General features: G+C 42.6%; 90 protein-coding genes and 1 tRNA gene (2 of these 91 running past the window's edge). 38 read left to right on the forward strand and 53 right to left on the reverse strand.

All coding sequences use genetic code 11. The features are described from left to right. Together GKO22_RS07025 and GKO22_RS07030 are read left to right on the forward strand one after the other, a co-directional pair. Positions 1-326: the 3' portion of a C40 family peptidase gene (locus GKO22_RS07025; RefSeq protein WP_166333566.1), read on the forward strand. The gene continues 85 nt to the left of window position 1, outside the view; only the last 326 of its 411 coding nucleotides appear in the window; its start codon lies off the left edge, out of view; the stop codon is at positions 324-326. Between the two features lie 81 nt (positions 327-407). Next, complete coding sequence (locus tag GKO22_RS07030; RefSeq protein WP_166333568.1) at positions 408-1,010, forward strand: HD domain-containing protein; 603 nt, start codon at positions 408-410, stop codon at positions 1,008-1,010. A 3-nt stretch (positions 1,011-1,013) separates the two neighbouring features. On the opposite strand, the gene GKO22_RS07035 is transcribed toward GKO22_RS07030, so the two are convergent. The 9 genes from GKO22_RS07035 to GKO22_RS07075 form a co-directional block, all read right to left on the reverse strand. After that, entirely contained in the window at positions 1,014-2,240 is a 1,227-nt protein-coding gene (locus tag GKO22_RS07035; RefSeq protein ID WP_166333570.1) for an MFS transporter, read from the reverse strand. Positions 2,241-2,308: 68 nt separating this feature from the next. Continuing rightward, the gene (locus GKO22_RS07040; RefSeq protein ID WP_166333572.1) at positions 2,309-3,733 is read right to left on the reverse strand and encodes a phytoene desaturase family protein; all 1,425 of its coding nucleotides are present in this window, start codon (positions 3,731-3,733) and stop codon (positions 2,309-2,311) included. Between the two features lie 52 nt (positions 3,734-3,785). Next, positions 3,786-3,944 (reverse strand): hypothetical protein, encoded by a 159-nt coding sequence (locus GKO22_RS07045; protein WP_166333574.1) that lies wholly within the window; start codon positions 3,942-3,944, stop codon positions 3,786-3,788. 13 nt (positions 3,945-3,957) lie between these two features. Continuing rightward, entirely contained in the window at positions 3,958-4,605 is a 648-nt protein-coding gene (locus tag GKO22_RS07050) for a hypothetical protein (RefSeq protein WP_166333575.1), read from the reverse strand. A gap of 27 nt (positions 4,606-4,632) precedes the next feature. Beyond that, the gene (locus tag GKO22_RS07055) at positions 4,633-6,069 is read right to left on the reverse strand and encodes a rhodanese-like domain-containing protein (RefSeq protein WP_166333577.1); all 1,437 of its coding nucleotides are present in this window, start codon (positions 6,067-6,069) and stop codon (positions 4,633-4,635) included. A gap of 20 nt (positions 6,070-6,089) precedes the next feature. After that, a complete protein-coding gene (locus GKO22_RS07060) occupies positions 6,090-7,559 on the reverse strand; it encodes a hypothetical protein (RefSeq protein WP_166333579.1) in 1,470 nt (489 codons plus the stop codon). A gap of 20 nt (positions 7,560-7,579) precedes the next feature. After that, positions 7,580-8,914: a beta-carotene 15,15'-monooxygenase gene (locus GKO22_RS07065; protein WP_166333582.1), complete on the reverse strand. Its 1,335-nt coding sequence runs from the start codon at positions 8,912-8,914 to the stop codon at positions 7,580-7,582. 23 nt (positions 8,915-8,937) lie between these two features. Continuing rightward, positions 8,938-10,308: a RagB/SusD family nutrient uptake outer membrane protein gene (locus GKO22_RS07070; RefSeq protein ID WP_166333583.1), complete on the reverse strand. Its 1,371-nt coding sequence runs from the start codon at positions 10,306-10,308 to the stop codon at positions 8,938-8,940. A 31-nt stretch (positions 10,309-10,339) separates the two neighbouring features. Next, positions 10,340-13,393 (reverse strand): SusC/RagA family TonB-linked outer membrane protein, encoded by a 3,054-nt coding sequence (locus tag GKO22_RS07075; protein ID WP_166333585.1) that lies wholly within the window; start codon positions 13,391-13,393, stop codon positions 10,340-10,342. 871 nt (positions 13,394-14,264) lie between these two features. Between GKO22_RS07075 and GKO22_RS07080 the strand changes: the two genes are divergently transcribed. Both GKO22_RS07080 and GKO22_RS07085 read left to right on the forward strand, forming a co-directional pair. Continuing rightward, positions 14,265-15,125 (forward strand): sigma-70 family RNA polymerase sigma factor, encoded by an 861-nt coding sequence (locus tag GKO22_RS07080; protein WP_066753499.1) that lies wholly within the window; start codon positions 14,265-14,267, stop codon positions 15,123-15,125. 172 nt (positions 15,126-15,297) lie between these two features. Beyond that, positions 15,298-15,795, forward strand: a complete 498-nt coding sequence (locus tag GKO22_RS07085) for a ribonuclease H family protein (RefSeq protein ID WP_166333587.1) — start codon at positions 15,298-15,300, stop codon at positions 15,793-15,795. 221 nt (positions 15,796-16,016) lie between these two features. On the opposite strand, the gene GKO22_RS07090 is transcribed toward GKO22_RS07085, so the two are convergent. From GKO22_RS07090 to fucP, 8 genes are all read right to left on the reverse strand, one after another. Further along, positions 16,017-16,098 (reverse strand) — tRNA-Leu (locus GKO22_RS07090). A gap of 190 nt (positions 16,099-16,288) precedes the next feature. Then, on the reverse strand, positions 16,289-17,077 hold the full coding sequence (locus tag GKO22_RS07095; RefSeq protein WP_166333589.1) for an L-fucose dehydrogenase: 789 nt from the start codon (positions 17,075-17,077) through the stop codon (positions 16,289-16,291). Between the two features lie 8 nt (positions 17,078-17,085). Beyond that, complete coding sequence (locus tag GKO22_RS07100; protein WP_166333591.1) at positions 17,086-17,913, reverse strand: amidohydrolase family protein; 828 nt, start codon at positions 17,911-17,913, stop codon at positions 17,086-17,088. Between the two features lie 42 nt (positions 17,914-17,955). Beyond that, the gene (locus tag GKO22_RS07105; protein ID WP_166333593.1) at positions 17,956-18,807 is read right to left on the reverse strand and encodes a fumarylacetoacetate hydrolase family protein; all 852 of its coding nucleotides are present in this window, start codon (positions 18,805-18,807) and stop codon (positions 17,956-17,958) included. A gap of 13 nt (positions 18,808-18,820) precedes the next feature. Continuing rightward, entirely contained in the window at positions 18,821-19,585 is a 765-nt protein-coding gene (locus GKO22_RS07110; protein ID WP_166333868.1) for an SDR family NAD(P)-dependent oxidoreductase, read from the reverse strand. Positions 19,586-19,597: 12 nt separating this feature from the next. Beyond that, on the reverse strand, positions 19,598-21,268 hold the full coding sequence (locus GKO22_RS07115) for a UxaA family hydrolase (RefSeq protein ID WP_166333595.1): 1,671 nt from the start codon (positions 21,266-21,268) through the stop codon (positions 19,598-19,600). 24 nt (positions 21,269-21,292) lie between these two features. Next, entirely contained in the window at positions 21,293-21,628 is a 336-nt protein-coding gene (locus GKO22_RS07120; RefSeq protein ID WP_166333597.1) for an L-rhamnose mutarotase, read from the reverse strand. A gap of 15 nt (positions 21,629-21,643) precedes the next feature. Further along, on the reverse strand, positions 21,644-22,906 hold the full coding sequence (gene fucP / locus GKO22_RS07125; protein WP_166333599.1) for an L-fucose:H+ symporter permease: 1,263 nt from the start codon (positions 22,904-22,906) through the stop codon (positions 21,644-21,646). A gap of 142 nt (positions 22,907-23,048) precedes the next feature. Here fucP and GKO22_RS07130 point away from each other — a divergent pair, with 142 nt between their 5' ends. Then, a complete protein-coding gene (locus GKO22_RS07130; protein ID WP_166333601.1) occupies positions 23,049-23,897 on the forward strand; it encodes an AraC family transcriptional regulator in 849 nt (282 codons plus the stop codon). Here GKO22_RS07130 and GKO22_RS07135 read toward each other — a convergent pair. The 4 genes from GKO22_RS07135 to GKO22_RS07150 all read right to left on the reverse strand — a co-directional run bounded on the left by GKO22_RS07135 (position 23,894) and on the right by GKO22_RS07150 (position 27,088). Further along, the gene (locus tag GKO22_RS07135) at positions 23,894-25,102 is read right to left on the reverse strand and encodes a MalY/PatB family protein (RefSeq protein WP_166333603.1); all 1,209 of its coding nucleotides are present in this window, start codon (positions 25,100-25,102) and stop codon (positions 23,894-23,896) included. The genes GKO22_RS07130 and GKO22_RS07135 overlap by 4 nt on opposite strands. 78 nt (positions 25,103-25,180) lie before the next feature. Next, the gene (locus GKO22_RS07140; protein WP_166333605.1) at positions 25,181-26,020 is read right to left on the reverse strand and encodes an SDR family oxidoreductase; all 840 of its coding nucleotides are present in this window, start codon (positions 26,018-26,020) and stop codon (positions 25,181-25,183) included. A gap of 56 nt (positions 26,021-26,076) precedes the next feature. Next, positions 26,077-26,484, reverse strand: a complete 408-nt coding sequence (locus tag GKO22_RS07145) for an Rrf2 family transcriptional regulator (RefSeq protein WP_116774434.1) — start codon at positions 26,482-26,484, stop codon at positions 26,077-26,079. 94 nt (positions 26,485-26,578) lie between these two features. After that, positions 26,579-27,088, reverse strand: coding sequence for a GNAT family N-acetyltransferase (locus GKO22_RS07150; protein ID WP_166333607.1), 510 nt, complete (start codon positions 27,086-27,088; stop codon positions 26,579-26,581). Positions 27,089-27,187: 99 nt separating this feature from the next. Here GKO22_RS07150 and GKO22_RS07155 point away from each other — a divergent pair, with 99 nt between their 5' ends. The 3 genes from GKO22_RS07155 (at position 27,188) to odhB (ending at position 31,886) form a co-directional block, all read left to right on the forward strand. Next, the gene (locus tag GKO22_RS07155; RefSeq protein WP_166333608.1) at positions 27,188-27,670 is read left to right on the forward strand and encodes a GNAT family N-acetyltransferase; all 483 of its coding nucleotides are present in this window, start codon (positions 27,188-27,190) and stop codon (positions 27,668-27,670) included. Positions 27,671-27,826: 156 nt separating this feature from the next. After that, positions 27,827-30,568 (forward strand): 2-oxoglutarate dehydrogenase E1 component, encoded by a 2,742-nt coding sequence (locus tag GKO22_RS07160; RefSeq protein WP_166333610.1) that lies wholly within the window; start codon positions 27,827-27,829, stop codon positions 30,566-30,568. 58 nt (positions 30,569-30,626) lie between these two features. Further along, positions 30,627-31,886 (forward strand): 2-oxoglutarate dehydrogenase complex dihydrolipoyllysine-residue succinyltransferase, encoded by a 1,260-nt coding sequence (odhB, locus tag GKO22_RS07165; protein ID WP_166333612.1) that lies wholly within the window; start codon positions 30,627-30,629, stop codon positions 31,884-31,886. Between the two features lie 91 nt (positions 31,887-31,977). Here odhB and rocD read toward each other — a convergent pair whose 3' ends face one another. From rocD to GKO22_RS07215, 10 genes are all read right to left on the reverse strand, one after another. After that, positions 31,978-33,216 (reverse strand): ornithine--oxo-acid transaminase, encoded by a 1,239-nt coding sequence (gene rocD, locus GKO22_RS07170; RefSeq protein WP_166333614.1) that lies wholly within the window; start codon positions 33,214-33,216, stop codon positions 31,978-31,980. A gap of 135 nt (positions 33,217-33,351) precedes the next feature. After that, positions 33,352-34,251, reverse strand: a complete 900-nt coding sequence (locus tag GKO22_RS07175; protein ID WP_240920177.1) for a sugar phosphate isomerase/epimerase family protein — start codon at positions 34,249-34,251, stop codon at positions 33,352-33,354. 30 nt (positions 34,252-34,281) lie between these two features. Continuing rightward, complete coding sequence (locus GKO22_RS07180) at positions 34,282-36,000, reverse strand: GMC oxidoreductase (protein WP_166333616.1); 1,719 nt, start codon at positions 35,998-36,000, stop codon at positions 34,282-34,284. Positions 36,001-36,034: 34 nt separating this feature from the next. Next, the gene (locus tag GKO22_RS07185; RefSeq protein ID WP_166333618.1) at positions 36,035-36,571 is read right to left on the reverse strand and encodes a gluconate 2-dehydrogenase subunit 3 family protein; all 537 of its coding nucleotides are present in this window, start codon (positions 36,569-36,571) and stop codon (positions 36,035-36,037) included. Between the two features lie 110 nt (positions 36,572-36,681). Next, the gene (locus tag GKO22_RS07190; RefSeq protein ID WP_166333620.1) at positions 36,682-38,331 is read right to left on the reverse strand and encodes an FAD-dependent oxidoreductase; all 1,650 of its coding nucleotides are present in this window, start codon (positions 38,329-38,331) and stop codon (positions 36,682-36,684) included. A gap of 110 nt (positions 38,332-38,441) precedes the next feature. After that, positions 38,442-39,125 (reverse strand): SGNH/GDSL hydrolase family protein, encoded by a 684-nt coding sequence (locus tag GKO22_RS07195; RefSeq protein ID WP_166333622.1) that lies wholly within the window; start codon positions 39,123-39,125, stop codon positions 38,442-38,444. A gap of 21 nt (positions 39,126-39,146) precedes the next feature. Then, positions 39,147-40,607, reverse strand: coding sequence for a RagB/SusD family nutrient uptake outer membrane protein (locus GKO22_RS07200; RefSeq protein ID WP_166333624.1), 1,461 nt, complete (start codon positions 40,605-40,607; stop codon positions 39,147-39,149). Positions 40,608-40,619: 12 nt separating this feature from the next. Continuing rightward, positions 40,620-43,880 (reverse strand): TonB-dependent receptor, encoded by a 3,261-nt coding sequence (locus GKO22_RS07205; RefSeq protein ID WP_166333626.1) that lies wholly within the window; start codon positions 43,878-43,880, stop codon positions 40,620-40,622. A gap of 310 nt (positions 43,881-44,190) precedes the next feature. Then, positions 44,191-45,360, reverse strand: coding sequence for a FecR family protein (locus tag GKO22_RS07210; RefSeq protein WP_166333628.1), 1,170 nt, complete (start codon positions 45,358-45,360; stop codon positions 44,191-44,193). Between the two features lie 85 nt (positions 45,361-45,445). Continuing rightward, the gene (locus GKO22_RS07215) at positions 45,446-46,027 is read right to left on the reverse strand and encodes an RNA polymerase sigma factor (RefSeq protein WP_166333629.1); all 582 of its coding nucleotides are present in this window, start codon (positions 46,025-46,027) and stop codon (positions 45,446-45,448) included. Between the two features lie 196 nt (positions 46,028-46,223). Here GKO22_RS07215 and GKO22_RS07220 point away from each other — a divergent pair, with 196 nt between their 5' ends. Then, on the forward strand, positions 46,224-48,161 hold the full coding sequence (locus tag GKO22_RS07220) for a KUP/HAK/KT family potassium transporter (RefSeq protein WP_166333631.1): 1,938 nt from the start codon (positions 46,224-46,226) through the stop codon (positions 48,159-48,161). Between the two features lie 15 nt (positions 48,162-48,176). Here GKO22_RS07220 and GKO22_RS07225 read toward each other — a convergent pair whose 3' ends face one another. Beyond that, positions 48,177-49,142, reverse strand: coding sequence for a GNAT family N-acetyltransferase (locus GKO22_RS07225; protein WP_166333633.1), 966 nt, complete (start codon positions 49,140-49,142; stop codon positions 48,177-48,179). A 20-nt stretch (positions 49,143-49,162) separates the two neighbouring features. Then, entirely contained in the window at positions 49,163-49,993 is an 831-nt protein-coding gene (locus GKO22_RS07230) for a 1-acyl-sn-glycerol-3-phosphate acyltransferase (RefSeq protein ID WP_166333635.1), read from the reverse strand. A gap of 221 nt (positions 49,994-50,214) precedes the next feature. Between GKO22_RS07230 and GKO22_RS07235 the strand changes: the two genes are divergently transcribed. The 9 genes from GKO22_RS07235 to GKO22_RS07275 all read left to right on the forward strand — a co-directional run bounded on the left by GKO22_RS07235 (position 50,215) and on the right by GKO22_RS07275 (position 60,565). After that, entirely contained in the window at positions 50,215-50,877 is a 663-nt protein-coding gene (locus GKO22_RS07235; protein WP_166333637.1) for a CBS domain-containing protein, read from the forward strand. Between the two features lie 44 nt (positions 50,878-50,921). Continuing rightward, positions 50,922-51,812, forward strand: a complete 891-nt coding sequence (locus GKO22_RS07240) for an NAD kinase (protein ID WP_166333639.1) — start codon at positions 50,922-50,924, stop codon at positions 51,810-51,812. Between the two features lie 148 nt (positions 51,813-51,960). Then, positions 51,961-52,698: an isoprenyl transferase gene (locus GKO22_RS07245; RefSeq protein ID WP_166333641.1), complete on the forward strand. Its 738-nt coding sequence runs from the start codon at positions 51,961-51,963 to the stop codon at positions 52,696-52,698. Between the two features lie 116 nt (positions 52,699-52,814). Next, positions 52,815-55,394, forward strand: coding sequence for a BamA/OMP85 family outer membrane protein (locus tag GKO22_RS07250; protein ID WP_166333643.1), 2,580 nt, complete (start codon positions 52,815-52,817; stop codon positions 55,392-55,394). 309 nt (positions 55,395-55,703) lie between these two features. After that, on the forward strand, positions 55,704-56,240 hold the full coding sequence (locus GKO22_RS07255; protein WP_166333645.1) for an OmpH family outer membrane protein: 537 nt from the start codon (positions 55,704-55,706) through the stop codon (positions 56,238-56,240). Positions 56,241-56,334: 94 nt separating this feature from the next. Continuing rightward, positions 56,335-56,868 carry an OmpH family outer membrane protein gene (locus GKO22_RS07260; RefSeq protein ID WP_240920180.1) on the forward strand — a complete coding sequence of 178 codons (534 nt, stop codon included), beginning with the start codon at positions 56,335-56,337 and terminating at the stop codon, positions 56,866-56,868. 154 nt (positions 56,869-57,022) lie between these two features. Beyond that, positions 57,023-58,318 (forward strand): (Fe-S)-binding protein, encoded by a 1,296-nt coding sequence (locus tag GKO22_RS07265; protein WP_166333647.1) that lies wholly within the window; start codon positions 57,023-57,025, stop codon positions 58,316-58,318. 73 nt (positions 58,319-58,391) lie between these two features. After that, the gene (locus GKO22_RS07270; protein WP_166333874.1) at positions 58,392-59,186 is read left to right on the forward strand and encodes a (Fe-S)-binding protein; all 795 of its coding nucleotides are present in this window, start codon (positions 58,392-58,394) and stop codon (positions 59,184-59,186) included. 143 nt (positions 59,187-59,329) lie between these two features. Continuing rightward, positions 59,330-60,565, forward strand: a complete 1,236-nt coding sequence (locus GKO22_RS07275) for a porin (RefSeq protein WP_166333649.1) — start codon at positions 59,330-59,332, stop codon at positions 60,563-60,565. 32 nt (positions 60,566-60,597) lie between these two features. Here the strand turns inward: GKO22_RS07275 and GKO22_RS07280 are convergent, their stop codons facing one another. Both GKO22_RS07280 and GKO22_RS07285 read right to left on the reverse strand, forming a co-directional pair. Further along, positions 60,598-61,920 (reverse strand): mechanosensitive ion channel family protein, encoded by a 1,323-nt coding sequence (locus GKO22_RS07280; RefSeq protein ID WP_206367837.1) that lies wholly within the window; start codon positions 61,918-61,920, stop codon positions 60,598-60,600. Positions 61,921-62,020: 100 nt separating this feature from the next. Then, positions 62,021-62,902: an OmpA family protein gene (locus tag GKO22_RS07285; protein ID WP_166333651.1), complete on the reverse strand. Its 882-nt coding sequence runs from the start codon at positions 62,900-62,902 to the stop codon at positions 62,021-62,023. A gap of 223 nt (positions 62,903-63,125) precedes the next feature. Here GKO22_RS07285 and GKO22_RS07290 point away from each other — a divergent pair, with 223 nt between their 5' ends. The 4 genes from GKO22_RS07290 to GKO22_RS07305 all read left to right on the forward strand — a co-directional run bounded on the left by GKO22_RS07290 (position 63,126) and on the right by GKO22_RS07305 (position 66,877). After that, on the forward strand, positions 63,126-63,458 hold the full coding sequence (locus GKO22_RS07290) for a DUF4342 domain-containing protein (RefSeq protein ID WP_166333653.1): 333 nt from the start codon (positions 63,126-63,128) through the stop codon (positions 63,456-63,458). Positions 63,459-63,540: 82 nt separating this feature from the next. Continuing rightward, positions 63,541-64,119: a helix-turn-helix domain-containing protein gene (locus GKO22_RS07295; protein ID WP_166333655.1), complete on the forward strand. Its 579-nt coding sequence runs from the start codon at positions 63,541-63,543 to the stop codon at positions 64,117-64,119. Positions 64,120-64,190: 71 nt separating this feature from the next. Next, complete coding sequence (locus GKO22_RS07300) at positions 64,191-66,620, forward strand: heavy metal translocating P-type ATPase (protein WP_166333657.1); 2,430 nt, start codon at positions 64,191-64,193, stop codon at positions 66,618-66,620. 41 nt (positions 66,621-66,661) lie between these two features. Continuing rightward, the gene (locus GKO22_RS07305; protein ID WP_166333659.1) at positions 66,662-66,877 is read left to right on the forward strand and encodes a heavy-metal-associated domain-containing protein; all 216 of its coding nucleotides are present in this window, start codon (positions 66,662-66,664) and stop codon (positions 66,875-66,877) included. 111 nt (positions 66,878-66,988) lie between these two features. On the opposite strand, the gene GKO22_RS07310 is transcribed toward GKO22_RS07305, so the two are convergent. The 5 genes from GKO22_RS07310 to alaS form a co-directional block, all read right to left on the reverse strand. Further along, a complete protein-coding gene (locus GKO22_RS07310; RefSeq protein WP_166333661.1) occupies positions 66,989-69,157 on the reverse strand; it encodes a DUF4954 family protein in 2,169 nt (722 codons plus the stop codon). 6 nt (positions 69,158-69,163) lie between these two features. Continuing rightward, complete coding sequence (gene glmS / locus GKO22_RS07315) at positions 69,164-71,005, reverse strand: glutamine--fructose-6-phosphate transaminase (isomerizing) (RefSeq protein ID WP_166333663.1); 1,842 nt, start codon at positions 71,003-71,005, stop codon at positions 69,164-69,166. 180 nt (positions 71,006-71,185) lie between these two features. Beyond that, positions 71,186-71,878 (reverse strand): response regulator transcription factor, encoded by a 693-nt coding sequence (locus GKO22_RS07320; RefSeq protein WP_166333664.1) that lies wholly within the window; start codon positions 71,876-71,878, stop codon positions 71,186-71,188. Between the two features lie 102 nt (positions 71,879-71,980). Beyond that, positions 71,981-73,090, reverse strand: coding sequence for a TlpA family protein disulfide reductase (locus GKO22_RS07325; protein ID WP_166333666.1), 1,110 nt, complete (start codon positions 73,088-73,090; stop codon positions 71,981-71,983). A gap of 1 nt (position 73,091) precedes the next feature. Continuing rightward, positions 73,092-75,707 carry an alanine--tRNA ligase gene (gene alaS, locus GKO22_RS07330; RefSeq protein ID WP_166333668.1) on the reverse strand — a complete coding sequence of 872 codons (2,616 nt, stop codon included), beginning with the start codon at positions 75,705-75,707 and terminating at the stop codon, positions 73,092-73,094. A 138-nt stretch (positions 75,708-75,845) separates the two neighbouring features. On the opposite strand from alaS, the gene GKO22_RS07335 reads away from it, so the two are divergent. Beyond that, positions 75,846-76,709, forward strand: a complete 864-nt coding sequence (locus GKO22_RS07335; RefSeq protein ID WP_166333669.1) for a universal stress protein — start codon at positions 75,846-75,848, stop codon at positions 76,707-76,709. A gap of 36 nt (positions 76,710-76,745) precedes the next feature. On the opposite strand, the gene GKO22_RS07340 is transcribed toward GKO22_RS07335, so the two are convergent. Continuing rightward, positions 76,746-77,600, reverse strand: a complete 855-nt coding sequence (locus GKO22_RS07340; protein ID WP_166333671.1) for a nucleoside phosphorylase — start codon at positions 77,598-77,600, stop codon at positions 76,746-76,748. After that, a complete protein-coding gene (locus GKO22_RS07345) occupies positions 77,597-78,214 on the reverse strand; it encodes an IMPACT family protein (protein ID WP_166333672.1) in 618 nt (205 codons plus the stop codon). The genes GKO22_RS07340 and GKO22_RS07345 overlap by 4 nt, the downstream gene beginning before the upstream one ends. 417 nt (positions 78,215-78,631) lie before the next feature. On the opposite strand from GKO22_RS07345, the gene GKO22_RS07350 reads away from it, so the two are divergent. The 4 genes from GKO22_RS07350 (at position 78,632) to GKO22_RS07365 (ending at position 83,823) form a co-directional block, all read left to right on the forward strand. Next, positions 78,632-79,765 (forward strand): poly(ethylene terephthalate) hydrolase family protein, encoded by a 1,134-nt coding sequence (locus GKO22_RS07350; RefSeq protein ID WP_166333674.1) that lies wholly within the window; start codon positions 78,632-78,634, stop codon positions 79,763-79,765. 451 nt (positions 79,766-80,216) lie between these two features. After that, on the forward strand, positions 80,217-81,299 hold the full coding sequence (locus tag GKO22_RS07355; RefSeq protein ID WP_166333676.1) for a poly(ethylene terephthalate) hydrolase family protein: 1,083 nt from the start codon (positions 80,217-80,219) through the stop codon (positions 81,297-81,299). An 81-nt stretch (positions 81,300-81,380) separates the two neighbouring features. Beyond that, entirely contained in the window at positions 81,381-82,535 is a 1,155-nt protein-coding gene (locus GKO22_RS07360; protein ID WP_166333677.1) for a poly(ethylene terephthalate) hydrolase family protein, read from the forward strand. 244 nt (positions 82,536-82,779) lie between these two features. After that, positions 82,780-83,823 carry a poly(ethylene terephthalate) hydrolase family protein gene (locus GKO22_RS07365; protein WP_166333679.1) on the forward strand — a complete coding sequence of 348 codons (1,044 nt, stop codon included), beginning with the start codon at positions 82,780-82,782 and terminating at the stop codon, positions 83,821-83,823. Positions 83,824-84,006: 183 nt separating this feature from the next. Here GKO22_RS07365 and GKO22_RS07370 read toward each other — a convergent pair whose 3' ends face one another. Next, positions 84,007-84,858: an EamA family transporter gene (locus GKO22_RS07370; protein ID WP_166333681.1), complete on the reverse strand. Its 852-nt coding sequence runs from the start codon at positions 84,856-84,858 to the stop codon at positions 84,007-84,009. A gap of 550 nt (positions 84,859-85,408) precedes the next feature. Here GKO22_RS07370 and GKO22_RS07375 point away from each other — a divergent pair. From GKO22_RS07375 to GKO22_RS07395, 5 genes are all read left to right on the forward strand, one after another. After that, positions 85,409-86,242, forward strand: a complete 834-nt coding sequence (locus GKO22_RS07375) for a prephenate dehydratase (RefSeq protein ID WP_166333683.1) — start codon at positions 85,409-85,411, stop codon at positions 86,240-86,242. 36 nt (positions 86,243-86,278) lie between these two features. Continuing rightward, entirely contained in the window at positions 86,279-87,385 is a 1,107-nt protein-coding gene (locus tag GKO22_RS07380) for a chorismate mutase (RefSeq protein ID WP_166333685.1), read from the forward strand. After that, positions 87,385-88,644 carry a 3-phosphoshikimate 1-carboxyvinyltransferase gene (aroA, locus tag GKO22_RS07385; protein ID WP_166333687.1) on the forward strand — a complete coding sequence of 420 codons (1,260 nt, stop codon included), beginning with the start codon at positions 87,385-87,387 and terminating at the stop codon, positions 88,642-88,644. Before GKO22_RS07380 ends, aroA begins: the two co-directional genes overlap by 1 nt. Before the next feature lie 97 nt (positions 88,645-88,741). Then, a complete protein-coding gene (gene aroC, locus GKO22_RS07390; RefSeq protein ID WP_166333689.1) occupies positions 88,742-89,833 on the forward strand; it encodes a chorismate synthase in 1,092 nt (363 codons plus the stop codon). Beyond that, complete coding sequence (locus GKO22_RS07395; RefSeq protein ID WP_166333691.1) at positions 89,823-90,719, forward strand: ROK family protein; 897 nt, start codon at positions 89,823-89,825, stop codon at positions 90,717-90,719. The genes aroC and GKO22_RS07395 overlap by 11 nt, the downstream gene beginning before the upstream one ends. A gap of 72 nt (positions 90,720-90,791) precedes the next feature. On the opposite strand, the gene GKO22_RS07400 is transcribed toward GKO22_RS07395, so the two are convergent. Beyond that, the gene (locus GKO22_RS07400) at positions 90,792-93,209 is read right to left on the reverse strand and encodes an alpha-ketoacid dehydrogenase subunit alpha/beta (RefSeq protein ID WP_166333693.1); all 2,418 of its coding nucleotides are present in this window, start codon (positions 93,207-93,209) and stop codon (positions 90,792-90,794) included. A gap of 137 nt (positions 93,210-93,346) precedes the next feature. Between GKO22_RS07400 and GKO22_RS07405 the strand changes: the two genes are divergently transcribed. Together GKO22_RS07405 and GKO22_RS07410 are read left to right on the forward strand one after the other, a co-directional pair. Continuing rightward, positions 93,347-94,087, forward strand: a complete 741-nt coding sequence (locus GKO22_RS07405; protein WP_166333695.1) for a hypothetical protein — start codon at positions 93,347-93,349, stop codon at positions 94,085-94,087. A 26-nt stretch (positions 94,088-94,113) separates the two neighbouring features. Further along, positions 94,114-94,587, forward strand: coding sequence for an NUDIX domain-containing protein (locus GKO22_RS07410; RefSeq protein WP_166333697.1), 474 nt, complete (start codon positions 94,114-94,116; stop codon positions 94,585-94,587). A gap of 567 nt (positions 94,588-95,154) precedes the next feature. Here GKO22_RS07410 and GKO22_RS07415 read toward each other — a convergent pair. The 4 genes from GKO22_RS07415 to GKO22_RS07430 form a co-directional block, all read right to left on the reverse strand. Beyond that, positions 95,155-96,606 carry a RagB/SusD family nutrient uptake outer membrane protein gene (locus GKO22_RS07415; protein WP_166333699.1) on the reverse strand — a complete coding sequence of 484 codons (1,452 nt, stop codon included), beginning with the start codon at positions 96,604-96,606 and terminating at the stop codon, positions 95,155-95,157. Between the two features lie 12 nt (positions 96,607-96,618). After that, positions 96,619-99,774, reverse strand: coding sequence for a SusC/RagA family TonB-linked outer membrane protein (locus GKO22_RS07420; protein WP_166333701.1), 3,156 nt, complete (start codon positions 99,772-99,774; stop codon positions 96,619-96,621). A gap of 40 nt (positions 99,775-99,814) precedes the next feature. Next, positions 99,815-102,313, reverse strand: coding sequence for a glycoside hydrolase family 95 protein (locus tag GKO22_RS07425; RefSeq protein WP_166333703.1), 2,499 nt, complete (start codon positions 102,311-102,313; stop codon positions 99,815-99,817). A gap of 88 nt (positions 102,314-102,401) precedes the next feature. After that, entirely contained in the window at positions 102,402-103,265 is an 864-nt protein-coding gene (locus GKO22_RS07430) for an AraC family transcriptional regulator (RefSeq protein ID WP_166333704.1), read from the reverse strand. A 190-nt stretch (positions 103,266-103,455) separates the two neighbouring features. Between GKO22_RS07430 and GKO22_RS07435 the strand changes: the two genes are divergently transcribed. Next, positions 103,456-104,475, forward strand: a complete 1,020-nt coding sequence (locus tag GKO22_RS07435) for a zinc-binding alcohol dehydrogenase family protein (protein ID WP_166333706.1) — start codon at positions 103,456-103,458, stop codon at positions 104,473-104,475. Positions 104,476-104,536: 61 nt separating this feature from the next. Further along, complete coding sequence (locus GKO22_RS07440; protein ID WP_166333708.1) at positions 104,537-105,964, forward strand: tagaturonate reductase; 1,428 nt, start codon at positions 104,537-104,539, stop codon at positions 105,962-105,964. A gap of 96 nt (positions 105,965-106,060) precedes the next feature. On the opposite strand, the gene GKO22_RS07445 is transcribed toward GKO22_RS07440, so the two are convergent. From GKO22_RS07445 to GKO22_RS07460, 4 genes are all read right to left on the reverse strand, one after another. Next, complete coding sequence (locus GKO22_RS07445) at positions 106,061-106,330, reverse strand: hypothetical protein (protein WP_166333710.1); 270 nt, start codon at positions 106,328-106,330, stop codon at positions 106,061-106,063. A 140-nt stretch (positions 106,331-106,470) separates the two neighbouring features. Then, entirely contained in the window at positions 106,471-108,159 is a 1,689-nt protein-coding gene (gene asnB / locus GKO22_RS07450; RefSeq protein ID WP_166333712.1) for an asparagine synthase B, read from the reverse strand. Positions 108,160-108,329: 170 nt separating this feature from the next. After that, positions 108,330-110,168 carry a UbiD family decarboxylase gene (locus tag GKO22_RS07455; protein WP_166333714.1) on the reverse strand — a complete coding sequence of 613 codons (1,839 nt, stop codon included), beginning with the start codon at positions 110,166-110,168 and terminating at the stop codon, positions 108,330-108,332. A 101-nt stretch (positions 110,169-110,269) separates the two neighbouring features. Further along, positions 110,270-111,133, reverse strand: a complete 864-nt coding sequence (locus GKO22_RS07460) for a hypothetical protein (protein ID WP_166333716.1) — start codon at positions 111,131-111,133, stop codon at positions 110,270-110,272. A gap of 209 nt (positions 111,134-111,342) precedes the next feature. Between GKO22_RS07460 and GKO22_RS07465 the strand changes: the two genes are divergently transcribed. After that, positions 111,343-112,617, forward strand: coding sequence for a deoxyribodipyrimidine photo-lyase (locus GKO22_RS07465; protein WP_166333718.1), 1,275 nt, complete (start codon positions 111,343-111,345; stop codon positions 112,615-112,617). Positions 112,618-112,680: 63 nt separating this feature from the next. Here GKO22_RS07465 and GKO22_RS07470 read toward each other — a convergent pair whose 3' ends face one another. Continuing rightward, on the reverse strand, positions 112,681-114,429 hold the full coding sequence (locus GKO22_RS07470; RefSeq protein ID WP_240920183.1) for a chloride channel protein: 1,749 nt from the start codon (positions 114,427-114,429) through the stop codon (positions 112,681-112,683). A 189-nt stretch (positions 114,430-114,618) separates the two neighbouring features. On the opposite strand from GKO22_RS07470, the gene GKO22_RS07475 reads away from it, so the two are divergent. Beyond that, a protein-coding gene (locus tag GKO22_RS07475) for a methylated-DNA--[protein]-cysteine S-methyltransferase (protein ID WP_166333722.1) crosses the window boundary here: on the forward strand, positions 114,619-115,343 show its 5' portion. It continues 118 nt past the right edge of the window; 725 of the gene's 843 nt are visible here — the first part of the coding sequence; it begins with the start codon at positions 114,619-114,621; its stop codon lies beyond the right edge, outside the window.

A 115,343-nucleotide genomic window follows, 5' to 3' on the forward strand; every position in this document is an offset into this window, starting at 1 on the left:
GTCCGAGCAATGGCTTTGATTGCTCCGGTTTTGTGTATTATGTATTCAAGGAATTTGGGATCAGCTTACCGAGAAGTTCTTCTGGTATGGGACAGGCTGGACAAGATGTTACATTAGAAGAAGCTAAAACAGGCGATATTATCTTGTTTACTGGAACCAATCCCGCCAACCGCAGCATTGGACATGTGGGTATTATCATGTCCAACGATGATAAAGAAGGTATAGCGTTTATACATGCCAGCTCTGGTAAAGCACAAGCCGTGACTGAAACGAAGCTTGAAGGTAGCTACCAACGTAGGTTTATGAAAATAGTCCGCGTGCTCTAATCAAAATCTGCGATTTCTTCCCGACTTTTAGAATTGTATCTTTACCTTTCAAAAGTGCATCCGTGTATATACTAAGAAGACATGACGACTGAGAATCTGAAAAAACAACTTGCCTTCATCAAAGAGATCGATAAGCTAAAATATATTCAGCGTAGAACGAAGCTCTTTCACAGCGATCGCTGTGAGAATAGTGCAGAGCACAGCTGGCACTTGGCACTGATGGCCATCGTACTAACCGAGCATGCTAACGAGAAGGTGGATGTACTGAAAGTGCTTAAAATGGTATTGATTCATGATGTGGTGGAGATTGATGCAGGTGACACCTTTATCTACGACACACAAAAGAGCCACGACAATACCGATGAAGAGCGGCTGGCAGCACAGCGCATTTTCGGGCTATTGCCCGAAGAAACCGCAATAGAATTAATTGCAATTTGGGAGGAGTTTGAGGCTGGAAAAACTGCAGAAGCCAAGTTTGCCCGAGCAATGGATCGCTTAGAACCTTTGTTACAAAATAGCTCCAACAATGGTGGCACCTGGCATGAGCCTGGAGTAAACTATGAGAAAGTATATGCCAAGAAAAGCGTGATCAAAGAAGGTGCTGCAGATCTATGGACGTATGGAGAAACCCTTATTAACGAAGGCGTAAAAAAAGGATTCTTGAAAAAGAATACGACTGATTAGTAGTTACTCTTCTACGTAATCTAAATCTTTACCAAAGCTCTCTTTTAATTGGCTCAAGGCCAATAGTGCAATCACAACTGTAATCGCCCCAATTACCATAGCCCCTTCCAGAATACCGATCTGATCCTTGAAAAATTGAAAACCTAAGGTAATAGCTACTAAGGATCCGCGCACAAAATTCGGAACGGTGGTGGTCACCGTGGCTCTTAGATTGGTGCCAAATTGCTCTGCGGCAATGGTAACAAACGTAGCCCAATAGCCAGATGCAAAACCCAACAGTAAACTTAACAGAATGAAACCTTCTGGCGTAAGACCAAAAGAATTGAGGTAGATCGCTACGACGACGGTGGTAAGTAAGATAAAAATCAGCATCACCTTTTTTCTAGATTTCAGTACTTGAGCCAATAAACCAGCAACCACATCACCGATCGAAATACCGATATAGCAATACATAATCCCTTTACCCGCATCTATAATGCCGGTAGCATTCAAGGCTCTACCAAATTCTGGCGAGAAGGTAATCAATACACCCACTACATACCAAAGCGGTAAACCAATTAAAATACAGCACAAGTACTTTTTGAGTCGAGACCAATTGTTGAATAGCATCCAGAGATTACCTCGTTGCACCTGTTTATTGTCGGTCGTTTCTTTAAACATGCCCGACTCGACCAAGCCAATCCGTAAGGTGAGTAATAGCAAACCCATTCCACCACCAATAAAATAACTTACTTGCCAAGTATATCGAGCGCTAATTAAGGCAGCCATCACCGCACCTAACAAACCAACTGCAGCCACGATCATCGTTCCGTAACCTCGATTCTTTTTACTCATAGTTTCTGTCACCAGCGTGATTCCAGCGCCAAGCTCGCCTGCTAAACCGACGCCACCAATAAAACGAACGATGGCGTACTGATCTACACTTGTGACAAATCCATTGGCAATATTGGCTAGCGAATACGTGATAATAGAACCAAATAAGACACTCAATCGCCCTTTTTTGTCGCCCAGCACACCCCACAAAATCCCGCCTACCAACATGCCAAACATTTGGCTATTGATGATCGTAGCACCAACGCGTAGCATATCATCTTCCGATACACCCAGATCTGTCAAGCTTTTGACTCGTACTACAGAAAATAAAATTAGATCGTAGATATCTACAAAGTAACCGAGCGAGGCCACCAGAACTATCAGAATAGTGTTCTTCTTATTGATTTGTCCGTTCATTTACAATTGGTTTGCGCAATGAAACTACAAAAAAATATTTTCAAAAAAAGCATAAATATTTATTGGAGTTATCTCTTGTCAAAGTGATCTTTCCATGCGGTCTGCGCGGCATGATAACCCGACATACCATGTACTCCACCGCCTGGAGGCGTAGACGACGAGCAGATATATACATTTTTAAGCGATGTACGATATGGTGTTAGCGATCTCGTTGGTCGTGTATACAATTGGAAGATATCCATAATTCCTCCATTGATGTCGCCGCCCACATAATTGGGATTGTACGCTTCTAGCTGCGCCGGACTGTAAGTATGTCTTGCTAAGATCGTATCTCGGAAACCCGGTGCAAACCGCTCCACTTGTGCTTCGATTTCTTTGGTGTAATCTTCCGGCGAACCATTCGGCACATGACAATATGCCCAACCCGTATGTTTGCCCTCGGGAGCCCGTTGGCTATCAAATGCACTTTGCTGTGTAAACAACACAAACGGCTTCTCTACTTTCTTACCGAGATGACTGGCCTGCTCGTTGGCAGCGATTTCGGCATAGGTGTTACCTAGGTGTACGGTGGCCGCCTCTTGACAGCGCAAATCTAGAAAAGGCGTTTTCTCCGACAGTGCCCAATCGATCTTGAATACGCCCATACCCTGCCGAAATTGTTCTAATTGTCGGGTATATCCTAGTGAAAACTTCAAACCTTTCAGCCCTAATAATTGCTTTGGTGTCAAGTCAAGGATCAAAGTCGTATGCGAAGGCAATGCTGCGATATCTTCTACCCAAGTCCCCGTTTGCAATTCCCCGCCCAATGATGTGTAATAGCTCAGCAAAGCATTGGCAATGGCTTGCGAACCTCCAATTGGTATGGGCCAGCCATATTTATTACCCACAGCCGAAAGTACTAAAGCAATAGCCGATGTGGTCCAATTGCTCAACGGCTGGATGCCGTGTGCCGCCATGCCTGCCCACAATGCCGCCGCTTGATCCGTTTTAAATCGATTTGCGATCCAACTGGCAGGTTGCAAAGCGTGCAAACCAAATGCAGCCAAATTCAGCGGTTTTTCAGGAAACCGTAAGGGACCCATGATGGCTTTGGCCAATGATTCCCAATGTGCTAACACCGGTTCGATCAAGCTTTGATAACGCTTGCCATCCTTACCGAGTCCGGCAACCGTATCACACAAGCTATTGTGCAGAAAAGCAGTATCGCCATTATCCAAGGGATGAGCAGCCGCGTACTTTGGCGTCACAAATTCCAACCCATGCGCTGCCAACGGCAGCGAACTAAAGAAAGGAGAAGCCATCGCCATAGGATGTATGGCCGAACAGACATCGTGCTTGAATCCTGGCAGCGTGAGTTCCTTCGTTCGCATGCCACCACCAATTTGCTCATCGCCCTCGATCAAAAGCGTAGCAAGACCTTGCTGTCGCAAAGTAATAGCAGCGGCAAGCCCATTCGGGCCAGATCCTACAATAATGGTGTCATATCTGCTCATGCATACATCGGGCTATGGATTTAATATACAAAGAAAGTAAAGCTATTACAAATTAATCGCATCCTGTATTTGGTTGTTCATCCTCGGCGACTGCTGTAGAATCTGTCGCGTCAACTACAGCATCGTTTTTCTTATCGCTCGCCGATCCACAAGCAGATGACATTAAGATTAGTGCGGATAAAAACAAGGTTGCTTTAAAGATTTTTTTCATGATAATGATGTATTTAAAGGGTAAAATATTTACGATAACGTGTTTTGAGTTCTTCTCTCTGGGCGGCTGTCAGCTTAACCGCAGGCTCGGTCTGTGACACCACAGTGGATACTACCTTGTGTACGCCTTCGCCTTTTTCTATAAACAGCACCGTAGGCGATGAAATACGTTTTATAGAATCGACACCCAGCACAGTATATGGATTCCAGATCGCATCAAACTTTTTCAATATAGCTTGATAGCCTGCACTACCTTCTTTGGTGGTCGAGACCTGACCGTCAACCAACTCTTTGGTATCTCGGATATCATAAATATCCAAGTAATAGATCGTTGCATGCTCTTCCCTAGCAAATTCAAACAAGGGTTCTACCGCATTGCGAAACCACGGACAACGAGGCCAGCCAAACAGCACAATACCATTTTCTAAATGGAGCACTTCATCCTCTGTAGCGTATACCACAGGTAGGCTATCGGGCAATGTAACGTGCACCCGACTGCTATCATTGAGGCTTTCTAGTTGTTGCTTGAATTTGGCAGCATCGCCATAGTTGATCGCGGCATCTGCATTCTTTACCGCATTTTTAACAGCTTGCGGATCATGACAACTGGCAAAACAAATCGCCAATCCTGCACATACCGCCCATAGCATATTCCTTTTCATATATTTTCGTTTTTTAGCGTGATCTATCTAATAATTTTTAATTTTTTCACCGATGTCTATCACCTGCGCTTCGGGTTTATATTTTTTAATTAAGCTACTTGCTACTGCCGAGCGATAGCCTGTAGCACAATGCACCACTATAGGTTTGTCAGTCGTGATACGAGCAAGCTGATCTTTGAGCCGCGTGAGCGGAATGACTTGTGCATCGGCAAATACAGGCTTTGCTTTGGCTTCGTCTTCAGACCGCACATCCAAAATCAAATATTGCCCCGACTGTGTTTCAAAGGCCGTCGTGTCGAAAGACGCCGATTGCTGACCTTTTTGTTGCTCCTCATACACCAACACGCCCTTTACTAAAGCTTCGTACCCGATCTTAGCTATTTTTTCTAGTCGCGGCTGGATGCTCGCCTGATCTTCTACAACCAAATAGAATGGTTCATTGGGTTCTACCAAAGTGCCGATCCAAGTTTCTGATTTGAGTCGATCGGGGATATTTATTGATCCGATAAAATGCCCTGTGCGAAACTGTTCGACTGGGCGCGTATCTACTATAAAAGTTGGCAACTCATTGAGCGATATCGCAGCCAACCGAGCCACAGCGCTTAATGCTGGCAACAGTGATTGCGCACCATTTTTATTGACTTCGATAGCGAAAGGAAAGTAGGCTGGTATATCAGGTTGATCGCGCAGCAAATGTGCGACAAAAGCCTCTTGCGTCGTCGGTTGGAAAGCGAAATTCGTTTTCTTTTCCTGCCCGATGGTGCTTACCTTTTCTTTACTCAGTGCTTGTCCACATAAAGACCCTGCTCCATGCGCTGGATACACCAATACATCGTCGGCCAATGGACTGTATTTATGCTGTATGGTTTCATACATTTGTTTGGCCAAATATTCCCGTTGTGAGGCAGCTTCACCAGAGTATTCCCTTAAATCTGGCCGACCGACACCGCCCAGCAAAAGTGCATCGCCTGTAAATACGGCCACCTCCTTGCCGTCGACCAACAAAAGCACAGAAATACTATCAGCAGAATGCCCGGGTGTGTTAATGGCGCGTAGCGAAACTTGGTCGCTTATTGGGAATACATCTGGCTCATCAAAGTCTTGATGTGGAAATGTTGCTTTGGCCAACTTGCTCACCAAAACAGGCACATTAAGCTCTTGATGTACTTGCAAATGAGCGCTCACAAAGTCGGCGTGGCTATGCGTTTCTATGACCGCAACAATCTCCGCTCCGCGTGCTGCCGCATAGTCGTAATAAGGACGCGGATCTCTCGACGGATCGATGATGACTAGTTTCTTATTCGCTTCTATCGCATAAGAAAACTGGGCTAAACCCTCATCCTCAAATTGTTTAATCTCATAATTTACTGCTTTTCGGCCCGAACCGGTACAGGCCAGCATCTTGCTGCTTCCAGCAATAGCGATCGCCAATAGAGATTGATGTATAAATAATCGTCTTTTCATATCATGAACTAATAAGTTGATTAATAGGTAAATAGATGATTCTCCATATACCATTCCTTGCCTGTAAGGTATTGCTCATCTAATCTATCTAGCGTTATATGGATGGAATCTTGCTCGGCATCCAGCCCTTTCAGCACGATGCGTCCGGTGCTTGGTCTTTCATAGTGCCAACGCAATATCCCGAGTCCATCACCGACAGCGGTTCCATACAAAGCCTTGAGGCCTACATCCAACTTTTTGTCCAACAGTTTGCGTTCATCAGCGCTAAACTTCCTGTTCTTATCAATTAGATATAGGCTATTCTCTAGCGAATCAATCTCATAATACAAATAGGTCTTTCCGCCTGCTCTACCCGTAAATTCATACGTTTTCAGCACATCATTTAAGGCGGGTGTACCATTTCCTAGATCGATATCTGCTGGCTTGTTTACTTTGTACACCAAGGTGGAATAGCGTTCAAAGAAAGCTTCGTGCCAGCGCACCGAATCATTCGGATTATAAGGTAACACCTTGCCATTATGTTCAAATGTGCTCACCTGATAATGCCCTGCTGCTTGCGACAAACCTGGCAACACGGGTTCTTTCAAACGACCTTCATTGTAAAATCGATCGTACCTGAAGTAACCATATACAAATAAGAAAAGTACAATAATGACTGACTTGATCACCACATGGCCAATGCGTAGCCATTTCTTTTGAAAAACAGGTGTGTAGTAATGCGGAATTACCGCTTCTCTTTTGATGAATAATCGCCAGATATCAGGCATATATTGTAATAACAGAAAGATAGACAACAACACAAAGTAAGAGCTATATACATGCACAGCGCCATCGTATGCAATATTGGCGTGCCCAATATTAAATAGCACACCAGCATTGATAATCGCGCCAATCGCTGTCGTACCGCGAAAGAAAAGCAGCGCTCCTGCGGCTATTTCTAAAAACCCGAGAAAGATCTCGTATTTGTATGATATCCCAACAATCTGCCAATACAGTTTAAACGGCGCATACGCTCCGAAATCTGTATTCAGATTGGCCAATGATGGGAATGGCATCTGCATCGGAAAGAATTTGATGAAGCCAAAGGCAATCAAACCAAATGCGATGCGGTAGCGCACAATCACGCGAAGCCAATAATAAAGCACCGTGTAGTTGTCTCGTTGACTATTGCGAGCCAATATCGTCCACACCGCACTTCCTAGAGCGGCGACTAGCGCCGTGAACCACCAAGACACATAAGATGCAAATCCCCAAGTGCCGCTTTCGGATTCGATACTGATCCAACCGGATCGAGAGCCACCTGCTATGCTGGCTAGAAAATCATAGAGAGAATCTGGTGCAATCACTTTGTCATACCATTTCCCATCCAATGGGATCACCATCAGAATAAAGAAGATAAAAGCGAATCGAAATCCTACTTTTTCCCAATATCTCCAGACAGTGCGCTGGCTCAACTCGTCATTAGGTGCTATTGTATATACAGATGCCATTTTGTCTAAGAATTAATAGATTAATAAATGCGGATAGGTTTTCGTCTCCCCTCTTGCAGCAAGTATTTCTTCGCTTGCTTTTCGAGCCGTACTTGTAAGGCATTGCCCGCCTGATCTCTCCCCCTGAGAATAAGCGTGGCATCATCTACCTCATCCACTAGAAAATCAAACTTTCGCTGCGGATCATTCTGTCCGTCCAACACTAAGCTTGCGGGCTCGTTTTCTTTTATTTTACGGTAAGCATATCGATAAAAACGACGACCACCATTACCTATGTACTCAAAGTTTCGGGCATTTTGAGCAGATATTCGTGGCTTCAAGCTGTCTGGCTTTACCGTAAAATTTTCGCGTATACTTACGGTATTCCATTCCTCAAAAACAACATCCTTCCAACGATTTTTATCCGTTAGAGAATAAGCCAACGTATCCCCGTTCCACACAAAATCTTTCACATCGTACACGCCCTTCCATTTGCTGACGCCTTGCTGCTCGGGAAAAGGATATCGGCTATCTTTCCAAACCACATACGATTGCACGCTAAAGCCCGCAATGAGCAACAGAAAGACCACTTGTAGATAGGGACGCGAACGAGATACAAGATGATGATATTTTGGTACGAAAAGATCTGGCGAAGCGCCAGTGTGACTTACCAGCAAACCATAAAACCGGGGTAGATCGTATAGAAAAATAACGCTCGCGACAAGCAGTAGAAAAGAACTGTAGACCTGTTCTCCAATGTCATACACATAATTGACGATCACGACATTGAGCAATACCGCGATTAATAAACCAGCGCCGATGACGGCTGTACGACGATGCAACAATAGCAAACCAGCTATCACTTCCAGTGCCCCAATCAGTGGGAGATACCCAGCCGTGGCGATACCATTCGTGAGATAATAGAGCTTCCAGCGCAAAAAATCGCCGTACTCTGTATGCAAGTCACTGAGCGTCGGTTCAGGAATTTGGATCGGTAAAACTTTGACTATTCCTAAAAAAGTGATAGCCAGCGCTAAGCGATAGCGCAGCAAAACGCGCAACCAATAATAGAGTGTCTCGTCATCCCATTGGCATCGTTTGCGAAAATAGTTCCCAAAAACAAAAACGAGTACAAAAGCAGTGACGAGCGCGATTAACCAATTATAATAGCCCGGAACATCTGAACCAACATACGCGCCTTCGCTAACAAAAGACGTACGATAAGTGGCCAACTGAAAGGCATTTTCAAATGAAAACAACGACCCGTTGGACAAAGATTCGTAGAGATACGGATCATATGGGATAGATAAAATCAGGAAGAACAGGAAGCTGACTTCCAACAGCAAGCGGTAATTTGATTTTGATATAGTACTCACAGCGGTCATGTTAAGTGAAAGATTTAATCCAATCCGGGATTTTGCGTTAGATTCGGATCGATAGCAACTTGTGAAAAAGGAATAGGAAGCAGCAACCTATTTACGTCGGATATATTCAGCACTTCTTGCGCTCGACCTGTACGAATGAGGTCGTACCAACGATGATTTTCTAAGGCAAACTCTACCCTATTTTCTTGCTCAATGGCTAGAATCAAAGCAGCACGATTGGATGGTTCCGTAAATAGCGGCACATTTGCGCGGTCGCGTATAGCATTCAGGTCTGTCGTTGCTGCGAGTAGATCGCCAGCACCATTTCTTTCTGCCAACGCTTCGGCTCTGATGAGATACAGCTCGGCCGTACGTATGAGGAAAGCTGGATCAGTACGATTCACCCGATAATATAGATTGCCGATCAGTACATTGGGTTCGGTAGCGGTCGCTGTGCGATACACCAAGGAAGAACGATCGCCACCGATTTCCGGATTGGTCAACAAATTAAAAATTGTCCCAGAAGGACGAATCCACGCTGTTCCGCCATTGGCACTGGCTAACCACTGTCCTGCCTGATTATTGGTATTATTCACGTCGTAAAAAAGCTCGAACACCGACTCGCGTGTATTCGACGCATTATTAGAATAAAAGGAATGATACGGAGTTACTAAGCCATAATTTGTCTGATCTTCGATCAGGTATGAAGCGTAGCGAATTGCTTGATCCCAGTTTTTTTGATACAAATAATACCTAGCCAATAATGCGCGCGCGCTCTGTCTGGTGGCGCGAATACGATTTGTGGTGGCTGGCAGCAGCTCTTCCGCACGTTGCAAATCTAGATGTACTTGTTCATAGGTTTGCTGCAAAGTACTTCTTGGTAGATCTGGCAAAGAACTTGCTGAACTCGTCGGCTCCAGAATAAGCTGTACACCACCCCATGTACGTGCCAGATCAAAATAAGCCAATGCGCGAACGAAGTATGCTTCGCCTACGAGTTGATTTTTATTCTCCTCCGTAAATCCTGTAGTCACAGGCAAAGTCGGCACTTTGGCAATGACGTGATTCGCGCGGTTAATGGTATGGTATATCTGATTCCACACCGTGGCCAGCACCGCGAGATCAGACCGCACGGAATGATTGGTCAATGTTTGGTGCACGGTCTGGCTACCACTGTAAACAATATTATCTCCCGAGAAAAAGCCTAAAATCTGAAAGCTATAGCCGTAGTAGCCATCAGCACGGAGTGCGCTGTAGATACCGCGCACTGCCGTCTCTGCCGAAGTCCGATCTACGATCGTGACCTCATCCGAAACGGCATCTTTGGGTTGTACATCCAGAAAGGATTCACAGCTGGTAAAGGTTAGTGATGACAAAAAAAGTATAAAATATGTCGTGATTTTCATGTTGATTTCGATTAGATGGATTCAAAAAATGCTACAAGGTGACATTCAGACCAAGTTGAAAAGTCCGAGGTTGCGGTGGTGTACCAAATGAACCAATACCCTGCGAATTCGGATTGCTCGTGACGTTAGATTCTGGATCCCCCGTGTATTTGCTCCAGAGAAAAAGATTGGAACCCAAGAAGTAAATTCTCGCATTAGAAAAACCCACTTTTTGCGCAAGTTCCCGGGGCAGCTTGTACCCAAAGGTGAGCTGTCGCAATTTTAAGAAAGAGGCATCTTCCAGATAGCGACTATTCGCATCAATGGTATAGTTGAGCCCCACAGATGTTAAACGCGGAACATCGGTTTGATCTCCGGGCTCTTGCCACCTGTTCAAGACATTTTCAAACACACCGCCGCTGCTGGGGTTGCGTTCTCGAAAATAACGGTATAGATTAAGCGAGTAATTGCCATATTGGAAGCTAAAGTCTACACCCAAATCAAATTGTTTGTAGGTGAAAGTATTCCCAATACCACCATAAAATTTTGGATAAGCATTTCTAAAAACCTTACGGGCAGAAGTAGGCAATGAGCCGTCTGCAAGTTGTCCGTCGAACACCGCATCTCCGGTTTGCGGATCTACATAAAGCTGCTCATACAACCAGAAAGAGTTGAGCGAATGTCCTTCCTTCAGAATCACCCAATCACGCGTATACTGCGTAATCTGCGATGGCAGGTACTCGATGTTATTTCTATTTCCCGAAATATTAATGCTGGTATTCCAAGTGAAGTTTTGATTTCTGATGTTGACAGCGTTTAACAAAAACTCATATCCTTTGTTGCTGATCTCCCCCACATTGGCCCAGTAATCCGAAAAACCAGATGTACCTTGAATTGGTTGTTCTAGCAACAAATCGGAGGTATATTTGTGATACAGATCGACGGTAATACCTAGGCGATGATCGAATAAGGCAATATCGACACCCAAATCTGTTTGTGCGGTGCGTTCCCAACGAAGATTGTCATTACCTAACTGAAACGGACCAACACCAGGAAGCGGTGTACCATGAATATTGGCGTAGCTCGCATCGCCCGACCACAGTCCGCGTGCTGCGAAATTGCTGATGCCGGCTTGATTACCCGTGATACCATACGAACCACGGATCTTGAATTCATTCAACCAATCTGCACTGGATAAAAACTGTTCTTCGCTCAAGCGCCATCCGAGTGAGAATGCAGGGAAATATCCCCAACGGTTGTTGGCACCAAACTTCGAAGAACCATCCGTACGTAAGGTTGCTTCCGCAAAATACCGATCCGCATAATTGTAACCCACCCTTCCGAAAAAGGAGGAAATGGTATATTTCGACCAGCTCTCCGATCCGCGCACAGTAGCTGCTGATGATATCAGCTTGTACGAATCATTGGCAAATCCATTCCCTTCTAGATACGCATAATCAAACGTGTTGCTTTGCAAAGTGTTACCAATCAAAGCAGAAAGCTGATGCTGTCCAATATTGGTTTGATAAGACAATATTTGTTCATTGATCCACGTACTATTGCGGCTGATGCCTGAAGTAGCTTGGTTGGCATTGGCAATTCCGATACTTGTTTTGCTATTCCAGTACTGCGATTCATCGTACAAATTATAATCTGCACTGAAAGTAGAGCGGAGCTTCAAACCTTTCCAAAGGTCAATCTCTGCAAAGGCACTACCGATGTATCGCAAACTGGTCGTATTCACATCATAGTTATCGACCAAAGTGTAGGTGTTATCTACCCCATTGACAGCGCCATCTTCGGTGAAAATCGGAATATTTGTAGCCGAGGAAATGGCCGAATTAAATAGACTGACCTGCGGCCCGTCTCCCGTACGCGCCTGATTGCGATATGTTCTCGAAAAATTATTCGTTAGGCCAATCTTTACGCGATCGGAAAGTTGATGATCAAAATTAAATTTGAGGTTGGCGCGCGAGAAATCAATGACCTTAATAAAGGCTTCTTGACCAGTATAACCTGCACCGATGTAAAAGCGAGATCGGTCTCCACCCCCTTGGACACCTACGCTATAATCTTGTAGCTTGCCATTTCGAAGCAGAAAACCCAAACGATCAAAGGTTTCCTGATCTTCTGGATTTCCGCGACCGCCTTCCGAAATTGGTCGGAATGGTCTGTTGGCAAATGTTTGGTTCAATGCCGGATTATCCAGACCAGAATTAATCCACCACTCATTTGCCAAGGTCGCCGTTTCTGGGCCTGAGGCCAATTTCGGCAACAATGCTTTATTAGCCTCTGCCCAGCCGCCCAAAACATTGACATCGATTTTTGTTTTAGTGCCGTAACTTCCTTTTTTTGTCGTGATGATAATCACGCCATTAGCACCTCGCGACCCGTAAATAGCAGTTGCCGAAGCATCTTTGAGCACCTCAATGGATTCGATATCGGCAGGATTGATATCGGTGAGCGGCGAACTAGTTCGGCCGCCCAAGCCGATCGTTTGTAGCGAAGTGTTGTTCAGGAAAACGCCATCAACAATGTATAAAGGATCGCTGCTGGAGTTGATCGATGTGGTACCACGCACACGCAAAAAGATACTCTCTCCTGGCACACCCGAATTGGTAACTACTTGCACACCGGGCAATTTGCCTTGCAACTGCGCATCGAAGCTCGCTACAGGAATCTTATTGACTTCGGCAGCGTCTAATCTGGCAACTGATCCGGTCAGATCGCGACGGCGCTGCGTGCCATAACCGACAACCACCATTTCTTCCAGTCGATCCGAACTTGGTTGCAAAACGATGCTGATTTCTGGTTGATTGGCTACAATGGTTTTGGAGCTGTAACCGAGTGATGAAAGCAAAATGGTGAGCGGCAATTTCTGGCCAGTGACAATCTGAAAGTTCCCGTGAACATCTGATTTTAAGCTGTGCGTAACGCCCTGTAGCTGTATGGTAACGCCTTCAATGGGTTCTTTAGTCAGAGAATCAATGACTGTGCCTTTCAATGTGGCATTGACCAAAGGTTTGGATTCTTGAGAAAATAAGGGATATACCAAAAAGTGTGACAATAGAATTGTCAAGGAGTACCTAAATACTCTATTTTTCATAGGGGTAAGTTTAAAAGTGAAATACTACAAGTGCCAACGCCAATTAATACTTGTTATACTGTACGGGGAAATGAGGTTACGACCTCAAGATATTGCACTAGCTACACATTCGTGCAGGGCAAAAATGATTGTTCATAGGGAAAATTGTACTGAACGGCAGAGAATTGTAGAGGTCAGAAGGGTTAATTTGGTACTGCATGTTATTCATTTATTAAATGGTTGATATAACTATTTATCTAAGATGTTTTCAAAGATAATCAATATTATTCATAATGTCTATCATTTTAGTAGTATTTATTTATTGAAGTATATTGTCCCGTTTTTAATTGGTTTGACAAGCCCATCTCCATAGTATTTAAAAGATTTCGTACCTTTAAAAGGTTTGAGAGATAAATCTACAAGTGCCAACGCCAATTGACAGTTAGGTAAGTCTACAAACTTTGAGGGCTTCGGCCCTCTTACTTTTGTTCCACACTCACCAGCTGGCAAACTTATTTCAAGACATTGTTTTGCAATCTGGGTGGATATTGCCGACGCCGTGCCATTGTAATCTTACCATAATAATGTCATAATATCGACATAACGATGAGCCACCTAATAGTTCCTCTATTCCTAACATGTATAAATTCATTCCGATCAGGAGCAATTGCTAAAACTCTCTAACTATTGTAAACAGACTTTGCCATGAAAATAAATGTGCAAACATTGTATTCTCTAAGTTTTGGAACAATTTTTGACGATGTATTAGTTCATTAAACCTTTTCTAATTACCTCATTCTGAACAAGTATAATATGGACATGTTAGCAAGTTTTACGGTTATTTTTCGTATTTTTGCAAACATTTCATTAAGGAAGGCATTTAATATAGTAGATGAGACAGCTTAAAATTACACAATCCATTACCAACCGTGAATCTCAATCGTTAGATAAGTATCTTCACGAAATTGGTAAAGTAGACTTAATTACTGCGGAAGAAGAAGTAATCCTAGCGCAACGCATCCGAGAGGGTGATCAAGTAGCGTTAGAAAAACTTACCAAAACGAATCTACGGTTTGTCGTCTCTGTCGCCAAGCAATATCAGAATCAAGGTCTAACGTTAGGTGACTTGATCAATGAAGGTAATTTAGGCCTAATTAAAGCGGCAAAGCGGTTCGACGAAACCAAAGGATTTAAGTTTATTTCTTACGCAGTATGGTGGATTCGCCAATCTATATTACAAGCCATCGCTGAGCAGTCAAGAATTGTTCGTTTACCTTTGAACCAAGTGGGTTCATTGAGTAAAATTAGTAAAGCTTTTTCTAAGCTTGAACAAGAATACGAACGCGAACCTTCTCCTGAAGAATTGGCAGACATCCTAGAAACCACCGTAGATAAGGTATCTGATACACTGAGTAATTCAGGTAGACATGTTTCGATGGATGCACCTTTCGTACAGGGTGAAGAAAACACATTGTTGGACGTATTAGAGAACAAAGATCCGGATACAGATAGCTCTCTAATCGACGAATCGTTATCTGAAGAAATCAAACGTTCTTTAGCAACGTTAACGGAGCGTGAGCGCGAAATTATCGTGTTGTTTTTCGGATTGGGATCCAACCACCAATTATCTCTGGAAGAGATTGGTGAAAAATTCAGCTTGACACGCGAGCGTGTAAGACAGATTAAGGACAAAGCATTGCAACGTTTGCGCCACACTTCCAGAAGTAGAATTCTGAAATCGTACTTAGGCTAAAAACATCCTGCAACATATTGGACATGAAAACGTAGATGCGTAGCCAAAAGCTACGCATTTTTTTGTGTTTAATACTCCTTGATAATTCCTTGCCCAAAAGGAATCAATCTGTTCAACAGAATCTGCTCACTACCAATAGGCACAGCCCGACAAAACCCGTATATTTGAAGAAATGATTGAATTATACACAGACGGTGCTTCTAGCGGAAATCCTGGTCCGGGTGGATACGGCACCATTTTAAGAACGATTTACAAAGGAGATAATGCAGCATTGCACGGAAAGTTAATTGAAAAAGAGTACTCTGGAGGTTTCCGTAAAACCACCAACAACCGTATGGAGTTACTCGCTGTAATCATCGGCTTAGAAGCCCTCAAATCCATCAATCAACAAGTTACCGTCTATTCAGATTCTAAATATGTCATTGATGCTATTGACAAAAAATGGGTGTATGGCTGGATACAGAAAGGATTTGCCGGAAAGAAGAATAAAGATCTTTGGTTAAGATTGATGCAACTGTACAAGCTCCACCAAGTAAGATTGGTTTGGGTAAAAGGACATGCAGGACATCCATTAAATGAGCGATGTGATCGCTTGGCAGTAGCTGCTTCCAAAAACAAACCCGAATGGAAGATAGACCATATCTTCGAAGCGGAAGCAAAGAAAGCATAGAAACAAAAAAAGTCTTGTCCTCTCGGACAAGACTTTCCACATTTAAAACATATAATCAATCACTATCCTACTACTCACCTACTGCCTACACAATGTGATTCGCTTTGTATAAGATAGAGTGGAAAAAGAGCAAAATGTTTAATCGAACTTGTGTTAAAAGATGTTAAGCATTTCGCCAGAAAAAGGAAAAGCCTGATAGTCGTGAAAACTATCAGGCCTTGTACCCAGAGCCGGGATCGAACCGGCATGGATTGCTCCACTGGTGTTTGAGACCAGCGCGTCTACCAATTCCGCCATCTGGGCATCTCTGGTTACTTCCGTTGTTTGAAGTGATGCAAATATAGGCACTCCAAATTGATTTGCAAAGAGAAATCACCATCTGTAACCAAAGCGACTGATTTATAGCGTATTTATTTTTCACACTACCATCTAAACACCTTTACCTATCGCGATTAGCTCCGAATAATGCACTAATTTGATAGTTCAGCAGCGATTATTCTCTCACCAAAGAGCGATCTAAGTGCACATAACCACCATCTACGTGGATTAATTGTCCTGTGGTATGGCTTGATTTGTCTGACAGCAAAAACACACAGGTATCTGCAATTTCTTCTGCTGTTGTCATGCGATTTCCTAACGGAATACGATCAGTAATCTTCTTCAAGGTTTCTTCCGGATTATCCAATGTTTGGATCCAACGATCGTACTGTGGTGTCGCTGCTTCGGCCACCACAATGGCATTTACCCTAATTTGATGAGGCAGTAATTCTACTGCCCATTCGCGCGTTAGCGCGTTGCGACCGCCATTGGATGCGGCATAAGCAGAAGTATTCCCCTGCCCTGTCTCTGCCGTTTTGGAGCTGATATTCACAATCGCACCTCTGCTCGCTTTAAGCGCATCTAATGCGTGATGTGCCATCAGGTAATAATGCACTAAGTTCTTATGCAAGGAAGCTACAAAAGCTTCATAATTGCCCGAAGCTAAACCCACACCGTCGTTGACGCCAGCATTATTTACCAAGCCATCAACACTGCCATACTTTGCAAGCGTTCCATTGACAGCATGTTCGCAAGCCGCTGGATCCGACAATTCTGCTTCGATGGAAAATGCTTCCCCTCCAAGCGCATTCACTTCTGCGACCACGAGCTGATTATCGTCTTCACTTCTACCTACTATGACCGGTATAGCACCTTCTTTTGCTAAAGAGAGCACAATGCCTTTACCAATACCCTTCGCGCCACCAGTAACAATGACGACTTTATTTTTCAAATGTAAATCCATGTTGAATTTTAAAATTTATAGATTCTCCGCGCGGTTTCTCCCCAAAAAGCAGCTTGCTCTTCCAACGAAAATCCATCTAATCTGCTTCCTGCAATCTCCTTAGTTTGCTTGTACGTACTAGCCACCAGACAAACTGGCCAATCTGATCCAAACATCAAACGATCTTTACCAAAGTGAAGAATCACATGATCTATATAAGCAGCGAAGTCAGACACAGTCCAATTGGACCAATCCGCCTCGGTGACCAAACCAGAAACCTTACACACCACATTCGGATAAGTAGCTAGATCAGCAATAAAGCTCGCCCATTGCTCCACTTCTCCGGCTTTGATATCTGGCTTAGCCATATGATCCAATATAAACTGCTGATCGGGATTCTCTTTGACGCAAAGTAAGGTGGAAGCAAAATGTCTTGGACGAATTAGCAAATCATAGGTAAACCCATACTTTGTCAACGCACGAATAGATCGTTGTACTGAATCGCGCATCAAGAATTCTGGATCATCTTCCCCTTGTACCACATGTCGGAAACCTTTAATAATCGGAATCTTGCTGAAACGCTCCAGATGGTCTTCCACATCATCAGCAGTCAGATCCACCCAACCAACCACACCTTTGATCATGCCATACATGGTCGATAAGTCGACTAGAAACTGTGTTTCTTGTAGCGTACAGGACGCTTGTACAGCAATGACACCATCCATGCGATTGCTGTGTAATTCTGCGCGTAAATCGGTCGGCAAAAAATCGCGTCGGATTACACTCATATCTTCCGTTATCCAACTATCGCGCTCCGCGTCGTAGATCCAGAAATGTTGGTGTGCATCTATATTCATGTGTCCCTTCTTTTTTCAGACGGATAAAAACCAATCGATGTGTTAACGATAAGCGATCACTTCTTGACGTGATTCACCCAAATAATCAGCTCCTAACTCAATCACGTCGCCCGCTTTCAAATAGATCGGCGGATTGAATCCTAAACCGACGCCTGCTGGTGTACCCGTAGAGATCACATCACCCGGCAACAAAGTCATAAACTGAGAAACATAGGACACGATAAATGGCACATTGAAAATCAAGTTTTTGGTATTACCATCTTGATACGTTTTGCCATTCACTTTTAACCACAGGCGTACGTTGTTGATATCTGGAATTTCTTCTTTCGTCGTCAATACGGGGCCAATTGGCGCGAAGGTATCACAGCCTTTTCCTTTGTCCCAAGTACCGCCACGCTCCAATTGATATTCGCGCTCGGATACATCATTGTGCAACACATAACCTGCCACATAATCCAAGGCATCTGCTTCAGACACGTATGATGCTTTTTTCTCGACCACGATACCAAACTCTACTTCCCAATCCGTTTTTTCAGAATTTTTAGGAATCATCACTTGATCGAAAGGACCCACTAAAGAAGTAGTCGATTTCATAAAGATAATCGGCTCCGCCGGAATCGCTGCGCCAGTCTCCTCAGCGTGATCTTTATAATTCAGGCCGATACACACTATTTTAGATGGGCGCGCTATCGGCGCACCAATGCGCGCATCAGCAGGCACTTCGGCCAATTTCCCTTCGTTATCTTGTACAAACTGGGCTAATTTTGAAAGCCCATTCTCTGCAAAAAACTGCTCATTATAATCGCCACCAAAGGCCGAAACATCGTAATTTTTCTCTCCAACTTTAACACCGATTTTTTCGTTACCGGCTTCTCCAAAACGTATTAACTGCATGTATATGTTTTTTTTAATTGTTCAATTTAATAAATCCGCCATCAATCGGATAATCATTTCCGGTGATAAATGCCGCGTCGTCGCTACATAGGAATAAAGCCAATTTGGCAATCTCATCTGGCGAAGCCATTCGACCGATGGGTTGCGACTTCGACAATTTGTCGAACATCTCCGCTTCCTGCCCAGGGTAATTAGCCTGAATAAAACCATCTACAAATGGCGTGTGCACGCGTGCTGGCGAGATGCTATTACAACGAATCTTATCCGCCAAGTAATCCCGAGCCACCGACATAGTCATGGCATGAATCGCGCCCTTGCTCATCGAATAAGCAAAGCGATCGCTAATACCCACTAGAGCCGCAATCGAAGCCAAATTCAAGATCACACCGCCGCCCTGTGCTTTCATAACAGGAACTACCGCATGTAATAGATTATAAGCTCCTTTTACATTCACCTGAAAGACGCGCTCAAAATCTTCTTCCGCACATTTCTCGACATTACCTACGTGTGCAATGCCGGCATTATTCACCAAAACGTCCACCTTACCCAATTGCTGCACTAGATCGAGCACTTCTTTTTGATCGGTTACATTGCAGGTATGATGCACCGCACGACTACCTAGATCAGCAATCTCCTGTACTACCGCATTCGATCCTGCTGCATTCAGATCAAAAATATGTACTTCCGCGCCTGCGGCTGCAAAGCTCATACTGATGGCTTTTCCAATTCCGCTACCGCCTCCGGTAACTACAGCTATCTTATCTTTTAGCTTATTCATCATTATTATATTTTATAGAGAAACACCTCTTCTCCAAGGAATAAAATCATCCTGTCCTAATTTCACTGCTTTACAGATTTCGCGTCCGCTCGCCACCTCAATCACATAATCCAAAATGCGATGCGCCGATTCGGCAATACTTTCCTCACCATCGATGATCGTTCCGCAGTTGAGGTCAATAATATCTGGCATCCGTTCGTAGGTCTTTGTGTTAGTCGCAATTTTAATGACTGGCGCGATCGGATTGCCCGTTGGCGTTCCTAATCCAGTAGTAAACAACACTAAATTGGCACCCGCTCCGACTTCTGCTGTCGTACTTTCTACATCATTTCCGGGAGTACATAGCAGATTCAATCCTGGCTTATTGGCCAATTCTGGATAATCCACTACGGCCTGCACGGGAGATGAACCGCCTTTCTTGGCTGCTCCAGCGGATTTGATCGCATCGGTAATCAATCCGTCGCGAATATTACCCGGAGAAGGATTCATGTAAAAACCAGATCCATCCGCTTCGGCTTTGGCATTGTAGGTACGCATCAGGTGAATAAATTTCTCAGCCATTGGCTCATCGATACAACGATCGCTCATCTCCTGCTCTACGCCGCACAATTCTGGAAATTCTGCTAGAATCACGGAGCCACCTACCGACACCAACATATCAGAAAGATATCCTAAAGCTGGATTGGCAGATATACCGGAGAACCCATCAGAGCCACCACATTCTAAACCAATACATAATTTCGACAGTGTAGCTGGCGCACGTTTCATTTGATTCGCGATCGTCAGTCCGGCAAAAGTAGATTTAATCGCATTCTGCATCAAACGCTGTTCTGTACCTTCAAACTGTTGCTCAAAGACATAAAGAGGTTTGTCGAAAGCCGGATCACGCTTGGTAATTTCGTCGCGCAAGATAGAAGCTTGCGCGTGCTGACAACCTAAGCTCAACACGGTTGCACCAGCTACGTTCGGGTGTGTAATATATCCAGCCAATAAACCACAAAGCGCATCGGAATCCATCCGCGTACCACCGCAACCCATGTCATGATTCAAGAACTTAACGCCATCGACATTCGGAAATAAGCGATTGGCCGTGCGATCGATCGCCGTAGGCGAAAGGTCCGCTTTCAATAATTGTGTGGCATCTGCTCCGGATTGATATTGACGAATCAATTCATCCACTTCATTCGAATAATCGGCAGATTGTACGCGGTAACCCAACTTATCTTCCAAAGCAGATTTGAGCGTTAGCACATTGCGATTCTCGCAAAAAACGAGCGGAATAACTAGCCAATAATTTGCCGTACCAACTGTACCGTTACTGCGGTGAAAGCCTTCAAAAGTACGATCTGCGATAGCCGATACATCTGGCTTTTGCCATTCTATTTTTCGCTCACCCAACTTAAAATCCTCCGCCGCATGGCGCAAATTCTCCGTACTAATCAGTTCACCTATCGACAAGGCCACATTGACCTTCCCTACTAGGACACCGTACATAAATACATCGCCATCTTGAGCGATTTCCTCAATCGTAAACTTGTGCTTCGCTTTTATGGGCTGGCGCAAAGTAATTTTTTGTCCTCCAAAATCCACCGTAAATCCTTCCGGAAGGTCGTTTAGCGCTACCAGCACATTATCCTTCGGATGGATTTGTAGAAATTGACGGCGTTCATTATCTCTTATCATGATCTATATTTTCTCTGGGAATGATTACCCGCGTAATTCAAAAATTTTATCCATCAACACCCATTTTTCACCAGCTTTTGCACCCGGTAAAGCTTGTTGATATTTCCACATCAGCTTTTCCCATTCCTGCACACGCTCGTTCTTAGCGTCCGCGTCTGCTTTACGCTCGAAGCTGAAATCATCCCCAACATCCATCAGCATCATCAACCGATTCCCAAAACGATAGATGGCCATCTGATGTACGCCTGCACTCAAAATAGACTCTTCTATCTCGGGCCATATCGCACGGTGGTAAGATTCATATTCTTCGATTAGATCTGCTTGATCTACCAGATCCAAGGCTAACACATGTCTTGTCATTTTTACTCTATTATTTTAAACTATATTCGCTCTTGAAGTCTTTACCACCGGCCTATTATACAACGCAAATAACACCACGATAATAAAGCACAGCAACACAAAGAAGTACGAGTAGGGCATATGACCGGTAATATCCGTAATATAGGCTGCGCCTAATGGAATAATCGCGCCGCCTACGATTGACATTACAATGAGACTGGATGCAGGTTTAGTATCGTGTCCCACACCTTGAATACCCATCGCAAAAATCGTTGGAAACATGATCGACATAAAAAAGGTGATTCCCAATAACGCGTACAAAGTAATCATCCCGCTTCCAAAGATTACCACTAAAGTCAGGATACAGGCGATCATACCATAAGCGGCTAATAGCTTAGCTGGCTGGATAAATTTCATAAAGAAAGAGCCGATAAAACGACCGATCATAAATAAAAAGCCAGCCACACCTGCATAATACTTACTTTCTAATCCACTCATACCCAATGTCTCTTTGGCAAATACCAGCAAGAAACTAAACACATAAACTTGAGCACCGATATAGAAGAATTGTGCAACCACACCCCATCTCACTTGTGTATGCTTCAATACACCGATAAAACCCGAAGCCTTCTCCGACGTTTCTTCTTCTTTGATGTCAGGCAATTTCGTAAAGAAAAATAAAACAGCAACCGCTAAAATTATTCCCCCCAATACCAAATAAGGCCCTTTCACCAACGATGTTTCGGCTTGTATATAGGCCAATCGTGCCGCTTCGCTTAATTGTGCTAATTCTTCTTGGTTTAAGGGCTCTTCGGCCAATATAAAGTAACCGCCAACTAGCGGCGCTAGCGAAGCTGCCAAACCATTGAAAGATTGAGCAAAGTTTAACCTTTCCGTCGCACGCGCTGGATCGCCCAACACCGTGATATAAGGATTGGCCGCGGTCTCTAAAATCGTAAGCCCGCAAGACACGACAAATAAAGCGGTCAGGAAAAATGGATAACTTACGGCATTGGCCGCAGGCACAAACAGAAAACATCCTAAAGAAAAAAGACATAGTCCGACCAAAATCCCAGCCTTATAGCCGTAGCGTTGCATGATCAGTCCTGCCGGAATGGCCAACAAGAAGTACGCAGCGAAAACAGAGGAATCGATCAACGAGGCCTGAAAGTGTGAGAGACTGAAGGCACTTTGCAAATGCTTAATCAGAATTGGATCGAGATTATGAATAAAACCCCAAAAAAAGAAAAGCGAGGTGATCAACACCAACGCAAAGGTATAGCGATTTTTGTTTGTCATCACAGATGATGTATAATTGATTACACGAATTAACGGACATAGATACGCAATTCATTGAATTTTATTACCTAAATAATAAGCGATATTACCTCATTACAAAATATGTTATCTATTTTTGGGAATATATTTAACAGATTGCAGGATGCAGAAGTTGCACCGTTATGAGTCGGAAACACAAAGTTTCCAGATCCGAAAAGATCATATTCCGCAATATCACCAGATTTGGCACTATCATGAAGAGCTTGAATTGATCTACATCAATCGCGGCTTGGGCACCTTTTTTATCGGAGATTGTATTCAGCGCTTCGAACATGGTGCATGCGTGTTGATTGGCAAAAATGTACCGCACTATTGGCATTTCGATGAGGAATATAGTCGGGATGCACAAGCGGAAATATATGTAATTCATTTTCGCGAAGATTTTGCTGGAAAGGATTTTTTGGCCTTGCCCGAATTAGCAGAAGTCCGACGAACGCTGCAACAAGCTCAGAAAGGCTTGTGGATCGAAGCGTTGCCCACAGCAATAGCGTTATCGTTTCAAGATCTAACGAGCGAAACCGGAGGTTTTCAGCAGCTTCATAGGCTATTGCACGTTTTGCATCAGTTTACGCAGTTTGCCCCGAGGGTGAGTCTGATTAGTTCGGAGTATGACATACAACTGCAGCATGAAGAAGTTAACCGAATGAATACCATCATCGGCTATATCAACACCCACTATCGAACGGAGCTAGAATTGACAACCTTAGCGAATTTGTCGGGTATGACGCGCAATTCCTTCTGTCGTTACTTCAAACAACGCACCGGCAAAACATTGACGGCATTTATTACCGCACTGCGTGTGGCACATGCTTGCAAGCTGCTCCGAGATTCGCGTGTATCTATCAAAGAAAGCTGTTTTGATGCCGGTTTCAATAATTTTGTGAGCTTCCATAAAGCATTCAAAAAAATCACCGGCACGACTCCCCTCGCCTATCGCGGCACATTTAGCTAATTATTTAAGGCTGCCGCCATGCGGATCAACGCGGTGTGTAATATCGCTTTCGGACAAGCGACATTAATACGAATATGCCCTTCTGCATTGGCCACGAAATCTTCTTGGCCTTCGATGAGCACGCCGGCTTTTTGCGCGAAGAAAACCGCCCAACGATCGGTGTCTTTGCGTTTTGCCAAGTAGGCGGACAAATCCACCCAAGCCAAGTAAGTCGCTTCGGGTATCTGATAGCGTGCCTCTGGCAAATGTTCCGTCAGAAAATCTTTCAAAAACTGTAAGTTGCCATCAAGATAGCGATTAAGCTGTCGCAACCATTCGGCGCCGTGTTCGTAAGCCGCCTCGGTTGCTGTAATGCTCAATGGAGAATGATAGTCGCTAAATAATCGTTTCCACTCCGTACGCTTGGCTGTATTTTTTATAAAAATATGCGACAACATATTACCCGCCAAATTGAAACTCTTGCTAGGAGCCGAACAAGTGATAATGCGATCGGAATCGGGAAATAATGCAGCCATTGGCGTATGCGATTTACCTTCGCGCAACAAATCACTATGCACTTCGTCGGATATAATCCATACATCATTGTCCAAACAAAGCTGGCCGAGTTCTTTCAATTCTTGTATTGTCCAAACTCTGCCGGTCGGATTGTGCGGATGGCACAGTATAAATACACGAATGCGATTGCTTGGATCTTCTATTTTCTGGCGAAGATCAGCAAAATTCATTTCGTATTTCCCTTCGCTTACTTGCAATGGACTAAATACGACGCCGCGACCACATTGATCGCCAGCTCTTTTAAATGGCGCATAGGAAGGCGTCGTAATCAATATTTGTTCCTCTAGATCAGTCAACAAGGGTACTAATCGATTGAGTGCTGTGACGATTCCAGGTGCTGAAACCAATTCATCGGTATCGATATCCCAGCTATAGTGTTTTAAAAACCAATCTTTCAGCACTTTGCCATAATGCGGATCGAAAATCTTAGAATAACCCAAAATCTTTCGGTCCAAGCGCGCGCGAACGGCATCCAATACGGGTGGCGGACTTGAAAAAGCCATATCGGCTACCCACAAAGAGATCAATTCATGATTAGCATAAGAAATTTGCAGATCGTGATCATTTGGAAACAAGAACGACCGCCAGCCTTCGTAGGTTACACTATTCGTATCAGCTCTATCAATTATTTCGTCAAAGTCATATGTCATAAACAAGTGTAGCACCAAGATATGACTTGGTGCTACACAAAGATGTTTAAAACATCACATACATCCTAGTGCTTTTGCTTAGGACAATGCGGCTTTTACACTGTCTACCAAAGGCGTTGTGGGTCTGCCAATTAGTTGTGATAAGGTCTTATCTTCGCTATACAAATCTCCTTTCGAAGCAGATACATCCCAACTAGCGATCATCGCTGCAAATCCTTCTGGCACGTTATGAGAAACCAAGGCATCTTTATATTCTCCTTCGCTTAAATTGCGATAAGGTATATCTTTGCCCGTTACCTCAGAAATAGCTGCCGCAAGGTCTTTTAAAGTAAATGCTTGATCACCTGCCAGCTCGTACACTTTGCCTTCATGATCTGAGCCTAGCAATACAGCTACCGCAGCTTCTGCCAAGTCTTCACGCGAAGCCGCAGAAATCTTGCCATCACCAGCACTACCGATAAACGCACCACCGGCTACTGCATTCGCTGCAGATGAAGTATAATTTTCAGTATACCAAGCATTACGCAAAATCGTAAAAGGGACACCTGAAGCTTGCAACGATTTTTCACTATCGATGTACTCACCAGCTAGATTCAATGTAGAATGATCCACATTCACCAAACTAGTAAAAACAAGTTGCGAAACACCAGCTTTCTTCGCTGCATGGATTACAGACTCATGATGTTGTAAGCGCTTGCCAATGTCGTTGCTTGATACGAGTAACAAGCGATCAACTCCTGCTAAGGCATCTTCCATATGCTCAGGTTGGTCGTAGTCGAATGCACGCACCTCAACGCCAAGATCTTGCGCTTTTTCGGTATTTCGTGCCAAAGCTACTACGTCAACATTTTCATTTTTCAATTTTTCTAGCACCAAACGACCTAGTTGTCCAGTAGCTCCTGTTACTGCTATTTTCATATGTTTTATAATTATATTGTAATATATTTTGTTACATTAATAAAGAAAAAAAGCGATCAAAACTGATCCACAAAATTTTCCAAAGTTTGCTCGTTCAATGAGGCCAACACAATACGGTCTGTCTCTGAGTACAAACTATCCAAGCGATTATTGATTTCTTTACCTACGGGACACTTTGGATTAGTATTCATATTCTTTTTACCTAAAATATCCGAATTTCGAATCGCCTGATAAAGATCGCCCAATCGAATTTCGCTGCCTTTTACTTGTAAGCGCGAACCACCTTCTTTGCCTTTGCGACTTACCACCCAGCCATTTTCCTGCAATACGCCTAATTCTTTACGAACGATTACCGGATTGACATTTATGCTGCTTGCCATCCAATCAGAGCTTAGCCATTCCGTACTGTATTTCGACAGCAGAGACAAGATGTGTAAGGCCGTAGCAAATCGTGTATTGTTCATTTCAAAACAAAGATAATGCAGAACCTTTAATGTAATAACTTTTATTACATTAAAATTCAAGATTATGACATTACCAATACATAATGTCTGTTGATTAGCTCAGGATCTTTTCAAATGCTTTGCGAGAACCACCACGAAAAACGACTTCGCCGCAGTATTGGTAATTCAATTTTTCGAAAATGCGCAGCATGGCTGCATTGTCAAAGTTTGTATCCGCTCGCAAGCTCGGGATTTCTCGATCTCGGGCAAATGACTCAATATGCAACAGCAGTTGCTGCGCAATTCCCTTACCCACATAATCTTTAGACACCGCTACACGGTGGAAAACCACAAAAGAACCGTCCGTAAGCCAATTCCCTTGAATGTCATCATAGGCTGGCTCATCATCAATGAATAGCGCACAATATCCAACCAATCGATCTTCCTCCACCAAAACATAGCCTGCATCGCGCTCAATATCCTTGGCGACTACCTGCAAATTTGGATAGCCATCCTGCCATTGCGCACTTCCGTCTGCTTTACGGCGGTCAATTGCTTCTTGCAAGATATCCCAAATAGCATTTAATTCCTCTGCTTTCGCTAATCTAAAGCTATATTCACTCATGGTATACGATCAATATTTATTGGAACTATGTTTGCCAAGTTAGGATAAAATCCTTAAAATCGAACCGCAATTAGCACACAACATCTAAACATTAAGCATATGACACCTCAAAAAGAACTTCTCTGGACTCTTGTACCTTTTCACGAGCTATCGGCCTTGGAGCTTTATGAAATTCTTCAGTGTCGTTCGGAGGTCTTTGTGGTGGAACAAAACTGTGTTTATCAGGATCTAGACAACAAAGATCCACATTGCCTGCATCTGATTGGCAGAGAAAAAGCGGATAGTCCAATCGCGGCATATACACGCATTGTTCCGCCAGGAATTTCATTTACGGAACCGTCCATCGGACGCGTGCTCACTTCCATTAGCGCTCGAGGAAATTCTTACGGAAAACAACTGATGATCAAAAGTATCGACGTGGTACAACAGCATTATCCTAATTTAGGAATTCGAATTGGCGCGCAAACTTACTTAGACAAATTTTATCAATCTTTAGGTTTTATGCCAGATGGTGAAAAGTATGACGAAGACGGCATCGAACATGTCGAAATGTACTACGCCCAAATGAACAAAAACAGCTAGATATTACCCAATATTGCCCGTGTTTAAACACGTAAATACCGGTATAAGTTGCTCCTAAAAAACTTTCGGAATTATCCTATTTATTATGCCGATAAATTGCCTTTAATCTTTTATTATTACTAAATTTGCGTAATTATAAAGATGATTTATATTTAAATGGATAAGTTAACTTATTTGAGTAACGCAGACACCAGCTACATTGAAGGACTCTACCAATCTTACAAGGAGGATCCTAGCTCGGTTGATTTTGGATGGCAGAAATTTTTTGAAGGCTTCGAATTCGGACAAACAGCCGAAGGATCTGAAGGCGAAAACTTTGATCAAGTATCTGATCATGCCATCAAGGAGATCAACGTATTGAACATGATTCACGGTTACCGGGATCGTGGGCACCTATTTACAGATACCAATCCTGTGCGCGAACGCCGCAAGTACTACCCAGGCAAAGAACTGGAAACTTTCGGTCTTTCTGATGCCGATATGGATACGGTATTCAATGCGGGTGTCGAGATTGGCTTAGGGCCAGTCAAGTTACGCGAAATTCGTCAGCTTATCGAAGATACGTATTGCCGCTCTATCGGTGTAGAATTTAGATATATCCGTAATCCGGAAAAAATCAAATGGTTGCAGGACAAGATGGAAGCAGAGCGCAACACGCCAAACTATTCCAGTGACCAAAAGAAAAGAATTCTTCAGAAAATCAATAAAGCCGTTGTTTTCGAAAGCTTCTTAGGCACCAAGTTCCTTGGACAAAAGCGCTTTTCTTTGGAAGGTGCAGAAAGCTTGATCCCAGCATTGGACTCGGTGATCGAAAAAGGTGCTGACCTCGGTATTCAGGAATTTATGATTGGTATGGCGCACCGCGGTCGTTTGAACGTGTTGGCCAATATCATGGGTAAATCCTACAAATCCATCTTCTCCGAGTTTGAAGGCAAGATGTACAAAGAAGAAGATCCAGAGATGGCATTTGGCGGTGACGTAAAATATCATTTGGGCTTCTCTTCCGACATCAAAACGGATAGTGGCAAAGATGTACATTTGAGTTTAGCGCCTAACCCTTCGCATTTAGAGACGGTAGATCCAATTGTTGAAGGTATCGTTCGCTCTAAAATCGACATGAAATACGACGGCGACTCTTCGAAGATCGCTCCGATCCTGATTCATGGTGATGCGGCCATTGCCGGACAAGGCGTAGTCTACGAAGTAACGCAAATGTCCAAATTAGATGGATACAAAACTGGCGGTACTATCCACATTGTGATTAACAACCAAGTTGGTTTTACGACCAATTATAAAGATGCCCGTTCGGGAACATATTGTACGGACGTCGCAAAAATCTCTTCTTCGCCCGTATTCCATGTAAATGGAGACAATGCCGAAGCGGTGGTTTATGCGATCAACCTAGCAGTAGAATATCGTCAGAAATACAAAACCGATGTTTACATCGATTTATTATGTTACCGTCGATATGGACATAATGAAGCGGATGAACCTAAGTTCACCCAACCATTATTGTACAAAGCGATCGAGCAACACGCGAACCCGAAAGAGATCTATGCGAAGAAATTGGTAGATGAAGGTAGCATCGATGATAACTATGCCAAAGAGGTAGAGAAAGAATTCAAAACCTATCTACAATCTCAGCTCAACGATTCTAAAAAAATCGAAAACATCGAAGATGAAGCGCCTATGTTTGGTGGTGCGTGGAAAGGCCTTCGCCCAGCGCGCAAAGTAGATTTGGACGAAGCCGTAGAGACACGCATTTCTGCGGATGCTTTCAAAGCATTGGCTAAGCAAATCACCGAATTACCGAAAGAGAAAAAATTCTTTCGTAAGATCTCGAAGCTTTTCGAAGATCGCAGCAAGATGATCGAAAAAGATTCGTACGATTGGGCAATGGGTGAGCTCATGGCATATGCCAGCTTATTGGCAGATGGTAAACGCGTGCGTATCTCCGGTCAGGATGTACAACGTGGTACTTTTTCGCATCGTCACGCGGTACTGACATTAGAAGATTCAGAAGAAAAATATGTACCATTAGCGCAGGTAGATGGCGGAGATCGCTTCAACATCTACAACTCCTTATTATCGGAGTATGCTGTTCTTGGTTTTGAATATGGCTATGCATTGGCTAATCCAAATGCACTAACCGTATGGGAAGCACAGTTCGGTGACTTTTACAATGGTGCTCAAATCATTATCGACCAATACTTGGCGAGTGCAGAAAGCAAATGGAGACGTTCGAATGGCATGGTATTGATGCTTCCACATGGTATGGAAGGTCAAGGTCCGGAGCACTCTTCGGCTCGTATCGAGCGATTCTTAGAGTTATGTGCTCACGGCAACATGATTTTAGCAAATTGTACATCACCAGCCAACTACTTCCACTTGTTACGCCGCCAGTTGGTACGCGATTTCCGTAAACCATTGGTTGTATTTACGCCAAAAAGTTTACTACGCCATCCAAAAGTAACTTCACCTTTGGCAGACTTTACTGATAAGGATTTCCAACCGGTATTGGATGATAATTACGCAAAGGCTACATCAGTTAAACGTGTGTTGTTTTGTTCAGGTAAGGTCTATTTCGATCTTTTGGAGAAACAACAAGCGGACAAACGTACCGACGTAGCTATTGTTCGCATCGAGCAATTGTATCCTGCGCCAGTAGCGCAACTAGAAGAGATTCGCGCTCGTTATAAAAAAGCGACAGAATTTATCTGGGTACAAGAGGAGAATGAAAACATGGGTGCTTGGCCTTATTATTGCCGCAAGTTGCGCAAATCCGACATTGAATTTACAGATGTTATTTCAAGAACAGAAAACGCGAGTCCGGCAACTGGCTACATGAAAAAGCACACGGTGCAACAAGAAGAAATCGTTAATAAATCATTTGCATAAACAACAAACGTAAATCGGCAGTGCTTATTTGCACTTCACCGGTTAAAAAAACAACATTATGAGCTTAGAGATAAAAGTTCCTACCGTAGGTGAATCCATCACCGAAGTTGTTTTAGCCCAGTGGCTAAAGCAAGATGGAGATTACGTAGAGATGGATGAAAACATTGCTGAGTTAGAGTCTGACAAAGCGACTTTTGAATTGCCTGCTGAACAAGCTGGTATTTTAAAAATCATCGCTCAAGAAGGCGATACTTTGGAGATTGGTGCTGTAGTATGTACAATCGAAGATGGCGACGCTCCTGCTGGCGGTGGTGATAGCGACAAGAAAGAAGAGAAAAAAGAAGAATCTAAAAGCTCAGATAACAAAGAAGCAAAAGAATCTACTTCTGAAGATGAAAGTGAAGATTCATATGCTGCAGGCACGGCATCTCCTGCTGCTGCAAAAATTTTACGCGAAAAAGGAATTGACGTTAGCGCGGTAAAAGGAACGGGTAAAGACGGTCGTATCACCAAAGAGGATGCGGAAAAAGCGCAAGCGAAATCTAAATCTGAATCTAAACCAGCTGCATCATCGTCTGCTAAGGCAACGGAAGCACCTGCTGCTAGTGCGCCAGGCGAACGCAACGAAAGACGCGAGCGCATGAGCTCATTGCGTAAAACAGTAGCTCGCAGATTGGTTTCTGTGAAAAATGAAACAGCGATGCTAACTACCTTCAACGAGGTAAACATGCAGCCGATCATGGATCTACGTGGTAAATACAAAGATGCTTTCAAAGACAAGCACGGTGTGGGTCTTGGCTTCATGTCTTTCTTCACCAAAGCAGTAACTACTGCCTTGAAAGAATGGCCTGCGGTAAATGCGCGTTTGGAAGAAAACGAGATTGTATATTCTGATTTCGTAGATGTATCTATCGCGGTATCTGGACCAAAAGGTTTGGTGGTGCCAATCATTCGCAATGCGGAATCTATGAGCTTATACCAAATCGAAAAATCCGTTATCGACTTAGCAACAAAAGCACGCGACAACAAGTTGTCGATTGACGAGATGACAGGCGGTACATTTACGATCACTAACGGTGGTGTATTTGGATCGATGATGTCTACGCCAATCATCAACGCGCCACAATCTGCGATCTTGGGTATGCACAACATTGTGCAGCGTCCGATTGCTGAAAATGGTCAGGTTGTGATTCGTCCGATGATGTACATTGCATTGTCTTACGATCACCGCATCATTGATGGTCGCGAATCAGTTAGCTTCCTGGTACGTGTAAAACAACTATTGGAAGATCCAGCTCGTTTATTATTAGAAGTATAATACGCGCTGGCAACTGCCCAAGCAAACATAATAAAACCCCAAAACCTTATCGGTTTTGGGGTTTTTTAATTTTAGGGATTATCGGCTTTTACTAATCCAACACCGCAAAACTTTTCTGAATAATATCTAGTGCTTCCAACAATTCTGATTCAGTCATTACTAAAGGCGGTGCAAAGCGAATTTTATCTCCATGTGTCGGCTTGGCCAATAAGCCATTTTGCAACAATTCATAGCAGAGGATTTCCGCCGCTTTTTGATTGGAGTGATTTACGACAATGGCATTCAACAAACCTTTGCCACGCACTTCCGTAATATTCGGATGATTCCACGATCTAATTGTATCTCGGAATAAATTTCCCAGTCGATCTGCTTGCTCACTGAGATTCTCTTCGATCAAAACCTGTAAAGCAGCCATGGCTGTGGCAGCAGCAAGTGGACTTCCACCGAAAGTAGAACCGTGTTCACCAGGTTGTATCGTTAGCATGATTTCATCATCGGCCAACACGGCGGATATTGGCATCGTACCGCCACTTAAAGCTTTTCCCAAGATAAGAATATCAGGACGCACGTCTTCATGATCGCAAGCCAACATTTTCCCAGTACGTGCCAATCCAGTTTGGATTTCATCGGCAATAAAAAGCACATTCGCATCGCGACAGATTTGTGCAGCCGATTTCAAATAGCCTTCATCCGGCACGACCACGCCTGCTTCGCCTTGAATCGGCTCCACCAGATACGCGACCACATTAGGATCTTTCACCGCTTGCTTTAACGCCTCTAGGTCATTGTAAGGAATGGTAAGATAACCTTCCATATAAGGGCCAAAACCTTGCTTGGCCACCGGATCGGTGCTGAAAGAAATTACATTTAGTGTCCGTCCGTGGAAATTTTCGGCCGCCGTAATCACTTTTGCCTGACCTTCGGGCACCTGCTTTACGTGATAACCCCAACGCCGCGCCAACTTAATTGCAGTTTCCACCGCTTCTACTCCGCCATTCATGGGCAGCACTTTATCAAAGCCAAATAGTGTTGTAATGTATTCGGTATATTCTACAAATTTTTCGGAATGGAAAGCGCGCGAGGTCAACGTCAACGTACGCGCTTGTTCGACGAATACATCGACAATCTTTGGATGACAATGCCCTTGATTCACTGCAGAATAGCCAGACAAGAAATCGAAGAAGCGTTTTCCGTTCACATCCCAAACATACACACGCTCTCCCCTATTTAAAACAACTGGTAGCGGATGATAATTGTGCGCACCAAACTGCTCTTCTTTCTGAATATATGCTTCCGTCAATGCGTCTATTGAAATTGATTGATTTCCCATGATCGTAATTCCGTGTTAGTGTTTAACGAATATACCAAAATAGTTTCGCAGCGCCGAAAAATAGGATTACAGATCCAATTGCAGACAGGAACATGTGAGACGGATGAGATCCCCATAGTGAAGGAATAAGATTAGTTAATGGTTGGATTCCACCAATATTTTTCGAAAGTTCTCTACACTGATTCGTACATCCTCTACGTTGTTATCCCAATTATATTCGTATTCGGCTGCGATCATACCTCTAAATTTCTGACGCTTCAACTCATTGATTACCGCAGCGATATTGTTGACACCTGTTCCCCAATGTACATCATGTGCTGATTTGCTATCTTTCTCGTTCAGATCCTTAAAATGGAGATGGTAAACCTTTCCTTCGAGCTTTTTAAGACTTTCGACAGGATCTAATCCTGATCGTACCCAATGACCTATATCGGCAGCGACGCCTATTTTATTGCTTTTACCTTCTATGGCAGCTAATACCGTTTCCGGATTCCAATAGTATGATGGTGAAGCATGATTATGAATGGCGGCACGAATATCAAACTCTTCACATAATTTAGAAATCTCATCAAGCATAGCGACGTCGGGTTCACAGGTAATAGTTTCTATCCCCATTCCTTTTGCGAATTCGAAAATCTTTCTCCATTCGGGTGCATCTTTCGCTTTGATCACGCCATATACCAACCAACGGACATTATGCTCCTTCAGTAACTGTTTTAGATACACACGGCTGTTCTCCGACATGTGGTAATCCATTTTTTCTTGAATCCCACCTCCGATCTCTTGTTGAGGATACGCTTCTACAAATTGTAGATCACAACTCGCAATCTTAGAAACTGCTTCTGTAAAGGTGAATTTTTTGAAGGTATATGCTTGCGCTCCAAGTTGCCAGCCGAGTTTCGTTTCTGGATGCTGATTTTGTTTTTTATGTCCTTGACTGGAGGACCCACAACTACTCAAGAGCATGAGGAGCACCATGCTCCACAATATCGGGAATCGGATCAAAACACCCATTTTCTCGTTTAAAAATTTCATGTTATTATTCATCATTTAGCTTATCAAAGTTTATAGATTTCGTTTTTTTAATTCGCTTACCGCATGGTCAACCGCTCTTGCAGTCAGTGCCATATAGGTAAGTGTGGGGTTTTGTGTCGCGGTGGAAGTCATACATGCTCCGTCGGTGACATATACATTCTTGCAAAGGTGCAACTGATTCCATTTATTCAGCAAAGATGTTTTGGGATCATGCCCCATACGCGCACCACCCATTTCATGAATATCATTCCCCGGTCTGCGACCATCATCTTGCGTGCGAATATCCTGAAAACCGGCTTTTTCGAACATATCTGCCATGTGCTCATAATAATCGCTTCGCCGTTGCCCGTCATCTGCCGCGTACTCCACCGAGATATGAAGCAATGGTATGCCCCATTTATCCGTTTGTTTTTCATCTAACCAAACTCGATTTTCTTCTTTAGGGATAGTTTCAGCCATCATGTGTGAATGCACTTTCCAATTGCTCCACTCTCCGGTAGTGAGATTACTTTTCAATTCTTCTCCCACCGCATCATTGTTGCGTATAATCTGCCGACTAGCGCCGAACGTGGCCGCCCAACCTCTCAAGAAATCAGTTTCTTGCCGATGTACATTCCGAAAATTAGGAATATAACCGCCACCTGCAGGATTTCGGCCATCTGTCCGATATTCTTGCAACCCGTCATAAGAAGCTGTGATCCGGGCGGTATAATTATGAAATGCGATGTATTGTCCTAATAAGCCATTATCATTACCTAATCCATTTGGGAATCGAGCAGAAATAGAATTCATTAGAATTTGGTTGGTATTTAATGTAGAGGCATTGACAAAGATAACCTTGGCAAAAAAATCAATTTCCTCTCCACTATCGGTATCAATCACTTTTACACCGACCGCCTTCTCTTGGTCTTGATCGTAGAGAATGGAATGCACAGTCGAGAATGGCCTCAAAGTTAAGTTTCCGGTTTTCATTGCCCATGGTAGCGTCGACGAGTTACTACTGAAGTAGCCACCAAACGGACAACCTCGTTGGCATAAAATCCGATGCTGGCATTTCACCCGCCCTTGCTCTATATGGATCGGTTTTGGTTCAGACAAATGGGCACACCGTGCGCTGATGACATGTCGTGTACTGCCGTAGTGCTGCTGAACTGTCTTTTTGAAATAATCTTCTACCGCATTTAATGGATAGGCTGGCAGAAAATCTCCATCAGGCAGTGTATCCAATCCATCTTTATTTCCAGCTATGCCGACGAATCGCTCCACATGATCATACCATGGTGCAATATCGGCATATCTGATCGGCCAATCTACGGCAAATCCGTCTCTAGCTGGACCTTCAAAATCATATTCGCTCCATCGTTGCGTTTGTCTAGCCCAAAGCAAGGATTTGCCACCGACTTGATAACCTCGTATCCAGTCGAATTCTTTATCTTGAATATAGGGATGTGCTGCATCGCTGGCAAAAAAATGCTTCGTATCTTCTTTATAGGCATAACAGCGATTGGCCACCGGATTTTCCTGTTTGTCCGCATAGGTAATCTCACCTTTATGCTCTAATTCGTACGGATACAAATTGGTAGTTGGGTAGTCCTTCACGTGCACGACATCTCGACCGCGCTCCAATACCAACGTTTTCAATCCCTTTTCGGTAAATTCCTTCGCTGCCCAGCCTCCGCTTGCTCCAGACCCAATAACAATGACATCAAACGTACGCTCTTTTCTAGTTTCTCCTCCGATGTTTGCCATATTTATTTAATTGTATGATCTCATAAATTCCTATTTATTCATTCCCCATCGGGAAATAACCGTTATATCGTCCAGGCGCTATTTCATATTTCACCAGATTAGTCATCACGTACTGCGAGTTCATATAGCCTTGAATGGTTCGTCTTTTGGTGGTTTTGAAAAAGGACAATAATGATTCATCTCCCGATTCCTCCACACGCGTCATCAGCTCGGTTTTTTCATTACTTTTGGCATCAATAAAAAGCTTAGAAAGCTCCTCCTCTGACCAAATAGCAAATTTCTTGAGGCCTTCTACAAATTGTTGTTGACTCTCTGGCTCGTGACAATCATCGACCATTTTCAAAACAAAAAGGTGTAATCTCAACCCTTTGCCCCCAGGTGTATCGTCTGCAGGGATCAGTGCTTCTACTAATGATTCCAATAGCATTTCATCCGATTCATCTATACTGATATTGACCAATGCAATACTTGCCCGGCCAGAATCTCGATAACATGCGGGCAAAATCAGGGCGCCGCCCGCGATGTAGAGCATCGTTCGCAAGGCGGATCTGCGATTTATTTTCTCACTCATTTTCTCATGTTTATTTGTTATGATGATAACCGGTCAGGAATCTCCAACTCGTTTTGCACCGATGAGTCATTGCATCGCTACTTTTCCATATCATCTTAGCTGTTCTCGGCTTATTTGCTTCCTAAAGCAAGTATTTGGTGTTGCGCAAGCAATTGCTTCTCCAATTCGCTGTAATTGACATCCTGCACTGCTATGTTCTGATCAATAGCCAGTACCGCAGCGGTGGCAGCACTTTCTCCCAATATCATAAAAACAGGTTCCATTCGAATACTTCCAAAAGCGATGTGTGAGCTAGACAGACAGACAGGTACCATTAAGTTGGTACATTCTTCTTTTTTAGGCACGAGCGAACCGTACGATATCTGATAGGCTTGCTTCGGAGTCACTCCGATATCACCTTCATTTTGCACGTAACCATCAGGCTTGACATAGCGTTGTGCATTATGCGAGTCCAATGCGTACGAACCCATTCCGACAGGGTCACTAATCTTGCGTTCACTGAATGTATCATGCTCTGTCATTACATATTCACCGATCATGCGACGAGCTTCTCGAATATACAATTGGTGCGGCCAATGCCCGTTGTCTGTAAATTCGTCTTTTGCCAATCCCCATTGCGACATTTGCTGACGCACATCTTCAGGGACTCTGCTATCGTTACTCAAAAAATACATTAAGCCTTTCTGATAATCTTCATGTGCTTGGGTGATTTCTTTACGTCGTTCGTAACTTGCCTCTGGGTAATCGTAATTCATTCCGATAAAATCGGTACTAAAAGGACCATGGTTATTCGTGTCCGTCTTGCGGTTGGGAATCGGATCAAATTTCTGAAAAGTCTCTCTCCAACCAGAATCAAATACTCTGGCTAACAATTCGTAATGATCTGCATCATAACCATCTGGCTTCGGAAATGGCACGCGATTTTCTGGATGATTGCTCAAACACATCCGAAAACAATACGCCTGCAAGCGGTGATCGCCTTCGCCGTGCACACCCGGGAAGTCAGCAGAAACGCCGTACAAAAGTCCGCTGCTACTATCTCCCGAAGTTTTGTATGGACTGATGTCACTTTTAAACCAATGACCATGATGTAAAACGCCCACTTGAATACCATTCCATTTTTCGCCGTATACGCTATTGGCTTCTCTCCCTACATGATAGCTCACATTTGCGGCGGCCATTAGATCGCCTTCGTACGTGGCATCAATAAATATTTTACCGGTATAGGTTTGGCCACTTAAAGTTGTAAAAGAAGAGATTTTACCATTACTTTTGACGATTCCCTTTTCACGATCAAGCCATTCGTCTCGTCTTACATCGATGGCATACTCTTTCACATAATCTTCAAAAACCTGCTCGGCAGCATGTGGTTCAAAAATCCACATCGTTCTCGCATTGCCATCCATAGCTGGCGTACCTTGGCCTTTATTTCCATATTCGGATGCACGCTGCCATTTCCAAGCAGCGCTATCCTGATAATGCATATATACGCGATGATAGAAATCACGCGCCAGCCCTCCGATCACCGATTTATCGCCTGTATCGGTGAAACCCAAACCTCCTGATGAGAGTCCGCCCAAATGTGTATCTGGCGAAACGACGATCACCGATTTTCCTGCTTTTTTCGCTTGTACTGCAGCCGTAATGGCTGCCGAAGTGCCGCCGTAAATAATAATATCCGCTTCATGCTTCTTCGATTTGCTCGATTCACAAGCGCTAAACATGCCCAGCATGATAAAACACAATAATAAGTTCTTCATTTTTGATAGATTAACGTTCTGCATATTAACGATTTAGAATATAATTATAGTCACTCACCCTAAATAGTTGGATAAGTGACTGCTGATTTCTTTCTTGATCAAACCATTCTTTATTGACTGTTTGTCAGTATAGATTGAATAACTTGTGGCGCAATGATTTGTTCCCCCGCCACCTTATTGGGGTGTATTCCATCTGGCACATACTTTCGAAAATCTTCCTCCCCTTTTTCCAATATCTTAAGCCAGTTCGGATAGTGATCGATAAGCATAATTCCTTTCTCTGCTGCCACGGATCGATACATCGCATAATAGTCTTCGAGATGAGGCCGTAATGTGGACGATTTGCCGATAGGCATATTCATGACTTGCAAAATAATCTCACACGATGCATCATATAGCCTAATACGATCGATCATATACTGCAGATTCAAGCGCGCTACAGCAACAGGGGTATGATAATCTATGAATGCATCATTGATCCCAAATTCGATAAAGACGACATCAGGCTTTTTTGCGATCACGCTATCTTCGAGATTTTTCACTCCCCAAGAAGACCACATTCCGCCTTTTCCGGCTAAGGAATAACGGATCAAACTATCACCATATAGTTTTCCTAAGTGAGCGGCTACAGGTTGCATCCATGCGTGTCCATTCCCGCCGCTGGACAAACTGGTACCATACACGATAATGTGTTGGCTAACGCCATTTTCTAATTTGCTAACCATTTGGGATTGAGCAAAAGAGCTTGTACTGATTAGAAAAGCGGTGAGTAACAGTACTAATTTTGATTTCATCTCGATAGTCGATTCAATGATTTAATATCCCGGATTTTGGTCTGATTGACTGAGTGCCGGATTACTATTGATTTCGTTTTCTGGGATAGGAAAAAGCAATCTTTCATCCATATACGTCTTGCCGACCGCTTGAAAGGCAGATTTGACTTTTCCGGTACGCTTGAGATCCCACCAACGCTTTGCTTCGAGAATAAACTCATACCCTCGCTCTAGAATTACAACATCTTGAAATGCGCGTGCATCTGCAGCAGCCGTATAGTCTACCGGAGAAGCGGCGTTCAACGGGTATCCATAAGCACGTCGTTTAATGATATTCAACCTTTCTAAGGCAAGCGGCGTGACGGCATTATTTGCAAGTGCGGCGGCTTCGGCATAGATCAAGAATGCTTCCGCATAGCGTAGGATCGGCAGACTATATACATTCAGTCCCGCCGTGTTCGAGATGAATTTCTTGAATAAAATTGGAGAAGTTGAAGGCAAATTAACTTCGTTGCCATTTCTATCCAGGTGTTTGGTATAGAGGTTGAATGATTTTCTCATATCATTATTGTCCCAGCTTGAACCAATAAATGAATTGGTCTTTGGAATCCAAGCCCAAAATCCGCGGCTTGAGTAATTGTATGGCGGAGTATCGCCGCGATGCAAATAAAGTGGAATTTCAGAAAATCGATTTTCAGAATGATGTACTGAAAACACATCTTCGGAAGAGGTTTGCGTGGCGAATATTTTGTAAAAATCATCGGGTTTATCGACCTCTACCAAACTATAAACACCGGACGTAATCACTTCTTCGGCTTTTGTAGCTGCCTTCTCCCACTGGCCCAAGGTGAGGTAAACATTAGCTAGAAGCAGCTTTGCCGCACCGGCCGAAGCCTTACCTGTTTCCGCACCTACTGAGGTAGGTAAATCGTTTTGCGCTGCTTCCAGATCTTCCATAATTAAAGTGTACACGCGCTCTTCTGGTTCGCGAGGAGACGACAATGCGCTTAGATCTCTAGCTTCATGCAATCGAATAGGCACTGGCCCCCAAGCTTTGACTAAGTTATAGTAAGCCATCGCGCGAATAAAGCGAGCCTCCGCAATGATTCTTTTCTTCACATTATCTGACATATTGACAATGCCAGGCACATTATCTAGTACGGCGTTTGCCCGGTTAATCGACTGGTACAGCACGGACCAACCGGTAGCAGCTCGACCGATACCTACATTATCCAATACTTGAGCAAAATTCGAAATCGGTGCTTGTGAACCCCTACCGTCGATGTAATCCCCATGTAACTCCAGCAATAGGTAATAATTAATGTTATAGTAATCTATTCCAAACGAGGAATATGCACCCGCAATAGCGCCCAGTGCGTCTGTCTCGTTTTGATAAAAATTTACACGGCTAATAAAGTCTTCCGGCATCTCATCCAAAAGATTGCTACAAGAAGAGCACCAAGTGGTTGCCAGTATGATAAATGCGATTATGATATGTTTCATGATACGGATCTTTTAAAATGAAAAATTAATTCCAGCCAGAAACATCTTGGCTGTTGGATAGGCGGTCTGATCAATTCCCATACGAAGTCGATCGCCTACACCTTGCGAATCCGTTCCTGTGGTATTCACATCGGGATCAATACCCGGATAATTCGTAATCGTGAACAAATTCACGCCAGATATATACACCTGTGCACGTTTTAATCTAGAGTTGGTCAACTTTGCTACAGGTATATTGTATGCTAGGCGTACCGACTTCAATCGTAGGTAGCTTCCGTCTTCTATGAAGCGGTCGGATACATCCAGCGGTGATGTAGAGCTTACTCTAGGGTATTTGGCATTAGGGTTTGGATTTTCTGCTGTCCAATAACTGCCTATCAGATCACGAAATTGATTGGAACCGCGCTGAAAAGAATTGAGGTTGTTCCCGGCCGTTGCCCAGAAGATATCATTGCCATACACGCCCTCTATAAAGACATTTAACTCGAAACCTTTGTATGCGAAATCGCTGTTGATTCCGTAAATAAAATCTGGATAGGGATTACCGATGATCACCCGATCCAATGCGTTAATCTCACCATCTTGGTTTTGGTCCACGTATTTAATCCTACCTTGATCGTCCAAACCATCTTCTACCAGACCGAAAAACATACCGAAAGGATACCCTTCTCGCGCGATATTCATACTAGATCTGAAAAGATCGAGCGAACTACTAAAAATATCATTTCCTCCTGCTAGGGTGATGATCTCACTTCTGTTCGTTGAAAGACGAACGCCTGCATTCCACTTGAATTCTTTGGTCAAGATATCCGATGATACATTGACCTCAAATCCTTGGTTTCTGATTTCTCCAATATTTTGCAACATAGAGCCGAAACCAATCGACGGCGGAAGCGGCACAGATGCCAATACGTCTGTGGTTCTTTTGGTGAAGTAATCTGCCGTGACTGTCAATCTATTATTCCACAAGGTCACATCAAAACCAACGTCAGCTTGCGTTGTGGTCTCCCATCGCAATGCAGGATTTGCAATTCCCGACGGCACATATCCGATAATCTCCGTGCTATTTCCATAAATGGCACGTACCGGAGAAATACGATCTAGCGATTGATAGGGCGAGAGTGCCGTATTTCCCGTCATACCAATGGAAGCTCTAACCTTTAATTCATTGATCGCTTCCACCTCTTGGAGAAATGGTTCGTTGCTAGCTCGCCAAGCTACCGCTCCAGATGGAAATGCAGCCCACTTGTTGTTTTCTCCAAATCTGGATGAACCGTCGGCACGGATACTTGCGGTAAATAAATACTTTTCTGCCAATGAGTAATTGGCTCTGGCCAGCCAGGATGACATGGCCCATCGCGAAATTCCGGACGAAGGTGGGTTTATGGTCTCGGCCGCTCCCAAATTAAAATTTGCGGTATTGTTATTAGCAAAACCACTTACACTGATATTGGACACGCGATTGAGATCATTCTGATAGGTGAATCCCCCCATGAGATCCAATCGCTGTTGCGTGCCGAATGACTTCGTGTAATTCAAGATGTTTTCATTTAAAAAGGAAGTCCGATACGACGTACCTTGGGATGCCGCACCTCTATCATTAGGGTAGATCAGAGGAACAAACAATTCGCTCGCACCATGATGCGTTTCGAGACCTAGTAAGGTTTTGAAGGTCAACCCTTCTGCCAAGTTCACCGTAAAGCTGGTATTACCAATGACCACATTGGTTAGACTGCGATTTTTGTACGGTTCGCTAAATACCATGGGGTTAGAGACTTCTGCAAAGGAATAGATCTGGCGAAATTGCGTATACAAGCCATTTTCGTCGGACACCGGTAAAGTTGGAGGTGCAGAAATCGCTCCCGAATACATGGAATTGCCCGCATTGCCATTATCTACTGGAACTTGGAAGCGTTCTCTTCTAGACAGGTTCACATTAAAATCCATGCTCAGCCAATCAAAAAGACGGTGATCCATATTCATCCGAACCGATCCACGTTTGGCGCCGGTATTGATGATAATACCATCTTGATCATAATAATTACCAGATAGAGAGTACCGTGTTTTTTCTGAACTCCCCGAAATCGTCACGGTATGGTTATGCATCGGTGCTTTTCGCAAGATCTGCCGCTGCCAGTCTGTACCTGGGCCTTGGATTTCATCCAAATTGAATATCGGCGGCTGATTCGCATTTTTCAACCATTCGTTGGCGACGATCGCATATTCGCGCGCATCCAATACTTCCATTCGTTTGATATCTTCTTGGATACCAAACTGACTTTGTACATCGATCCGAGTTGGCTGACCCGCTTTTCCTTTTTTAGATGTGATAATTACGACTCCATTCGCGCCTCGAGCTCCATATATCGCTGTTGCAGAGGCATCTTTCAGGATATCCATTGATTCGATATCGGATGGATTGAGGTAACTGATATCGCCGGTAACGGGAAAACCATCTACCACATAGAGCGGTTGATTGTCGCCAATCATAGAGTTGGCACCGCGAATCCGCACTTCCATACGCGCACCCGGTGATCCTGAGTTCTGTACCACACGCACTCCTGTAGCTCCTGCTTTTAAGGCTTGTTCAATATTATAGACAGGAACTGCTTCGAGCTGTGCGGTTTTGACTTGTGCTACCGCACCCGTCAAATCGGCTTTGCGCACTGTGCCGTATCCAACCACGACGACCTCTTCAAAATCGTTGACCGAAGGCTGCAAAATGGCTGCAATGACTGATCGAGAGCCTACTGTTTCTTCGACTGATCCAAAGCCGATCAATGAAAAAAGCAAAACACTCTGTTCATTGGACATTTGCAGCTGATAGCTGCCGTCAATACCGGTTGTTGTCGCTAACTCCGTATTTTTTACCCTCACCGTTACGCCTTCCAGTGGATTGCCAAGATTATCTTTTACGGAACCCGTAATTACTCGCTGTTGAGCTCTGTTTACTTCCGACGTGCTCGGCTTTGTGGATCGTGTAGCGGATGGTCTGATCGTGATAATATCATCGTCTAAAGACCATTGTAGATTGTGCCCATCTAATATAATGCGCATGGCATCCGCGAATTCTGCATTCTTAACTTGTACATTGACGCGTGTATCCGCAATATGAGCGCCGCGAAACAAGAATGAATAACCTCGCTGCTGCTGAATATCTTTCATCACATGTCGAAGACTTTTATTCTTGGCCTGCAGTGTGATCTTTTGTGCTACACCCTCGGCTGTGGCCTGAAGAACAAAAATAAAGGTTAGAAAAAATGCTAGTTTCATAATAAATAGCCACCGGTTCGTAAAAGGCCAATAAGGAGCTTTTACAAGTAGTTTAAAACTCATAGATTTGTATCGTTTGGGTTATGTAAAATTGGTTATTGACTAGTTGGGATTACTAACTAGTCTATCATATGTTCCAAGCAAAACTTGCGGATGATGTCATCAGCATCATCCGTTACTATTTTGGATAGAATTGCTATTGCAATAAATAGCATCATTACGAAGTGTCCATACGAGCCCTCCTAATTTATTGTGTATAATTGGTGCGTCTTTGCCGCTAAGCCAGTCTTTTGATACCGGCTTTGATAGTTTATTTTTCTCCTAGAACAACCAGTGTACGTCGATCCTTAATTTCAAGCAATTTGAATGTAAGACCACTTATTTCTAGGGATTTCAGTACGGATTCCAAATTCTTTTGACGATCAATCATGCCAAATATTGGCGCATTCGGTACTGTTGATTCATATTTTACATCAATATCATACCATCTCGCCATTTGAGCGAGTGCTACTTGCGTGGGCAAACGGTCAAAATAGAAAAACCCTTCTTTCCAAGCTATAAATTGCTCTACATCGACGTTACGTACCTTCGTTTTATTTTTGGATACCACAGCCTGTTGTCCTGGCGACAATAACATGCTATCTGTATTGTTATTTGCAATAATATTCACGCTTCCTTCCACTAAGGTGGTTTTCGTTTCTTCTTCATCATCGTAATCAGAAACATTAAAACCAGTACCCAATACTTCAACTACTTGTCGCTTGGTCTTCACTAAGAATGGAGTCAATAATGCCCGTTTGTCTTTTGCTTTGGATTTTAATGGCTTTACCTCGAAATAGGCTTCTCCTTCGAGTTCCACGATGCGCTTCTGATCATCAAACTTCACCGGATATTTAAGACTTGATGCCGCATTAAGCCAAACTTTTGAGCCATCGGGCAAGGTGATTTGATACGTACCTCCTTTTGGAGTAGTCAATGTGGCATGAGATATAGGCCGGATTCCTGATTTGTCCTTCCGTAAACTACTCCCATCGCGATAGGTAATGCCGCCATCGCTCATCACAATCCCCTGTTGACTTTCATCTAATGTTACGCCTTGGCCATCGTCAAACGAAAGCGTAGCTCTATTGCTTCCTGGCAACACCTGCTGAGCATCAACAATTTGTTGCTCCGCCGCGCTATCCACTGCCATCTTACTTTCTTTTATCTGCCATCTCCAAAATACAAACCCAAGAAACAGGACTATCGCTGCCGCTGCATACGGCAGCATGCGATTAAGGTGCAATACGGGTTTCTCACTATTTCCAAAAAGATTTCGCTTTATTCGCGTAGAGGCCTCGACGAGTTCTTTGGATGTGCGCAGAGATTCGCTTTGATCCATATGCCGATTCAAAGCGGCCTCTACATAGCGCCTTTCCTCTAGCGTAGCATTCCCATTCAAGTACTTCTCGATTAACTCCTGCGAAGGTTTATTTTTCATGGTTATTCAGAAGGCTTTTGTGTGCCCCCTTTTATATAGTACACACGTAATGGCAATTTATCCCGATTTATTTTATTTTTCTTTGCTAGGAAAGCAAAATCGCTAAAGCTACTGACAAGCCCAAACGCAATCGGATATTTACAACAGCTTGGCTAAGAAGGTTTTTTACCGTTTTATCAGAGACTTGCAGCGCGACGGCTATCTCCTCATTGCTATAATTTTCAAAGTGTGTCATCAGAAAAACCTTACCCATCTTGCCGGGAAGGGATCGAGCAATATTTTCCAATCTGCTGATGAGTTCTTTGTCTAAAAGCTTCTGATCCGCTCCATCGTATCCTTGCGTGAGATAATGTAAAAGTTCTTCCTTAAATGCAGTGCGGTTGTTCTTGGATCTCTCCTGATTTAAAAATCCATTTCTGACACTCACCTTTAAATAATTAAACAGGCTTCGGGAGGGATCGAATCGTTCTCGTTGCTCCCATACGCGAACAAAAATCTCTTGAATAAGGTCTTCACTCTCTTGCGTATCGCGTGTAAGCCTATCCGCATAACTCAGCAAAAAATGATTGTATCGATTAAAAATTTCCTTAAAAGCCTTCCTATCCCCACGAGTCAACAATGGAATTAATTCCTCTTCAAGTAAGGTTTCATAACTGGTAGACTTCATAGGTGCTGAAATACTAATTTTGACTAAGCTATAAAAATTGAGCGAACTTTTCTAAAACCAGAGATTCACAAACGGCCAAGATCATTCAGATTATGATCATTTTTATTGCAAAATCGGATCTTAGAGAGAATGTCAAAACATGGTAAATAAATCCAGAAAATTAATACATTTACCGCGTTATTTACTCATCTGTCTTATGGACAATAAATCGCACTTAAACCGGCTTAGTGCCGCGGGCTTACTGATCAGTATAGGGATCATTTTCGGAGATATTGGTACTTCTCCATTGTACGTTTTCAAAGCGATTTTTCATCAAGAGATCATTGAAGAAAGTTTAATTCTAGGTAGCTTATCGTGTATATTCTGGACGCTTACGTTGCAAACTACCATTAAATACGTCATCATCACATTGCGTGCAGACAATAATGGCGAAGGTGGCATTTTATCTTTGTATTCTTTGGTGCGGCGGAAAAGTAAATGGTTGATTATTCCTGCCATCATAGGTGCTTCGACATTGTTGGCAGATGGCATGATTACGCCAGCAATTACCATCTCGTCGGCGGTGGAAGGACTTTCCATGATGAATGCCAATATACCAACCGTGCCGATCGTGGTTTTAATCATCTCTTTGCTTTTTGTGATCCAACGCTTTGGCACTTCTGTCGTGGGGCGAGTTTTTGGTCCGATTATGCTAATTTGGTTTGTGGTGATCGGAACATTGGGTGTTCTACACATCGATCAAGCGCCTTATGTATTGAAAGCGTTTAATCCGTGGTACGCGGTACAAACGATTGTACAACATCCGCATTCGCTATTTATCATCGGTGCTATTTTTCTATGTACTACTGGAGCCGAAGCGTTGTATTCAGACATGGGACATTGTGGCAAGTCTAACATTCGAATCAGCTGGATTTTTGTGAAAAGCATGCTTTTGTTGAATTACCTTGGGCAAGGTGCTTGGTTGCTCACGCATCAAGGTGCACGTTTGGGAGATCTTAATCCATTCTTCGGTATTATGCCTGAATGGTTTGTCGTACCCGGAATCGTAATCGCCACGATTGCAGCGATAGTAGCCAGTCAAGCTATGATCTCCGGAGCATATACACTGATATCGGAAGCGGTACGATTGAACATCTGGCCCAAAGTTTCTATTCGCTATCCTAGTGATCACAAAGGACAATTATATGTACCGTCCATCAACCTGATCTTGTATCTAGGTTGTATCTTGATTATCGCTGTATTTCGCAAATCGAGCAACATGGAAGCGGCTTATGGTTTAGCCATCAATTTGACTTTCATTACCACTACGGCGTTGATGTGTTATTATATGATGCGAAAACGTGTACCTAAAATCTGGATCGCGCTTTTTGCGCTTGTGTATTTTGTGATTGAGATCGCTTTCCTAGCGGGTAATTTGGTCAAATTCACGCATGGCGGATGGTTGACATTGGTACTGGCTTCGGCGATATTTTTTGTGATGTATGCTTGGTACATGGCGCGAAAAATCAAAAATGCGTATATCCGATTCGTGGACATTCGTGACTACTACGGTATCCTATCCGACTTAAGCTCGGACACGAGCATACAACCATTCGCATCACAGCTCGTATATCTTACCAGTGCTAATAATACGCACGATATTGAGGACAAGATTGTATACTCCATCATTAATAAAAAACCCAAACGCGCCGATGTATATTGGTTTGTGCATGTGGATGTAATGGATACGCCCCACGCACGCGATTACAAGGTCAAACAATTGATTCCGGGAAAATTGGTGCGAATTGATTTCAAATTAGGATTTCGGGAGGAGCAAAAGATCAGTTTACTATTCCGCAAAGTAGTGGAAGATATGGTATCAAAAGGCGAGATCGATATTACCAGCCGCTATGAAACACTCAAAAAGCACCGCATCGCAGGAGATTTCAACTTCGTTGTATTAGAAAAAGTATTTTCGAAATCGTCTAGCCTTTCTTGGGGAAATAGAATTATCATGGAAATGTATAAGGTGCTGCGCACCTTTAGCCTAAGTGAGGAGAAAAGTTTTGGCTTGGACAGCAGCTTCGTGACCTTAGAGCGCGTACCGCTCAACATTCCAGATACGAATGAAGTAAAGCTGAATCGCTTAAACTAAAAAAACAAAAGAGGCTTAGGCCTCTTTTGTTTTTACTCTATCTTGGATCTTGTCCCGTTCGTAAGTCGTCATGTGACGTTCTTTCTTCGTCGGGTAAATATCATCAATGGTGATCAGAATACCAGTCTCCTCTACCTCGCCAAATTCATCATTTAATGCCGTACCGAAGGTCATCATACTAGGAGACACATTCATGTACGTATTAATAAGTGGCGGTATGTTTTCGCCCAAGGCGCGCACTTTTGTATTGAGCAACTTGTAGCCTTCTTTGTAAGGCAATCCGTCAAATATGCCGATGAATTCCGAAATATCCGTTTTGTAACCTAAGAATAACGATTCGACTGGCTTCGCCAGCTGCTCTCTATCTGGAAAATAACACGCCATAAAGTACATCAACAAATCGCGTGCTACCGCATTGTAGTGCGGATACATAGTTACCTTACCAAAAAGATATTTGATTTCTGGATTAATAATAACTACTGCGCCCAAACCATCCCACAAATTATCTAACGAATAAATGCCTCTGCGATTTTCGCTGGATGGCTGATATTTGGGTTGTACCCACGATCTACCCAACTCGATGGTGTAAGGCAGGTAATCACGCACAAATTTTTCTGAAATATCGAAATAATGTGCGGTGGATAAGTGAATATGACCTTCACTATCGATGGCTTGATCACAACGAATCACACGATATCCAGCTGTAATCTCCTCATCCTCTGGGCTCCAAGCGATCAGCTGATCGTAATTGTGCTCGCAGGTATCATTTTCGTCAATATCAAATGGCAAACCTGTACCGCCACCTGCTCCTCGAAACGTTAGCTCTCGCAAACGTCCAATTTCTTGCATGATATTCGGTGCAGTGTGGTAATTCACTAGATACACTTCATTGTTACCATTATTCGTATGACGCAGAAAAGCCTCTGCTGTCAGCTCCGCTTTTATTAACGCTCTATCTACTGGTGCAATAATCTCTTGCATACTTAACTATTCTTCTCTATCTATTTGGTCTGCGCCATGTCGTACACTAAGGTACGCACTTCTTCAGCCCATGCACGTTCATTCTTGGAAGCATCAAAGTCGGTATATGGTATACGCTTCCCAATTACAATCTTTACCCGCTTGTTTTTCTGTGAGAACATCTCGTCGGGCAAATACAGCATTTCGATATTGGCTTTGATACCCAACTGCTGTCTTAATCGCGCCAAGTTGTAAAAAAAGTTGGAATTCTTTCCATCTATATACACTGGCACAATATCTTTTTTATATTTCTTCGCTTTGGATATAAAACTTTTCTTCCATTCCAAATCCTGTATTTTGCCATCTATCTTGCGGGAGACTAGTCCAGCTGGAAACACCAATAAAGCTTGATCGGAAGCGTAGGCATTCTCGATCGCCGCGATGCCACTTTTACTTTGACCACCTAGCTTGTTGACCGGGATAAATAGTGGTTCTAGATTCCGAACATTCAACAGAATGTCGTTCACCAAAAATTTAACATCTTTCCGGTATCGGCCAATAGCCTGCATAAAAGCCACTCCATCCAAACCTCCTAACGGATGGTTGGACGCAAATATGACGCTATCTGTCAATGGAATGTGTTCCGCTCCTTCTAGGATAACCTCGACGCCAAGTTCATTAAGCAGTGAATCCACAAAATCCAGACCATAGTCATCCTTATATTCGCGCATGATATAATTGATATCATCCTCGTGTATCACACGCTGTAAATAACTAATGAGAGGTTTGGGAATCCACTTGGCTAGTGTTGGGTTTTTTTTATGAATAACGCTCCGTATCTCTATAAACTTTTCTTGCTCTACTGATTTCATAAAGTGATAAATACCCTACTCCTTTGTCGTAAAAATACATAATTTATGACATGTACGAATAACTTTGAGAAAAAAAGTACAGTCAGAACCCTCCCGATTAGGTATGATCCCCTGAATGTTATTAACTTAGCATAAGTCAAGAAGCTATACAACAAAAATGTGACGTATTAAACGTTGGCGCTAATCATAGTCTAACTAGGTAATAAAGAACAAGGAACAGCATGTATATAGGCGAAATAATTTCTAAGTTTTATGCAGAGGTCAATCCGAAAGATACGGTGGCTCATGTATTACATCGCATTAATGAATTTCACTTTCATCAGCTACCGATTGTACAGGATGGTGAGTTTATAGGCTTGGTTCGCGAAGATGATTTGCTGGCAGAAGAAGACGAATCCAAAGCGATTGGCGATATTAAGCGCACGTCACCGCTGGTGTATGTATATGATTACCAACATATTTTTGATGGTTTGCAGATTATGGCGGTACATGATCACGATATTCTACCCGTACTTACCAAAGATCACAAATATTTAGGTATCATTTCTCAGAAGGATATACTCAAAGCGCTCAACCATACTTTGGCCAATAACGAAGCTGGCGCTGTGATCGTGCTGGAAATGGATAGCCGCGACTACACACTATCGCAGGTTTCGCATATTATCGAGTCTGAAAATACCCGAATACTGAGTATTTCATCTCGGCAACTACCTGATTCCGAACGCATAGAGATGACTATCAAGGTGAATAAATACAATATTGCCGCAATTGTTGCATCATTATGGCGCTTTGATTACGTGGTGAAAGCAACATTCAATGATGGAAGCGATAAAAATGATATTCAAGATCGGTACAATCTTTTGATGAACTACCTAGAATTATAATGAACAATTATTGCGACATTTGCCCGCTGTAACTATTTGCTCACATGAAAACAACCATAGCCATCTATGGACGCGAATTTAATCCTTCAGTCAATTCATACGTAGAAGAGTTATTTCGTTTTCTGGCCGCACGTGATATTGACGTCTATGTTTATGCGCCATTTTTCGCATTTCTGAAAGATGAGTCCTATTGTCCGGCGCATTTCAAGACTTTCAACACATTGAAAGACGTCGCTCAGCCGATCGATTTTATGCTTGGATTGGGGGGCGATGGCACGATGCTATCGGCAGTATCCCTCATTCGCGATTCGGGCATTCCGATCGTAGGGATCAACTTTGGTCGACTCGGATTTTTGGCCAATATTGCCAAAAATGATATCCATCAAGCATTGGAAGAAATCCTGAATGGGGAATATACCATACAATCACGCTGCGTGCTTTCGGTTTCTAGCGCGGAAGATGACTTATTCGGAAACGAAAACTTCGCGCTAAATGACATTACGGTATTCAAATATGATACTTCAGCCATGATTACGGTCCAGGCAAATTTGGATCAACAATTGCTCAATGATTATTGGGCAGATGGTTTAATCATTGCGACTCCAACCGGATCTACCGCTTATTCATTGAGTTGCGGTGGCCCCATTATTATGCCCGGTAGTGGCAATTTTGTAATCACTCCCGTATCTCCCCACAACTTAAATGTGAGACCAATCGTAATTTCGGCAGAATCGGAATTGGATCTAAAGATCGATAGCCGCACGGAAAAATACATCTTGAGCTGTGATTCTAGGAGCAAGACCTTACCAAGTACCACATCACTACGAATCCGAAAGGCAGATTTCGAAATTAACCTTATTCGGCTTAAAAAAGATCAGTATTTTAGCATCTTGCGCGAAAAACTACTATGGGGATTGGACGTACGCAATTATTAGATACACGTCACCAAATATCATAAATCTACCTACTTCAAACCGAGCTACGATATATTTTATAAAACAGTTACTTGATTGAAAAAAGCTATCTTTACGCCCAGTAGCGTACGGACAGTTAGTAGGTCCTAAAAGCATTTGCACGAAAAAAATGGATTTCAAAAACATAATCAATAAGGATAACCTACCTCAGCATATTGCAATCATTATGGATGGCAATGGCCGCTGGGCGAGAGAGAAAGGAGAAGACCGCGTTTTTGGCCACCAAAATGGCGTGAATTCGGTTCGCGAAACGCTAGAAGGTTGTGTTGAGATTGGCGTGCCCTTCGTCACCCTATATGCTTTCTCTACCGAGAATTGGAATCGCCCGAAAGAAGAAGTGCAGGCATTAATGGAAATCCTGGTGCATTCACTCTCCACTGAAGTAGAAACCTTCAAAAAAAATCGCGTGAAGTTGCATGCAGTGGGTAATATTGACGATCTGCCCGCGCACTGCCAACGGACGTTGCAAGAAACCATCGACCAGACCGAAGATCACGCTGTTTGTACCTTGACGCTTGCCCTAAGTTATGGCGCGCGCGCAGAGATTTTGCAAGCAACCAAAAAAATCGCGCAACGTGTGCAAAATGGCGAGCTTGCCACAACAGATATTACGGAAGAATTGTTTTCCGAAAATTTATATACCACGGGTCTTCCAGATCCTGATTTGATGATACGCACGAGTGGTGAGCAACGTATTAGCAATTTCATGCTGTGGCAAATGGCCTATACCGAATTTGCATTTTTACCAATTATGTGGCCCGAATTTACGCGCGACAATCTGTATGAATGCATTTATAACTACCAAAACCGAGAAAGAAGATTCGGTAAGATTAGTGAACAGTTGTAAGATTTGTTTACTTTTGACCCTTTGCCTCGTTTTAACACTTCTTAAAGCTTGCGATCGGTCTTTTAACATAAATTAACAAGAGATTGGTGTACTTTAGCACCGACAATAATTAGTAGATGAAGCACATATTTGTTAAACTCGCCTTTATAATCTCCGCACTTTCCGTTTTTTATTCTGCCCAGGCTCAGACACCTGGAAATCGCCCTATTAACCTGAGCGATCCTGACGAACTTTCGTACTTGAATCAGAAAAATTTCATCATTGCCGGAGTGGATGTAAAGGGAGTAGAATACTTGGACAAAGACGTCCTAATCACCATTTCGAAATTAAACGTAGGCCAATACATTGAGGTACCTAGTGAGCAAACCGCCAATGTCATTAAAGACCTCATGGCGCAGAACCTTTTTGAAGAGGTGCAGCTTTATGCGACGAATATCCAAGGCGAGAATATCTTCCTAGAGATTCGCGTGGTGGAAAGACCTCGCTTGGCAGGAATTACGGTTGAGGGATTGAAGAAAAGTCAAGCAGAAGAAGTTCGCAAGCGTCTAAATGCTGGTTCGGGCAAAATTGTAAACGAAAATTTACTTCGTACCACACGTAGTACTATTGAGAAATACCTGCGCGAAAAATCATATCTGTATCCAGACATCACCATCACGACCGCTCCAGATTCTATCCAAGCCAACTACGAAACGGTAACGGCTAAGGTAGAAAAGAACAATAAAATTAAAGTTAATAGTGTCAACTTCACGGGCGCTGAAAACTTCACCAATCGCCAATTGCGTAAGTTTTTGAAAGGCGTAAAACCACGTGCATGGTTTCGCATCTTCGGACCAGGCCGATTCAAAGAAGACAAGTACCAAGAAGCTAAAGAGAACCTCATCGCGAAGATGCAAGACAAGGGATACCGTGATGCGGAGATCTTGCGTGATAGTATTTGGCGTTATAATAAAAAACGCATCAACATTGACATAGACTTATATGAAGGCCCGCGTTATTATGTGGGCGACATTACTTGGACGGGAAACTCTAAATATCAGGATTCCATCTTAAATCTCATATTTGGCATCAATAAAGGTGATGTGTACAGTGAAGAGAAGATTAATGCTAGATTGCAAGGCCCTACCCGCGCCAGCGATGATATAGCGGCTTTATATCAGAATGACGGTTATCTTACGTTCTCGATTGAACCCATCATTAAACGTATCTCCAAAGACACGATTGATCTGGAAATCCAGATGTTTGAAGGGAAGCAATACACGATCAATAATGTAATTTTGAAAGGTAATGATGTCACAAATGATCGCGTCGTCTTACGTTCTATATTCCTGAAACCAGGGATGAAATATTCTAGAGAGGCATTAGTAAGTAGTATTCGTGAAATCTCCCAACTTGGTATGTTTGACGAGCAAAAAATCACGCCGAACCCCATGAAAAACCTCAATATGGAGGAAGGTACTACTGACTTAGAATTTACGGTAGCAGAGAAAGCTTCTGATCAGGTGGAATTGTCTGGTGGTTACGGTGCTGGACAGGTCATTGGTACCTTAGGGCTAAACTTTAACAACTTCTCGACGAGTAACTTCTTTAAGAAAGATTCGTGGAAACCTCTTCCGCGTGGGGATGGACAGAAATTCAGTATCCGCGGGCAAACTTCGGGTAGAAGGTATCAGTCGTATAATTTCTCTTTCTCTGAACCTTGGTTGGGTGGTAAAAAACCTATTTACTTCGGTCTGAATGCGTACGTATCCAATATGCGAGAAATGTTTTTCCAAGGATCGCAATGGGTAGAAAGAGAGAATGCACCATTCATCAATATGCACGGGGTCACAGCTACCTTGGGTAAGCGTTTGCAATGGCCAGATCGTTATTTCCAGATCAATAGCTCACTATCTTTCCAACGTTATGTATTGAATAACTATGCCGGATTATTCCTGTTTGCTGATGGAGATTCATACAACATTAACTTTACGCAAGAGATTAGCCGTAATACAGTAGATGCACCTATCTACCCTACATCAGGTTCTAATATTCGTTTGAGTGTTCAATTGACGCCACCATACTCATTATGGAACAATGTTGATTACGCTACGGCGCCGGCTAATGAGGTTTACAAATTTGTTGAATATCACAAATGGAAGTTTGACTCACAATGGTACACTACCATCGCTGGCAAATTAGTCTTAAAATCCCAAGCACAATTTGGTTATTTGGGAATGTATGGTGGTGATGCGCCTATTTCACCATTCGAGCGTTTCGTGTTGGGTGGTGATGGTATGCAAGGATTTGACTTCTTACAAGGTACCGAGATTATCGCGATGCGCGGTTACGCAAATGGTACTGTCATTCCAGAATCTACTGGCGGAGGAAGCGCACAAAACATCGCGGTGCGTTCCGGTTCTCCAATCTACGCTAGATATCAATTGGAGCTTCGCCATCCGATTATGTTAAATGAACAGGCTACGGTATTTGCACTGGCATTTGCTGAAGCTGGTAACACGTGGAATAATTTCCGCGAGTTCAATCCATTTAAAGTACGCCGTACCATGGGTATCGGTGCTCGTATCTTCTTACCGATCTTCGGTATGTTGGGTATCGACTACGGACACGCTTTCGATCCGATTCCGGGTATGCCAGAAAGTCGTTGGAGACAAAACTTCACCTTTAGTATTATTCAGAATATGGGTGGTTTCTAGTCAAAATCATCAAGGAAAAATTAACGGAGGTTATCTTTTGCGAGATAACCTCCGTTGTTTTATATGCCTACAGACAAGATGTAGCAGCAGGGCTAGTCCGTTCGTTTAATTTATTGGCACTGATGTCCGTTAAATTTAAGTTAAAAATGGACGACAGTACCTTTTAAGCATGATTATTTTTTGTTACTTTGCGACGTGACGTCTTTAGAAGTAGACAGTTTACACTTTTTGAAATTTGGATAATTTAAACTTTTTGAAGTTTCAATTGTCAGAAGAATTATAAACGGGAAAAAATTAAAGCATATATCGATGAAAAAGATTCTTATGATTACAGCAGTTCTGGCGCTAACAATTAGCGTAGGTTTTGCACAACAGAAACTAGCTTATGTAAATTCGGAATATGTTTTAAAGCACATTCCAGAATACGCAGCTGCTCAAAAGCAATTGGATGATCTTTCTACCAAGTGGCAAGAAGAGGTAGATGGAAAATATGCAGAAATCGAGCGCATGTACAAAGCGTATCAAAATGATCAGACATTACTGAACGATGATATGCGTAGACGCCGCGAAGATGAGATCGTGAATAAAGAACGTGAAGTGAAAGACTTGCAACGTAAGCGTTTTGGTTTTGAGGGCGAATTATTCAAACAACGTGCTCAACTGATTCAGCCTATTCAACAACGCTTAACCAAAGCGATCCAAGATATTGCCGCAGCAGAAAGCTTAGATCTAATCTTAGACAGAAGCACGGAGGCTACATTCTTGTTCGCTAATCCAACACTGGATAAAAGTAACGCGGTGATCACAAAGCTTGGTTACAAACCAGATCCTAAGCTAGCGGATTAAGTTTTTTTTAGTATAATTGCGCAAACTAATAAGATTAACAGAATAAACAAAACAACAAACTTATCGCAGTATAAGATTTTAGATTAACATGAAAATGATGAAAAATGTATGGAAAGGTGTAGCTGTAGCAGCGGGATTATTCGTAGCTACACAGGTGACGAATGCTCAGCAGAAAATTGGACACATTAATTCGCAAGAGTTGATGCAAGCTACTCCTGAATTCAAAACTGCGCAAACTCAAATTCAGACTTTGAGAGAAACAAAGGAGAAAGAGTATCAAGGAATGCTGGAGCTATACCAGAAAAAACAAACGGAAGCGAACGAAAAAGCGATGAACCGTAGTGAGGCTAATAAGTCTACTTTGGACACGGAGATCCAAGGCTTAGTAGCAGAAATGCGCCAAATGGAAGAGCGTATCCAAGCAACTAATGGTCAAGCGCAAGAAGAGCTTCAGAAGAAATACCAGGAGTTGATGAACCCCATCGAAACTAAAGTGATCAATGCGATCAACACGGTAGCAAAAGACAAAGGCTATGCTTATGTTTTAGATTTGGCTAGCGGAAGTGTATTCTACTTCGATGGTGGTGATGATTTGACACCAGATGTTAAAGCTAAATTGGGAATCTAAACTTCCCATTTAAACTTTTTGAAAGCCGCTACAAGAACTGTAGCGGCTTTTCTTTGTTATCTACCCAAGCAATTTTTATTTCTTCTAAATAGAATATTATGCACGCATAGTATTCTAGGATTTAATATATTTGTATTATACTGATTATAAAACGATGATAGCTCAACTCCTATTTGCGATATTATTAGTTTTTGCGGGATGGTTATTCTACAAAAATTCTTCGAAGATATACCGTAACATTCGTTTAGGTCGATCGGTGAATCGATTCGATTCGCCGGCAGAACGTACCAAGACTATGTTATTAGTGGCTTTTGGTCAGAAAAAGATGTTCAAAAGGCCGATCCCTGCCCTACTACATCTTTTTGTTTACCTCGGTTTCGTTATTATCAATATTGAGATGCTGGAAATCGTGATCGACGGTGTCATCGGGACGCATCGGGTATTTGCCTTCATGGGCGGCTTTTATAACTTTTTAATCTATAGTTTTGAGTGGTTGGCCCTTTCTGTATTTACGGCTTGTGCGATATTCTTGATACGTCGTAATATTTTACGTGTAAAACGCTTGAATCAGAAAGAGCTCAATAATTGGCCAAAAACCGACGCAAACCTAATTTTAGTTGCTGAAATTTTGGTGATGGCTGCGTTTCTATTGATGAACGCATCAGATCACAAATTGCAAGGCTTAGGAGCAGAACATTACACTGTTGCAGGAAGCTTTCCAGTGAGTCAATATCTTACCGGCATCTTACCATCCGACGTGGGTACTTTGATGGTCATGGAGCGTTTCTTTTGGTGGTTTCATATTATAGGCGTTTTGGCTTTCCTAAACTATCTGCCAATCTCTAAGCACTTACACATTCTACTTGCATTCCCCAATACGTACTTCAGCAATTTGAAACACAAAGGACAGTTTGATAATATGCCAAGTGTAACCGCGGAGGTAAAAGCGATGTTGGATCCATCATTGCCACCGCCAGACGGTGAAGTCTCTCGCTTTGGCGTAAAAGATGTGCATGACTTGACTTGGAAAAATTTACTCGATGCCTACACCTGTACAGAATGTGGTCGTTGCACAGCATCATGTCCGGCAAACATTACGGGCAAGCTGCTTTCCCCACGAAAGATCATGATGGATACACGGGATCGCTTAACGGCTGTCGGCAAAAATATGGATCGCAACAAAGGCGAGTTTATAGACGATGAACAATCGCTGATTGACACACACATCACTCGCGAAGAGATCTGGGCTTGTACGACCTGTAATGCCTGTGTAGAAGCTTGTCCGGTCAATATTGATCCACTACAGATTATTATGGGTTTGCGTCAATACGCTATCATGGAAGAATCCAAAGGGCCTTCCAGCATCAACAACATGCTCGGCAATTTAGAAAATAATGGTGCACCTTGGAAATATGCACAAGCTGACCGAGCCAACTGGACGAATTCTTAATACTAATTCATTAGCGATCATAAAAATAGAAACCGCCTTAGACGGCTATTCCACCTTTAACGATACAGCATACATGGAAAATCAACTTCATATACCTACCGCAGCCGAATTACTAGCCAAAGGCGAATCTCCTGACTTACTTTTCTGGGTAGGTTGCGCAGGTAGCTTCGATGAACGCGCACAGCGCATTACGCGAGATATCTGTAAAATATTGCATCATGTAGGCATCAAATATGCCATATTAGGTACAGAGGAAAGTTGCACTGGTGATCCGGCCAAACGCTCTGGCAATGAGTTTTTATTTCAGATGCAAGCGATGATGAACATTCAAGTGTTGGACGGCTATGAGATCAAAAAAATTGTAACGGCTTGTCCGCACTGCTTCAATACGATCAAGAACGAATACCCCGAATTGGGCGGACATTATGAGGTGATTCATCATACCCAACTGATTCAATCGCTCATCGATGAGGGGAAACTCAAACCAAATGATGGACATGCTTTTAAAGGCAAGAAGATCACGTACCACGATCCTTGCTATTTAGGCCGAGCCAATGAAGTGTATGAAGCTCCGAGAAAAGTATTGGAGACCTTAGATACGGATTTGGTAGAATTAAAGCGATGTCGCAGTAATGGGTTGTGTTGTGGGGCTGGCGGCGCGCAAATGTTTAAGGAACCAGAAGCGGGCAATAAAGACATCAATTTAGAGCGCATCGAAGATGTAATAGAATCCAAAGCCGATGTGGTTGCTGCTGCTTGTCCATTCTGTATGACGATGTTGCGCGACGGCGTTAAAATCAAAGAGAAAGAGGATAGCATCCAAGTATTGGATATCGCAGAAATCACGGTCAAAGCGAACAATATTTAGTTCGAATATTTTTTATGAAGTCCTGTAAGGATATCTTCATTATTATCGCGCTAAAAGACAAGCATTCGGTACTATATTAAAAATTTAGCTGTAGTTTTGTACGCTTTACTTATTAAGGCTAGCAGCTTCTATTAGTGGAAATTATGTGGTACCATGCAACCTCTTCTCAAGGGCGAAAATTTCGCCTCTTATCTCTCTTTATCATTTTTCTCACCAATTTAATAGTACAACCATCAGCTCACGCGCAAGAGCGAGATGACCGTGCAACACTTGGGAACTTCAAGGGAATCCAGTTCATGAGTCCGGATAGTTTGTTTTATACCAACTTCCGTTTTCGCATGCAAAACAGATTGCGCTATACCAACGTATTGGATGAGCAAAGTAATAACGAATGGGAAGCGCGCGTGCGCAGGTTGCGATTGCGGATGGATGGCTACATCTATACACCCAAAATATCGTACAGTGTACAACTCGCTTTCACACGCGGAGACCAAGATTTTGATGATACTGGAGTGCCTAACATCGTGCGTGACGCTGTGATGTTCTATAATTTTACAGACAATTTCTACGTTTCCTTCGGACAAAACAAGCTACCCGGAAACCGTCAAAGGGTAAACTCGTCGGGTCAACTACAATTTGCAGAGCGTTCTTTGGTGAATGCTGCCTTTAATATTGATCGTGATTTTAACCTCACGATGCACCTTAATAAGCAGATTAATAATATGCCGGTACACGCCAAGTTTGCGGTTTCGACCGGAGAAGGACGTGTGGCCGTCACGACCGACGATGGCTTGGCTTATACCGGTCGAGTAGAGTTTTTGCCGTTAGGAGATTTCACCAATGATGGCGACTATTCAGAAGGTGACTTAGAACGTGAACCAACGCCGAAATTATCACTTGCTGCCGGATATAGCTACAACGATCGCACCACCAGATCTGGTGGACAAACAGGAAAAATGGTAGTCAACCCGATGACGCTAAAAACCGGTTATGCCGATATGATGTTCAAATATACAGGCTGGGCATATATGGCAGAATACATGCGACGCGACGTGGACAATCCACTCAACTTCTTAGAAAGTGATCCTTTGCAAGCCGTTCACGCTTACAAAGGTTGGGGTATCAATCAGCAACTATCCTACTTGCTGCATCATGGTTATGAGATTGCCAGCCGATATACGTATGTAAAACCGCATCGCGATATTCAAGCCGTAGAATCACAGACCGAAGTGATTGAACTTGGTCTGACCAAATACTTCAAGGCACACCGATTGAAATTCCAAGCAAATGCTTCCTACCTCTTTCGCGATGGCGTGTTCAACAACAGCAACCGCAAAGGAACTTGGGGCGGAACATTTCAAGTCGAGCTGGGTATCTAAAACGCTAGTGGAAAACGAATGCAGCTAGCTCTTTAGTCGGACAATTTATCTATCGAAAGAGATTGCTTTAATTGTCGTAGATCATCGGATGCTGGTGCTTCAAATACTTCTAAATCGAAGAATTTGATGGCAGCAAACAAATGATCAAAGATATCCGCTAGTGCTTCTTCATAAAATGCCCAACTAGTTCCATCCGTAAACATATACAGCTCCAAAGGAAGACCATGTTCCGTAGGTGCAAGTTGGCGAACCATCACCATCGAACTTTGTTGAATACGAGGATGTGCCTTGGCATAGGCCGAAAGATAAGCGCGAAAAAGACCAATATTCGTCATTCTACGACCATTGACCGGCATACTTTCATCTGGTAAAAACTCCTCATTGTAAGCTTGGATCTCTCCCAATCGTTGATCAATAAAATCTTGCAATAAGCGAATCTGTCTTAACTGCGCGATTTCTGCATCGTTCACATAGTGAATGGATGAGATTTTAACATTTACCGCGCGCTTGATACGTCGACCACCCGATTGCTGCATTCCACGATAATTGGTGAATGACTCGGTGAGCAACGTATGCGTAGGTATAGTCACGATCGTGCGGTCGAAATTTCGGATCCGGATATTATTAAGATTGATCTGCAATACATCGCCATCGGCACTATATTTCTTCATTTCGATCCAATCGCCGACGCGTACCGAATCATTAGCAGAAACCTGAATGCTCGCTACAAAACCGAGGATCGTATCCTTAAATACCAACATCAAAATAGCCGATGCCGCGCCCATTGAGATTAGAAAATCTCCGGGCGACTTCCCTGTAATCACCGTAAATAAGATCGTTCCACCGATAAAATAAAGTACAATTTGCAAAACCTGTAAATAACTATCCAAAGGCTTGTCTACAAAACCCGGTCTATCTTTAAATACGTCGCGTCCGGTCTTGAATACTGAGTTAATTAGGCGTAATGCTACAAAGGCTATAATCAGGTTTAGCGAAGCCTCAAGAAAAGAAAGTGTTGCTGGAAAACCACGAAACACCAAAGGCAAGAAAGCCTGCGTTATCGTTAACAAGATCAATAAACTTAAATTCGAAAAGAACTTATTTTCCACCAAACGCTCATGCGCCTTTTGTTGCGTGCGCCGCATCATTTTGGAGAAAACTCCTATAATAATATTGCGCACCAAATAGTCCACCACAAATAGTACGATGGCCATCGCGATTAATAAAGCGGCGGTAGTAAGAATGTGCGTGAGTTGGCTATTGAGCTGCAAATGAGCTAGCTGTTGGTACGTCGTATTGTAGATTTGTGTGTTGACCTGTTCGTCAGCCAGAAATTGTTCAATCTTGTCCTTCATCCTGCAAAAATAGGAATCCCAGTCTGGATAACAAAAAACCCACCATCAAGCCTGTTTTGGCTCGAAGGTGGGTTTCGTTCATATGATTGAGAGATCTCGCTTATTCCTCTCCCGTACTATCTGTTGCTGGAGCTTTGTCAATCAACTCCATGAACTGATCCAGTTTTGGCGTAATGATAATCTGCGTACGGCGGTTACGTGCTTTACCTTGCGCAGTCGAATTATCAGCGATCGGGTTATACTCGCCTCGACCACCAGCTGTCATCCGTTTAGGATCTACACCATAGGTGTTTTGTAAAGCTTGCACGACTGATGATGCACGCAATGTACTTAGATCCCAGTTATTACGAATATTTTTCTGCGTAATAGGATCTGGATCCGTATTACCTTCTATCAATACATCATACTCTCTGTAATCTTGAATGATTTTGGCAATCTTACTCAAGGTAGCACCTGCTTGATCGGAGATCTCATAACTACCTGAACGATATAACATATTGTCCGCTAGGGAAATATACACAACCCCTTTGAGCACCTGCACATCGACATCCTTCAATTCTTCTCTGCTCAATGAACGAGTCAAGTTATTCGTCAACACCATGTTAAGCGAGTCGCTCTTGTTTTTGGTGTTTACCAGATGCTGAATGTATCGGTTTGAGGCATTGATCTCATCGACCAATTTCGAAATATTAACATTGCCTTGTGTATTTTGGCTAATACTATTATCCAACGTTCCCTGCAATCTTGCCAACGCTTCTTTCAGCGAAGCATTATTGCGACGCTCTGATTCCAATTGATCTTCTAGACTTTTTACTCGAGCACGCGATTCTGCTAGCTCAACCTGACTCTGCTGATAACGCTCCCCAAGCGTACGGTGCTCTGCCTCCAATGCGCGATGCACCTTTTTGCTGACTCCACAAGCACTCATCATCATCGTTCCGATCATTAAGAATGCAAAAGGCCATATCCATTGTTTTTTCATAGTTGTTTGTTTTAGATCACTTAACACGAATATAGATACTGAGATCGTGCCAAAATGCTAAAAAATATTAAATTATTTATCGATCCTAATCCTACGTAAACCGACCTTCCTAGAGTTTTTACCGACAATCCACAGCCATTCACCTAAAAGAACTATCAAACATAATGCAGTCGGAGTACTTTTGATTATAACAAATAAGTCAACCATTTAAAAAAATACGAACATGTCTATTAAAGAAACATTTATCATTAACGGTGAAAACCTATTAAAAAAGATCAAGGATCTGATTGCAGAAGGTAACGTACGCAAGATTTCTATTGCGGATAAGGAAAACAAAGAGATCATCAGCTTTCCGGTGACCATTGGTGTAGTTGGAATTGTATTAGCACCAATATTTGCCGCAGTGGGTGCCTTAGCAGCGATCCTGACGGAATGTAAAATTACGGTCGAACGCACTTCGCCAGCGGAAGAGCCAACATCATCTGCTCCTGCTGAGTCGAGCAGTCCTGTTGAACCAGCGCCTCACACGGACGAACCACAGTCGCCACAGTTTTAATTTTGACAACTAATTGAGAAAAGCCCATGTGTAATACCATGGGCTTTTCCTAATTTCGTACAGATCAAGATCTCAACATGCTATGGATACGACCCTGTACATTAAAAATATGGTATGCAATCGCTGTATCATGGTTGTAGAGGAGCACATGAACAAATGGGAATTGCCTGTTTCGCACATTGCGCTTGGCGAAGTCACCACGCCAGCTACGATCTCAGCAAGCTTATTAGATACTATTCGCGGCGAATTAGAGGCGTTGGGTTTTGGCCTGATCGACGACAAACGCCAACGAACTGTCGAGCGTATAAAGACCGCAATCATTGCATTAATTTACCAAAAAGATCTCGACCAGAAGATCAACCTTTCGGCATGGCTTGAGGAAGAAATACATCAGGATTACGCGCAATTGTCGGCGTGGTTTTCGGAAAGTGAATCCACTACTATCGAAAAGTTCTTCATTGCACAAAAGATAGAGCGCGTCAAAGAATTACTGCGCTACGAAGAACTTACCTTGTCGCAAATCGCCGATCAAATGCATTATTCCAGCGTGGCCTACTTAAGCAATCAATTCAAAAAAGTGACCGGCCTATCCCCTTCTCAGTACAAACAATCTACCGATAATAGCAGATTGCCACTGGACGCGGTGAAATCTTACAAGTAATAAGCAACAAAACGTAAACTTTCAGCGCCATCTCCTTCCGATCTTTGTGTAAGCAAACAATCTTTATTGACATGAAGACGTTAAACAACACATGGAGCAGCATCATTCCTTTAGATAAAAAAAATCTTAAACAAGCGGATGAAAAGAATATACAGCAAGCGCTAACACTTGCTGAGATTGCCTCACCTATTAAACTGGACGGCCAAAATCTATTGATTGATAGCGAAGATCGAGATCTCTTGGTTGAGATTGTTGATCTACTAAAACAAGAAGGCTACGCTCCACATATCCAAAAGCAAGAAATCCCCGTATTGGATATGAACTGTGCATCTTGTGCCATCAGCATTCAAAGCATGATGCTGGCGCAACCAGGCGTATTGCAAGCGAGCGTCAATTTTGCCAATACCAGTGCGCAGGTAGAATACCTCCCCAATATGATCCAAGAACAAGATCTCCAAAAGGTGATACGATCTATCGGATTTGACCTTCTCTTAGAACCAGCAGCCTCTCGCGAGGAGAAAAAAGACGCCATACAGCAAGAGCAGTACAGCAAATTAAAACGAAAAACTTTCTTTGCATTAGTACTGGCATTGCCAGTATTCGTATACGGTATGTTTTTCATGCATGCGCCTTACGCCAATTGGATCATGTTTTCCTTTACAACGCCATTGGTATTTTGGGTAGGTAACGACTTTTTTGTCCACGCTTGGAAACAGGCAAAACATCGTGCGGTCAATATGGACACACTGGTGGCATTAAGTACCGGAACGGCTTATGTATTTAGTGTCTTTACCTTATTTTTCCCAGAATTCTGGTTGAAAAGTGGTCTGGAAGCGCATGTGTATTTTGAGGCATCGGCAGTAATCATCGCTTTTGTATTGCTAGGGAAGTTATTGGAAGCACGGGCTAAAAGTCACACTTCTGATGCGATCAACAAATTGATGAGTATGCAACCCAAGACTGTTATTCGACTAGATGAGCAAGGCGCGCAACAGGAGATCAAGATCGCAGATGTGGTGTTAAATGACCTATTATTAGTACGTCCAGGAGAAAAGATTCCAGTTGATGGACTCGTGGAGCAAGGCGAATCTTATGTAGATGAAAGTATGCTCAGCGGAGAATCTATTCCCGTATTGAAAAACAATGGTGAATCTGTGTACGCAGGCACCGTCAATCAGCGTGGTAGTTTTCAGTTTCGAGCTCAAAAAGTGGGTGAAGATACGGTCTTAGCACAAATCATTGCGCTCGTACGTAGTGCACAGGGAAGCAAAGCTCCGGTGCAAAAGTTAGTAGACAAAATTGCTGGCATTTTTGTTCCGATCGTCATTGCCATTGCACTACTAAGTATGCTAATCTGGTTTGTATTTAGCGGCGAACATTGGTTGACACAAGGCATTATGGCATTTGTAACGGTGTTAGTGATCGCTTGTCCATGCGCATTGGGTTTGGCCACACCAACGGCCATTATGGTAGGCGTTGGTCGTGCTGCATCGGCTGGGATTCTGATCAAAGATGCTGAAAGTATGGAACGAGCTAAAGATTTAGATGTACTGGTTTTTGACAAAACAGGTACACTCACCATGGGTCGTCCACAAGTAACGGATCAATATTGGTTGGAGGAAAATAAAACCCATCAACAAGTACTTGTAGCCATGGAACGTCTGTCGGAGCATCCACTAGCTGAAGCGATCGTAAGTGCATGGCCAGAATCACCTCAAATGGCTCTAGAGAATTTTGAAAGCATTACGGGTAAAGGTATTGTGGCCACGTATGAAGGCAAATCGTACTTCGTGGGAAATCAAAAGCTCATGATCAGCAAAGACGTATCGCTTTCTGATATATTACTAGGAAAATCGGCAGAATACGCGCAATCAGGTCGGACTGTTATTTGGTATGCGAGCGAGCAACAGGTATTGGCCTTGATAGCTGTCGCTGATCCTATTAAAGAGACAACTCCTGACGCTATTACAGCGCTGCGCTACATGGGGATTAAAACGTATATGTTGACGGGTGATAACGAAGCTACAGCAGCGGCGATTGCGCGGCAGGCAGGTATTCAATATTTTGAATCAGAGATGCTACCAGAAGACAAAAGTCAATACATCAAAAAGCTACAAGACGAAGGCAACGTTGTAGGCATGGTTGGCGACGGTATCAACGATAGTGCGGCACTGGCACAAGCCGACGTGAGCATCGCGATGGGCAGAGGAAGTGATATCGCGATGGATGTGGCCAAGATGACCATCATTTCATCGGATTTACAAAAAGTCCCGGTCGCCATTAGGTTATCACAGCTGACTGTCAAAACTATCCGACAGAATCTATTTTGGGCATTTATCTACAATGTGATAGGCATTCCGATTGCGGCAGGCATTTTGTACCCTAGTTTTGGATTCTTGCTGAGCCCGATGATTGCCAGTGCGGCCATGGCGTTGAGTAGCATATCAGTCGTATCAAATAGTTTACGCCTGAAATGGCGAAAAATGGAACGTGCAGCGTAACAATAATTCGAATAAATTCGATCATTTAATAAAATTATATCATGGAAAATAACGTATTGACCTTTAAAACCAGCATCAATTGCGGCAGTTGCATCAAAGCCGTGACCCCGTTTTTGGAAAGTATTTCAGGCATCGAACAATGGAAAGTAGACACGAACAATCCCGATAAAATCTTGACGGTACAAAGTGCCGGCGCTACGGAAGAAGATGTACTTTCCGCCGTACAAAAGGCAGGTTTTACCGCGACAGCGCTATAAGCTTGGTTTCTGTTTTCATGTAACAAAAATGAAAACAAAGCCTCCGTTTCTTTCAAAAAACGGAGGCTTTTTAATTTCTGCAGCAGCAAGTGCTGTGGTGATCCTTGGCACTTATACTGCCGAAGTAAGTGACTGCACTATATTCACGATACGAGATTCAAATGCTATCAATTCTTTATTCTGTGAAAGGATAAAACTGTTGTCCGACAATTTGCCAACCACTACTTCCATTTCTTCGTCCGAATTATACAACATTTTGCGGAAGTCGCTTTCGTAATCTTTGGCTCTTGTGCGCTCGATCTCATCGCGAATCCAGCGCTTTGTTTCCAATGCTTCTTCCATTAATTGTTGTATAAACGAGGCATCCCAAGTCACAGCAGGTACTCTTGTCAATTCTTGTAGTGCGGCAATACTATGCAGACGTTTTTCGTTCAGATATGCACGGCTTAATTGATGATAACGCTGATGAATCTCCAACCAAGAATTAAGTTCTCCCGTCTTGATATCAGATACAATTTGTTGCAAATCTTCTTCTGGGATAAGCTGACTTCCAACATTCGTAAAAGACTTCCGTTGTAGCGGTTGACTTTGTAAAAGTTCCCAAAGCCCCTCTAGCGACTGTGATTCTGTGTAGGCTAGCATTTGTGTAGCCGCATAATAGCGAATCAAACGTTGGAAGAGATGATACACTTCTTTCGGCTTCTTCAACACGACTTTTCGACGGGAGTTTTCGACGTTAGCAAGCAGTACTTCATATGGAAAATCTGCCGCCGGATCTTTCAATGCACGTAGCGCTTCTTCACCTAACAGCGCAACAGCTCTTTCGATTTCCGAGAAGGTGTTGAACATTTCGTTGACGGTATCTGGCGCAATCACATCGTATTCAAAATGTTGATTTTTCAGCTTTCGGTTATCCCGAGCAGTAAATTTGCTGGTATTGCGCATTAGCGCGTACATATTGTACATAAACCAATAGCCTGGGATTATGACCAGTCGATCTTGGTGTACATCATTGCTGATGAGCGAAAATGGAATCCTAATATCTAGTTCGTGGAGAAAATCTCCTTTGACGATCAGGGAATAAGACGCAAAACGCGAATTGTGCTTCAAACTCACACACAGGCCTGGCCAAAAGCCCCGACCCGCCATCAACTCACCGTCCGCTGCGCGGGAATTATGATTGGATCCCACCGTTGCGCCAGCCGCCATATTGCTCTGTCCCATGATCAAGGAAGCACAGAGGAAGGAATTATTATGGTGCTGTTCGTGCGCCGGGAATAGCAAAGAGTTCAATACTTCACAACACGAAATAGTTGAATTATCGCCCAGAAATGAGTTAATCAAGCGCGCACCGTATTTTAATTGCGAAAAAGAAGACAGGATAAACCGCACCGCTTTCACGCCGTAAAAAATACGACAGCCATAACCCACGATGCCATTGACCAACTCACAACCTTCGCCGATCTGCGTGTAAGCAGAAGCGATAGAATTTACGGTGACGTTCTTGATTTTGTTGACGCCTTTGATATAGGCATCCGATCCAATCTGTACGTTTTTAATGGTGTGGCAATTCTTGATGACCGTGCGATCTCCGATCATGCTATAGTAACCGCGTTTGGATGAAAACTGCAAATCGGTGATTTCGTGCAGTCGACGCTGAAAATCGGCGTCTTCGCGGTGGCGCGTCCATAGGTAAACATCACCAGCCTGCATGCCATTGAAAGGCAATACGGAGCGACCGCCATTTTCATTGCACAACTCTAAATAGATCCGACTTTCTGGATCATCACCATCTTTGAGCACACCGTTTCCAAATTTTGCATTGGAACTGGTTTCCATTTCATCAATATTTGTGAGGATGACTTCTTTTCCCACGATGTAATGCGCCATGTAACGCACGTGGTGAATAGCACAATAATCGCTAATATCCGAACTGATAACCTGCGAATGATAGATACCAGATGCTAAGCGCAGATCGCGGTATTCTACGTAGATTTCGTCCATCTTTCCGATGCGCACCAAACCGTGGAATTTGGAATGACGGATCTGATCCGGAATAAATCCTGCTTTGCTCACGAGCACATCGTTCCAATTGGACGATTCATTGCCTAGCGCCGTTAATTGATCGATTTCGGCTGGCGTTAAGTGACGAAATTGATCGGAAGGAACAGGGTTTTGTTGAAATCGAAGGTAATATTCATCTTGCTCTGCAGGCAAGTATTCTTTGGGCACGAAATCGTAACCCAAAGAACGAAGTGGTCTCTTATTTATATAGGCCATAAGCGCTTATTCGACGGTCACTGACTTGGCTAGGTTACGCGGTTGATCAACATCTAATCCGCGCTCCACTCCGATATAATAGGCTAATAACTGCAACGGAATGGCCGCCAATAATGGCGCAATAATTTCATCACAGTTTGGCACTACCATAATATCATCGGCCAATTCTTCTACTCTATTATCTCCTTCACTGACTATCGCAATAATTTTTCCTTTTCGGGCTTTGATTTCCTGTATGTTGCTCACGATTTTCTCGTGGTAACTATCTTTTGTAGCCACGAAAATTACCGGCAGCGTTTCATCGACTAATGCAATAGGGCCATGTTTCATCTCGGCAGCTGGATAGCCTTCCGCGTGGATGTAAGAAATTTCTTTCAGCTTCAAAGCACCTTCTAACGCAGTTGGAAAGTTGTATCCACGACCTAAATACAACACGTCGTTAGCCTCGCTGTATTTCTTCGCAATGCGTTGGATTTCTTCCACCTGATTGTCCAGAATCCACTGTACTTTCTCTGGCACGGCGTCCAATTGTTGGATGAAGTAGGTGAATTTCTGATCGTCTATCGTACCTTTTAATTTGGCAATTTTCAGGGCGATCAACTGTAATACGGCTAATTGTGCGGTATAGGCTTTTGTACTGGCTACGCCGATTTCTGGGCCGGCATGTGTGTACGATCCAGCATTGGATATGCGCGCGATGGAAGAACCTACCACGTTCACCAATCCGTAGATCGTAGCACCTTGCTCTTTGGCATTTTCCAAAGCGACCAAGGTATCGGCTGTCTCGCCACTTTGCGAAATCGCAATGATCACATCTTCGCTGGATATAATAGGGTTCCGATAGCGGAATTCTGATGCATACTCTACTTCCACATTGATACGACACAATTCTTCGATCACATATTCGGCTACTAGAGCCGAGTGCCAACTCGTACCACAGGCAACGATGATGATGCGGCGTGCCGCCATAATTTTATCGGCGATCGCATCGATGCCACTCAAGGTGATTTGATTTTTCTGGGCATCCATCCGTCCGCGAAGCGAATCAAAAATCGTTTGCGGTTGTTCAAAAATCTCTTTGAGCATAAAGTGATCGTAGCCATTCTTTTCGATGGCGGCCAACTCCATATCCAACTTCTGAACATATGGGGTGATGATCTCATTGCCCAAATTTTTCAAGATCAGTTCATCGGGCTTTACAATGGCTAATTCGTAATCATTAATGTAAACGACTTCTTTGGTGTAGGCCAACATCGGCGACGCATCAGAACCTAAGAAATGTTCATTTTGACCGATACCAATCACTAATGGACTACCTTTGCGCGCAGCGATAATCGTATCAGGATAGGCCTGATCAATTAATAAAATCACATAAGCGCCGGTTACACGTTTCAAAGCGATGCGAATAGCTTCTTCCAACGAACACTCATTTTTGATTTGAATATCTTCGATGAAGTTCAATAATACCTCTGAATCGGTATCGCTATGAAAAACGTAACCTTCTTTTAGTAACTCCGTTTTGAGTTGCGCGTAATTCTCAATAATACCATTGTGAATCATGGCGATACGACCCGATCTCGACAAATGTGGATGGGCATTACGATCACAAGGCTCGCCGTGTGTAGCCCAACGAGTATGTCCGATTCCGGTATGTGAAGCTACATCGCTCACACCTACATGCGCTTCTAATTTTGCGACCTTCCCTTCTTTCTTAAATACCGTGACACCGCGATCCTGCAACAAGGCAACACCGGCACTATCATAACCTCGGTATTCTAACTTTTTTAGACCATCAATCAGAATTGGGTAAGCTTGTTTGCTTCCTGTATAACCAACTATTCCGCACATATATAAAATCGTATAATTAAATTTTTATTCCTAAAAGTGTTAAAATCCGTTCGAATATATCAATTATAGTAGACAATCCTCCGTCACGTTCTTCCTTTTTTCGCGTAGATCAAAAGCAGATCGCCTGCCACTTTTCAGTAGCAGGCGATCTGCATAATATTTAAGAAATACTAAAACGTATTAGTTCAATTCAAATTTGTAACCAACTCCTTTAACTGTGGTCACATATAACTCGCCAATTTTCTCACGTAACTTACGAATATGAACATCGATGGTACGGTTTGTCACAACGACCGAATCTTCCCATATTGCCTTTAGTATTTGCTCACGTGTAAATACTTTGTTAGGCTTAGAAGCGAGTAAGTATAAGAGTTCAAACTCCTTCTTAGCTAATACAAATTTCTCATCACCTCTAAATACTAAGAAAGAATCTCTATCGATTACTAAGTCCATGATCTCCAATTTATCGGTTTGATCATCACTAGCATCACTGGCATTGCGACGTAGAATGGCATTAATTCGACTAATCAATGCGCGAGGTTTGATCGGCTTGGCAATGTAATCATCGGCGCCAACATGGAAGCCAGCAATCTCTGAATATTCTTCGCTGCGTGCCGTTAGAAATATAACAAAGGTATTCTTGAATTCAGGCATCGATCGCATGAGTCTACAAGCTTCGATCCCATCCATCTCGGGCATCATCACATCCAGAATAATTAAATCTGGATTGACTTCTTTGGCCACTCGGATAGCTTCTTTACCGTTGTTGGCGGTAGACACCTGAAAGCCTTCTTTGCTTAGGTTATACGATATGATGTCTACAATATCTTGCTCATCATCTACAACCAATATTTTTGGTTTGGGATTGCTCATACTCATTTTTTCTACTAAAGTATGTACTTAATGGTAAGCTAAAGTTACACAAATGTTATGATATTGTTAACCCGACAAAGATCTAATAACATCCTAACAATATTAATTTAAGGTTTTCTTAAGAAAATCTTCAAGCGCTTTGCCACGTAGATTCTTCGCGATGATCTTTCCAGAGGGATCTAACAGATATGATGTCGGAATCGCACGTATGCGATAATCAACAATCAGATGTGAGCTCCAAGCCTTCAAGTCCGAGATATTGGTCCAAGTCAAGCCATCATCTTCCATCGCACGCATCCAAGATCCGGGATTATCATCCAACGATACCCCCAACACCTCAAATCCTTTGTCTTTAAATGCGGCGTATTGCTTTACAATGTTTGGATTCTCTTCACGACAAGGCATGCACCAAGAAGCCCAAAAATCCACTAAGGTATATTTCCCTTTAAAATCTGTAATTTTTATTAATTTGTTTTGCGGCGTGTAGGCTTCGAAGTAAGGCGCTTCTTGCCCGATGGCCAACGCACGTAGTTTATCTACCTCGGCTTTGAATTCGGTCACATAACGATTGTCGGTAAACTGATCTTTAATTTGATCGCCGTAGGCGATCAAATCTACCTCCGCTGTTTCAGGCTCCAATGTACTCATCGCGTAGAATCCAGCCAGATTTGGTTGCTCATTCGCAAAGGCAACTGCTTGTTGTATGTAACGTCTCATGTGCGGTTCAAAAGCTTGCAACATCTCACTGCGCAGATTCTGAATCTGCTCGGAAGATTTATCGATCGTTGCTTTGGAAAACACCTTTTGAAGCGAATCCTGCACAAATTCGATTCGATTTTTAGCTGGCGCAAACGCCTTCAATGTTTCCGAAAGTTCGGATCCAGACAATTGGTACTGCTCAGGCTGCTGTAGATCGGTCTCAAACTTTACTGGCTGTCCAGGTTCCAAGATAATAGGATATCTATTATTGCCAACCACCAAAGTCAGCAAGCGCGGCTGCGTACTACCACGCTCGAAACGAAAACGATTTCCATCGGCAATAAATACGGAATCTAGTTTACGTTCGCCTTCGAAGAAAGAAACTACTTTCACATTGCCTGGGTTTTCAATTGTACCCGATATCGCAATATTCTCCTTAGAATCGCAAGCTTGTAATGCCACAAAAGACAAAGCCGCGATTCCTAGCTGACAGCAGATTTTGATTATTTTCATATTACACCACAAATTCACGAGCGCGCTCCAAAGCGCGTTCAATTCCATTGACATCTTTACCACCCGCTGTCGCAAAAAACGGCTGACCGCCGCCACCGCCTTGTACCTCTTTGGCCAATTCACGAATGATAGCTCCAGCGTTCCAACTTTTGGCCTTTGCCAAATCGTCGGCAATCATGACCAACAAGAAAGGTTTTTCGTCCATCACGGTAGCCAACACTAAGAACAAATTCGGCACCGCATCTCGCAGCGCGTAAGCTAAGCCTTTCACCGCATCGGCATTTGGAATATCCACGCGGGTAGCTAAATATTGCGCATCGCCAACCGTTTCTACTTGGTTCAATAACTCCGTTTTCAAAGCCAGTGAACGATCGTTAATGGCTTGTTGTACTTCTTTCTTCAATGCGCCATTCTCCTCCAACATTTTCGCCAAAGCGCCAACAAAGTCTTTCGGATTATGCAGCAATTCCTTCATGTTGCTTACCACCTCAAACTGTTCGCGGATCAATGCGGCAGAGCGACTGCCTGTCACCGCTTCGATACGACGTACACCAGCTGCTACAGCAGACTCACTCACAATCTTGAAGAAACCAATTTTCCCTGTTGCAGAAACGTGCGTACCACCGCAGAGTTCTTTAGAGAAATGATCATCAAACGTAATGACGCGCACGTAATCGCCATATTTCTCCCCAAATAATGCGGTTACACCCGATGCAATAGCTTCTTGATACGGTGTGTTCCGCTCTTCTTTTAGCGCTATATTTGCGCGTATTTTTGTATTGACTATATCTTCGACCTGTTTGATTTCCTCGTCTGTAATTTTCGAGAAATGCGTGATATCAAAGCGTAGCACGTCTGGTGATACCAAAGAACCTTTCTGCTGCACATGTGTACCTAGCACATCTCGCAAAGCGGCATGCAGTAAGTGTGTTGCAGAGTGATTCGCTTCTGAATCCGCTCGTTTTTCTGCATCAACGGTTGCCACGAACTCTCCTTCCAACGAAGCCGGCAATTGATCGACAAAATGTACAATCAGCGCATTCTCTTTTTTCGTTGTGACAATCTGTATTTTTTCTTGTGTCGTCGTGTTCACCAATGTTCCCACATCGCCCACTTGGCCACCGCCTTCTGGATAGAATGGCGTTACGTCCAAGATCAATTGATATTGATCTTTGCCTTTGGCCGTCACCTTACGGTATTTTACAATTTGCGAACTAGCGGTCAGCGTATCGTAACCGACAAATTCGGTTTGTACTTCATCTTGCAAGACCGTCCAGTCTGACAAATCTAATGTAGTTGCTGCTCTAGATCGTTCTTTTTGGCGATTCAGAGCAGTTTGAAAACCTTCCATATCTACCGTAAGGCCTTTTTCGCGTGCTAACAACTCGGTTAAGTCAATTGGAAAACCAAACGTATCAAACAGTTCAAACGCAAAATCGCCATCGATCTGCTTAGCCGAAGCGTCATAACTTTCAAAGCGCTGTATTCCGGTGGTTAATGTACGTAAGAAAGATAGTTCCTCTTCCAATACTACCTTTTGTACAAACCCTTCTTGATCGCTGAGCACATCAAATACGCCTTTGAATTGCTGCGCTAAAATCGGCACCAATTCGTTTAGAAAAGGTTCTTTGAAACCTAAGAAAGTATAAGCATAACGCACGGCACGACGCAAAATCCGACGGATCACATAACCGGCTTTGTTATTCGATGGCAATTGTCCATCTGCGATCGTGAAACTCACGGCGCGAACGTGATCGGCCAATACGCGCATCGCGATATCCGTTTGCTCGTTTTGGCCATACGGAATGCCCGCACGCTGAGAAGTAAATGAGATTAAAGGCTGAAAAACATCGGTATCGTAATTAGAAACTTTTCCTTGAATAGCACGCACCAAACGCTCAAATCCCATTCCGGTATCCACATGTTGTGCAGGTAGTGATTCTAGCGCGCCAGATTTCAATCGGTTGAACTGCATGAACACGAGGTTCCAAATTTCGATAACTTGAGGATCATCCTGATTAACTAAATCGGCACCATTTACCGCTGCGCGTTCGGCATCGGGTCGCATATCGTAATGGATTTCGGAACAAGGACCACAAGGACCAGTATCCCCCATTTCCCAGAAATTGTCTTTTTTATTGCCTAATAGAATACGATCTTCGGCGATGAAAGCTTTCCAAAAATCGTACGCTTCCATATCTTTCGCCAAACCGTCGCGCGTATCACCTTCAAAGATGGTTACATACAAACGATCCACATCCAGTTTGTATACTTCTGTCAGCAGTTCCCAAGCCCAAGCAATGGCTTCTTTCTTGAAATAATCTCCGAAAGACCAGTTGCCCAGCATTTCAAATAGGGTATGATGATAGGTATCAATACCTACTTCTTCTAAGTCATTGTGCTTACCCGACACGCGCAAACAACGTTGCGTATCGGTGGCGCGGGAATAGCTGGCCGCCCGTTCGCCTAAAAATAAGTCCTTAAACTGATTCATACCGGCATTGGTAAACATCAGTGTCGGATCATTTTTGACGACAACAGGTGCCGATGGTACAATTTGGTGTCCTTTTTCTTGAAAAAAGGTTAAGAATGCTTCGCGAATTTCTCTACTAGTCATTAAAAATGTGCCTAAAATTTGAATCGCAAATTTACTTAAATTTGCTGAGGAAACGGCGCTAAACGCTTATGTTTTGGATAACAAATCAAATATATTCGCTATATTTAACGAAACAAAGACACGACTATCAGCGATACTATGCGAAATACAATTCTGGTTCCCACAGATTTTTCAACGAACTCTCTTACTGCTGTACAATACGCTTGTCAGCTCGCTCAACATAGGGACTACGATTTACATTTACTCCATTACTACACTAGTAATACAGCGAGTTTTACTAACGAATCGCAGCAAGAAGCAGATCAGGAAGAAAGTTCGCTATTGAAAGCGGATGTATTAATGCAAAAGCTAAAGACTGAATTGGCTACAGCATACCCTGAACTGATCATTACAGCAGTATGCGAAAGGGGATTAATTGATGAAAAATTACCTAAAGAAGCAGCTGAAGATCAGTATGCGCTCATCGTAATGGGCGCCACAGGCGCTTCTGCCCAGAAATCCATCTATTACGGTAGCACCACCGTCGCAATTACAGCACAATCGCCTATCCCGGTAGTGGCCGTACCAGAGAGTTATTCTGATTTTGCCTTTCAGCATATCAGCTTATTGACCAAATTCAAAACAGAAGAACTAGAAACTTTACGTGCCTTTATCGGCCTCATAGGCGAACCACAAAAGCTTTCACTGACGCATGTGTATCGTGAAGAAAGCGATCTTGATGCCATGCAAGAACATTTGCAATCGTGGGCTTTTAACATTCGGGAAATGAATATTATCCAACAAGTTGATATTGAGAGTGCACCTATTTCGAAAAATGATGTCGACCTTGACACTGTTCCTGAAGTGGTTAACAGCTTGATTGAAAAAGGCAATCCTGATATTATATTGGTCACTAAAACACGGAAATCGTTCTTCCAAAGACTTTTTACTGCTTCTGTATCAAAAGCAATCGCGTTAGAACTAAGAAAACCAACTTTCTTCGACCGTATCGATCAAGTATAAAATGATTTGCTTACTTGACTGACGGACTCACAGTTATTAAAAACGATCGAGTACCAATTGTATGGCTCGCTCCACAACGGCTTGTGGTTGCTCACTAAAGCGTGCATCTACACGACTGGCTACTATAGCGTTGATGGAGATGGCTCTATGGCCAAACATATTAGCCAATGCATAGATACCGGCCGTTTCCATTTCTAAATTTGTAATATGGCGACCCTTCAAGTCTAGACGTTCTGCAATTTCAACAAACTGCGGCGCTGCCTTTTGCGTCCGCACTTTGCGACCTTGAGGGCCATAAAATCCCGGGGAGGTCACTGTAATTCCTTTAAGTAGATCGTATGCGTATTGTTCTACTAAAGCTTCATTAGCTTTGCCTACATACGGCCTAACTACAAATTCGGAAAATGCTTCAGTCAAAGCCTCCCTAATTTCGACCTCTTCAGCGGTATATTGTTTTTTATAGAATTGCATTAACGAATCGAATCCCACCGCAAATTCGCTCACAATAATCTGATCCATAGCAACTTCAGGATGCATCGATCCACTGGTGCCAATACGAATTATATCTACAGATTTAATGTCAGGATTAAGAGATTTTGTCTGGAGATCTACGTTGAATAGTGCATCAATCTCATTGATCACAATATCGATATTATCCGTACCAATACCGGTAGAAACAACTGATATACGCTTCCCGCGCAAATGCCCTGTATGTGTAATAAACTCGCGCTTTCCTTTTTTTATTTCTACGCTATCAAAATGCCGCGATACCAATGGCACTCGCTCTTGGTCACCTACGAAAATGATAGTTTCAGCGATATCTTCAGGAAGTAAATTGAGATGGTAAACACTGCCATCTTGGTTTAGTATTAGCTCGGAATCATTGATCATATGGTTTTCAGATAATGAAGTTTTGTGTGCTCTATCTTTTCCAAACGGCCTACAACGGTATTTACGTTCATCTTGCGAATTGCAATCTGCATGACACAGTCATTGTCAAATTGTTGTTCACGGATTGTAGCATTTTCTTCTTTAATGATACGCATAATATCATTCATTTGCAAATATTGAAACCGTAGTTCATAGATATCATCTGTGGTTTTTTCGATCACTTTCGCAGATTCTAGCGCAATTTGCGTGGCGCTTTTATAAGCATTTATTAAGCCGGGAACACCGAGCAAAGTTCCACCGAAATAGCGCACCACAACAACTAAGACATTTGTTAGATCTAATGATAACAAAACGTTTAAAATTGGCCGACCAGCTGTTCCTGATGGTTCACCATCGTCATTAACCCGAAAAATTGAACGATCTGGAGTGAGCCGATACGCATAGCAATGATGTCGTGCTTTAGGATGTAAAACTTTTAGTTGTGCAATCACATCCTTTAATTTAATTTCATCTTCAAAGGGATAAACGTAAGCGATAAATTTACTGCCCTTGTCCCTAAATATGCCTTCGTATGTTGCCTCTATCGTACGATAAGTATCTTCAAATAAGCTCACAAAAATTGAATGTTTAAACCTGCAAAGAGATTGTAATTTTTATATAAATGACCGTCGACATTAATCGCGTCTGTTACAAGCTGCAAAATTATTATTAATAATAATACTAGCTAATACAAATATCCCAATATCACACAAAGAGTATCAAACAAACTCACTTTAAATTAGCACGAAACAACTGTAAGTAAGAATTTTACGCACTACCTGTCGTCATACACATAGCATATATTAATTATCATCAAACTGTGTATATTTAGTCTTTGTTACAAAGAAATACCCTTCCATGAATCAAATACTCAAGATTTAAAATAAAATTAATAAATTATATAATTTTACTTTAAAACAAAAAAATCTTTCGTAAAATTGCTATAGTTAATTTAAACATAATTATAGTTAAACTTTTTGAACTTAAAGATTATGAAAAATTTGAGCGTAATGCTACTTTTATTCTTTTTTATTTTTTCCTCTTGCGAGAAAAATGATGAAGTATTCGAAGCTGAAATTGTTGATGACTCTGACTTCCTTAATAGCGAGGCTCAAGCCAAAGGCATAGCAGATTTATTTAGAGTCAACTTTACGACGCAAATCCTAAACCTTGCGTCGCCATTAATCAAGACACAGCCTGTTTTTGGACTTGCTAATGACCAATACAATAGACCTGGTCCTTATGCTGTATCAAGGATTAATGCTACCAGACAAAATTGTAGCGGGTTTGTCGGAGCTGTACAAACAGTGCTAGCCGCTATCAAAGTTGTAGATCCAAATGTTCGTTGTAATGACGCATTTCCGTATGGTTTTGCCGACAGGCGCGTAACTGAAATATCTTACCCTTCCAACATTCAATCTCTAGGAAAAGTACCGGTTATCAACTTTGTTGGTGGATTGTTGTCCAATGCCGGCAACTATGATGCATTAATTGATCTGTGGACTAGCTACGGATTTATCGTCGTAAATACCAGTAACTTTATCAATTTCAGTCCATCACTTCAAGTTACTGGACTCACAGAATTAGTGGATCAAAATCGTAATCCAGAATCACCCTTATATAATAAAGTTGATTTGTCTAAAATTTTAGTCTCTGGTCACTCTGCTGGTGGAGGCGGGGCAATCTTGATCACTGCTTTGCCAGCCAAAGCACTACAGACGATTGACCCTGAAATTAGACTTGTAGGATCTTTCCCTTTGCAAGCTAGCTTTAATGCTACTGGCTTAGGCGTGACTGTGCCAACATTAATTCTAACTGGTGAAATTGATGTCATTGTTCCACCAATTCTACAAGGTCTCAATTGGCAATACAGATTTATTAAAAAAGCTCCAGCATGGTATATCGTGACAAGATATTCGAATCATGGTACGCCTACCTTAGAGTTGGCTCGAAATGACTATGCAGGTATATCAGTGGCATGGATATTATACCACGGTAAAAATGATGCCGAAGCCGCCAAATATTTTGTTGGTAAATCGTATTTAGCGACGCAAGACCCAGCGTTTATTCAAGGTGTATTACATCCGCTTAGAGTACGACGGAACAAGTTAGCCGACAAATTGTAAATAAGTGAGTACAGGAGATTCAAACTCTGCAATTGAAATATATTCAGTAATAGCCCACACAATAATAGGGTCAGTGCAAATTGCCATACATCATCATATCTTTTCATTGAGATGTATTTTGTAGATAGCGAACAAGAGTATAGTTTGACAAAAAAGCATGCTCGCATGAGCATGCTTTTCCTTCCACTCAGTAGTTTCTGATAACACAATTATAGCCTCGATCTAGCAGCAAAATAAAAATCATATTCACAATGAACACTGTTAAATTTTGCTACCAGTTTTCAGCCAACGCAGATCAATAAGATTATTTGGTCATAACAACAGTGCGAGCGAAGCTTATTTTTTCGAAATCAACGCTTGACGATGATAGTACGTTGACCGTAATTAAATAAGAACATTTAATAGTATAGATACAACACATTTTTTCAAGATATCATTTAAACTCACCATTATGAAAGCTTTAATATTATTAACATGTACACTCCTACTCTTTTCATGCGCTAAAGATAGCGAGGTGCTACAGAACCAAGCAGCAAATGAACTTACAGCTGCGAATGTATCTTCATTATTTGGCGGTTATCCAGCGATAGGGATAGCAAATAATGAATATGCAAAGCCAGGCCCGTACGCTGTCAAGACCACTGCTGTTAGAGGAGATTGTAAACTAGTCAGCGGATTGCTATACGGTTTTGCCTCATCAACGGGGATCATAGCTCCAGACATACAATGTAATCCACAATTCCCTGCTGGACTCGATTTTCCTGCAGCAACAGAGGTTTGGTATCCTAGCGACATTCGGAAATTAGGCAGATTACCTGTCGTAAACCTAGTTGGAGGAATTATATCCAATCTAGGAAACTACGACACCTACGCACGATTGTGGGCAAGTCATGGCTTTATCGTGGTTAACACGAACGACTTCATAAACTTAACTCCTTTGATGCATGCGCTAGGTGCAATTGAACTTTCTATCGAAGATAAAAAGACAGGATCAGACTTAAAAGATAGAGTTGATTTATCAAAAATGATTCTCGCTGGGCATTCTGCTGGTGCTGGAGCAGCAATTACAGTGTCAAATTTGGCACCGGCTGTTTTTCAAAAAATTGACCAACGTATAAAAATCATAGCATCGCTACCGATTCAACCATCGATTCTTACATCAAGCTCTTTAGTTGTAAGAACGCCAACCCTGTACCTTGCCGCTGAAAATGACGAAGTAAATGGCAAATTTGCAACACTAAATTACTATAATTTACATCCACCAACTCAACCTGCATGGTTTGCTACGGCCAGAGATGCATCTCACTTTAGCCCAGTTAGGGAAATTGAGAAAAATGAATATGCAGGTATTACAACAGCGTGGTTACTCTACCAAGGAAAGAATAATACCGCAGCAAAGGCATATTTTGTGGGACCAAACTATAGGTTACAGCAAGATCAACAGTTTATTCTCCAAAAATCAAACTTTGCCGATCTCACTCCTATAACCTATGGAGTCAAACGTAATTTGGCAGCAAACCTGTTAAGAAATTAGCCATTACGAAGATCCACATAAAGGCTTCAGATGAAGTTGAGTTACATTTTATTTATTTTAAAATTTAATAACCGTATAATTATGAAGAATTTCATCCTACCTTCCATCTGCTTCTTGGTGTTTCTTTACTCTTGTGAGAAAAAACAAGAATTTATAGATACTAATACATCCACTGAATCAATCAGTACCGACGCCAAAGGCGCACTCATCACTAAGTTTGATCCCAGTATCGGTTTAGCAAATGATTTGTATAATAGACTCGGTCCGCACCAAGTATCTACTACGGGCACCAGACTAGATTGTTCAGGATTTGCTGGAACGATTCAAAGAGTGTTAGCAGCATTACGTTTTATAGACCCTGGCGTGAGATGTAGCCCTTCATTTCCATATGGGTTTGAGGATAGACGCGTAACGGAAGTTTTTTACCCATCAAACATCCAATCACTAGAGAATGTGCCTGTGATCAGTTTCGTAGGCGGTCTTGTTTCCAATCAGGGTAATTACGATGCATTAATCAGATTGTGGACCAGTTATGGATTTGTGGTGGTTAATAGCAACAATTTTATCAATTTCAATCCGTCGCTACATGTTACTGGTCTTTTAGAAATCGTTGCACAGAACAGCAATCCACAGTCACCTTTATACAACAAACTGGATCTGTCCAAGGTTCAAGTATCAGGGCATTCGGCCGGAGGATCGGGCGCGTTATCTATTACTTCAAAGACAGAGAAGATAATACAATCTATTCATCCTTCGCTCAGAATAATTGGATCTTTCCCACTGCAACCTAGCTTTGCCGCCAGTGGTAATAATGTCAATGTACCGACTCTGCTATTAACTGGCCAGTACGACGTGCTTGTACCACCCACCACATTTCCACTCAAAAATCAGTATCAGAAGATTAGCAGCGCACCTGCGTGGTTCGTATCTACCAAAAACTCCAATCACCTTACACCAACTTTAGAACTGGCACGAAACGATTATGCTGGTATAACAGTTGCATGGATATTATACAATGCTAAAAATGATGTTGCTGCATCGCGATTTTTCGTAGGCCCAGCTTATAGATCTCTTGAAGATCCAGCATTCACCCAAGCAGGAGATTTACCACTGGCAGTTTACAGACCCAGCAAACCATCCGAATACCTGAAGACCGGCGAACCTTTTGTACTTGTAAAGCCAAACCCAACCCGAGTACAGCGAAACAGTCGTGCTAATGCACTAAAATCGCTTTAATAAGTTCGCTTAGGTTCGCTAAAACATACAGTTACTAGAAATACATAAAGCATGCTCTCAAGGGCATGCTTTATGTATTTAATCAAATTATCAAGGTACAAATCCAGCCATAAACACCTAGCTAAATCACCTATTTCAATACGACATAAATTAACATAATATTATATATTTATTACATTAAAGAATATTTAAACTATTAGCACTATTGTTGGAGTTGATATTATATCTCTAAAATAAATATATTATGAAAAATTTAATTTTAATTTTACCACTAGTACTATTCCTTTCTTCTTGCCAGAAAGATGAAGAACCTCTAACCACGCAAGCGCTAGGCGACAAATCTAAAGCCTCTGCAATAGTGAACGCCTTTGGTCTAGCTAATGCGGAGTACAGCAAATTGGGACCATACGAGGTAGCGACCAATGCGGTAAGAGGAGATTGTAGGCAATTAGTCGGTATAGCTTCAAAAGTGTTAGCGAGTCTCAAATTAATTAATCCCGAAGTGCGATGTAGTCCCGCATTTCCTTATGGTTTCGAACAAAATTTTTCTACCGAAGCATTTTATCCAGCCAATATTCAATCATTAGAAAAAATACCGGTTATCAATTTTGTAGGTGGTATTCTATCTAATCAGGGACACTATGAAGCATTAGCAACATTATGGGCCAGTTACGGTTTTGTGGTCATTAATTCTAACAATTTTATAAACACGGTACCTACGATGCATATTTACGGTGCGATCGAGGCCTCCAAATTAAACGATGACCCCCTATCTCCGCTCTATAATAAGATTGATTTGACAAAGATGATTGTAGCTGGTCATTCCGCTGGAGGTGGAGCGAGCATACTTACGTCGAGTTTATCACAAAAAGCATTAGACATCATTGACCCCAGATTAAGAATACTTGGATCATTACCGATACAACCCGGCCCGCTTGCCATTGGCACCACTGTTAAACACCCTACATTTATAATCACAGGCGAGCTGGACCTTATTGTTTCACCACTTTTATGGCCCAATCTATGGCAATCTAATCTCATAAAGAGAGTTCCCTCTTGGATAGCAACAGCAAGATTTGCTACGCATTTTAGTCCGACACTCGACATTCAAAGAAACGAATTTGCTGGCATTTCGGTCGCGTGGATGCTCTACCAAGGAAAAAATGACGAAAGCGCATCTCGATATTTTGTTGGCACCGATTATTTACTACAATCAGATCCACAATTTATCCAAGGTACGTTGAATCCTCTGCGAGTGCAACGGAATAACTTAGCAGATAGATTATAGTATAAGATAAGTTATCGACTCAACGAATAGTTCAACTTTTAATTTTAACGTTGAATGATCATGTTGACCGTTTAACTTTCCGAAACGCGTTGAAGCAGTTATTGTTTCAACGCTTATTTTAAAACACTCCATCAACTTGACAGACGACCAAATTGCTTTCGCTATAATATCACAAAGATAGAGCTACAGATAGGCAATCATCAATACTGCTATAATAGCCAAAGCTATCCCAACAACATTTACACGAGATAGCTTTTCCTTGAAAAGCAATACACCCAGCAAAGCTCCTACGCCAATTACACCGATGTTCATTCCAGCAAATACGACAGAAGGATTATTGACAAGTGCTTGATGTGCTCGCATATAAAATAAGATATTACCAAAATTCAAAGCACCTAACACTAGCCCCCAATACATAGATTTGGCTGAAAAATGCAGCTTATTAAAAATACACTGTACTATAAAGTACATGAAAGCTAAGATAAAAGCACCCGTGAAGATCAACAACAAAGAAGTGGTATACGGCACATGTATTTCAAGTGCCACCGTCTTAAACAACACATCAATCGCTCCGTAACCAACAAATACCAAAAGCGGAAAAAGCAAATAGCGCAAACCTTGACTCGGCCTCACACCCTTGCGCCAGCCCACCAAAAAAGCAATAGCCAAAAAACCGACGAGAATACCAGCGATACGCCAAGCGCTAAACACTTCTCCAAAAACAAAAGCTGCCGCCAATAAAGACAATACCAACGAAAGCCGCTGCGCCACCTCGGTCTGCACCAAACCAGCATACCGTAGAGAATAGGATAATAACATAAACAAACCTGGCAACAATACAGCAATAGGCAAATATGTGCGCCAAGGAAGCATAGACCAAGCTATCGTATTAAGATCCGGTTGAAATATAAAATAGGTAAAAGCTAATGCTGCTGGATAATTCCAGACAATCATTTGCCAAGTATCCACCCCACACTGTCTAGCGTATTTCAATAAAACTGCCACGGCTACCGAACAGCATATACTTATGAGCACAAAATGCATGTTAATGCAAAATTAGGAAACAAAATTGGAACGCTGAACTAGGAACATCTCCAAAATCAATAAAAAAACAGGCGATTAAACGAGTTAATATTTTAAAATTATTTATAAAAAAATAGATGTTATTATAGGAAATTTTTACACTTAAAAATTCGATATTTTTTGAAAAAATACATAGCATAAAACAAACAAAAAATGATATTCAAGTATATTAAACCACATTTAGTATATTTTTAAGGTTATTTTAATCAAAAATAACATCCAAAAAAACCTCTAAAAATATGCAATTATAGACCTAAAAAAACAGCAATAAAAGGTATAAATAAACATCAAATAATATAAAAATTTCAAATTATTTTGCAGTTATCAATTTTTGCATTACTTTTGGAAACAGAACGAGACAAATGAACAGATTTTATACACAACCGTATTTTAGCTTTTTTTATTATCACGAATAATAAGGGGGATACTATTGTGTACGTACTATAAAAGTAAACAGAGGTCCCGAAGCAACACGGGGCCTCTTTTTTTTGACTAAATCCACATGGAATCAGAAAAATTAAAGATTGCGATACAAGGCGTAAAAGGCTCTTTTCACGAAGAGGCCGCTTATAAATACTTTGGCAATGATATTGAGACATTGGAGTGTGAATCCTTCAAAAGGACCTGCGAACTGCTCAAACAAGGCAAAGCGGACTATGTAGTCATGGCCATTGAAAACTCCATTGCTGGAAGCATCCTGCCAAACTACAACCTATTGCGCGATTATCGCTTTCACATTTTAGGCGAAGTACACCTGCATATCCAGCAACACTTGCTGGCACTACCAGGTACTAAGTTGGCCGACATTAAATTTGTAGAATCGCATCCTATTGCCATTCGCCAATGCGACGAATTTTTGAGCGAACACCCAGAGTGGATTGTGAAAGAAGGTATGGACACCGCCTCTAGTGCGCAAAATATCGTTTCTGAAAAGCTAGCCAACACAGCTGCCATCGCTGGAGAGGCTGCCGCAAAGATCTATGGCCTAGAAATTATCGAACGCCGCATAGAAACGAACAAAAAGAATGCAACACGCTTCTTAATTCTTTCCAACGACGTGGTCGAACAGAAGAATGCAAACAAAGCATCCCTCTCTTTCCAAACGGGCAATGCCGTCGGTTCATTGGCTATTATCTTACAATGCTTCGCTGAGCAAAATGTGAATCTCAGCAAGATCCAATCCATGCCAGTCGTGGGCAAGCGGAATGAATACGACTTCTATGTTGATGTAGAATGGAAGAAACAGTCGGATTATGACGCAGCGATCCGCAAAGTATTGAAGCACTCCGTGAATTTTAACATCATGGGCGAATACATTAAAAACGAACGCGTTTAAATAATTTATCAGAAAAAAAATAAAAACATATATACGATGAAACATTCATTAGACATCTTGCCATTAAGTTCTTGGATTGATACAGGCGACAAGCCATTGGTAATTGCGGGACCTTGTAGTGCCGAGACCGAAGAACAAGTAGTATCTACAGCACATTTATTGGCTAACACAGGTAAAGTACACGTGCTACGCGCCGGAATCTGGAAACCACGCACTCGTCCAGGAGAATTTGAAGGAATCGGAAGCATTGGTTTGGAGTGGTTGAAAAGAGCGAAAGCAGAAACAGGACTTCCGACAGCGACTGAAGTAGCTACCGCAAAACATGTGGAAGAAGCTTTAGCAGCAGGTATAGATGTCTTGTGGATTGGCGCGCGTTCTACCGCAAACCCATTCACTGTACAGGAAATTGCCGATGCATTGCAAGGAGTAGATGTTCCAGTAATTGTCAAAAACCCAGTAAATCCAGATTTATCACTATGGATTGGTGCTTTGGAGCGCGTAAACCGTGCCGGTATTAAGAAATTAGCGGCTATCCACCGTGGATTCTCTTCTTTCGAGAAAACCGCTTTCCGTAACGAACCGATGTGGGATATTGCGATCCAATTGAAATCCATCGCACCAGAATTGCCTATCATCAACGATCCAAGTCATATCTGTGGCAATCGTGAATTGCTACCATACATCTCTCAAAAAGCATTGGATATGGATATGCAAGGTTTAATCATAGAATCACACATTGATCCGTCGGTAGCTTGGACAGATGCTAAACAGCAATTAACGCCGGGAGCATTAGCAGATATGTTAAGCAATATTGCAGTTCGTCATGCAGAGTCTAACAACCCTGCATTCGAAGATAAACTATCGGAATTGCGTCAGAACATCGACAAATTGGATAACGACATCATCAAAATGATTGGCGACCGTATGAAAATCGCAGAAAAAATTGGCGAATACAAACGTGATAACAACGTCACCATCTTACAAGTTAACCGTTGGGACGAAATCGTACAAAAACGTGTTCAATTAGCCAAAGCATTGAACATCGGTGAAGACTTCGCGGTGAAATATTTAGAGTTATTGCACAACGAATCTATACGCAAGCAAAACGAGGTAATGAACAGCAAAACGATTGCAGAAGCATAATGAGCGACCTCCAAAAAGTCTCCTTATCACATGCTAACAAGACAATAAGCGGAACGGTAGTGCTCACGGGTTCAAAATCCGAGAGCAACCGCGCCCTTATCATTCAAGCCCTTAGTCAAGGTAGTGTTAGCGTGGCTAATCTTTCGGAAGCAGCCGATACCGTCACCATGAGCGAAGCACTTGCTATCGCAAGCGATTCGTCTGCCACAGGCGATCGTACAAAGATTGACATTGGGCCTGCTGGCACAGCAATGCGATTCCTGACTTCGTTCTTGAGTTTATCCGCAGGATCATTTGAACTAACGGGCAGCGCACGCATGCAAGAACGCCCAATCAAGTTATTGGTAGATGCTTTGCAAACTATCGGCGCTAAAATCAGCTACGCAGCAAAAGAAGGTTATCCGCCACTACATATTGATGGAACATTTGAGCAAACGGCGACGAAGGTTTCGATTCCAGGCGACATCAGTAGTCAATACATTTCCTCGTTGTTGCTTATCGCAGCTGCACTACCAAAAGGATTGAACCTTCAAATAGCAGGTGAGCTCACTTCGAAGCCATATGTGAGCATGACACTAGATATGCTGCGCGAATCAGGCATTGAATACCAATGGAATGAGCAAACGATTAGTATTCCGGCGCAATCATTTGGCGCGGCTACACTCTATGTAGAGCCTGATTGGAGCGCTGCTTCTTATTGGTATGCTATGGTTGCTTTGGCAAAAGAGGGCTCTCTTTTCTTACCAGGCTTGAAGAAAAGCAGTTTACAAGGAGATATTGCCATTGCTAATATCATGACGCATTTTGGTGTACATACCACCTTTGAAGAAGGTGGTATTACATTACAAAAAAGTACGTTGACTGGCGATCCGGTTTTTCTAGATTTAAAAGAATGTCCTGATTTGGCACAGACCATTGTCGTCATCGCAGCAGCACTGCGAATCCCGACTACTTTTACGGGACTAGAAACCTTGAAGATTAAAGAAACAGATCGTATCGCCGCTTTGCAGAACGAAATTGGAAAATTCGGCTGTAAATTGCACGAAGATAATGAGATCTACACATTGGATACGGAAGGCTATTTTGCACCTAAAGAGTTAGTGATCGCAACATACGAAGATCATCGTATGGCGATGGCCTTTGCGCCACTTGCCCTTCATTTTCCGCAAGTTACGGTAGAAGAGCCAGCGGTAGTCAACAAGTCTTACCCAGACTTTTGGCAACACTTACAGGATCAGCAATTCAACCTAGTTTGGTAATCATTCCGAAGATTACTACCACATCATTATAAATAATTCGGCATCAAAAGTTATATTTTTGATGCCGAATTAATATATTTACAACCTAAACTTAACTATGGCAGGAAATTCTTTTGGCGATCTGTTCCGCATCACAACATATGGTGAATCTCACGGGAAAGCTATTGGCGTAATTATAGACGGATGTCCGTCGCAGATTGATATTGATGAAGAATTCATTCAGTCGGAGTTGGACAAACGTAAACCGGGACAATCTAAAATTACTACACAACGAAAAGAAAGCGATATCGCACAGATCTTGTCGGGTGTATTCGAAGGAAAATCTACGGGCACTCCCATTGCAATCAATATTCCTAACGAAGATCAGCGATCCAAAGATTACTCGCATATCAAAGATAAGTTTCGCCCTTCGCATGCAGATTACACCTATCAGGTGAAATACGGCATTCGCGATTATCGCGGTGGTGGCCGGTCTTCGGCACGCGAAACTGCCGCACGTGTGGCAGCGGGAGCCATTGCCAAACTATTCTTAAAGCAACATGGCATTGAAATCCTTGCCCATGTTTCTGGTGTAGGCCAATTGGAAGCACCAAACCTCGATGTATCTGATCTGACGGAATTAGTCAAACTGCGCGAGAGCAATATCGTGCGATGTGCTGATCCGGCTACCGCCGCAGAAATGATCGAATTTATCGACCAAGTTCGTAAGAATGGCGACACCGTTGGCGGAAGAATATCTACTGTAATTCGTGGGTTACCAGTCGGACTGGGTGAACCCGTATTCGACAAGCTACATGCCGATTTGGGCAAAGCTATGCTCAGTATTAATGCGGTGCATGGATTTGAATATGGATCTGGATTTGTCGGTTCTGAAATGCTGGGCTCGGAGCACAATGATATTTTCATCGCCGAAGAAGGCCAGCCAACTCGCACCAAAACGAATTTTTCTGGCGGTATACAAGGTGGTTTATCCAATGGGATGGACATTACTTTTCGCACTGCTTTTAAACCCGTGGCCACGATTATGCGTGACCAAGCTACTATCGACGAAAGTGGTAGCGAAACAACTATATCCGGCAAAGGCCGACATGATCCATGTGTGGTACCACGCGCGGTGATTATCGTAGAAGCGATGGCTGCCTTGGTGATTGCCGATCATTTATTAAAATACCAATCTAATGCGCGATAATCGCTTTGTTCTGGCCTGTGACATTGGCGGAACGCATATAACTGCTGCAATCGTAGATACCGATCACTGGATTATTCTGGAGGATACGATCACGCGTCAGCACGTTGATTCTTCTTCAGATGCTAAATCGATTTTACAGAATTGGACAGACTGCATGCGTGCTTGTATAGCGAGTAGCAAAGAGGAAATTCGAGAGATTGGAATAGCGATGCCAGGCCCTTTCGATTACGAAGAAGGTCGTGCTTTGATGATCGGACAAACCAAATACGACAGCCTTTATCAGATGGTAGTGACACAACCCATCAAAGATAATCTGTCGGGATTGCCAATCCAAAAAATCTCGTATATCAACGATGCGGCGGCGTTTTTACAAGGTGAAATCTTTGCGCAAGGTCTGGAGCATAAAGATCGGATTTTGGGTATCACGCTCGGCACAGGGTTAGGTAGCGCGGTATGGAGCAAAGGTGAAAAAGCATTTGATGCTGCTTTGTGGGAAGCCCCTTTCCGAGGTACTATTTTCGAAGAATTCCTAGTAACCAGATGGTTTACCAAACGTTTTGAAGAACTTACTGGTATCCAGAAGCCGGGTCTAAAGGAAATTTTGGAACAACACGGCGACCTGTCAGAAACAACCACTTTGTTAGAAGAATATGTACAGCATTTGTTGGATTTCTTAGCTTATTTTAGTGAAAAACATGAAGCCTACAATTTCATCATTGGAGGTAATATCACCAAAGCTTGGGACAAGATTTGCATTGGAAAAAAAGCCGCACTTGGGGCTTATAACATCGAACTGGGCAAATATCAAGAACATGCCGCGATCATTGGCGCAGCTTCACTATTTAATGTTCCGCAGTCTAAAGCGGCGGTCAGCAAAGCCAGATAGTACACATAAAAAAGGCAGTCATTCGACTGCCTTCTTACTTTCTATTTCTTAGTATACAAAAACATCAGATCGCTAATAGATAGCAGGATACTTTTGTGGATTTGTTTCACTGATCATCGCATAGACTGTTTCGATCACATCATCTACCGACGGTTTGGTAAAATAATCACCATCCGAACCATATGGTGGGCGATGCGATTTAGCGGTTAATGTTCGCGGCTGGCTATCCAATAAATAATAACCTTGCTGATCTTCCAGAATCTGGCTGAGCAAATACGCAGAAGCACCGCCTGGAAAATCTTCATCTACCACCAATAACTTGTTGGTCTTTTGCAAGGACGTGGCACAGATCTTCTCTCGGTCGAACGGCATCAAATACTGTGCATCAACGATCTCTAACGAGATACCCAGCTTTTCTAATTCTAATGCTGCCTCTTGTACGACGCGTAAGGTAGAACCATAAGACACGACTGTAATGTCGTGTCCTTCGCGCACAATTTCTGCTACGCCAAGAGGAACTGTAAAATCGCTCACGTTTTGAGGCATTTTTTCTTTGAGACGATAGCCGTTCAGACATTCTACAACCAAAGCTGGTTCATCTGATTTTAGCAACATATTGTACATCCCTGCCGCTTGAGTCATATTGCGTGGTACACAAAGATGAATACCGCGTAGTGCACCTAACAAAACCGACATGGGCGAACCCGAGTGCCATACACCTTCTAAGCGATGACCACGCGTACGGATAATTAATGGCGCTTTTTGTCTTCCCTTGGTACGATAACTTAGGCTAGCCAAATCATCGCTCAACACGGGTAACGCATAGATTAAATAATCCAAGTATTGAATCTCTGCAATTGGCCGAAGGCCACGCATGGCCAACCCTATTCCTTTGCCGATAATAGTCGATTCGCGAATACCTGTATCAAAGATGCGCGCTTCACCAAATTGCTCTTGCAAGCCGGCAAATCCTTGGTTCACATCCCCTATTTTACCGACATCTTCCCCAAAAGCGATGAGTCGGTCATCTTTAGCGAAATGCTCTCGGAAACAAGCATTCAGAATTTCGCGGCCATCGACTACAGGTGATTCTACATCATATTCTGGTTGTACATTTTCTACTAGCGATGGGCTATTGGTCGTATTGGAAAACAGGAAATCATTGTACCTGTCTTGGTTGATTTTTTGCTGCTTGTTGTACCAATCTAACAAAGCTTCTTTGCCATCTACTGCGTCGCCGCGCAATTCTCGCAGTGCGCGACGCACATTGCCATAAATTTCATGTAACGCATATTCCGTTAAGGATTGCAAAGTCTTTAAGGGAATTTCTACCCTTTCGTCATCTATATTACTGAGCAAGGCAACTGCCTGATCAAAGTCTACCTGCAACAGCTGCTGATAGTCTGTCCATGCACGACGTTGTTCTGCGCGCACTTTTTCTTTACACTCGCGCTCAATGATTAGCAAAGTTTCTTCATCAGCAATCCCAGATTCCAACATCCAATGGCGCATCTTTAAATTGCAATCGTACTCTTCTTCCCATTTCAAACGATCGCCGGTTTTATACCGCTCATGCGATCCTGATGTAGAATGCCCTTGAGGCTGTGTCATTTCACAGACATGCACGATACAAGGTCCATGTTTTTCGCGAGCCAGATCGGCGGCTTTTTCATATACCTCGCATAAGCCCGGATAATCCCAACCACAAACTCTAAAAATTTCGAAACCCACGCCATGTTCATCTGTCTGAAACCCTTTGAGCACCTGTGAAATATCTGATTTTGTCGTTTGCACATCATTAGGTACTGAAATCCCATATCCATCATCCCAGATAGAAACGACTAAAGGCAACTGCTTGACACCAATCGCATTGATTGTTTCCCAAAATATTCCCTCTGAGGTAGAAGCATTGCCAATATTACAGAACACGACTTCATTACCATTGTCTGAGAAGTATTTTAAATAGCGAAGCGCTTCATTATCCCGATAATAGGTAGATGCTAATCCCAAACCAACCGCACGAGCCATTTGTCCGCCAGTAGTGGAAATATCCGATGCGGAATTTTTTTGTTGTGTCTGATTCAACCATTGGCCATCTCCATCCAGCAACTGTGTCGAGAAGTGACAATTCATCTGCCGACCTCCAGAAGCCGGCTCAATAGCTAAATCTGGCGTGGCATATAGTTGACTAAAAAACTGATAGACATCGGTGAACCCTAATGCCATAGCCATGGTCTGGTCGCGGTAATATCCCGAACGCCAATCACCATTTCTAAAAGCCTTTGATAATGCTATCTGTGCCAACTCTTTACCATCTCCAAAAATACCAAACTTAGCCTTACCCGTCAGCACTTCCTTACGCCCTAACAAGCTCACCTGCCGACTTTCTACGGCCAGCCGGTAATCGCTAATTATCAGGTCACGAAACTCTTCGAAACTGAGCTTTGATGAATCAAAATCTACGTTGTGGGTCGCGTTTGTATTAGACATTATTAAATATGGTTTCTAACAAAAATAGTAAAATTTTATATCGTTCTATGCACGTTCGTCTAATAAAAAACCGTCATATTGACATACTTGAGCCGAAATTCAACAAAGATTCCTTAATTTTAGCATCTTTAAACGCTATGAGTACGATTCACTTTTTTGATGCTAATAAAAGTTCTTCCGGTTCCTTGGGAAACCTGGAAAAAACGATCAATCTACAACATCTCTTAGAGATTCCTTTGGGGAGTCGTGATCCGAAATGGGTCGCAGATTTTCTGGATAATATCGACGAGTGCAATCTACAATTGGCCGAGCCCGAGGTCGCCGTAGCGAATGACAGCTTTGCCTATATGAATGCGCGTACTGTAGATCCAGAGACAAATTTTAAAGCATTCGTGATCCGAAATGAGTTGGACAGAATTTTGTCCAATGGCTTTGGATTGGTGATTAATGCACACAAGGATCAACCCGATTGGATATTCTCACACGGCGACTTGCTCAACTTGAAGCTTCGTAACGAGTTTTACACCGACGATAGCGCTTTCTCGGAGCATGGCAAAGATTTCGTCTTGCCAAAAGACGAAAAAGTTTTGGTTGGACAACCATCAGAAGAAATCCTTCCTGCGCAGACACGCACCCATATGAGAGAGTTCTTAGCTTATTCTGGCCTGAATAATGGCAAGGTCATGTTGATCGCTCGCAATTACGAAGATGATAACACCATGACCCAAGATCTGATCTTTAACATAACGCCAAAAATGTTTGCGACGCAAGATGCCTATGTACAAGTGATGAATACCCTCTCTTGGTTTCTACCAAGACACTATTCTATCGCAGGCGTAGATGAATTGAGTGTAGAATCTGGATTTGAGCAGATATAATATCAGATCTAAAGTAGAAATCAAGCATGTTCTTATTCAACGTTAGGGTATACGGGATATTGGTGAATCAGCAGAACGAAGTGCTCATCAGCGATGAGCAAGTTGGCAGTTTTGCCTTCACAAAGTTCCCGGGTGGTGGGCTAGAATACGGAGAAGGATTAATCGATGCGCTTAAAAGAGAATATCTGGAAGAATGTAATCTGGAAATCGAAGTAATTGAGCATCTATATACCACCGATTTCTTTGAAAAATCGTCGTTCAACGATAGTCAAATCATATCGATCTACTATCTGATACGACCGAGATATGGAAAAGACTTGACCATAGATCATCCCATGTTTGCACCAGTACCTATGCCTGCGGCTGACAATCCAGATAAGGACATCATATTTCGTTTGATTCCTTTGACGCAAGCTCGTGCAGAAATTTTTACATTTAAGACAGATCAGGTGGCCTGGGAGGTGTACTTAGACACACAGTCCGGCCACATAGACAGATAAATTTCTCCAAAAAAAACGTTTATAAAAAATTTAATAATCTGATTATCAATCAATTATTTTAAAAACGCTTTTTTGTAACGTTTTTTTTCCCATTCTATTGCATAATCTATCAATACTATTTATCTTTATCTATCGCTAAACGAAAAGTTGAGGCATAATGCATTGGCGTTTAACCTCCTACTGTTTAGCCTTTAAGATTCGAAAAACACCTAGTTCCATAGGGTTTTTATTAATAGTTAGTGTGATTATAGGCGATACTCCCCGTATCGCCTTTTTTATGCTATTGGTCTTAACCTACCTTTAATTTTTTTACCGCTACCAAGAAATAACAACACTCTACCCAATTACTACTACGACAGCTCCTTTAACAGGACAAAACAATCTATTCTCTTAAGAATTGCCATCTGACTCTACCATGCAAGTCGTTGTGGTATCTTATAAGCATGCATTAAACAAAAAATCCCCTTCATAAAGCACGTTCGTTTATGAGTACGCTTTATGAAGGGGAATATTCAGATTTGTTAAAAAGCTAGCATTTGGCACTGCTAGCTTTTTTATGCAATCAGTCTAATAATCGCTATTTTGAATGAGCACGCCCCCACTTCGGTCTATCTGACTTTGCGGAATAGGCCACAAATAGAATCTTTGTTGAAAATTGTATTGAATAATACCATCTTGGATTGCATTCAATACTTCTTCCGCAATACGCCACCTTTTGAGATCGAAGTACCGTGTCCCTTCAAAAGCGAGTTCCAATCGGCGCTCTGACCGGATTAAGTCTCTGAATTCTTCTTTTGAAAACGTCGGTTCTAGATTAGTTAATCCGGCTCGCGTTCTGATAGCATTGATCGCAGCATAACATTCGGACGTTGGGCCAGTAATCTCATTTTCTGCTTCAGCAAAGTTTAGCAACACATCCGCATAGCGAAACATCACCCAATCTTGAGCACTTCTCGTGGAGTAATCATAAGGGATATTTTCTGGCGTTAAGAACTTTTTGACCCCATAACCAGTAGGCATATTGTTGGATGGCAAATGTGTTTTACCGGTGCCAAAGTCGACCACATTTTGGAAAATACTCGCCTCTTTGCGCAAATCATCATCTTCAAATAAAGACACGAAACTAGGCAAAGGACTAACACCAACCCAATCGCCATACCATTGATCCATAGCGGTAGCATTATTGGGTGCTAGAAATTTGACAGAAAAGATGATCTCCGGATTTCCTTCCTGGCGGTTATCGCGAAATACATCGTGAAATACAGGCGACAATTGATAGCCTGTGGCCATGATCTGCTTGGCCAGATCCCGAGCTTGGGTTAGTACTGCTACGTTGGGCGAGCCATCGGTATTATATCCAGTATACATCAGTACTCGTAATTTGAGAGCCTGAGCAGATGACTTCACCACTCGGCCATTCCCTTGCGCGTAAGTAACCGCAGGAAGGAGCTCAATGGCACGATCTAAATCGTTGTAAATGAAAGCTAGAATCTCCTCAGCAGATACTTTTGGTTGTACAAAGTTATCAAGATCTAGCGCCTTGTCTACTAGTGGTACATCACCATAACAGGCATACAGCATGTAGTAATAGTAAGCGCGCATAAATTTGGCCTCTGCCTCGTATGAAAGAATCAAATCCTGAGGGAGAAAGTCTGCATTATATTGCTCTAGTTGGCCTAAAAAAATATTCACTCTTGCGATGCCTGCGTATGCATTCGAATACACATCCGATATAAAACCGCCTAAGGATGGTGATATCTCCCCAGAAGCTATATCTCTGGCGCGATTAGAATTGTGTTGACCATAAGCATTGTCGGTGAGTAAATCCCAATCGGGTGATCCATAGGAGAAGATGGGTGTCTGCAACTTGCCATAAATAGCAGTCATCGCCATATCAAAGTCGCCCTGTGTGTTCCAAAACTGACTGGCAGAATATCTATCTAGTGGATCTCGATCAATACTACAACTTGCGAGCAGTAAGCCTAGTATTGCTGTAACTATATTTTTGAACTTATACATGTGTGTACTATTTTAAAACTGTAGGTTAACGCCAAATGAATAAATCTTATTTTGTGGATAAGTCAGAAAGGTACCACTGCCACCGCGCTCCGGATCCAAACCTGGATAATTTGTCCAAGTAATTAAGTTATCTCCAGAAAGAAATACTCTGAATTTTTCGATTCCAATTTTAGCCAGCGACTCTTGGGAGAATGTGTATCCCAGACTCAGGTTTTTCAAACGGAGGTAACTGGCATTGCGTAGGAAATAAGAGGATGGTCTTGAAAACTTTTGTGGAGAATCCCAACCAAAATACAGCCTTGGCATCGTGGTGGATGGATTATCTTCTGTCCACCGATCTCTGATATCTGTGGTTGGCGCTGAACCTTGCACAAAAGGCATGATTCCCCAATTGTTTAAGAAGATATTCCGCCCTTGTACTCCTTGGAATAGCACCGATAAATCAAAGTTTTTCCATGAAACACTCCCATTTACCGCGTACTGGAATTGTGGAAAAGCACCATCCATGTGTACTCTATCATTATCGTCGATCTTTCCGTCACCATTTTGATCTCTATAGATCAAGTCACCTGGCAACGTGTTGTCATTATACTGCTTTGGTGCGGCCGCAATTTCATCTGCATTCTGGAATATGCCTACTACTTCTAGCATGTAGAATGTATCCAATGGCCGGTTGTTTTCTTTGATCGTCCATTGTCCAATCTCGGGAGCACCAAAATTCATAACCGTATTTTTGAAATGATCCATGTTTCCACCGACGCTGTATCTCAGACCTTCAAACAGACCCGATTTGATTTGATTCTGATAGTTGACCGCCACCTCAAAACCTCTATTTCTGACGGTTCCCGAATTAATAAAGGGAGCGCCAAGGCCAACTAGATCGGTAAACTGGATATTCCGCAAAATATCACGTGTATCTTTTTGATACCAATCGAACGTAATATCGAGCTTATTGAACAGCCTCACATCTAAACCGAGGTCATAGATGGCAGTTTTCTCCCATGAAATCGCCCGGTTAGGTAAGTTACCTTGCGCAACCCCAGGAGACAATTCAGAATTATCAAATGAGTAATCACCTGTAAAATCGTACAGATCCTGATATGGGTACGGATAATTACCATTAATATTGATATTTTGATTCCCGAGCAATCCGTAGGATCCTCGTACCTTTAGCTCATTTAACCATCCAAAGCTCGCGTTGTCGCGTATAAAGGATTCTTGGGATATTCTCCAAGCGCCAGAAAACGAAGGAAACACACCCCAACGTTGTTCGGAACTAAATCGTGAGGAGCCGTCATAACGGAAATTACCTTCGAATAGATACTTGTCCGCAAAACTATAATTTAAGCGACCGAATAAGGATTGTAAAGCCCATTCATACGTAGAGCCATCATTTCTTAAAACAGATAATCCGCCAGCATTTAATTCTCGAAGTGCACCACCATAGAAATTCTGCCTATATCCACCTAAAAACTGATTCTGATTGGCCTCATAGCTGTATCCTACTTGCGCACCTATCGTATGAAGATCATGGAAGCGATCCTCGTATTTTAAGTAAGAGAACATGTTGGTATATCGATTTTCGCGGCGTGTTTTCTGAAGACCTAGCTCGCCAACATCTAAATTGGTGGCAAATTCTCCCGATCGAAAATTGTATAATGGAACAGTCGGTCTCCAATCCGATTCGTTGTCAAAATCACCAACGATAGCAGCCTTTCCGTACCAACTTAGGTTTCGAGCTATCTTCGCATCAAACCACCCCTGCAGGTTTATTGAGTAATCTCTGTTTTTATAAAAAGTTTCATTATCAATAATAGCCAGCATATTTTTGTTATTCACCTCAAAATCATAGGCTTTGTGAACAAACCTACCATCAGGCAACTGAGGAGCATATGTTGGAGCTTGGGACAATGCGCCAACAAATGCATCTTCTCCTCCCTGTCTCGGTCTTTGTGTATTTCCTTGTTTGGCACTTATATTACTTCCTATTTTTAGCCAGTCGTTTATGGTCGAAGTTAAGTTTAACCGCATATTAAAGCGCTCATAGTTGAATCCCATAAAAACGCCCGGCTGGTTTACATACCCCATCGATAGATTGTATTGGGTTTTCTCACCACCGCCGTTAACACTAAGATTGTGTTGATGTACAAATGCGGGGTTGAAAAAGATATCAAGCCAATCGGTATTGGGGTACTTGGTTAAATCTGTCGCATTACGGTATAACTCAATATCCTCCTGTGAGTATAATCCTCGATTAATACCGGTATTGAGTTTGGCTTCATTAAAAAGCTCCATATATTCGGCTGAATTAGTGATCAAATCAAACATCTTTGTCGGCGTATGAATCGCTAAATTATTGCTATATTCTACAAATGTGCGACCGACAGAACCTATTTTCGTGGTGACTAAGATGACACCGTTGGCTGCTCGCGAACCATATATTGATGCCGAAGCGGCGTCTTTTAAGACAGATACATTGTCGATATCGTTTGGATTCAGATCTGTCAAACTACCTTCAACACCATCGATAAGAACCAAGGGATTATTCCCCGCTCCACTAAAAGTACCTTGACCACGCATGCGTATCGTCAGATTTTCATTACCCGGCTCCCCACCACCTTGCACAATACTCAATCCTGGAACTTGCCCCTGAAGCATTGCACCGGCATTGGTCACAGGACGCCGAACCATATCATCACCTTTCACGGTCGCTACAGATCCCGTCAAATTGGCTTTCTTTTGCGTTCCAAAACCCACCACCACAATCTGATCTAGCGTTTCGGAAGAGGTCTCTAATACGACATCCATAAAATCTTCTGCGGAAACATTGATTTGCCGATCTTGATATCCGACCGATCTGAAGGTGAGTATTTCGCCTGCAGCTGCGGTGATGGAGAACAAACCTTCCGCATCTGTCGCAGTAGCGACTGCGCTTTTTGAAGAGGTAATAGAAACACCCTGAATCGCTGTACCATCGGATGTAGTTACTTTTCCCCGAATATTTCTTTGTAATACATCTGTATGAATATCTTCATTCAATACATCTTTTAAATGTGCCACATCGTATCCAAGCACCACGCCATAAGGCGTGATTAGGGATAGCAGTACCACGGCAATACCGCGTAGGATTGCCAGCCCCCTTTTCAGGGGGTATTTTTTTCTCATCATACTTTTATTTGTTTAGGTTTATATTAGATGCTATTGTATGCTAATGCTTACTCTTTTTAATTCGGTAAACTTTCTGAGGAACTGTTTCAAATTCATACACATAGTAATCTTGATCTTTGCGCATCACGGCATGAGCACCTTTGATCTTGATCGGTGTGGCGGTGCGTAATGTACAAGACTCTCCCGCCAAAGAGGTTACTTTACCAGAAACGAGATGACCATTGGTCCATACTAGATCTAATTCAAAATTTCCTCTTGCTCTAATACCATTTAAGCTACCAGAGTTCCAAGCCGCAGGTAGCGCGGGTAGCAAGTGTATTTCTCCTAAATGACTTTGCACGATCATTTCCATCATACCTGCTGAAGCACCAAAATTGCCATCAATTTGAAACGGCGGATGTGCATCAAAGAAGTTAGGATAGGTACCGCCGGTACCCTGATCATTTGGGTCGCAATAGCGAAGAATCTCGCGCACCATTTTGTGCGCATGATCTCCTTCTAATAGTCGCGCAGCGAAATTGATCTTCCAAGCTTTACTCCATCCAGTTCCTTCGTCACCACGAAGTTCAAATGACTTAGATGCGGCAGCCGCTAAATCTGGTGTGGTGAGTGGAGAAATATCAATACCGGGATGCACGCCATACAATTGCGACAAATGCCGATGATGCGGATCTTCCTCTACATATTCCTCAGTCCACTCCAATAATTGACCTTTGCTACCGATTTTGTAAGGATACAATAAGGCGATTTTCTTGGACAGTAGATCTCTAAATTCTTGATCCACCTCTAAGATTTCGGTAGCAGCAATTACATTTCGGAATAAATCTCGAATGATAGCCATATCCATGGTAGTACCCTCTGACACCGCAACGCGCTTACCTTCGTAGATAAATAGATTTTCGGGCGTGGTAGATGGCGATGTGATTAGCAAACCATCTTTCTCAATCATCCAGTCTACACAAAATAATGCGGCCTCCTTCATGATTGGATATGCATGATTTTTTAAGAAATCTTTATCCATAGAAAAAGCATATCGCTCCCAAAGGTGTCTGGATAACCAAGCGCCGCCCATGTACCAATTGGCCCAAAGTGGGTCTCCGGCACCTACATTGCCAACAGCATTACTCAAGGCCCAAATATCAGAGTTATGGTGTGCAACCCAGCCTCTTGTTTTGTAATATTCTTGAGCAGTCAGTTTTCCATTTACCGATAGATCGGCTATAAATTCAAGCAATGGCGTGTGCAACTCCGACAAATTTCCAACTTCAGCAGGCCAATAGTTCATTTGCGTATTGATATTGATGGTAAAATTGGAACTCCATGGCGCTCTCAGCTCTTTATTCCATATTCCTTGCAGATTCGCTGGAGTTCCACCATCTCTAGAAGAGGAGATCAACAAATAACGACCGTATTGTAGGAAGAAAGCTTCCAATTCCAGATCCTTATTGCCTTCACTATACCGCTTCAGCCTAGCATCAGACGGCATATTGGCTAGATTATCCTTCGAATTGTCCGCCACAAGGTTAAATGCTAAGCGATCAAAAAGATTGCGGTAATCTTGAATATGCGCTTGCTTTAAAGATCCATAGCGTACCCTTAAAGCATCTCTTAGGTATTGAGCTGTTAACGCTTTTTCATCTTTCCCATCACGATCAGGACACTTATCAAATCCATTAAAGCTTGTCGCAGCTGTAAAATATACAATTACTTCAGATGCATCTACAATCTGTATCCCATCCGCAATTTTAGTCACTTTACCATCTGTAGATGCTACCTGAAGGAGGCTATTAAAGCGCATTCCATTACATCCATCGGTATCTTCCCATACAATAGGATTCCGCCCTTCTTGATTAAAGTACGATGGATCGACTCTTGCTGGTGCTCTTCCAGAGTAGGAAATATTATTCCCATCGGTAACAGCTGCTTCGCCTCTAAGCTGACTGGATAATGTGAAATGCAGATTCAACATCTTTGCTTTGTCGGATTTGATCCGCAGCGCCAACACATTGGATGGATTGGACACAAAAAGCTCCCGTTGGTAACGTACACCGTTTTTCTTATAGTTTACGGTGGAGATGGCACTGCCTATATCCAATTTCCTGGAATAGTCTTCGACCTCCCCATTACCATCAAAGTTCTGCTTGACATGCAGATCTCCTAATGGCAAAAAAGACTCGGAATAATGTCCTTGCATTTTGCGCGTTAATTCATTCGCCAATTCAAAATTTTTGGCGGCTAGTGCTTCGCGTATCGGCTGTAAATACTGATACGCATCTGGGTTTACATTATGCTTTCTAGGGCCACCAGACCATAGTGAACCTTCATTTAGCTGTATAATCTCATCTTGTACTTTTCCAAACACCATAGCGCCAATTTTTCCGTTTCCAATAGGAAGTGCTTCTACCCAATGTTCTGCAGGTGCGTCATACCACAGCGTATTGGCGGTTTGCGAAAAACCAAGCAAATTCGTTAGCAAGAGAGGAATTAGAAAAAAGAGGGATTTTGTGATTCTGGTTTTAGAAAAGCTAGTATGTCTCATATTTTCAGATGTTGATGATCTCCATTTACTGCTCAGTATTCGGAGAATGATTGATGGATTGGTTAGTCTCGGTTTAATTCTATTTTATTTACTGTAGGTACGCTTTTTGATATTGCACGGGAGTCTTCCCTTTAATATTTTTAAAAAAAGTGTGAAAACTTACAAAATTATTGAAACCCACTTCGTAGCAGATTTCTTTCACGCTTAGATGTCCTTCAATAAGCAGTCGACAAGCATTTCCAACGCGTATTTCGTTGATAAATCTGGAATAGGTTTTTCCAGTTTTCGCTTTAAAAAATTTGCAAAACGCACCACGGCTCATCTTGGCGACTTCGGCAATATCATCTAAATTGACCCGACTATGGTAGTGGTTTAAGGTGAAATTAAAAATGGCCTGCATACGATCCATTTCAGACTTCACGAGCTGATTACTAAAGCCCTCTGAAGCTAACGGTTTTTTGACCGCACTTTCGGAGATAAGCAACAGTGCATCCATCAGATTAAGAATCTTCCTACTGTCGGATCCTACAGCAATCGCCTCTATTACTTCGGTTAGGCGCCCTTCATTTAGCGTTTCTATTTGTATGCCTCTTTGCGACGCTTCCAGTACACGTTGAAGCGCCCTATTTTCCGGTAATTCTAGAAATTCCGCACCCCATATGTTATTAAAGTGTACTACAAAAACCTCTAGCGGCTCGTTATCTATATCTTTAAAATAGGAGTCTGCATATTGCCAATAATGTGGCAAATTACTCCCAACTAAAATGACGTTGCCTGCCTTAAATGGTCGCACATCATCTCCAATGAATTGCGTCCCACTACCTTTCTTCACATAAATTAATTCCAATTCCGCGTGATAATGCCAGATGTTGTTTACATCGGGGGTTTTATCAATCCTAACATGAAAGGATCGCTCAGAGTTAGACGCTAATTTTAAGAGAAATGGCTTCATTAGGTTTATAGCATTTTATCAAAAATAATTTATTCACCCATAATACGAATATCCCTAGGCATAAATGATAATATCATTTAATAATAGGACAATTTCATGAAATTTTATCGGTGAGGATTGCTATTATTTTGTGTCAACATTGTAATTTATAATAGGCAATGTCTAACTTTTTACTCTCAACTATCCAAATATGAAATACCTCGCTTGCGAAAAACCCTATAAACTTGCTATATATGAGAAGCCGATTCCTCAACCTCGCAAAGGCAAATCCTTGCTAAAAATTAAATTGGCAGGCATATGTGGCACAGATATTCATGCATATGAGGGCACACAACCATTTTTTGAATATCCAAGAATACTTGGTCATGAACTAGCTGCAGAGTATGTATGCGGATCTAAAGCCGGGCTGACTGCTGGAGATCACGTTACGGTAATCCCATATTTTCATTGTGGGAGCTGTATCGCATGTAAGCATGGTCGCACGAATTGTTGCGCCAATATTCAGGTTTTCGGCGTACACATAGACGGTGGATTTTGCGAATACATCATGGTAAAAGACGAGTACATTGTAGCGGGGAAAGGGTTGTCTTTAGAAGATTTAGTCGTAGTAGAACCACTTGCTATAGCTGCTCATGCTATTCGCAGAGCGCAGGTATCTGATCAAGATACGGTTTTGATTATGGGTGTTGGACCAATCGGAGCTGGATTAATCCATTTTGCGAAAGTCGCAGGAGCACAAAAGATCATCGTGATGGACACCAATAAAAACAGACTTCAGTACGCCAGAGATATACTCTTAGTAGATGACATTATAAATCCTCAAAAGGAAAACGTGATGGTATCGCTAAATACCATGACGAATGGAGATATGCCGACAGTTGTAGTAGACGCCACCGGCAACCACAAGGTATTAGAAGAAGCCTTTTCTTATATTGCACATGGAGGTCGCTATGTATTGGTTGGTATTCAAAAGAATAATTTAAGCTTCAGTCACCCCGAGTTCCATAAGCGCGAAGCAACACTCATGAGTAGTCGGAATGCTACTGTACAAGATTTTAACTTCGTCATAGATTGTTTGCAAAAACGTAAGATCAACGTGCAGAAGTACATTACGCATTATCTTCCATTCAGCACCATAGAATCGGATTTTGAATCGCTTAGAAACGCGAATACAAATGTTCTTAAAGCGGTTATTGATTTTGCTAAATAACAAAAAAGGTTAACATACGCTATTCAGCATGATATCAAGACTAATACTAAATAATTAAACGATGAAAAACCTAAACCGCACAATTGCGGCAAAGCCCCTACTACCTAAAAAAGTACTTCAATTTGGTTCTGGAAATTTTCTGCGCGGTTTTGTAGATTACATTATAGCAGAATTAAACGATCAAGGGTTCGATGGAGGTATTGCTGTTGTCAAAAATCGCCCCGGTTTGAGTATGCTTGATTTGCAGCAGCAAGATGGCATTTTCACGCTATTTACAGAAGGTCTTAAAAACCGAGAAGTTATCCAGCATAGTAGATTAATCACTTGTACGAATACCCTCGTAAATCCCTATGATAGCTATGAAGCTTATTTAGATCTTGCTACCGAAGCCGAATTAAAATTGATCGTATCAAACACGACGGAAGCCGGAATTTATTTTGATCCATCTGATGCTCATCTCAAAGATGGCCCACATAACAGCTTTGCAGCAAAACTCACTGCATTGCTATACAAAAGGTATGTATTCTTTAACGGCGCGCCAGAAAAGGGCTTATTTGTACTGCCCTGTGAGTTGATAGAAAACAATGGTAAAGTACTTCGGGAGATCGTCTTGCAATACGCTGTATTGTGGCATTTAGCGGATGAATTTGTAGATTGGCTATTAAACCACACTCGGTTTTATAATACGCTGGTCGATCGTATCGTCTCTGGATATCCCAAAGAGAATGAGGCGAATTATACGGCACAATTGGATTATACAGATAAGCTGATCACGATATGTGAGCCTTACCTTTTCTGGGCGATTGAAGGCGATGCATCGCTCGCCGACCATTTCCCTTTTCAACATTTTGGAGATCAGATTGTGCTTGTAGATGATTTAACTCCTTACCGCCTTCGCAAAGTACGCATCCTTAACGGCGCACATACGATAATGGCTCAAATCGGCCGGTTACAAAATCTAAAAACTGTGGGAGACTGCATGCAGAATGAATTTACATATAACTTTATTCTGAAAGCAATCCGGGAGGAGATATTGCCCACCATGCCATTGCCAGAAACAAATCTTGAACAATATACCGATGAAGTGCTTGATCGCTTTAAGAACCCTTACCTTCGGCATTATTTAAGCGATATAGCACAAAATACGATAGTGAAGTTCAAAACACGCCTGCTGCCGGCTATTGTTGATTACATCGGAATCAAACGTACCTATCCTAAGCACTTGATGTTTGCACTTGCGGCTTTAATTCATCTGAATAAGAAAGAATGGGATAGTTGGCTATTGGCAAATCCAATCGAATCACATATGGACAGTCTAACGAAAATTGCTTCGAACCATTCGATATATGACGAAGTTGTATTACGCTTTATGGCTAAGTACGAATTCGCGGATCATCGCTTAAAAAAAGACAACTTTTCGCAACCGCTAAGTAGTGCGTTGGAGATAATAGATGTGTATGGTTTGGAAAGTGGTTACTCTAAATTTTGACGGGTATATTTTTTACTGAATAGGCTTTTTACGGGAGGTATCAAATCACAATAGTACTGGTAGATATTTCTATGAAGTAAATCTTAAAGGAAGCAATCAAATCCCATTATCATCGTGATCTATATGCAAAATCATGGCTAATGCCTTATTACTCACTTTAGCTAAATCCTTCGGAAAACTATTTTTACTAGTTAATGTATTCGAGCAATATGCCAAAAGCATACTGGTAGAAACCAAATCACCTTTTGCTCTTATAAAGTCGTACAATACTTTTCTCAGCAAAAGTAAATCTGCAGGATCAAGTGTAATCGCCACTTTATTATTTGTCAGGTAATGTTCTATAATTTTCTCCGAGTCGTTAATCATATTCAAATATAGAAATTTTTTTAATAAAATATATCTATAAGAAGAAAATTATACAAATTAATAGAATTAGATAATTAAAAATAAAAAAACGAGCGCCACAGCGCTCGTTCATCCAATTATAAAGTAATATTTGATGGAGGTCAGACTACTTGTGCAGGTGCTTTCGAGTAACTGTCATTGTGTACATTTGCCACTGCACGACCAGATGGATCGTTCATATTCTGAAAGGAAGCGTCCCAAGCTAATGCTTCTGGCGTACTGCAGGCCACTGATTTTACAGAAGGCACCGTACTTGCAGCTGCTTCCGAAGGGAAGTGCGATTCAAAAATAGTACGGTAGTAGAATTCTTCCTTATTTTTCGGCGTGTTTAATGGAAAACGGCTCGCTGCAGCAGCGAATGCTTCATCGCTGACGTTTGCTTCCGCTTGCGCTTTTAGCGTGTCAATCCAGCTATAACCTACCCCATCTGAAAACTGCTCTTTCTGTCTCCAAGCAATACTTTCTGGCAGGTAATCTTCAAACGCTTTACGTACTACCCATTTCTCCATACGGCCATCTCTGATCATTTTATCCGAAGGGTTAATCCGCATCGCGACATCCATAAACTCTTTATCTAAAAATGGTACACGACCTTCCACTCCCCAGGCAGCTAAGGATTTGTTAGCCCGCAAACAATCGTATAAGTAAAGTTTTTTGAGCTTGCGTACGGTTTCTTCATGGAACTCCTGTGCATTAGGCGCTTTGTGGAAATATAAGTAACCACCAAATAGCTCATCAGAACCTTCTCCTGAAAGCACCATTTTGATACCCATCGACTTGATCACACGAGCCAGCAAATACATCGGCGTAGATGCTCTAATCGTAGTCACATCATAGGTTTCCAAATGATAAATCACATCACGAACAGCATCCAAGCCTTCTTGGATCGTAAAGTTGATCTCGTGGTGAATGGTACCGATGTGGTCAGCAGCTTTCTTGGCAGCGATCAAATCCGGTGCGCCTTGTAAGCCGACAGCAAACGAATGCAGACGTGGGTACCAAGCCTCTTCCGCATCGTCAGATTCTACACGCTTGGATGCATATTTCTTGGTAATCGCAGCGATAACAGACGAGTCCAAACCACCAGAAAGTAATACGCCATAAGGTACGTCCGACATCAATTGACGATGTACTGCATCTTCTAATGCTTGTCTAAGTTCATCGATATCAGTTTTATTTTCAGATACCGCATCAAAGGATTCCCAATCTTTGGAATACCAGCGTTGTGGTGTCAAGCTTTCGGCACTGTAAATATAATGTCCTGGAGGAAACTGCTCTATCTTTGCACAAAACCCTTCTAAGGACTTCAATTCAGAAGCGACAAATAACTGCTCATCATCATCATAGCCGTAATACAATGGAATAATGCCCATGTGATCGCGAGCGATCAAAAAGCTATCATTGCGGGCGTCGTACAAGGCAAATCCAAAAATACCATTCAACTCTGCCAAGAAAGAAGCACCATGCTCTAAATACAAAGCCAAGATAACCTCTGAGTCGGACTGCGTAGCAAATGGATAATCGGGCAAAGTAGCACGCAATTCACGATGATTGTAAATCTCACCATTCACCGCTAGCACCACTTGCTTGTCTGCGCTGTACAGAGGCTGGCTACCCGATTGTGGATCCACAATCGCCAAGCGCTCATGCGCCAATAGCGCTTTGGAAGAACTAAATATACCTGACCAATCTGGTCCTCTATGGCGTATACGTTTAGACATTTCTAAGACCTGCGGTCTCAGCGTTTCTTCTGATTTCTTTATGTCAAATGCTGCAATAATCCCGCACATACTAATTTAAATTTTAATCGAATACACTCTTTTGTCAATACTCTATAACAAAGAAACAGATTAAAAAATTAAATTCATAACATTTTTGGGTTTTTATTGAATTATTTACAACATAGAGACAAAGCGCTTAATCAGATCGCATCTTTTTATGAAAATACTTGAAACAAATATCAAATCACACCATGCAATGATCCGCCTTTCGCACCCAACTGATCTACCCTACGTTCTACCTCAGGATCTTTAATCAATGCCGGGGCATGGTGTGGTTTGGTACGCGCGTCGATAATAAGTGGACCATGACATCCCCAATGTTTAAACCGCGTGAAGGCATCCACACCATAGACATCATGTGAAGGATTGCTGCGCGTAAAGGCAACCCAAACAAAATTAGCAGGCGTTTCCGCGGTGAAGCCGGCATCATCTGCTAGTACAATTAGCCGAATTCCATTTAGTTGCTCTGAAATAATTGCTTTAGACCAATTATCTATTTTCTGTTGTTCGGATTCGTAATTTTCGAAATCACTACCTTCTACGATCAATACACCAGGCAAAGCCATTTTGGCGCGTCCAAATGGACGTGGAAAATCTAATCCAGCTGGGATCTCGGTCGCTAGCTTGTATTTTGGCGATCCTACCGCGGCAAACACCACCTTCGAACCTGCATTCAGTCCGTCGCCCGAGTAATCTAGCGTGTCGATGGTAGTATTGGTTTGAAAATGCACATCTCTATCCCATTCGATTCGTTCTAAAATATGACTTAGATAACCGACCACATCGTGAATATCCAACTGAGGATTGTCTTCGAACGAGGAAATGAATAAATATTTGGCAAGACTGAGTTGATTTTTACCTAAGATCTGATTCGCAATGGTTAACAACTCTTGAGGCCGCTCCACTTGCTGATAAGGCGTATAGCGTTCGCTACCGATGGCAAATAATAAGGGATGTACCCCTGCGGCATCAACCGCATGCACCGCATGCAAACCATTGATCTCCTGCGGAATGGCAGATCCTGTGATTTCGTGAATCAGCGCACCAAAACTGGTGTCTTCTTGCGGTGGTCGTCCGACGACCGTAAATGACCAAATCGGATTTTTGCGGTGATATACCCGATGTACTTTCATCAACGGAAATGGATGTGTAAGGGAATAATATCCGATATGATCGCCAAAAGGACCTTCGGGCTTATTTTCATTAGGATACACGGTGCCTGTGATTACAAAATCAGCATCCGAAGAAATGCAAAATCCTTCTTCGTCATAGAAATAGCGAAATCTTCTATTCCCTAATGCGCCGGCAAAGATCGTTTCCGATAAACCTTCTGGCAGTGGCATGACGGCAGAAAGCGGATGTGATGGTGGCCCACCCACAAAGATGGAAACTTTGAGTGGGCGACCCAATGCATTGGCTTTGGTCTGATGAACGCCGATTCCACGATGCAATTGATAATGCAGACCTATTTCTTGATCGGCTATATAATCATTACCAGAAAGCTGAATACGATACATGCCGAGATTGGCATGCATAATTCCTGGACGATCGGCATCTTCTGTATATACCTGCGGCATGGTGACAAATGCACCACCGTCCATCGGCCAGTTCACGATTTGCGGTAATTCAGAAATGGTGGTGCGACCATGCAGAATCGGAGCATTCGATTTCTTTTTCCAAGGTAACGCTCCAAGCGCTGTCATCGCCGAACCGGCATAGTACAGAGGTTTTTTGACGACCGACATCGGGTCCATCTTTACATCTACCAACTTTTTTACGTTGGCTAATGAGTCGCGAAACATAAATTTGGATCGATCTAGCGTACCAAATAAATTGGATACTGCTGGAAACGGACTTCCTTTGATGCGCTCGAAATAGATCGCAGGCCCGCCCGCATCGTACACGCGCATGTGTATAGCGGCCATTTCTAAGTAAGGATCGACTTCTTCTTTGATCCTAATCAGATGACCATGCTGTTCTAAATCGGCGACGCAATCCGCTAAACTTTTGTATCCCATATCTTATTATCTGTGGCAACACAAAAATAGCAGGATAATCTCCGTCTTGTTAAAAAACTAAAAAAAATATGTGCCTTAGGTTTTGCTAGCGAAAGCATATTTTATTGATCATTCAGAATGACTTCTTCTATCGGCGTGAAGGAAAAAGATACATGCTTAGCCCAAGCTGTGTTATCCAATGGATATTCATAGCGAAACATGCGCTTAATCTCTAGGTGATCTTCCTGCTGTAGCTTTCTCTTCCGTTGGAAGAGCATGGTATGGATAAAATGTGGCACCGCTACACCCACGTTATTCACTTTATTGATACTTTTATACATCCGAAAGAGTTCGCGTACGCTCATCTTTTGGATTCCGCCAAGCTCCAATACCTGGTTAATAAAATCTTTCTGCCAGTCTATTGTCTTTATCCAGCGCAGCACGTCCAAAGCCGCAATCGGTCGAAACTCCACGTTAGCCATCGCTTCATCGTACCACACATATTTCTCCGTCAGCAGTTGTCTGAAATAGCGATCGGCCAAGCTGTGTTTTCCTAACGCGATATTGGCAATCACAATGGTATAGTCGATCTGGTAATCGATAAATAGCTGCTGGATATAACGAATATACTCTTGATCGACCAAACGAGCGAAGTATACCACACGATTGCATTTGTTTGTTTTTAGGAGCGTAATGAAATTTTTCAAGCGTGTCAATTCCACCTGTAAGCTTACCTGATCGTCCAAATTGGACGATGGCGCGAAACAAATACCGACGCCGAGGTTAGCCATGGCACAATCGGTATAAGCATGTTCTTTTCGTAATAAATCGACGGACAGCAAAGTAGCTGTTACTGGTTCAAATCCGGTTGCTTCAAATAGCTTGGCATCTCGAATAAGGCCATAAACCTGGCAATCATCGGAAGCCAAATTACTCGCAGCCCGTCTCCCCAAATAACTATTAAGTCCACTGATAAGCATACTCATACTTTGATTTTAATAGTGTTCTTACAGAACTTTATAAGTAGAATTAATTTCAAGATTAGAACACGTGCATCAAAAGATTTGTTTTGTCGCAGCAAGCTTCACGGATTAATACGTACTGACCAATGTCTAAATCGTGTCAAATATAAGACCTATAATGCGATTACGCTCTTGAAAACTTATATTTGTGATTGGTAAGATTCACATAATTTATGGATAAAAAGAGAGTTGTTCTTGTCTGGTTCAGGAATGATTTGCGTTTGCACGACAATGAGATTCTACTCGAAGCAGTCCAGAAAGCCGATTTGGTGATCCCCGTATATTGCTTCGACCCTCGTTATTACAGCACCAATAAATATGGCGCTAAAAACACGGGTATTTTGCGTGCGCAGTTTATCCGAGAGACGGTGCAATCTTTCAAACAAAGCCTTCGCAACTTGCAAGGGGATCTTATGACCTACTATGGTTATCCCGAGGAAATCATACCGCGTTTGGCGGCGAAGTACGATGCCGATGAGGTGTATCACCATCGGGAAGTAGCTCAGCGTGAGACGAAGATTTCGGAAAAAGTTGAATCTGCCTTGTGGCAATCCAACCGCATCAATCTGAAGCATTTTATCGGGCACACGATGTATCATAAAGAGGATCTTCCTTTTCCAGTACGCGATATTCCCGATTCCTTTGCCCTCTTCAAAAAGAAGGTCGAGCGGGAAAGCCAAGTACGACCTACACTGCCCGAGATCAATCAAATACTGATCCCTAATCACTTGGAAGTAACGGAAATACCGACTTTGTCAGATTTAGGTTTCTCGGACGAGGAGATTGCTTCGGCAACGCAAAAACAATTGATCGGCGGCGAGCAGCATGGTCTGCAAAATCTTGACTTGATCTTGAACGACTCATACAAAGGTTTCCACGATTACACCCTATTGTCACCTTATATGGCTACAGGGGCTTTATCACCCGTTTTGGTGTACCATCGCTTGCATGCAGCCATGACACCGACCAATAAAAAACGGTTGGAACGCAGAACAGCACGACTTTTTTGGCGAGATTATTATCGTTTTATGCTCAAGAAATATCCTAATGTATATTTCAAACTGCAAGGACATCACAGTTCGCCACCGGAGCATGCTACTGCTGCATCAGAAGAGTTGGAGTGGAGATCGGGGAATACGGGGCAACCTTTTATTGATGAAGCGATCCATATCTTGCGAAGCACAGGCAATCTGCCTTCGGAGGCACGCACCATATTAGCACTTTACTTACTGCAAGAAACCAATAATACATGGTTGGAAAGCGCCTCTTTTTTCGAGGAACATTTGTTGGACTATAATCCAGCTACAACTTATGGTATTTGGTCGCATATTGCCGGAGTGGGCACAAGCAAAAAAGACAATCTTACTGGAATAAGTTGGCAAGATGCATTGGCCAAGCATTACCCGAAGGGATTGAAATACGAGGAAAATTCCATCAAAGCTAAATAATAATCCACCCGAGATCGGCGCATTATTATTTAGGATCTTTCTTCCGCTCAGAAAATGCGCTTATTATTGATCGAAGTAAGAAGCTTGTCGCACCAGTAATGCGCGGTATTTATTGAATACTGCAGATTTGGAGACGAAACCTTGATAAAAGCCGTTTGCATCTAATACAGGTAAAATCCATACATCTTCCCGATTCATCTTTTGCATCACCAACTCCATATTGGCTTCCAGCGATACCGTATCCATCGGTTTTTCAGCCAATTCAGCCATGGTCTTCTTCAAACCTTCGGGTTGTTCGCCCAACAGGATTTCTAGCAGACGCTCACTATAGATGACGCCCAAAAACTTACCGTCCTCTCCTACTACTGGAAATATGTTGCGCTTTGTGTGGATGATATCATGGCTTCTATCTTGAGGATATTCATCAGGACGTAGGATGGTAAAATTATTCTCCAACACATAGCGAAGCTTCATCATGCTCAGCACCGTACGATCCTTATCTTCATGACTAATCAAATCGCCTTGTTCCGCTAATCCTTTGGTATAGATGGAATGCTTGAGTACCACACGGTTGATGAGGTAAGCAATTGCTGTAACCAACATTAATGGCACCATCAAGGCATAACCACCCGTGATTTCGGCAATCAAGAAGATAGCTGTTAATGGTGCATGCATCATGCCGGCGAGTGCTCCAGCCATTCCGGCTACGGTAAAATTCGCCACATTCAAGTCAACCATTCCCGTCAGGTTCAAACCATAAGAAAAGGCAAATCCCAACAAACCGCCGACGACTAAGCTTGGTCCAAAGACGCCCCCATTACCACCACCATTTAAGGTAATGAGTGCCGCAAACGTTTTGGCAAAAACGGTACACAGTGCAAATATCACCACCATAATGCCCGTCTGACTGTACTCCGCAAATATGCTATTCTGTAACATAGCCATATGATTGCCATCGAGAATTTGCTGAATCGCCAAATATCCCTCGCCATACAGCGCCGGAAAAATAAAGATCAATACACCGAGACTGATTCCACTGATCCAAACCTTACGGTATGGGTTATGAATTTTGTTGTACTGCAAGCGTAGCCAGCCGGCGAGTTTTGCAAAATAAACGGAGAAACCACCTACAATAAAAGCGAGTAGAACATAGAAAAACAAAGCACTAAAGACCCAATCGTCGGTAACAAGGTGAAATAAGGGCTCGCTATAAATGGAACGCGAAATCACGGCTGCCGTAGCGGTCGAGATCAATAAGGGAATAAATACGGGAATAGAAAACTCTGGAAGCAGGATTTCGATAGCGAAAATCATACCTGCCACCGGACTATTAAACGCACCAGAAATACCAGCAGCCGCACCGCACGCTAATAGTAACGTGACTTCACGATAACTCAGACCAAAGAATCGCCCCATATTTGAACCAATGGCAGCGCCTGAATAAGCAATCGGCGCTTCTAGACCAGAAGAGCCGCCAAAACCAACGGTAATAGCACTGGTGACTATCTGTGAATAAATATTGTGTGGCTCGATCTTACTGGAATTACGCGAAATGGCATACATAATCGGCGTCATTCCGTGTCCTAATTCTTTCTTACGGATGAATCTACGCACATACACCACACTGAGCAAAATACCCACAAGTGGAAAAAGTAAATAAACATAATACTTATATTGCGAACGTACCTCATCTTGCAAAAACGCAGCAATACCGTGCGTCATACCTTTCAGCAATGCTGCGGCCAATCCGCCAACAATACCCACCAGCAACGCGACCAATATTAAAAAATTTCTGTTCGAAATTTTCTGCATACGCCATTTGTTGAGTTGATCAATGAAACGGTAGAGCTTGGCGGGTATATTCATTATTATTGAAAGGAATGGATGACAGTAGTAAAGTAATTCCTTGCAAAATTAGGGATTGTGTTTGGAATTCAGCAAATTTCGGATTTTATTTACGTGGTATCTTTCGGAACTTTGGATTATAGATAGAATAAGGACATGGAAAATTTGACCGTAGTGAATTATAAACGCATTGAAAAAGCGATTGCTTTTATTAGTGAGAATTATGGCAAGCAGCCTAGCTTGGATGAAATCGCGGAGCAAGTACACCTCAGCCCTTTTCATTTTCAGCGGCTCTTTGCCGAATGGGCGGGCACTACGCCAAAACGATTCTTGCAATACATAAGTATGAACTATGCGAAAGAATTATTGAGCAAAGAACGCGCTACTTTGTGGGAAACTGCCGAGGCGACCGGTTTGTCGAGCACCAGCCGCCTGCACGATCTATTTATACAATTGGAAGGGATGACGCCCGCTGAATATAAGCATGGTGGCAAAAATTTAGAGATTGACTATCAGGTAAACGCCACCCCGTTTGGAGAAGTTTTAATCGCGAATACACACAAAGGCATTTGCCATCTCAGCTTCATCGCCGAAGAGGCAGAAGCAGATCTGCAGCAATTAATCGCCCAATTTCCACAAGCCACATTTACCGCAAGGCGGAATGATATGCAGGCGAAAGCACTGGATATCTTTCAACATGATTGGACAGATATGCCACAAATAAAGCTGCACCTAAAGGGAACAGATTTTCAACTTAAGGTGTGGCAATGTTTATTAGAGATTCCTTCAGGATCATTGTCTAGCTACGGAAAAATTGCCCATGATATCGGGACACCTTTGGCGCACAGAGCAGTAGGCACCGCCATCGGAAGAAATCCCAT

This window comes from Sphingobacterium chungjuense, assembly GCF_011316935.1.
Taxonomy (GTDB): Bacteria; Bacteroidota; Bacteroidia; order Sphingobacteriales; family Sphingobacteriaceae; genus Sphingobacterium; species Sphingobacterium chungjuense.

What these genes read in the sequence shown, in the direction of transcription:
- GKO22_RS07030 (WP_166333568.1), top strand. Translation starts at nt 408, where the DNA reads ATGACGACTGAGAATCTGAAAAAACAACTTGCCTTCATCAAAGAGATC.
- GKO22_RS07035 (WP_166333570.1), bottom strand. Translation starts at nt 2,240, where the DNA reads ATGAACGGACAAATCAATAAGAAGAACACTATTCTGATAGTTCTGGTG.
- GKO22_RS07040 (WP_166333572.1), bottom strand. Translation starts at nt 3,733, where the DNA reads ATGAGCAGATATGACACCATTATTGTAGGATCTGGCCCGAATGGGCTT.
- GKO22_RS07045 (WP_166333574.1), bottom strand. Translation starts at nt 3,944, where the DNA reads ATGAAAAAAATCTTTAAAGCAACCTTGTTTTTATCCGCACTAATCTTA.
- GKO22_RS07050 (WP_166333575.1), bottom strand. Translation starts at nt 4,605, where the DNA reads ATGAAAAGGAATATGCTATGGGCGGTATGTGCAGGATTGGCGATTTGT.
- GKO22_RS07055 (WP_166333577.1), bottom strand. Translation starts at nt 6,069, where the DNA reads ATGAAAAGACGATTATTTATACATCAATCTCTATTGGCGATCGCTATT.
- GKO22_RS07060 (WP_166333579.1), bottom strand. Translation starts at nt 7,559, where the DNA reads ATGGCATCTGTATATACAATAGCACCTAATGACGAGTTGAGCCAGCGC.
- GKO22_RS07070 (WP_166333583.1), bottom strand. Translation starts at nt 10,308, where the DNA reads ATGAAAATCACGACATATTTTATACTTTTTTTGTCATCACTAACCTTT.
- GKO22_RS07075 (WP_166333585.1), bottom strand. Translation starts at nt 13,393, where the DNA reads ATGAAAAATAGAGTATTTAGGTACTCCTTGACAATTCTATTGTCACAC.
- GKO22_RS07080 (WP_066753499.1), top strand. Translation starts at nt 14,265, where the DNA reads ATGAGACAGCTTAAAATTACACAATCCATTACCAACCGTGAATCTCAA.
- GKO22_RS07085 (WP_166333587.1), top strand. Translation starts at nt 15,298, where the DNA reads ATGATTGAATTATACACAGACGGTGCTTCTAGCGGAAATCCTGGTCCG.
- GKO22_RS07095 (WP_166333589.1), bottom strand. Translation starts at nt 17,077, where the DNA reads ATGGATTTACATTTGAAAAATAAAGTCGTCATTGTTACTGGTGGCGCG.
- GKO22_RS07100 (WP_166333591.1), bottom strand. Translation starts at nt 17,913, where the DNA reads ATGAATATAGATGCACACCAACATTTCTGGATCTACGACGCGGAGCGC.
- GKO22_RS07105 (WP_166333593.1), bottom strand. Translation starts at nt 18,807, where the DNA reads ATGCAGTTAATACGTTTTGGAGAAGCCGGTAACGAAAAAATCGGTGTT.
- GKO22_RS07110 (WP_166333868.1), bottom strand. Translation starts at nt 19,585, where the DNA reads ATGAATAAGCTAAAAGATAAGATAGCTGTAGTTACCGGAGGCGGTAGC.
- GKO22_RS07115 (WP_166333595.1), bottom strand. Translation starts at nt 21,268, where the DNA reads ATGATAAGAGATAATGAACGCCGTCAATTTCTACAAATCCATCCGAAG.
- GKO22_RS07120 (WP_166333597.1), bottom strand. Translation starts at nt 21,628, where the DNA reads ATGACAAGACATGTGTTAGCCTTGGATCTGGTAGATCAAGCAGATCTA.
- fucP (WP_166333599.1), bottom strand. Translation starts at nt 22,906, where the DNA reads ATGACAAACAAAAATCGCTATACCTTTGCGTTGGTGTTGATCACCTCG.
- GKO22_RS07130 (WP_166333601.1), top strand. Translation starts at nt 23,049, where the DNA reads ATGCAGAAGTTGCACCGTTATGAGTCGGAAACACAAAGTTTCCAGATC.
- GKO22_RS07135 (WP_166333603.1), bottom strand. Translation starts at nt 25,102, where the DNA reads ATGACATATGACTTTGACGAAATAATTGATAGAGCTGATACGAATAGT.
- GKO22_RS07140 (WP_166333605.1), bottom strand. Translation starts at nt 26,020, where the DNA reads ATGAAAATAGCAGTAACAGGAGCTACTGGACAACTAGGTCGTTTGGTG.
- GKO22_RS07145 (WP_116774434.1), bottom strand. Translation starts at nt 26,484, where the DNA reads ATGAACAATACACGATTTGCTACGGCCTTACACATCTTGTCTCTGCTG.
- GKO22_RS07150 (WP_166333607.1), bottom strand. Translation starts at nt 27,088, where the DNA reads ATGAGTGAATATAGCTTTAGATTAGCGAAAGCAGAGGAATTAAATGCT.
- GKO22_RS07155 (WP_166333608.1), top strand. Translation starts at nt 27,188, where the DNA reads ATGACACCTCAAAAAGAACTTCTCTGGACTCTTGTACCTTTTCACGAG.
- GKO22_RS07160 (WP_166333610.1), top strand. Translation starts at nt 27,827, where the DNA reads ATGGATAAGTTAACTTATTTGAGTAACGCAGACACCAGCTACATTGAA.
- odhB (WP_166333612.1), top strand. Translation starts at nt 30,627, where the DNA reads ATGAGCTTAGAGATAAAAGTTCCTACCGTAGGTGAATCCATCACCGAA.
- rocD (WP_166333614.1), bottom strand. Translation starts at nt 33,216, where the DNA reads ATGGGAAATCAATCAATTTCAATAGACGCATTGACGGAAGCATATATT.
- GKO22_RS07175 (WP_240920177.1), bottom strand. Translation starts at nt 34,251, where the DNA reads ATGAAATTTTTAAACGAGAAAATGGGTGTTTTGATCCGATTCCCGATA.
- GKO22_RS07180 (WP_166333616.1), bottom strand. Translation starts at nt 36,000, where the DNA reads ATGGCAAACATCGGAGGAGAAACTAGAAAAGAGCGTACGTTTGATGTC.
- GKO22_RS07185 (WP_166333618.1), bottom strand. Translation starts at nt 36,571, where the DNA reads ATGAGTGAGAAAATAAATCGCAGATCCGCCTTGCGAACGATGCTCTAC.
- GKO22_RS07190 (WP_166333620.1), bottom strand. Translation starts at nt 38,331, where the DNA reads ATGAAGAACTTATTATTGTGTTTTATCATGCTGGGCATGTTTAGCGCT.
- GKO22_RS07195 (WP_166333622.1), bottom strand. Translation starts at nt 39,125, where the DNA reads ATGAAATCAAAATTAGTACTGTTACTCACCGCTTTTCTAATCAGTACA.
- GKO22_RS07200 (WP_166333624.1), bottom strand. Translation starts at nt 40,607, where the DNA reads ATGAAACATATCATAATCGCATTTATCATACTGGCAACCACTTGGTGC.
- GKO22_RS07205 (WP_166333626.1), bottom strand. Translation starts at nt 43,880, where the DNA reads ATGAAACTAGCATTTTTTCTAACCTTTATTTTTGTTCTTCAGGCCACA.
- GKO22_RS07210 (WP_166333628.1), bottom strand. Translation starts at nt 45,360, where the DNA reads ATGAAAAATAAACCTTCGCAGGAGTTAATCGAGAAGTACTTGAATGGG.
- GKO22_RS07215 (WP_166333629.1), bottom strand. Translation starts at nt 46,027, where the DNA reads ATGAAGTCTACCAGTTATGAAACCTTACTTGAAGAGGAATTAATTCCA.
- GKO22_RS07220 (WP_166333631.1), top strand. Translation starts at nt 46,224, where the DNA reads ATGGACAATAAATCGCACTTAAACCGGCTTAGTGCCGCGGGCTTACTG.
- GKO22_RS07225 (WP_166333633.1), bottom strand. Translation starts at nt 49,142, where the DNA reads ATGCAAGAGATTATTGCACCAGTAGATAGAGCGTTAATAAAAGCGGAG.
- GKO22_RS07230 (WP_166333635.1), bottom strand. Translation starts at nt 49,993, where the DNA reads ATGAAATCAGTAGAGCAAGAAAAGTTTATAGAGATACGGAGCGTTATT.
- GKO22_RS07235 (WP_166333637.1), top strand. Translation starts at nt 50,215, where the DNA reads ATGTATATAGGCGAAATAATTTCTAAGTTTTATGCAGAGGTCAATCCG.
- GKO22_RS07240 (WP_166333639.1), top strand. Translation starts at nt 50,922, where the DNA reads ATGAAAACAACCATAGCCATCTATGGACGCGAATTTAATCCTTCAGTC.
- GKO22_RS07245 (WP_166333641.1), top strand. Translation starts at nt 51,961, where the DNA reads ATGGATTTCAAAAACATAATCAATAAGGATAACCTACCTCAGCATATT.
- GKO22_RS07250 (WP_166333643.1), top strand. Translation starts at nt 52,815, where the DNA reads ATGAAGCACATATTTGTTAAACTCGCCTTTATAATCTCCGCACTTTCC.
- GKO22_RS07255 (WP_166333645.1), top strand. Translation starts at nt 55,704, where the DNA reads ATGAAAAAGATTCTTATGATTACAGCAGTTCTGGCGCTAACAATTAGC.
- GKO22_RS07260 (WP_240920180.1), top strand. Translation starts at nt 56,335, where the DNA reads ATGATGAAAAATGTATGGAAAGGTGTAGCTGTAGCAGCGGGATTATTC.
- GKO22_RS07265 (WP_166333647.1), top strand. Translation starts at nt 57,023, where the DNA reads ATGATAGCTCAACTCCTATTTGCGATATTATTAGTTTTTGCGGGATGG.
- GKO22_RS07270 (WP_166333874.1), top strand. Translation starts at nt 58,392, where the DNA reads ATGGAAAATCAACTTCATATACCTACCGCAGCCGAATTACTAGCCAAA.
- GKO22_RS07275 (WP_166333649.1), top strand. Translation starts at nt 59,330, where the DNA reads ATGTGGTACCATGCAACCTCTTCTCAAGGGCGAAAATTTCGCCTCTTA.
- GKO22_RS07280 (WP_206367837.1), bottom strand. Translation starts at nt 61,920, where the DNA reads ATGAAGGACAAGATTGAACAATTTCTGGCTGACGAACAGGTCAACACA.
- GKO22_RS07285 (WP_166333651.1), bottom strand. Translation starts at nt 62,902, where the DNA reads ATGAAAAAACAATGGATATGGCCTTTTGCATTCTTAATGATCGGAACG.
- GKO22_RS07290 (WP_166333653.1), top strand. Translation starts at nt 63,126, where the DNA reads ATGTCTATTAAAGAAACATTTATCATTAACGGTGAAAACCTATTAAAA.
- GKO22_RS07295 (WP_166333655.1), top strand. Translation starts at nt 63,541, where the DNA reads ATGGATACGACCCTGTACATTAAAAATATGGTATGCAATCGCTGTATC.
- GKO22_RS07300 (WP_166333657.1), top strand. Translation starts at nt 64,191, where the DNA reads ATGAAGACGTTAAACAACACATGGAGCAGCATCATTCCTTTAGATAAA.
- GKO22_RS07305 (WP_166333659.1), top strand. Translation starts at nt 66,662, where the DNA reads ATGGAAAATAACGTATTGACCTTTAAAACCAGCATCAATTGCGGCAGT.
- GKO22_RS07310 (WP_166333661.1), bottom strand. Translation starts at nt 69,157, where the DNA reads ATGGCCTATATAAATAAGAGACCACTTCGTTCTTTGGGTTACGATTTC.
- glmS (WP_166333663.1), bottom strand. Translation starts at nt 71,005, where the DNA reads ATGTGCGGAATAGTTGGTTATACAGGAAGCAAACAAGCTTACCCAATT.
- GKO22_RS07320 (WP_166333664.1), bottom strand. Translation starts at nt 71,878, where the DNA reads ATGAGCAATCCCAAACCAAAAATATTGGTTGTAGATGATGAGCAAGAT.
- GKO22_RS07325 (WP_166333666.1), bottom strand. Translation starts at nt 73,090, where the DNA reads ATGAAAATAATCAAAATCTGCTGTCAGCTAGGAATCGCGGCTTTGTCT.
- alaS (WP_166333668.1), bottom strand. Translation starts at nt 75,707, where the DNA reads ATGACTAGTAGAGAAATTCGCGAAGCATTCTTAACCTTTTTTCAAGAA.
- GKO22_RS07335 (WP_166333669.1), top strand. Translation starts at nt 75,846, where the DNA reads ATGCGAAATACAATTCTGGTTCCCACAGATTTTTCAACGAACTCTCTT.
- GKO22_RS07340 (WP_166333671.1), bottom strand. Translation starts at nt 77,600, where the DNA reads ATGATCAATGATTCCGAGCTAATACTAAACCAAGATGGCAGTGTTTAC.
- GKO22_RS07350 (WP_166333674.1), top strand. Translation starts at nt 78,632, where the DNA reads ATGAAAAATTTGAGCGTAATGCTACTTTTATTCTTTTTTATTTTTTCC.
- GKO22_RS07355 (WP_166333676.1), top strand. Translation starts at nt 80,217, where the DNA reads ATGAAAGCTTTAATATTATTAACATGTACACTCCTACTCTTTTCATGC.
- GKO22_RS07360 (WP_166333677.1), top strand. Translation starts at nt 81,381, where the DNA reads ATGAAGAATTTCATCCTACCTTCCATCTGCTTCTTGGTGTTTCTTTAC.
- GKO22_RS07365 (WP_166333679.1), top strand. Translation starts at nt 82,780, where the DNA reads ATGAAAAATTTAATTTTAATTTTACCACTAGTACTATTCCTTTCTTCT.
- GKO22_RS07375 (WP_166333683.1), top strand. Translation starts at nt 85,409, where the DNA reads ATGGAATCAGAAAAATTAAAGATTGCGATACAAGGCGTAAAAGGCTCT.
- GKO22_RS07380 (WP_166333685.1), top strand. Translation starts at nt 86,279, where the DNA reads ATGAAACATTCATTAGACATCTTGCCATTAAGTTCTTGGATTGATACA.
- aroA (WP_166333687.1), top strand. Translation starts at nt 87,385, where the DNA reads ATGAGCGACCTCCAAAAAGTCTCCTTATCACATGCTAACAAGACAATA.
- aroC (WP_166333689.1), top strand. Translation starts at nt 88,742, where the DNA reads ATGGCAGGAAATTCTTTTGGCGATCTGTTCCGCATCACAACATATGGT.
- GKO22_RS07395 (WP_166333691.1), top strand. Translation starts at nt 89,823, where the DNA reads ATGCGCGATAATCGCTTTGTTCTGGCCTGTGACATTGGCGGAACGCAT.
- GKO22_RS07400 (WP_166333693.1), bottom strand. Translation starts at nt 93,209, where the DNA reads ATGTCTAATACAAACGCGACCCACAACGTAGATTTTGATTCATCAAAG.
- GKO22_RS07405 (WP_166333695.1), top strand. Translation starts at nt 93,347, where the DNA reads ATGAGTACGATTCACTTTTTTGATGCTAATAAAAGTTCTTCCGGTTCC.
- GKO22_RS07410 (WP_166333697.1), top strand. Translation starts at nt 94,114, where the DNA reads ATGTTCTTATTCAACGTTAGGGTATACGGGATATTGGTGAATCAGCAG.
- GKO22_RS07415 (WP_166333699.1), bottom strand. Translation starts at nt 96,606, where the DNA reads ATGTATAAGTTCAAAAATATAGTTACAGCAATACTAGGCTTACTGCTC.
- GKO22_RS07420 (WP_166333701.1), bottom strand. Translation starts at nt 99,774, where the DNA reads ATGATGAGAAAAAAATACCCCCTGAAAAGGGGGCTGGCAATCCTACGC.
- GKO22_RS07425 (WP_166333703.1), bottom strand. Translation starts at nt 102,313, where the DNA reads ATGAGACATACTAGCTTTTCTAAAACCAGAATCACAAAATCCCTCTTT.
- GKO22_RS07430 (WP_166333704.1), bottom strand. Translation starts at nt 103,265, where the DNA reads ATGAAGCCATTTCTCTTAAAATTAGCGTCTAACTCTGAGCGATCCTTT.
- GKO22_RS07435 (WP_166333706.1), top strand. Translation starts at nt 103,456, where the DNA reads ATGAAATACCTCGCTTGCGAAAAACCCTATAAACTTGCTATATATGAG.
- GKO22_RS07440 (WP_166333708.1), top strand. Translation starts at nt 104,537, where the DNA reads ATGAAAAACCTAAACCGCACAATTGCGGCAAAGCCCCTACTACCTAAA.
- GKO22_RS07445 (WP_166333710.1), bottom strand. Translation starts at nt 106,330, where the DNA reads ATGATTAACGACTCGGAGAAAATTATAGAACATTACCTGACAAATAAT.
- asnB (WP_166333712.1), bottom strand. Translation starts at nt 108,159, where the DNA reads ATGTGCGGGATTATTGCAGCATTTGACATAAAGAAATCAGAAGAAACG.
- GKO22_RS07455 (WP_166333714.1), bottom strand. Translation starts at nt 110,168, where the DNA reads ATGGGATACAAAAGTTTAGCGGATTGCGTCGCCGATTTAGAACAGCAT.
- GKO22_RS07460 (WP_166333716.1), bottom strand. Translation starts at nt 111,133, where the DNA reads ATGAGTATGCTTATCAGTGGACTTAATAGTTATTTGGGGAGACGGGCT.
- GKO22_RS07465 (WP_166333718.1), top strand. Translation starts at nt 111,343, where the DNA reads ATGGATAAAAAGAGAGTTGTTCTTGTCTGGTTCAGGAATGATTTGCGT.
- GKO22_RS07470 (WP_240920183.1), bottom strand. Translation starts at nt 114,429, where the DNA reads ATGCAGAAAATTTCGAACAGAAATTTTTTAATATTGGTCGCGTTGCTG.